We start from the raw sequence: 113276 nt of genomic DNA on the forward strand, positions 1-113276 counted from the left end.
CGCTTATCGCAATGCCCAGTTGCACGGCAACCTGGGCGAGGCCTCGACCAGCTGGCTTGAACAGCGTATTGCCCAGCTCGCCCCCTGACGGGTGGCCGGGATCACTTTTTTGGAGTTTGCATGGCACAACCCAGACTGAAAATGCGCCTCGGCGACCTGCTGGTACAAGAGCAGATCATCTCGGATGATCAGCTGCAGCTCGCCCTGCAGCAGCAGCGTCAGACCGGCCGCAAGCTGGGCACCACCCTGATCGATCTCGGCTTCATCAGCGAGGTGCAGCTGCTGCAGTTCCTCGCCCGCCAGCTGGACGTGCCCTTCTTCGATCTCAACAACCTCACCATAGATGCGTCGGCGGTGCCGCTGCTGCCGGAAGTGCAGGCGCGCCGCTACCGGGCGCTGGCGGTCAACCTCACCGACAACAGGGTGACGGTGGCCATGTCGGATCCGGCGGACCTGAGCGCCCTCGACGCCATCGCCGCCCTGCTCAGTCCCCGCGAGATGGTGCTGGCGGTGGCCCGGGAAGGGCAGCTGCTGGAGTATTTCGACCGCCTCTATCGCCGCACCCGCGAAATAGAGAGCTTCGCCGAGCAGCTGCACGAGGAGTATCAGGACGCCGGCTTCGAGCTCGGCTCCAGCAACCTGGGGGCCGGCGACGAGGGGGAGGCGACGGTGGCCAAGCTGCTGCGCTCCCTGTTCGAGGACGCGGTGCAGGTGGGGGCCTCCGACATTCACATCGAGCCGGACGAGAAGGTGCTGCGCATTCGCCAGCGCATCGACGGTATCCTGCACGAGAACATATTGAGCGAGGTGCGCATCGCCCAGGCGCTGGTGCTGCGGCTCAAGCTGGTGGCCGGGCTCGACATCTCCGAGAAGCGGTTGCCGCAGGATGGCCGCTTCAACATGAAGGTGCGCGGCCGCGACGTGGATGTGCGGATGTCGACCATGCCGGTGCAGTACGGCGAGTCCGTGGTGATGCGGCTGCTGGACCAATCCTCCGGCATCCTGTCGCTGACCGAGACCGGCATGCCGCCGGAGATCCTGACCCGCTTCCGGCGCCAGCTCAAACGGCCCCACGGCATGATCCTGGTGACGGGCCCCACCGGCAGCGGCAAGACCACCACCCTCTACGGCGCTCTCTCCGAGCTCAACCAGGCCAGCCAGAAGATCATCACGGTGGAAGATCCGGTGGAATACCGGCTGCCCAGGGTCAATCAGGTGCAGGTCAATCCCAAGATCGGGCTTACCTTCTCCCACGTGCTGCGCTCCACCCTGCGCCAGGACCCAGACATATTGCTGGTGGGGGAGATGCGGGACAACGAAACGGTGGAGATCGGCCTGCGCGGTGCCATCACTGGCCACCTGGTGCTGACCACGTTGCACACCAACGACGCCGTCACCAGCGCCCTGCGCCTCATCGACATGGGGGCGCCCGGCTATCTGGTGGCGAGTGCGCTGCGGGCCGTGGTGGCCCAGCGGCTGGTGCGGCGGGTGTGCGAGCACTGCGTGGAGGAGAAGGCGCCGGACGAGGGGCAGGCCACCTGGCTGACCGTGCTCTCCGGCGAAGCGCCGGGGGCACACGTCTACCACAAGGGACGCGGCTGCCAGAGCTGCAACTTCACCGGCTACGCCGGCCGGATCGGGGTGTATGAGTTGCTGGAGCTGGATCAGCCCATGATGGATGCCCTGCGCCGCAACGACGCCGAAGGGTTTGCCAGGGCGGCGCGGGAGCACGAGCACTACCGACCCCTGGCCCTGACGGCGCTCGACTATGCCCGCCAGGGGATCACCTCGGTGGACGAGGTGCTGAGACTGGCCGAGGATCTGGGGTAAGTGATGACCAACTTCATCGGCAGTGAACGGGGCCGGCTGGCGCGAGGCACACCATGAGCAGCTTTGCCTACAAGGGGCGCGACAGCCAGGGCAATGCCGTCAGCGGCGTGGTGGACGCGGCCAACGAGATGGCCGCGGCCGAGCAGCTGATGCGTCGCGGCGTGATGCCGACCGAGTTGAAACCCGGCAAGGCGAAGGCGGCCGCCCTCGACTGGTCCCTGTTGCTGGAGCGGGGCGTGCGGCTGGACGAGCTGGTGGTGTTCAGCCGCCAGATGTATGCCCTGACCCGGGCCGGCATCCCCATCCTGCGCGCCATCGCCGGGCTGGAGGAGAGTGCCCACAGCAAGCCGCTCAAGCGGGCGCTGCACGCGCTGGGGGAGGATCTGGGCAACGGCCGGCCGCTGTCGAGTTCGATGCAGGCTCACCCCAGGGTGTTCAGCAGCCTGTTCGTGGCCATCATCCACGTGGGGGAGAACACGGGTCAGCTGGAAGAGGCGTTCTTGCAACTGGCCAACTATTTCGAGCTGGAGCTGGAAACCCGCAAGCGGATCAAGACCGCCATGCGCTACCCCAGCTTCGTGCTGATTGCCATCGGCATCGCCATGGTGATCCTCAACATCATGGTGATCCCGGTCTTTGCCGGCATGTTCGCCAAATTTGGCGTCGAGCTGCCGCTGGCGACCCGGATCCTGCTCGCTACCTCCCACTTCTTCGTGCACTACTGGTGGGTGATGCTCGGCGTGCTGCTGGCCATGGTGTTTGGCTGGCGGCACTGGGTCAGCACGGTCAAGGGCAAGCTGACCTGGCACAGATGGCAGCTCAAGTTGCCGATCGTCGGCACCATCATAGAGCGCTCCCTGCTGGCCCGCTTCGCCCGCAGCTTCTCCATGATGCTCAAGGCCGGGGTGCCGCTCAACACGGCGCTGAGCCTGGTGGCCGACGCGGTGGACAACGCGCACATGGCGGGGCGGATCCGCGACATGCGGGCCGGCATCGAGCGGGGCGAGAGCCTGCTGCGTACCGCCGGGGCCAGCGGCCTGTTTACCCCGCTGGTGATGCAGATGATCGCGGTGGGGGAAGAGACCGGCCAGGTCGATGATCTGCTGCACGAGGCGGCCGAGTATTACGAACGGGAGGTGGATTATGACCTCAAGAGCCTCACCGCCCGGATCGAGCCGATCCTGATCGGGATCGTGGCGGTCATGGTGTTGATCCTGGCGCTGGGTATCTTTACGCCGATGTGGGACATGATGCGGGCCGTACGCGGCAAATAGCCGGTATCTTTACCGTCACTGCGGGGCATGGTGTGCGCCGTACGCGGCAAATAGCCGGTCAACGAGGCGGGATATGATGCGGGCGGTGTGGATAAGCGGCAGAGCGTGGAGCGAGACGGGTGAGTCGACAGTCACAACAGGATGAGCACTGGCTGGGAGGCTATCGGCGACTGGCCGCGGTGATCCTGTTGCTGATCATAGTGGCGACCCTGGCCCGGAGCTATCTTGTCCATCGGGAGGAGGCGCTGGCAGTCAGCCTGACCCTGCTGGGGGAGCAGTTTGCCGAGCGAGCCCAGCGCCTGCACGGACTCTGGCTCGAGCAGCGACGACCGGCCCTGTTGCACGTCGACGGGGTGGCCTGGCAGTTTGATGCGCAGGGCTGGCCGCTGGGTAGCGGTGACCCGCTGACTCCCTCCGAGCATTGCCGCTGGCTGTGGGATCGGCTCATCGGCGCAACGGCCTCGACCCAGCCGCCGGTGCAGGCCCTGGCGAGCCTGGATGGCACCGGATGTGAGTTCGGCTTGGAACCTAATTGGCTGATTTATCACTTTTCTGACGGCAGAGTGCTGGAAAAGCCCTGAATGAGGCTTTTTTTGCGAGCCAGCTAAATGATTTTTTTGTATCTACATGAAATAATGTGGGTTATTACGGAGGGTTCATGACAACAACGCGACTGGTTCCAAAATATGCCGGTGTGGCGAGCCCCCATCGGGCAGCGGGTTTCTCGTTGATCGAACTGGTGATCGTCATCGTCATCCTGGGGATCCTGGCGGTGACGGCCTTGCCCCGTTTTCTCGATGTGACCGACGAGGCCAAGAAGGCCAGCGTGGAGGGGGTCTCCGGCGGGTTTGCTACTGGCGTATCGCTGGTGCGGGCCCAGTGGGAGGCCGAAGGGCGTGCCAAGCAGGACAGCCTCAATACCGTGCTCTATGACGGCTCCCGCTTCTACCTGACCACGCCGACCGATACCCAGGTCAGCAATGGCGAGCTGTCGCCCGGCTATCCCATGGATACTTCGGCGGGCGGTGGCATCGACGTGGATCCAGCCAACCTGACGGCCCCGCGCTGTCTCAAGATTTGGGAGGGTCTGCTGCAGAACCCGCCCAAGGCTACCACCAGCTTCAGCGAGGTGCGTAGTAGTGGCAATGACCTGAAATACTATGTCAGTGTGACCAATAACGGCCTGGACTCGGTCTGCCGCTACTATCTGGTCAATAGTTTGAGTAAGGGTAGTGATGGCAAGTATCAGGATCCGCAAGGCAGTACTGATGCATTCATGAGTTTCAGTTACCGTCCGGCTTCCGGTCAGGTGACCACCAACATTAATTGACAGAGGAAAACAAGATGAAAAAACAGGCGGGTTTTACCCTGATCGAACTGGTCATCGTGATCATCATTCTGGGTATCCTGGCAGTGACCGCAGCACCCAAGTTCCTGAATCTGCAGGATGATGCTCGCAAGGCTGCTGCTGATGGTGTGAAGGCATCCTTGCAAAGTGCGGCCAACCTGGTTTACAGCAAAGCTGCAATTCAGGGTATCGAAAAGTCTTCTGCTGCTGTATCTGTTGCGGGAACTACTGTTAAGGCTAAGTTTGGCTATCCGACAGCAGATACCATTGCAAGCGTAGTTACCTTAGATGGATGGGATGAAGTATCTGCATCCAAAGGGACCTTCAAGCCAGATGCTGCAGGCAATAACGCTAATTGCCAAGTCAAATACAATGAGGCATCAGAGAGTGCTCCCTTTAGTGTTGATGTCAGTGGTTGTGGTAACTGATTGTTTGAGAAGGCGAGGCTTCGGCCTCGCTTTCTCTTTTCCCTGAAGAGAATCCCCATGCCTGCAACCAAGGGCTTTACCCTGATTGAACTGGTACTGGTGATCCTGTTGCTAGGGATTCTAGCCGCCTTTGCCGTGCCCAAATTGCTGGGCAAAGGCGGCGTTGAAACCCAAACCCTGCGTGATGAGCTGCTGACCCGGCTGCGGTTGGTGCAGACCATCAACATGCATGAACCCGCCGACCGCTGTACCCAGCTGGTGGTGGAGGCTTCCCGTTTTGCCCATATCACGCAGGCGGTTGCCGGTGCGGCGTGTCCGGTTCCCGGCCCCATGGCCGGCTGGAGCGACAATCAGCGCACCCGTGGCCGCCTGGTCACCCCTTCCACCGGTATGAGCATCTCCCTCAATAACGCCAGCAGTTTCGTGATCCGTTTTGATCAGATGGGCAGGCCGCTCGGGAGTTGTGCCACGGGCTGTACCTTGCGGGTCAGCGATGGCCAGGAGACGGGCGGCATCAAGATAGAGTCGGAGGGCTTCATTCATGAGAGCCCCTGATCGCGGTTTTACCCTGATTGAACTCATCGTCGGCATAGTGCTGCTGGCGGTGGCCTTGACCGGCATCCTGGGTCTGCTCGTCAACCAGGCCCCCAGCGCGGTGGATCCGGTGCAGCAGGTGCGGGCGGCTCAGCTGGCCCAGCGGTTGGCCGGCGAGATCCAGCAAAAGTCGTTCGACGAGCAGTCGGATCACAACGGTGGCCGTTATCGCTGTGGCGAGACATTCAATGGCCAGTTTTACGGGGATTGCAGTTGTCCAGTTGGTGTGACTTGCACCCAGAAGCCTCCTGCTCCGGCGATTACTGGTTGGCAGACCAGCCAGTATGGCCCCGATGGTGAGCCCTCTCCCTATGCCTATAACGACGTGGACGATTTCGATACCGCCGGCAGCTGGCAGGATGCCAGCTTCTACACCCAGAGCGGCGGCATCATCGCCAGCGACGAGTATCGCAACTATCAGGTCAGGATTGCGGTGAGCCCGGTCGACTTCAGCGATGGCACCTTCAAGAGCTGTGCGTCCCCCTGTTCGGTGGGCAAACGCATCGATCTGCAGATCAAACTGCCGGATGAGAGCGTGCTCGACTTCTCCTTCTATCGGGGCAACTACTGATGCGGACGGCGGGCGGTTTTACCCTGATCGAACTGGTGATGGTGATCCTGCTGCTGGGGATCATGGCCACCTTCGCCAGCCAGTTCATCGGCATCGGCAGCCAGATCTACGGGGATGCCAGCAGCCGCGAGCAGCTGATGAGCGATGCCCGCTTTGCCATGGAGCGGCTCAACCGCGAGGTACGCAATGCGTTGCCGGGTTCCGAGCGCATCGAGACCCTGGACGGCAGCTGGAGCGACAGCGGCCCCTGCCTGCGCTTCTGGCCCATCAGCACCTCCAGCCGTTACATCGCCCTCAACCGGAATGTGTCCGGCAGCACAACCACCCTCGAATTGGTGATGGCCACCCCCGCCTCGGCCGTCGATCCCTTGAGCCCGGATGCCAGTGCAGTCGCGGTGGGGGATCTGCTGGCCGTCTTCCCGCTGCCCGATGCCAACCAGCCTTCGCTCAGCAATGGTTGCGAGTACGGGCGCTGCGTCGCCAGTGTCACCGAAGTGCTGGCGCCGGTCTCGGGGGCACAGACCCTGCGCTACGCAGCGACCGAGAGTCTGGCCGGCCTCTCCCCTGGTAGCCGGGTCTACTTTGCCCGCGAACAGGTACGCTATTGTGTGCAGGCGGGGTCCATGTACCGCGCCAGCATGGCGCTGAATGGTGCAAGCGCGGCCATGCCGCTGGGGATCCTGATGGCCGACTCCCTGCGGGCCGGCTCTTTCTATCGGGAGGCCACGGCCTTCAACAGCGAAGGGGAGTTCGGTGTGCGGCTGGTGTTCGAGCGCAAGGGGGAAGCGGTCACCTTCAACCACAAGCTGGGGGTGTTCAATGTTCCCTGAGCGGCGCCAGAGCAAGAAGATGGGGGGCAGTGCCCTGATGATCGCCCTGTTCGTGATCGTGGTGATGGCCATGCTGGCGGCGGTCATGGGGCGTTTTCTGCTCGACAGCAGCGAGAAGAACACGGTGGAGGTGCGCAGCGTGCGCGCCCTGCTGGCGGCCCAGAGCGGGCTGGAGCTGGCGCTCTATCGACTGTTCCCCAACCGGACGGCGGCCCAGCCCCAGCCACCGGCACAGTGCGAGCCCAGCAGGACGATCAGTTTCGCCGGCAACCCCGGGCTGGTGGATTGTGAGGCGGTGGTGCAGTGCCGCACCCTGGCGACCAGCTACAACAACGTGACGAGCACCGGCTATCGGCTCGAGAGTGTCGGCACCTGCGGTTTGCGCAATGACCTGACCAGTGCCAGTCCAGACTTCAGGGTGAGCCGCACCCTGATGGTCGAAGCGTATGACGGAGGCTGATGATGAAATGGTTGTGGGCGCTGGCCCTCTTCACTAGCCAGGTCTGGGCCTTCGATCCCATCGATACCGGCACCTTCTTTCCGGCCGTGGTGCAGGGTCATCATGACGACAACAACGATGTTTGCCACCAGATCAGCGGCTATCAGCTGAGCCAGCTCAACAACGCCAAGATCAACGGTACCGGCGGGTTGCCGCTCAACTTCTGCTCCATCCGGCCGGATCAGAACAATACTCCCCGTTGCGATAACGGAGCGGGTGGCTACAAGGTCTGCGCCGTCACCGGCAGCGATATCCGCGGCCTTGCGCTGACAGGCAACAACAAGTTCCCGACCATAGCTGCCAGCAATGACCTGACTTGCTCATCAGGCGCTCAAACTGCCTCCAACGCTGCCTATCGCACCATGAAAGTGGACGGCTGCACCATGACCTTCCCCAGTCGCAGCTCGTATCAGATCAAGACCCTGACTCTGCTTAACAAGGCGACTCTGATACTGGGGGACGGTGACTATTTCATCGACAAGTTGAATATCGACAACGTGACCATTCGCCTCTCCGGTAGCGGCACAACCCGGATCTTTGTCAATCAGGACGTCACTCTGCTCAATACGGTCAGCGTCAACAGCAATGGTCAGGGGAGCCTTGTCTGGGTTAACTACGGCAACATGGTGCTCGATAACGCCACCACATTTTATGGCTATCTCTACACCGACGGCCGCTTGACCATGAACAACAACGCCACCGTCTATGGCAGGGTGACGGCCGGTTACCTGAGCATGGACGCCCAGTCCAGCATCAACGACTACTCGGTGCCGCCGCCGTTGACCTGCTTTACCGACGGTTTCGACAGCGGCCAGATCAACCCGGACAGCTGGGTGGTGGCCCAGCGCAACAACAGTACCCTGCCATCGGTACAGAATGGCCGTCTGCGGCTCACCCAGAACGTCACCGATCAGGCCACCTCGGCGACCTTCCAGCGCCTCTTTCCGGGGGCCGGCAACCTGGTGACGATCGAATTCGATCAATACGCCTACAAGACCTCTGGCACGAGCGGGGCCGATGGTATGGCGGTGGTGCTCTCCGATTCGACCCTGACGCCGCAGCCGGGGGCCTTCGGCGGCCCGCTGGGCTATGGCTACAAGACCGGGATCAGCGGCTTTGCCGGCGGCTGGCTCGGGGTCGGGCTCGATGAATACGGCAACTATGCCAACGAGGGGGGAAGTGCCAACCTGGGGTCGCGGCCGCAGGCGGTCTCCATCCGCGGCTCTGGGTCTGGCACCTCAGGCTACAACTATCTCGCCGGTACCGGCAGCTACCTGAGCCCGACCGTCGACAGCGGCACCAACGGCAACCGGCCCCATCGCTATCGCATCACGGTCGACTCCCGGGTGGCCGGCAGCTCGCTGGCCACGGTGGAGCGGGATACCGGGGCTGGCTACAGCTCCCTGATCGGCCCCCTCAACATGGCGAGCCAGGCCGGTCAGGCGGCGGTGCCGGCCAATTTCCTGCTGTCGCTGACCGGCTCCACCGGCTCGGTGACCAACTACCACGAGATTGACAACGTGCGGATCTGCGCCCTGCGATCCAGCCCGGTGGGCACCCAGATCGATCACTTCGAGTTCGATCACAGCGGCAATGCGCTGACCTGCAACCCGGAAACCCTCACCATCCGTGCCTGTGCCAACCCGGATTGCAGCGTGCTGATCACCGATCCGGTCAGCGCGACCCTGCTCCCCACCACGACGACCAGCGGCGGCTGGGTCGGGGGCAACGTAGTCAACTTCAGCGGTGGCAGCACAACATTGCAGCTCAGAAACACGACGGCAGGCGCGGTCACCGTGGGGGTCAGCGGTTCGACGCCCTCGACCAAGCCGCTCAGCACCACCCTCTGCCGCTCGGGTGGCGGGGCGCTGAGCAGCGCCGCCTGCACCCTCACCTTTGCCGACAGCGGCTTCATCTTCGATGTGCCCGACACCTACTCGAACCAGCCGCAGACGGTGGCCATCAAGGCGGTCAAGAAGAGCGACGTGACCAAGCAGTGCGTACCGGGGTTTGCCAACCAGAGCAAGAGCATCAAGTTCTGGAGCAGCTATGTCTCGCCCGCCAGCAACATCTACAACAGCAGAATGAGCGTCAACAACAGCGTGATCGGCACCAGCCAGGGCAGTGCCACTGCGCTCTCCCTCAGCTTCGATGCCCAGGGGCAGTCGAGCATGACGGTCACCTATCCGGATGCCGGCAAGGTTCAGCTGGATGCCCGCTACGACGGCACCGGCAGTGAAGCTGGCCTGGTGATGCTGGGCTCGGATTCGTTTGTGGCGCGGCCGGTGGGGCTCTGCATCACGACCGCAGCGGCAGCATGTACGGGCAACTATGCCAGCTGCCCGATCTTCAAGAAGGCGGGGGAATCATTTCAGGTCGACATCAAGGCGGTGGCCTGGGAGTCAGCCAACGACGGCGACATCTGCACCGGCAATCTCGCAACCCCCAATTTCTCGCTCAGCGGCATCGCCCTGAGCAATACCCTGGTGGCGCCGACGCCGGGCAGTACCGCCAGTCTGGGTAAAACCAGTTATGACCATGGCGCTGCGGCCAACGGGACGACCAGCATGGAACAGAGCGTCAGCGAGGTGGGGGTGTTCAGGCTGACGGCGACCCCGCCGACCAATGGCTACTTCAATACCACAGTCCCGCCGAGCCAGAGCCAGCCGGTGGGCCGCTTCATCCCGGCCGACTTCGAGCTGGTGAGCGGCGACATAGTACCGGCCTGCGATCCCTTCACATATATGGGGCAGCCCTTCGGGGTTGCGCTGGATGTGCGCGCCCGCAACCTGGCCGGTGCCCAGACGTCGAATTACACGGGGGATTTCGCCAAGGGCAGTGCGTTTATCACTGCGGCCAACAACAAGGATGGCAAGACCTTGTCGAGCCGCCTGCGCAGCCTGCAGCCGCTGCCGTGGCTCGATGGACGAGCCGCCTTTACCGGCAGCAGCGAGTTTGTTCGCGTGTCAGACTCCCAGCCGGATGGCCCCTACAAGTCGCTGCTGTTTGGCCTCTACATGCGGGATAACGATGGCGACAGAAGCCTGATCGCCATGCCCAATTTCAACGATGGGGTGATGGGTGACTGCAGTGGTGGCAGTTGCAACGCCCGCCTGATCGACACAGTGCCGATGCAGGTCTATTTCGGCCGGCTGCTGGCGAAGACCGAGACCGGGGTGGCATCGGCCGCCTTGGCCGTGGCGCAGCAGATGCAGTATTACGAGGCCGGTGGCTGGCAGCAAAACAGGCTGGATCAATGCACCCTGCTGTCGCTGGCCAATCAGGGCTTCAGCTTCTCGGGCGCAGGCCAGAGCCTCGATACTGCCAACAGCGAGCTCAACATAGGGGGCAATCGCAAGATAAAACTGGGGCTGGGCAGCTCGCCACCGGGCGGCATGGCGGCGGTGGCCAAAGATGGCGAGATCCTGCTGCAGTTTGGCAAACCCGAGATGGCGGTGCGCATTCCCTACCGGGTGGAGCTAGCGAAACAGCCGACACAACCACTCTGGCTGTCGGATCCCCAGACCCTGCAGGGGGAGGCCATTTTCGGCTCAAGTCGCGGTAATGACAGAATTATTTATCGGCGCGAAGTGATGCATTGAGCGGGGCTGCGGGGGCGCTGGCTGGCCGCCGACCCCCTATCCCCTTGTTTATTAGCGTTTGCCGGCTTGTGCGGGTGAGTGATGACTCGCATTTTTGTCGCGCCCGATGGGCTGGCGACAGTTTGAGCGCTTGCCGATTGGGGTGGGCATTGGTAAAGTTAGCCGGTTTTCTGCACCTCCAAATTCTTAGGATTTCCCGTAGCCATGTTCAAAAAGCTCAGAGGCGTCTTTTCCAACGATCTGTCGATCGACTTGGGAACTGCCAACACCCTGATCTATGTAAAAGATCAAGGGATCGTCCTTAACGAACCCTCAGTTGTCGCCATTCGCCAAGAGCGCGGGAACGCCAAATCGGTCGCTGCTGTCGGTCATGCCGCCAAGCAGATGCTGGGTCGTACCCCGGGTAACATCTCCGCCATTCGCCCGATGAAAGACGGCGTGATCGCCGACTTCTACGTGACCGAGAAGATGCTGCAGCACTTCATCAAGCAGGTTCACGACAACAACTATTTTCGCCCCAGCCCGCGTGTGCTGGTGTGCGTACCGTGCGGCTCCACCCAGGTGGAACGTCGTGCCATCAAGGAATCCGCTCTGGGCGCCGGCGCCCGCGAGGTTTACCTGATCGATGAACCCATGGCTGCCGCCATCGGTGCCGGCCTGCCGGTCTCCGAAGCGACCGGCTCCATGGTGGTGGACATCGGTGGTGGTACCACCGAAGTGGCCATCATCTCCCTGAACGGTGTGGTTTACTCCCAGTCCGTCCGCATCGGCGGCGACAAGTTCGACGAAGCCATCATCAGCTACGTGCGCCGCAACTACGGCAGCCTGATCGGGGAAGCCACCGCCGAGCGCATCAAGCACGAGATCGGCTCCGCCTATCCGGGCGAAGAGGTGCGCGAGATCGAAGTCCGTGGTCGCAACCTGGCCGAAGGTGTGCCGCGCAGCTTCACCCTGAATTCCAACGAGATCCTGGAAGCGCTGCAAGAGCCGCTGTCCGGCATCGTCTCCGCCGTGATGGTAGCGCTGGAGCAGTCTCCGCCCGAGCTGGCTTCCGACATCTCCGAGCGCGGCATGGTGCTGACCGGTGGTGGTGCCCTGCTCAAAGATATCGACCGTCTGCTGATGGAAGAGACCGGCATCCCTGTGGTGGTGGCCGAAGATCCGCTGACTTGCGTGGCCCGTGGCGGCGGCAAGGCGCTGGAGCTGATCGATATGCACGGTGGCGATCTGTTCCACTACGAATAAGACCCAAAGCCGGCCAGCGTGCCGGCTCTTTTTTGACGACCCATGAAACCCATTTTTGGTAGAGGCCCTTCGCTTCAGTTACGGTTGTTTCTCGCCGTCATCATCTCCATTGCTGCCATCGTAGCGGACTCTCGCTTCGGTGTGTTCAGCCACGTCCGCGTCTACCTCAGCTCACTCGTCAGCCCGCTGCAATACATGGCCAATGCGCCAGGCACCCTGCTCGACACCATGTCGACTCAGGTGCAGACCCGGGCCGGCCTCATCGAGCAGACCAAGCAGCAGGAACAACAGCTGTTCACCCTGCGCTCGCGCCTGCTCAAGATGGATCATCTGGAGCACGAGAACCAGCGTCTGCGCGAGCTGCTCGGTTCGCCGGTGCACAAGGAGTCCCGCAAGATGGTGGCCGAGCTGCTGTCGGTGGATTCCGACCCCTTCAGCCATCAGGTGCTGATCAACAAGGGGGCGCTGGACGGTGTCTACAACGGCCAGCCGGTGATCAACGATCAGGGGGTGATAGGTCAGGTGCTGCACGTGGGTTCCACCACCAGCCGCGTCCTGCTCATCACCGACTCCAGCCACGGCATCCCGGTGCGGGTGCTGCGCAACGACTTGCGTGCCATTGCCTCCGGCAGCGGCGAGCTCGACAAGCTGGAGCTGCGCAACCTGCCGCGCAACACCGACGTGCAAGTCGGTGATCTGCTGGTCACCTCGGGCCTCGGCGGCCGCTTCCCGGAAGGGTATCCGGTGGCGACCGTGACCCGCTCCGACTACGTGGAGGGCAAGCCCTTCGCCCAGGTCGAGGCCAAACCGCTGGTAGCGCTGGACCGCCTGCGCTATCTGCTGCTGCTGTGGACCGACAAGAAACCGGAAGTGCATGACGATGAAGAGGCCCCGGCTACCGCGCCGGCGCCTTCTGCTGCGGGAGCGACGCGCTGATGTTACAACCCGCCAGCGGCAGGATCTGGATCTGGATCTCGATCCTGCTGGCCTTGAGCCTGTCGATCCTGCCGCTTCCTTTCCAACTCGAACCCTTCCGGCCTGACTGGCTCGCCATGGTGCTCATCTACTGGGCACTGGCGTTGCCGCACCGGACCAACGTCGGCACCGCCTGGGTGGCTGGCCTGCTGCTGGACGTGCTGCTCGGCAGCACCCTCGGCGTGCGGGCCATGGCGATGGCCATCACCACCTACCTGGCGGCGTTCCAGTTCCAGAAGATCCGTAACTTCTCCCTCTGGCAACAGGCGCTGATCATCGGCTGCCTCTCGCTGGTGGGCAAGGTGACCATCTTCTGGGCCGAGCACCTGTTCAGCCGGGCCAGCCTCAATTTCGCCTACTTCTGGTCGACCCTGAGTACCATGCTAATATGGCCCTGGGTTTTCTTGGTCTTGCGCAAGGTGCGCCGGCGCTTCAATATCAAGTGAATGTGAGTAAAAACAACTAATTGTAACCGTACCTCATCTCATCAAGCGATTATGAACAAGCACAACGAACTGCAACTCTATCTCGCCTCGGGCTCACCCCGCCGCCACGAACTGCTGACCCAGCTGGGTTACCGTTTCGAAGTCCTCAAGCTGGATGTGCCGGAACAGCGGGAAGAGGGTGAAAAGCCCCAGGATTACGTGTGTCGGCTGGCCCGCGACAAGGCGATGGCCGGCGTGGCCGCCGCGCCCACGGCGCTGCCGGTACTGGGGGCCGACACCATAGTGGTGCTGGGTGACCGGGTGCTGGAGAAGCCCTCCGATCTGCTCGATGCCAAAGACATGCTGGAGGCGCTCTCCGGCAAGGTGCATCAGGTCATGACGGCGGTGGCGCTGGCCACCCCGGAGCGCTGCGACGTGCGACTGGTCACCACCAACGTGGCCTTTCGCAAGCTGGACGAGGCCGAGATCGAGGCTTACTGGCGTACCGGTGAGCCGTGCGACAAGGCCGGCGCCTATGCTATCCAGGGCATCGCCGGCAAGTTCGTCAGCCGCATCGAGGGGAGCTACAGCGCCGTGGTCGGCCTGCCCCTGCTGGAAACGGATCTGCTGATCAAGCATCATCTGGAACAGGTTCGCTAATCCCGTCGCCGCCGTGGTCAGCGCCGCCCGCCTCGCTGGCCGGCATGGCATTCGAACAGGGCGGCCAGAATTTGAAGCCATCACAGGCAAGGCATAGGTCGGTGACAACCGCCGGCTGTTTCTTACTGCGTTACTCACCGGTTGCGCGCCGGTTTGGCTGCCAGAATTTAAAACTAGAAAGGCAAGGTAACTTATGTCGGTAGAACTGCTGGTAAACGTCACCCCCTCCGAAACCCGGGTCGCCCTGGTCGAAAACGGTCTGCTGCAGGAAGTGCACGTGGAGCGTCAGGCCAAGCGCGGCATCGTCGGCAACATCTACAAGGGCAAGATCAGCCGGGTGCTGCCCGGCATGCAGGCGGCCTTCGTCGACATCGGCATGGACAAGGCCGCCTTCCTGCACGCCTCCGACATCGTCCCCCACACCGAGTGCGTGGCGGTGAAGGAGAAGGAGCAGTTCCAGGCCGGCAACATCGCCGAGCTGGTGCGCCAGGGGCAGGACATCATGGTGCAGGTGGTGAAAGATCCGCTAGGCACCAAGGGGGCCCGCCTCACCACCGACATCACCTTGCCGTCCCGCTATCTGGTGTTCATGCCGGGCAGCGCCCACGTCGGCGTTTCCCAGCGCATCGAATCCGAGGCGGAGCGCGAGCGCCTCAAGCGCACCGTGGCCGGCTATGTGGACGAGCTGGGTGGCTACATCATCCGCACCGCCGCCGAAGGGGTGGGCGAGCAGGAGCTGGAGCAGGATGCCGCCTTCCTCAAACGCCTGTGGCGCAAGATCCTGGAGCGCAAGCAGAAGTACCCCCCCTGCAAGATCCTCTACGAGGATCCCAGCCTGGCCTTTCGGGTGGTGCGCGACTTCGTCGGTGCCGAGCTCGACAAGATCCGGGTGGACTCGCGCCAGAGCTTCGATCAGCTCAAGCGCTTCACCGAGGAGTACGTGCCTGAGCTGGCCGGCAAGCTGGAGTACTACTCCGGCGAATCCCCCATCTTCGATCTCTACGACGTGGAGAACGAGATCCAGCGCGCACTGGAGCGCAAGGTGGAGCTCAAATCCGGCGGCTACCTCATCATCGACCAGACCGAGGCCATGACCACGGTGGACATCAACACCGGGGCCTTCGTCGGCCATCGCAACCTGGAAGAGACCATCTTCAACACCAACGTCGAGGCGACGGCGGCCATCGCCCGCCACCTGCGCCTGCGCAACCTCGGCGGCATCATCATCATCGACTTCATCGACATGCAGTCCGAGGATCACCGCCGCCGGGTCTTGCACAGCCTGGAGCAGGCGCTGTCGAAGGACAGAGCCAAGACCAACGTCAACGGCTTCTCCCAGCTCGGCCTGGTGGAGATGACCCGCAAGCGTACCCGCGAGAGCCTGGAGCATGTGCTCTGCTCCGAGTGCCCCGAGTGCAAGGGGCGCGGCCGGGTCAAGACGGTGGAGTCGGTCTGCTTCGAGATCCTGCGGGAGATCATCCGGGTCAACCGGGCCTACGACGCGGATCAGTTCACCGTCTATGCCGCCCCGGCGGTGGCCGACTATCTGCGGGGCGAGGAGTCCCACAGCCTGGCCGAACTGGAAGTGTTCATCGGCAAGCAGGTCAGGGTGGTGAGCGAGCCCCTCTGCGGGCAGGAGCAGTTCGACGTGGTGATGATGTAATTGGTCTATCGCTGGCTGAGTCGGGGCTGGTTGGCCCTCGGGGTCTTCTTCGTGCTGCTGGCCATCCTGGTCAGTCTGGTGCGCGTTGGCGGCCCCTTGCTCAATCAGCACAGACAGGCGCTGCTCGATACCCTGCTGGCCGACAGCAAGCTGGAGGCCAGCGTCGATCGCATCGGGCTGGACTGGACCCAGCGCGGCCCGGCCCTCGAGCTGCAGCAGCTGGTGATCGCGCCGAATTCGGGCCGCTTCGCCCTGCGCCTTGGCAAGGTGTGGGCCCACCTCGACTTCTGGCGCTCCCTCAACGAACTCAAGCCGGTATTCGGCCAGCTGATCCTGAGCGATGGCGACATAGCGCTGGATTTGAGTCAGCCTGCGGAGCCGGAAACCGGCGACGGCAGCGACCAGCAACAGGCGTTGCTGCGCTTTCTGCTGACCCAGCTCTCCACCTTCGATATTCACGACACCCGCCTCAGCCTCACCACGGCGCTGGGGGAGGTGCGGGCCCTCGACATCGCCCAGCTGCGCTGGCAGAACCGCGGCAAGCGCCACCAGGGGGTCGGCAAGGCTTACCTCATCAACGGGGTGGGCGAGAGCACCCTCGATCTCATCGTCGATGTGGATGCCCCCCAGGTGCGGCTCGACCGGCTCAAGGGCCAGCTCTATCTGGGGGCCCGTCAGCTCGATATCAGCCCCATGCTGGCGCGCACCCATGCAGGGGAGCCCAAGGTGAGCGGCCAGCTCGACTTCCAGCTCTGGAGCGAGTTCAAGGCCGGTCAGCTGGGGGATTCGCTGCTGGCGTTTGGCGACAACTACCTGATATGGCAGGATGAAAAAAAACAGGGTGACCTGCACCGGCTCGGGCTGCAGGGGGGCAAGATCCAGCTGCGCCGGGACGGCAAGGAGTGGCAGTTTGCCAGCCACGACGTCACCTTCAAGCTCGACGGCAAGCCCTGGCTGCACAGCCGGTTGCAGCTCGAGCGAGTCGGCGATCGCATCCAGGGTTATGTGCCGGCCATCGATCTGGACCAGATCGCCAACCTGAGCCAGCTGGTATCGGGGATCTATCCCGAGCTGACCGAGACCCTCAAACGCACCCGCCCGACCGGCAAGATAGAGGATCTGATCCTGCAGGCGGATGCCGGCTGGCAGGGGCTCTCCGTCAGCGGCCAGCTCTCCCACATCAGGGTCAACGCCTGGCGCGACGTGCCCGGCGTGCGCGACCTCAACGGTGAGTTCTGGCTCACCCCGACCGGCGGCAGCGCCCGGCTGCAACTGGCAAACGATGCCATAGATCCGGCCCGCCACTTCAAGGAGCCGATCCCCGTCGATCGCTTCTCGGCGCGGCTCGACTGGTGGCAGGTACCGCAGGGCTGGGTGCTCTATGGCCAGGATCTGGTGCTGGACAACCCGGATTTGAGCCTCGCCAGCCGCTTTCGGCTCGAGCTGTTCGAACACCCCTTCCTCGCCCTGACCGGCAGCATCGACGTCAAAAATGCGGCCAACGCCGACCGTTACTATCCGCTGCAGGTGATGGACAAGAGTCTGGTGGACTACCTGAGCGGGGCCATCAAGGGGGGCAAGGCCAAGGGGGCTGACCTGCTCTGGTATGGCGAGTTCCGCGACTTCCCCTATAGCAAGGGCGAGGGCATCTTCCAGGTGGCGGTGCCGCTCAAGCAGGCCTCCTACGAATTCTTCCCCGGTTGGCAACCGCTTACCGACCTGCAGATCGATCTGCTGTTCCAGAACGCCAGCCTCGACATGAACAGCCGCGCCACCCGGCTCGGCAAGGCCAGCTCCGACTCGGTGCATGCCTGGATCCCGGATCTCTACCCGGGGGCCCACCTCTACGTGGATGCCAAGGTGGAGGGCGAGGGCAAGGCCATCAGCGACTACCTGCAGGACTCGCCGCTCGGCGGCTCGGTCGGTCAGGCGCTGCGGGAGGTGGAGATCCGCGGCCCCATGAAGGGCTCGGTCAAGCTGGATATTCCGCTGGATGGCGAGAGCGAGGTCAAGGCCAGCGGCGATGCCCTGTTCAGCAACAACAAGGTGCGGATCACCAGCCTGGATCTGCCGCTGGAGCAGGTGCAGGGGCGGCTCGAGTATGACAACGAGCAGACCCGTTTCAGCAACCTCAAGGCGAGCCTGTGGAACCAGCCGCTCACCCTCGACTATCAGGGCCGCCAGCAGCCCAATCGCTATCAGGTCGATCTCAAGTTCAAGGGGCAGTGGGACAGCCGTCGCCAGCGTCAGGACATCCCGGCGCTGGCCATCCTCAAGGGGCGCAGCAACTGGGCCGGCAGCCTGGGGCTGACCCTGCCAAACGATCAGCCGTTCAGCTTCCAGCTGGCGCTCGACTCCAACCTGCAGGGCATGGGACTGGATCTGCCTGCACCGCTCGCCAAGGCGGCCGACAGCCGGCTGCCGCTCAAGGTGACCGCCCGCGGCCGCGACGGCAGTGCCGACATCCGCGCCGTGCTGGGGGCCGACGTCGACATGCAGAGCCGGCTGGTGTACGGCGACGGCGTGCCCTACCTCAGCCGGGTGCGGGTGGACGTGGGTCAGCCCGGTGCCCGGGTGCTGCGCGACCGGCCCATGCTGCTCGCCATCAACCAGCAGCAGGCCGACGTGGCCGGCTGGCTGGCCCGTCTCAAGCAGTGGCTGCCAGCCGGCACGGCGCCGAGCGGCAATGCGGTGGTGGGTCCCTCTTTCTTGCCGCAGGAGTGGTGGGTGGACGGCCAGCTGGCCCGTGCCGACATCGGCAGCGCCAACCTCAAGGCGGTGCACTTCACCGTGGGACCGGTCAATCAGGCCACCGAGGTGATGATCGACAGCCCGGACGTGATGGGGGTGGTGCGCCTGCCGGTCTCCGATCGCCAGCCCATCGATGCCAAGTTCGCCCGCATCTACTGGTCCGGCAAGAGTTCGGATCTGAGCCCGGATCCCGATGCCAGACAGGACAAGGCCATCATGGATGCCATCCCCTGGCTCACCTTCAGCTGCGTGGATTGCCGCTTCGGTGAATTGCCGCTGGGGGAGGTGAAAGGGGAACTTGTCCCGGGGGCCGACAAGCTGAGCCTCAAGGGGCTGGAGATGCGGCTGGCGGGCAGTCAGCTGAGCGGCAGCGCCGAGTGGCTGGCCGGGGCGGACGGCATGCAGACCCGTGCCCGCGCCCACATCAGCAGCAACAACAGCGAGCTGCTGCTCAAGCGGCTCGGCTACACCTCGCCCATCGGCGATGCGCCCGGCAAGATGGCGCTGGACTTGAGCTGGCGCGATGTGCCCTACCGGCCCAACGTGCCGACCCTAGCCGGCAAGGTCGACTACCAGCTGGAAGGGGGCACCCTGCGCGAGGTCAATGACAAGGGGGCACGACTACTCTCCCTGCTCAGCCTCGACTCATTGCTGCGCAAGCTGCGCCTCGATTTTCGCGACGTGTTCGACAAGGGCTTCTACTTCGAGTCCATGTCGGCCTCCGCCAGGATCAAGCAGGGGGTGGTGGAGAACGACGACTTCTACATGAAGGGGGCGGCCGGCAACCTGCGCGGCGAGGGAATCGCCGATCTGGTACGCTGGCGGCTCGACTACGAGCTGAGCTTCTCGCCGAATCTGGGCGGCACCCTGCCGGTGGTGGCGGCCTTCTCGCTGACCCCCATCACCGGCCTCTACGTGCTGGCCCTCTCCAAACTGCTGGAGCCGGTGGTGGACGTGGTCACCCGCATCGATTTTCGGGTCTCAGGCCCGCTCGATGATCCCAAACTGATCGAGGCGGGGCGCAACCGGGCCCGCATCAAGCTCAACCAGCAGCAGAAGGAGGCGGTCGACGCCGTGGCCCCCAACCTGCCGGCGCAGGAGGTGACCCCCTTCCTGCTCAGCCCCAAGCACGCCGGCCCCGCCCAGCGCTGAGCGGACGGCCCGGCACCATCACAAGGAGTGAGTCATGATCCGACATATCCTGCTGATCGCCTTCAAGCCGGGCACCCTGCCCGAGCAGACAGACGCGGTGCGCGCCGCCTTTCTCGCCATTCCCCATCAGGTCAGCGGCGTGCTGGCGGTGGAGTGGGGGCGGGACGACAGCCCGGAGGGGCGGGCCGAGGGCTTCACCCACAGCGTGCTGATGACCTTTGCCGACGAGGCGGCCCGCCAGCGTTATCTGCCCCACCCGGATCACTATGTCCTCAAGGCCATCTTCCGCCCGGTGCTGGAACGTATCATAGTGCTGGATTACACCTTGCAGGCCGGCGATGCGGTCACGCTAGGGTCGCAGTCATGATGGACGAGGCTCGTTGGGCCAAGATTCCGCCGCTTCAGTTCGCACTGCTGCAGGCAGTGGTGGAACATGGCAAAGCCCATCCCGCCATTGCTGCCGGGGTGGTGGTTGGCTCGCTTGCCAAGGGCACGGCTGACCGGGTATCCGATGTCGATGTATTGCTGCTGGCCGAACCGGGCTTTCATCAGCATGGGGAAGAACTGGTACGTTCCATCGTGGGCGAACGTGCGGTGTTCCACTGCTGGCAAGGAAGACATGAAGATGTCTGTTCCTACTGGCGTTATATCTTCCTGGATATGTCCAGCATCGAGATCCATATCCTTGATCGCGATGCCGGTTTTCCGCTTGCCAAGCCTTACTTGCCTCTTTTTGATAAAGCCCATTCGCTATCGGCACTGGAGGTCGCGGGGCCTGCTCCCAGCCATTGGGATTTCCCTGCCTACATGGGAGACGGTGATGGTCTGGTGTGGGAGCTGTTCGACTGCCTCAAATGGGCGGAACGGGGCGAACGGGGATTAGTCAGGCATCATCTGCGTAAACTGTTGGCAGAGATGGATAAAGACCCGAATATTGTGGATCGCGAGTAACGTGGACAAGGAGAGAACCATGTGGTTAGCCGCAATACAGCTGGTATCAGGCCGTCACTGGCAGGATAACCGGGAGCAGATCGCCGCCGAGCTGGCCCTGTTGCCCAAGGAGCGGCCGCTGCTGGTGCTGCTGCCGGAGAATTTCGCCCTGTTTGGCGAGCGGCAGGGCTATCTGGACGGGGCCGAGACCATAGGTTCAGATCTGGGCGGAGCAGCGCCGATCCAGCAGCAGCTGGCCGAATGGGCCCGTGACTACGGTATCTGGCTGGTGGCGGGGGCCATGCCGACCACCATCGCCGGTTCCGACCATATCCACACCAGTACCCTGGTGTTCGACCCCAGCGGCGAGCGCAAGGGCCACTACCACAAGATCCACCTGTTCGACGTGGACGTGGCGGACAATCACGGCCGCTATCGGGAGTCGGAGACCTTCAGCCCCGGCGAGGAGCCTGTGCTGGTGGACTCCCCGTTTGGTCCCCTCGGCCTCTCTATCTGTTATGATCTGCGCTTTCCCGAGCTGTACCGCCGGCTGGCCCGCGCCGGCGCCCGCGTGCTGCTGGTGCCTGCCGCCTTCACCGCCGTGACCGGCGAGGCGCACTGGGAGCCCCTGCTGCGGGCCCGCGCCATCGAGAACCAGTGCTACGTGGTGGCCGCCAATCAGGGCGGCACCCACGAGACGGGGCGCCAGACCTGGGGCCACAGCATGGTGATCGACCCCTGGGGCAGGGTGCTGGCCAGCCTGGACAGCGGGCGCGGCACCGTGCTGGCGCCGCTGGATACTGGTCTTATGGACGAACTGCAACGCACCATGCCGGTGCTGGGTCATGCCCGTCTGCTATGAACATGTGCAGGTTCGATTCGCCCTGTGGTGGGGGAGTCGGACGCTTGCAAACCCGATGGTGGGTTGGACGTCCACTGACGTTTCGCCAAGCGAACCCAGGGTCGGGGATTTAACCGTTACGACATCTCGCATCGAGAGTGGAGAGAAAGATTGAGTCTATTGAGCCAGGTTAGTGCTTCCCTGTTGGCCCCGAACGATCTCGACGAAGGGCGCCTGCAGCAGCTGCTCGGCAGCCTGATGAGCCATCAGGTGGAGTTCGGCGACCTCTATTTCCAGCGCAGCTGGCACGAGTCCTGGATGCTGGAGGACGGCATCGTCAAGGATGGCAGCTACAACATCGATCAGGGGGTGGGGGTACGCGCCGTCAGCGGCGAGAAGACCGGCTTCGCCTACTCGGACGAGCTGAGCCTGCTAGCGCTGCAACAGTCGGTGACCGCCGCCCGTGGCATCGCGGCCGCCGGTACGCAGGGCAAGGTGAAGGCGTGGGCCAGAACCTCGGCAAACCTGCTCTACCCGGCGCTGGATCCGCTGCAGACCCTCGACAAGCAGCAGAAGATCGCCCTGCTGGAGCAGATGGACAAGTTCGCCAGAAGCCTGGATCCCGCCATCAATCAGGTGATGGCCTCCATCAGCGGTGTCTATGAAGAGGTGCTGGTGGCCGCCACCGATGGCACCCTGGCCGCCGACGTGCGCCCCCTGGTGCGCCTCTCGGTGACCGTCATCGCCGAAAAGGGCGAGCGTCGCGAACGCGGCAGTGCCGGTGGCGGTGGCCGCTTCGGCTACGACTATTTCCTCGAACTGGACGGGCTGGAGAGCCGGGCGTTTGGCTATGTGCGCGAGGCGGTGCGCCAGGCGCTGGTCAACCTCGATGCCATCGATGCGCCGGCCGGCACCATGCCGGTGGTGCTCGGTGCCGGCTGGCCCGGCGTGCTGCTGCACGAGGCGGTGGGCCACGGTCTGGAGGGGGATTTCAACCGCAAGGGTTCCTCTGCCTTTGCCGGCCGCATCGGTGAGCAGGTGGCCTCCAAACACTGCACCATCGTCGATGACGGCACCCTGCCGGGTCGGCGCGGCTCCGTCTCCATCGACGACGAGGGGACACCGGGCGGCTACAACGTGCTGATCGAGAACGGCATTCTCAAGGGCTATCTGCAGGACAAGCAGAACGCCCGTCTAATGGGCGTGCCGCTCACCGGCAACGGGCGCCGCGAATCCTACGCCGCCCTGCCGATGCCGCGTATGACCAACACCTACATGCTGGCGGGTCAGTACGATCCGGCCGAGATCATCGCCTCGGTGAAGAAGGGCATTTACGCCCCCAACTTCGGCGGCGGTCAGGTGGATATCACCTCCGGCAAGTTCGTCTTCTCCGCCTCCGAGGCCTACCTCATCGAGGATGGCAAGATCACCGCGCCCATCAAGGGGGCGACCCTGATCGGCAACGGCCCCGAGGCGATGAGCCAGGTTTCCATGGTGGGCAAGGATCTCGCGCTGGATCGCGGGGTCGGGGTCTGTGGCAAGGAGGGGCAGAGTGTGCCGGTCGGTGTCGGCCAGCCCACCCTCAAGCTGGATCAGCTCACCGTGGGCGGCACCCAGTAAGGGCAGTGAGCGGTACTCCCGTGATCGTCAAACCCCGGCCAGGTGCCGGGGTTTTGCTATCAGGGGTCATGGGAAACAAAAAGCCCCGGCAAGGGCCGGGGCTGCAGATGCGAAGCTCGGTCAGTTGACTGAAATGGCGCGGGCGTCGATGAAGAAGCGCGCGTTGCCTTGTTGGTCGACCCTGATCTGGGCAACCAGACGATCGCTCTGTTTGTACTCCCACCGGCTCTTGATCCGGGTCAGAGCGGGGCTGGCGGCACCGACCACGTTCAGATATTCATGAAACAGGCTGTAGCTTCCAATCTCGGTCAGCATCTTTTCCATTTGCACATCTCCTGAAGTGAGTGGGTGTCCATCCACAAACCTACCAAGCACACTCTGAATCGAATCTGTATAAAAAACAAACTAACTCATTTGTGTGTCAGCAACATGATCAGGCGCAAGATCAGAGCCGATTTTTGCGCATTTATGACACCGTTTTCAGTCAGGGCTGGCGCGGATCCTGCAATTGATCAAGGGTGCCGGATACGTGTGGCAACGCGGGTGCCATTTGTACCGCCGGCGCACTGTGGAACACCGGATCCTGCGCCACCTCCTTGATGCCGTTGATGCAGAACTGCATACCCATGCAGACCAGCAAGAAGCCCATGATCCGGGTCATGGCGTCGATGCCGGTGGCGCCCAGGATCTTGCAGACCGGATCCGCCAGCTTGAGCACGCCCCAGCTGAGCAGGCTCATCAGGGCGAAGGCGGTGACCATGGCGGCATAGATGGTGAAGCGGTTGTATTCGTCCGGCAGCTCGGCGATCTGGGCGGCGCCGCTGATCACCAGCGCCATGGTACCCGGCCCGCACATGCTGGGCATGGTGAGCGGCACGAAGGCGATGCTCTGGTTGATGTCGACTCCGTCCGCCTGGCTGGGGGCCGGGAACAGCATGCGAAAGCCGATGAAGGCAATGATGAGACCGCCGGCCAGGCGCAGGCCGGGAATGGAGATCCCGAACAGATCCAGGATGGAGGAGCCGATGAAGAAGCTGACACAGAGGGTGGCAAACAGATAGATGGCGGCCAGGTTGATCTGGCGGCGCACGTGTTCGCGCGACATCCCCTTGCTCAGCCCCAGCAGCAGGGTGGCCGTGGTGGGCGGGTTGACCATGGGCAGCAGCGCCAGCAAGGCGAGAAATACGACCTGAAAGAACATCATGAACCTCGAATGACTGGGGGGCGGAGTAGTCCCGGGCCGTCGAGGGGCCCGAGAGGGAGGCTATCTTATGTCGGCCGACCTGAACACAGGCGGTATGAAAAAAGCCCCGCACTGGGCGGGGCTCAGGAGGATTCAGGCGGCCTGCGGCGCGCTCTGGCGCTGACTGCGCTGCTGCAGCCAGAGCCACAGGCCGATGGCAAAGCCCAGCACCGACAGGCTGACCACATAGTGGGAGGGGGCCAGCATGTCGCTCTTCATCCACAGGGTCACCAGCATGGGGGTGAGGCCGCCGAAGATGGCGTAGGCCACGTTGTAGGAGAACGACAGCCCGGAAAAGCGCACCACCGCCGGGAAGGCGTTGACCATGACGTAGGGCACGGCGCCGACGATCCCTACCGCAAAACCGGCCAGGACATAGAGCGGCACCAGCTGGCTGGTGTCACTCGCCAGCCCGTGATAGAAGGCGTAGCTGGCGCCAGCCAGCAGCAATGAACCCAGCATGAAGGTGGGGCCGCTGCCGAGGGCATCGATGAGCCGGCCATAGACGATGCAACCCAGCGTCAGGGCCAGGATGGCCAGCGAGTTGGCGGTCAGTGCATCGGCCGGGCTGATGCCGTGCACCTTCTGCAGGTAGGTGGGGGTCATCAGGATCACCACCACTATGCCGGCGGAGAGCAGCCAGGTGAGCAGCATGGAAATCACGACGCTGCCCTTGTGGCTGCGCAGCACCGTCTTGAGTGGCAGCTCTTCCGCCAGCGCCTTGTTGGCCTGCATCTCGGCAAAGACCGGGGTCTCGTGCAGCCAGCGGCGCAGGTACATGGCGACGATGCCGAACACCCCGCCAAGCACGAAGGCCAGACGCCAGCCCCAGTCGCTCACCTCGCTCGGGCTCATGCCGCGGTTGATGGCGGTGGCCACCAGGGAGCCGAGCAGGATGCCGGCCGTCAATCCCGCGGTGAGGGTGCCGCAGGCGACCCCGATCCGGCGGGCGGGTACGTGCTCCGCGACGAACACCCAGGCGCCGGGCACTTCACCCCCGATGGCGGCCCCTTGCAGGATCCGCAGCAGCAGCAACAGCAGGGGGGCGGCGATGCCGAGCACGGCGTAGGTGGGCAGCAGGCCGATCAGCAGGGTGGGCAGCGCCATCATGATGATGCTCAGGGTGAACATCCGCTTGCGGCCGATGAGATCGCCAAAGTGAGCCATGATGATGCCGCCCAGCGGACGAGCCAGATAGCCAGCGGCGAAGATGCCGAAGGTCTGGAACTGGCGCAGCCACTCGGGAATGTCGGCGGGGAAGAAGAGCTCGCCGATCACCACGGCGAAGAAGACGAAGATGATGAAGTCGTAAAATTCGAGGGCACCGCCCAGCGCCGCCAGGCTCAGGGTCTTGTAGTCCTGTCGGTTGAGGGGACGGCTGTGGTCGTAAGCTTGCGTGACTGTCGTCATATCCTTATGTTTCCCATCGTCTTTTTAGTTATTGTTCCCCATCCTTGCAGGGGACACGCTCACTACCGAGGGTATGCTTTTGCATCCCGACCTGTAAATCGCACAATTCGCAACACTGTCTTGCAGCTTTTTGGTGCGGCAAGGCGAGGGCGGGCAACGCGCCTGGGGCGAATGACAACCAAGGTGCGCCGGCTGGCCGCCAGTGCCCGGCCACCGGATTGCTGGAGATATCATGACGAAGACCAAGGTGCTGCTCTCCTGGAGCAGCGGCAAGGACAGCGCCTGGGCGCTGCACACACTGCGGCAGGATCCTGCCATCGAGGTGGTGGGCCTGTTCACCACCCTCAACCAGGCGTTCGAGCGGGTGGCCATGCACGGGGTGCGCAAGCAGTTGCTGCTGGCGCAGGCCGAGTGCGTGGGATTGCCGCTGACCACCATCGACCTGCCCTGGCCCTGCAGCAATGAGGATTACGCCCGCATCATGACCGACTTCATCGCCGACGTGGTGGCGCAAGGGATCCGCCACATGGCGTTCGGCGATCTCTTTCTCGAAGACGTGCGTGCCTATCGGGAGCGGCAGCTGGCGGGGACGGGGATCACGCCGTTGTTTCCGCTGTGGGGCAGCAAGACAGGCGAGCTGGCGCACCAGATGATGGCGGCAGGGCTCAGGGCCAGGATCAGCACCCTGGATCCGCGCAAGCTGCCTGCCACCCTCGGCGGGCATGAGTTTGATGCGGCCTTGCTGGCGGCGCTGCCCGACGGGGTGGACCCGTGCGGCGAGAACGGCGAGTTTCATACCCTGGCCTGGGATGGCCCCATGTTCCGCCAACCGCTGGCCATCCGGACCGGCGAGACGGTGGAGCGGGACGGCTTCGTCTTCACCGATCTGCTGCCCGCCACCACCTAGTCGCGGTTGGCCTCCCGCTCGCCCTTGTCGTCGTTGTAGCGCAGGGCGATCTCGTGGAACTGCTGGTGGATGGAGGCAAAGGCGTCCGTGATGTCGGGGTCGAAGTGGTTGCCCCGCCCCGCCAGTATGATGGGCACCACCTCCTGGTGGGACATGGCGGCCTTGTAGCAGCGCTTGCTGATGAGGGCGTCGTACACGTCGGCCAGCGCCATCAGCCGGGCCGAGAGGGGGATCTCGTCGCCGATCAGACCGTAGGGATAACCGGTGCCGTCCCACTTCTCGTGGTGGTAGCAGGCGATCTCCTTGGCCAGCCGCAGGAATTCCACCTCCACCCCGAGCGCCTCCTCGGCGTGGACGATGGCCTCCTTGCCGAGGATGGAGTGGTGCTTCATCTGGGCAAACTCCTCTTCATCCAGCTTGCCGGGTTTGAGCAGGATGCGGTCCGGTACGCCGACCTTGCCGATGTCGTGCAGGGGGGCCGACTTGAACAGCAGATCTATGGTCTTGGGGGTCAGCTCGGCATGGAAGCGGGGGTGATCGCAGAGGGTCTCCGCCAGCAGCCGCACATAGTGCTGGGTACGCAATATGTGGTTGCCGGTCTCGTTGTCGCGGGTTTCGGCCAGCGAGGCGAGTGAGTGGATGGTGATGTTCTGGATCAGCTCGTTCTCCCGGGTGCGCCGCTCCACCTCCTGCTCCAGATAGGCGTTCTGATCGTGCAGCAGATCCCGCGCTGTTTTCAGCTCCAGGTGGTTTCTGACCCTGGCCAGCACGATGGCGGGGGAGATCGGCTTGTGGATGTAGTCGACGGCCCCGAGTGCCAGGCCGTGCGCCTCCGCGCTCTCCTCCACCTGGGCGGTCAGGAAGATCACCGGGATCTCCCGCGCCTGCGGCATCTCCTGCAGTGCCTGCATCACCTGGTAGCCATCCATCTGGGGCATCACCACGTCGAGCAGGATCAAGTCCACCCGGGGGCCGGTCGATAGGATCTCCAGCGCCCGCTGGCCGCTGATGGCTATCTTGACCCGATAGTGGGGGCTGAGCAGGGCGCTGAGCAGGGAGAGGTTCTCCGGCGTGTCGTCGACCACCAGCAGGGTGGGTTTGGTATCTGGATCCAGCAAGTTGAGCATGATGGTGCCCTCACTCTTGGTTGAACAGATCGGGTCTGAGGGCCCGGACTTGTTGCAGATGAGCCAGTGCATCGTCGAAACGAAAACGGCTCATGGCCTCACCGATGGCTGGCGCTCTCTCCCCCAGCAGGGGAGTGAGCCGGGCCTGATGGCGCTGAAACAGGGTGAAGGCTTCGGCATCATCCTCCAGCAGCAGCCCGGTGAGCCGGTTCAGCAGGGGAGCGGTATCGATCTTCTCCTGTTCTGGCTGCTCGGGTACTTCGTCTGGCAGCAACTGCAGCAGCCCCTGCGCCAGTTGTGCTTGCAGTTGCAGCCCCTGTTCTACCAGTGGCAGCAGAGCGGCAGCCTCGTCGCCCCGGGTGATGGCGTTTTCCAGTGTGGCCGCGATCTCCTGCAATGATTCGGCGCCCAGGGTGGCCGCTATTCCCTTGAGGGTATGGGCATGCCGGTGTGCCTCTTCCCGTTCGTCTGCCTGCAAAGCGGTCAGCAGGCTTGCCATGGGTTGCGTACCCTGCTGGGCGAAGCGCAGCAGCAGATCCTGATACCAGCCCCAGTTGTTCATCAGCCGCTGCAAGGCCCGCTCGGCATTGAGCCCGAGCTCGCACAGCTGTGGCAGCAACGACGATGCCGGGGGCGGTTGCGACGTTTTGAATCTGGCCCCGACCTCGCGGCTGAAGGAGGTTGCCCAGCGTTGCAGGGCGTCATAGAGCTTGTCGGGATCGATAGGCTTGGCGATGTGATCGTCCATGCCGGCGGCGAGGCAGCGCTCGCGATCGCCGGCCATGACGTTGGCGGTCATCGCCAGGATCGGAATGTGTTGCCCGGTTCCCTCCTGCTGGCGCAGTTGCCGGGTGGCGGCCAGCCCATCCATCACCGGCATTTGCATGTCCATCAGGATCAGGTCGTAGAGGGCCTTGGTCGCCATATCCAGGGCGATGGCACCATTGCTGGCCACGCTCACTTTGGCGCCGACCGCCTGCAGCAGCTCCAGCGCCACCTGTTGATTGAGCTCGTTGTCTTCCGCCAGCAGGATCCGCAGACCGTCGAAGCGATAGTGATGGGTCGCCTGATGCTTGAAGGAGAGGGTCGCGGCCTGTTGCCCGAACAGGCCGATGACGGTATCGAACAGCACGGAGGCGCAGACCGGCTTGACCAGTACCCGATCAAAACCGGCAGCATCGGCCTCGCGAAAGATCTCCTCGCGCCCGTAGCCGGTCACCATGACCCGGTAGGGGCGCCGGCCCGCACCTCGGGCGATGAGACGACGCCCCGTCTCGATGCCGTCCAGTCCCGGCATGCGCCAGTCCAGCAGCACCACCTCATAGGGGGTTCCCTGCTGCTCGGCATCCGCGATCATCTGCAGGGCTTGTTGGCCGGACTCTGCAGTGTCCACCACAAAGCTCATGCCGCGCAGCAGGGCGGCCAGTATGGTACGGGCACTGGCGCTGTCGTCGGCCACCAGCATGCGGCGGCCGCGTAGATCCAGGCTCGGCAGATAGCGGGATCTGCGCCTGCCGCGGCCGAGCCTGGCGGTGAACCAGAAGGTGCTGCCCTGGCCCGGCTCGCTCTGCACGCCCACCTCGCCCCCCATCAGGCCCGCCAGCTTGCGGCAAATGGCAAGGCCAAGCCCGGTGCCGCCGTACTTGCGGGTGGTGGAGCTGTCCGCCTGCTGGAAGGACTGGAACAGCCGCTGCTGCTGCTCCTGGCTCATGCCGATCCCGGTATCCTGCACCGAGCAGTGCAGCAGCACCTCCTGCGGCAGCTTCTCCAGACAGCGGACCTTGACCAGGATCTCTCCCTGCTCGGTGAACTTGACCGCGTTGTTGGCGTAGTTGATGAGGATCTGGCCGAGACGCAGGGGATCGCCATAGAGCAGGGTGTCGAGCTGGTGGTCGACCTCGAACAACAGCTCTATGCCCTTGGCTTCTGCCTTTTCACCCACCAGGGTGGCGAGGTTTTCCAGCACGTGGTCGAGATCGAACTCGATCCGTTCCAGATCCAGCTTGCCCGCCTCGATCTTCGAGAAATCCAGGATGTCGTTGATGATGCCGAGCAGGTGCTGCGCGGCACGCTGGATCTTGCTGACATAGTCGAGCTGCTGCGGATCGAGCCGGGTCTGCAGGGCGAGGTGGGACATGCCGAGGATGGCGTTCATGGGGGTGCGGATCTCGTGGCTCATGTTGGCGAGAAATTCGCTTTTGGCCCGGGTCGCGCTCTCCGCCAGTTCATAGGCCTGCTCCAGCTCCTGGTTCTTGGCCTGCATCACTGCAAACAGCTCTTCCCGAGTCGGTTCGGCGAACTGCTGCTGCATCTGTTGTTGCCGCCCGGCATCTGGCCAGTGCGGCAACCGGCAGACCAGGGCGAGGAGATTGTCGGCGTGCACCTCCAGCCGGATGCTGCCCGGATGCATGTCGGCAGGGGCGGGGGAGAGCGGGACATCGGCCGTGAGGGTGAGCCATAGCTCCTGCGCCTCTGGTTCCAGCCACAGCTGCAGTTGCAGTGGATCCGAGGTCGTCATCAGCTGGCGCACCAGCTCTGAGGTTGCCCCTGCCAGCGGGGCAACGAAGGTCGGCGATTTGTCGAGGCAGGTGAGCACCTGGATCACCTTGCGCCGGGCGGTGAGGGCCGCCGCAGGGCCGGACAACAGGGTTTCACCGATCAGTTGCCGCATCTACTTCTCCTCTGCCGGCAGCACGCGCAACACGATGCAGCTGGCATCGTCGGTGCTGCGGCCGCTGTGGGCGATGACCTGGTGGGCCAGCGTGGCGGGCTCGGCGGCAAGATCCAGTGCGCCGTCGCGCAGGTTGAGGGATTCGCTGATGCCGTCCGAGTAGAGCATCACCACGTCTCCGGCGACGAGGGGCTGGCGCTGCAGCAGGGGGGTGGGGAAACGCTCTCCCAGCACCCCGTCGCGGGAGATGCCGCGCCAGGGGTCGTGACCGCGCAGACAGATGCGAGTATTGCCGATGCCGGCATAGCTCAGTTCACCCCGCTCGCCGTTGACCAGCGCCACGCCGGCGGCGGCGCCCCGGGTACCGATGCAGCGCTGGTGCAGCAGTTGCAGCAGACGGGCGGGTTCCTGTTCACGGGTCTGCTGCAACGTCGCCTCCAATATCTGTACCAGCTGGTTGGCAGAGGCGCCGTGACCGCTCACGTCGATCAGGACCAGCGACACCCCCTCGGGCCCCGGCCGGATGAACGCCAGATCGCCGGAGACCCGCTCCGGGTAGCAGGGGCGGTTCTCGCTGGCCCATGCCAGGCCAAGGCCGGCATGCTGCTGCCCCGTGCACGAGAGGGGAGAAACCGGCCTTGGCTCCACGGGGGCCGCACCCAGCCACTTGCGGGCCTGTACCAGGGTACCCCCCTCCGGCGGGGTGCTGATGGTGAGTTCAGACATCATGCGCTGCACGCCGGGCAGACCCAGCCCCAGGGTACCCGAGGTGCTGTAGTGCTCTTGCATGGCTTGATGTATGTCGGGGATGCCGGGGCCCTGATCGCGGGCGATGATGTCGATGCAGGGGCGCCCTCTGGGATGGTGGAGGGTGAGGGTGATCTCCCCCCGTTCGGCATACTTCAGGATGTTGCTGCCAAGCTCGGAGACCACGGTGGAGAGCATGGTGCGATCCACCTCGGAGAGGTCGGCGATGAAGGGGAGGCGACGCACCGCCATCACCGTCAGGTGCAGATCGATGTCGTGACGCAATGGGTAGCGGGCCTGCTGGGTGCTCAGCTCCTGCTCCATGGTGCCTACTCCTCGCCCTTGAGGGTACGGGCATGGGCGAAGGCGTCGTCCATGTCGAGAAAGCAGCGCAGCGGACCCGGCTTGGCGTCGGCCAGTGCCAGGAAGGCGGCGATCCCCGCATTCAGCCCCACCAGCAGGCAGACGGCTCCCAGCAGGCGGCACACCTCGGCCAGTTTGCGAACCTGCCGAAACTCGTGGTGATCGAGCAGCATGACCCCGGAGAAGTCGAGCAGCACCGCGTGCTGGCGCCCCTGCACCAGCCGCAGGGAGAGTGCCTGCGTCAGTTGCTGCATGCCTTCGTCACCGAGGTCTGGCCGCATGCTGACGACGATGCAACCAGCCACGTCGGCGATGCCCAGATCGTTGTTGAGCAACATGGGCGGCGCTCCTAGAGGGTGGATCCGACCCGCTTGAGGGCTATCTCGAACGCATCCCGCAGGGTCGCAGTAGTACGGATGTCACCGACCGAGACACCCAGTTCCACCATGGTACGGGCGATGGCTGGCGAGACGCCGGAGATGATGGCCTCGCACCCCATGAACTGGGTGGCCTTGGTGATCTTGATCAGCTGATTGGCGACCCCGGTGTCCACGGTGGCGACCCCGGCGATGTCCAGCACGAAGACCCGGGCCCGGGTCTCGGCTATCTTGGTCAGCGACTTGTTCATCACGTCGGCGGTGCGCATGGAGTCGATGATCCCCACCAGCGGCAACAGCAGGATCCCGTCCCAGATGGGGGTCACCGGGGTCGACATCTCCTGCAGCGACTTGTGCAGCTCCTCGCGTACCCTGGCGGCCTCTTCGGCCTCCTCCATGGCGCGCTTGAGCTGGTGATGCTGCTCCACCTGAGCCGTGATGTCGGTGGCAAACTTGACGATCTTGCTGGGTTTGCCGGTCAGATCCAGCACCGGGTTGTAGGATCCCTGGATCCATACCTCCTGCCCCTGCTTGCCGATCCGGCAGAACTCTCCCGCCAGGTATTCGCCGCGGCGCAGGGTCTCCCAGAAGGCGCCATAATCGGCCGACTGGGCATAATCAGGGTCGACAAGCAGTCTGTGGTGTTTGCCTTTCAGCTCATCCAGCTGATAACCCACGATCTCGAGAAAGCGCGGGTTGGCATCGAGAATGGTGCCATCCAGCGAGAACTCCACCTTGCCCATGACCCGGCTCAGGGCGTTGAGCTGCCCCTCGAAATTAGCGTTGAGCTGTTTCTGCTCGGTCAGATCCATGCTGTATTCGATGATCCGGCTCAGCGCGCCCTGCTCGTCCAGCAGAGGGCTGCAACTGCCCCGCAGCCAGATGTCCCGGCCGTGCCGATCCAGCCGGTGAAACTCTCCCTCCTGCTCCCGGCCCGCCTTCAACGCCTCCCAGTGGGCGGCATGAGCAGGCGAGTCGAGCACGTCGTGCGGCAACAGCATGGCGTAATGCTGGCCCTTGAGCTCGCTTAGCTGATAGCCCATGATGGCGAGAAAACGCGGGTTGGCGTCCAGGATCTGCCCGTCAGGAGAGAGTTCGAGTCTGGCCATCAGCTGGTCGATGGCATCGAGCCTAGCCTGGGGTGAAGAGGGAGTCGCTGTGTTCGGGTGGGCAACGGCGGTGTGCACGTCCATGGCATCTCCAATAAGGCGCAATTGACTTGAATGTCACTAGAAAGCGTACAGCAGTTATAGCCCACCGGGGCGAGAGCGTGGGACAAGAAGTGCCGAAAGAACCTGTCTGCGGGCGGGCCCTGGGCCTGGGGGCTTCATCATGAACCTCCTGTATCGCGACTACCCCCAGGGGGCGCTCACGTCCCTTCACTGTCACGACGGCCCGCAGTTTTGCTACCTGCATCGGGGCGGCGGCGTGATCAGCAGTGAGGGGACAGGCGTGCTGCTGGTGGCGGGTCAGCTCTGTCTGATCCCGGCCGGACTTGCCCATGAGTTCAGGGTGCTGCGCCACTCCCAACTCAGTCTGGTCTATCTGGATGACCTGGATGGAGGGGGCGAGTTGACGACCCGCCAGGTGAGCCCGCTGCTGGCCGGCCTGTTCGAGCGGCTGGCAGACATGGCGGAGCCGGGCCTCAGGGATGCCTATCTGACGGTACTGGCAGCCGAACTGAGACAGACGCCGGCGGCGACCGGATTCATGTTGAGCGCGGCACTGGACGTGCGGCTGCTGCGGGTGCTGGAGCAGGTCTGCAGGCGCCCTTCCATCGAATACGGGTTGGCGGAACTGGCTGCCGGTTCAGGGGCCTCGGTGCGCACCCTCAACCGGCTGTTCAGTCAGCAACTGGGCTGCAGCTTTCGACAATGGCGGCAACAGGTGGTGATGGGGCGAGCCCGCCAGTTGCAGCAACAGGGCCAGCCGCTGTCGCGGATAGCCCTTGAGCTGGGATACGGGGATTTCAGCGCCTTTTCTCACGCCTTCAATCGCTGCTTGCGGGAACCGACGGGGCCGTGAGGCGGGAGCCGAGATCCCGGTCGGCCGGCTCCCCCGCCAGCAGGCAGGTCAGTTCATCGGTGTGACTCAGGCGCTCGCCCTGAAAGGTAAACAGGGCGCTCACCTTGCACTCGATCCGTGCGCCGTCGTGACGCCAGGCCCGCACTCGATGCAGGGAGTGCACCCGGTTTCCCTCTGCCAGCAGCGAGACAAAACGGATCTCGCAGCGGGCCAGGCTCTGGCGCAGGACCAGCAGGTGTTGCTCGAAGGCGGCGCGATCCAGCCGCTGGTCATCCACCAGCTGGACATAGTCCGGGCAGAACCAGTGATCGAGTTCGGCCGGGGCGAAATCGGGGTCGCAGATGACCCGGTTGAGGCAGGCTTGCAGCCGTTGCTTGTAATCCATGATGGGCTCCTGAGTGGATGGGAGCGGCCAGTATGGGGCCTGTGGTCTGCTCCGACCTTGGCGTCTACGCCATCCTGTTTGGCGATTGCGCCAAGATGGGGGCTTGCGGTAGTGATGCGTGCCACCTGGCCCTGTTTTGTGGCGGGTTTCACGGTTTCCTGTGGCGGCATGAGGCAGGATCGGCCCCCTGTTTCCTTCATGTGACGAGTCGTATCATGTCCGCATTGCCCCGTTTTGCCCTGCTTGCCTCCCTGGTTGCCGCCAGCCTGACCCTGCCTGCCGTGGCCGTCGAAGCCCCGGTTAGCGCCGCGGGTGTCACTGCGGTGACCCTGTCCCAGCAGGCGCCCATTCACTGGGTGTCGGTGACGCAGATTGCCAGGAGCCTGGATGGGTTGCCGCCGATGGCGGTCGGTTTTGACATCGACGACACCCTGCTCTTCTCCAGCCCGGGGTTTTATCGCGGCAAGCAGGAGCTCTCCCCCAACGACGAGAGCTACCTGAAGAACCCCGCCTTCTGGGAGAAGATGAACAACGGTTGGGACGCCTTCAGCGTGCCGAAAGAGGTGGGCAAGGCGCTCATCGCCATGCACCTCCAGCGCGGCGATCACATCTATTTCGTTACCGGCCGTTCGGCCACCAAGACCGAGACCGTCAGCCAGACCCTGCAGCAGACCATGAACATTCCGGCCGACCAGCTCAACCCGGTGATCTTCGCCGGTGACCAGCCGGGCCAGAACACCAAGGTGCAGTGGCTCAAGGAGAAGCAGATGAAGGTCTTCTACGGCGATGCCGATGGCGACATCAAGGCCGCGCAGGAGATCGGTATTCGCGGCATCCGGCTGCTGCGCGCGGCCAACTCCACCTACCGGCCGCTGCCGCTGGCTGGCGCGTTAGGGGAGGAGGTGATCGTCAACTCCCAGTACTGATGTTCATCCCTGCATGAGAAAAGGGGCCGGATCCTGTCAGGATCCGGCCCCTTTTTTGGGCGTCTAGCGGGCGGCGAAGGTGTTGCAGCTGGCGGGCTTGCCGCTGTCAAAGCCGCGCTTGAACCAGGCATAGCGCTGGGCCGAGCTGCCGTGGGTGAAGCTGTCCGGGATCACCCGGCCCTGGCTCTGCTGCTGCAGACGATCGTCGCCGATGGCCTGGGCGGCGTTGAGCGCCTCCTCCAGATCACCGGTTTCCAGCACCTGTTCCCGCTCCATGTAGTGGCCCCAGACACCGGCAAAACAGTCGGCCTGCAACTCGAGTTTGACCGACAGCTTGTTCTGCTCGGCCCGGCTCAGCCCCTGCTGCTGTTCACGCATCTTGCGCTCGATGCCGAGCAGGTTCTGCACGTGGTGGCCCACCTCGTGCGCCACCACGTAGCCCTGGGCGAAGTCGCCGTCGGCTCCCAGCTTGTCGCGCATCTCCTGATAGAAGGAGAGATCGATGTAGACGGTGCGATCCGCCGGGCAGTAGAAGGGCCCCATCACCGACTGACCCTGGCCGCAGCCGGTACGGGTTGCACCGCGATAGAGCACCAGTTTGGGGGCCTGATAGCGGTTGCCGCTCTGCTGGAAGATCTCGCCCCAGGCATCCTCGGTGGAGGCGAGCATCACCGAAGTGAACCTGGCGAGGGGATCCTTGGCCGGCTGAGACATCTCCTGACGCTGGGGCGGGGTCTGGGATGCCGGCTCGTTGAGCAGGGGGGAGAGATCCACCCCGTAATAGCCGGCCACCATGACCACCACCAGCAGGATCAGACGCCCCTTGCCGCCGATGGGGATGCCGCCACCGCCCCCTTGCCGCCGATGGGGATGCCGCCACCGCCCCCCTGCTGGCGCCTGTCTTCCACATTGTTGCTCTCGCGGCGATCTTGCCAGCGCATATGCTTGCTCCCCTGCTGTCCGGTGGCAGTAATGATAATGGCTGGCGGGACGGCTTGCCTAACGGGAGCAGGCCGGCGGTCGGGTTGCCGCCGGCGGGCAAGAAGGTTTATTCGGCCCAGGGCATCTCGGGCAGGGAGTCCAGAAACTGGCCGTAGCGCTCGAGGTTGAAGGGGCCCTGATCCGCTTCCATCGCCATCAGCTCGGCCCCCAGGGCGCAGGCGATATACTGCAGCGCCTCCTCGCGCGGGGTGCCCTTCATCACCAGCCGCATCAGGGTAGCCTTGACCTGCAGCGGGTGGCCGTCGCTGAGCTGGTTGTCGACCATCTCCAGCAGGGTTTGCTCGTCGAAGAACTCGGTGGGTTCGCTCATGTGCTGTGCCTCGTCATGTCATAAGGGATGCCAGTATAGCGATATAGCTATTAACACATTGAAATATTTCGATAAAAACATTTCGATATGGGCTGTTTTTGTTACTCATAATTAATGTGGGTTTGCGGTCTGCAAACGACAACCATCATGAAATCGCATGGACGGATACCAATATGCCCACCATAGACTCGCTGTTATCCAAGCCCCAGAACCTGCCCAACGTGCCCGAAGTCATGCGCGAACTGGTGCAGACCTTCAATGAGAAAGAGCCGGATATCCTGTTGATTGCCAAGAAGATCAACAAGGATCCGGTGATCTCCGCCAAGCTGCTGCGGCTGGCCAACTCCGCCAAGTTTGGTGGCAGTCGCCAGGTCGCCACCGTCAACGAGGCCGTGGTGCGGCTCGGGGTCGACGTGGTGCGCAACATGGTGTTCGCCTGCGGCCTGACCGGCTCCATCGGTGCCGTGCCCGGCATCGAGCTCAAGCATTTCTGGGGCAAGGTGTTCGACGTGGCCGAACTGGCCAGGCGGCTGGCCAAGCTCAAGGGCATGAAGGGGGAGGAGGTGTTCACCTGCGCCCTGCTCTACGACATGGGGCGGCTCATCATGCACGTGGGGCTGCCGGAGAACATGGTGAACCACATCAAGGATCTGGAGCCCAGCAAGGGGCGCGCCAAGGCCGAGGAGCTGGTGGTCGGCTTCAACTATGCCCAGACCGGGGCCGAGATGGCCAGGCGCTGGCAATTCCCCCTGAGCATCTGCCATGCGGTGGAGTTCCACTACAACCCCTTGCTGGCCAAGGAGTTCTCTGCCGAGGCTGCGCTCATTCATCTGGCCATAGCACTGGCGGCGCAGTCGGATGTGGGGGAAGCGCCGCCGCCCGAGTGGCCAACCCAGGTGGCCGAGCGACTCGGCCTCGCCTGGCCCGATTGCGCCGCCGTGTTCGTGGCGCTGCGCGAGCAGGGCAACGGTTATGCCGGCTTGCTGGCGGCCTGACGCCACCCATCTCATCGACCAGGGCCGCACCGCGGCCCTTTTTCATGGTGACGGCCTTGCCAATGAGCGGTTGCGGGGGCAGTCTTGGGGCCTGTCTCTTCTAAGCGAGCCCTTGCCATGATCCTCTCCGAGCGCCTGGAACTGCGCGAACTGGCGGTTGCCGATGCCCCCTTCATTCTCGAACTGCTCAACGATCCCGACTTTCACCGCTACATCGGCGATCGGGGCATCCGCACCCTGCAGGATGCCGAAAACTACATCCAGCAAGGGCCGGCGGTCAGCTATGCCCGTCATGGTCACGGTCTCTATCTGGTGGCAAGGCGCAGCGACGGAGCCAAGCTCGGCATCTGCGGCCTGATCAAGCGCGATACCCTGCCTTGTGAAGACATCGGCTACGCCTTCCTGCCCGCCTGGCGCGGTCAGGGTTATGGCATCGAAGCGGCGCAGGCGGCGCTGCAGGATGGTCGGGAGCGGCTCGGCATCGAGCGAGTGGTTGCCATCGTCACCCCGGGCAACGCGCGTTCGGTGGCGCTGCTGGCCAAGCTGGGGCTGGTGCAGAGCCGGTTGGTCAAACTGGCCGAGGATACGGAGGAGTGTCTGTTGCTGGAGGCTGAAGGGGTAGAGGCTTGCCCGATCTGAGGGGCTGCGGCATGGCTGGCAGGATATCAGCAGGGCCGGGGGAATGAGGCAAAGAGGCCGCCGTGAGTTGCGGCCTGTCTGCATCGGGCGCTGCCGGTGGGCAGGCAGGATCAGTTGAGCTCTTCGATGGAGAACTCGCCGGCAATGCCGTCACAGGAGACGGCGAAGCCGCCGCTGAAACGGGTGCTGAACTGGATCAGAAACGCATCATAGTCGTGCTCTTGCACGGGCAGGTTGATGGGCTTGCTGCGACGCAGGGGTTTGCGAGTTTGTACGCTTTTCATCATGGTATTTCTCTATATAAATTAAGTTTTTGCTCCTTGTATTGGCAAATGTCAGGTCGATGGGCGCGGCCAGCTGTAAGCTGACGAGCGCGCAGGAATACCCAGCCCGGTTCAGGGGCGTCTGCACTTTCAAGGAATGCGCCAAGGACCACGCGGATGCATGATGCTACTTGGGAGTGGGCAGATCGGGTCTGCACCGTGAGAGCCGGGCAACGCAGGCGGACAGCCTGAACGGTTCTCAGGGCGAGTAAATCAGAAGAAGGTTATGCGGGTACTGACAGGATTCATCGTGAGGTGAAGCATTGCAGGGCAAACATAAACAGGGCTGATTAACTAGCCGGCGCGCATTCTCTCCTCGATATGGGTAAAAAGCAAACAGTTATTTGCAGTTTTTCTTTCACGGCCGTCTGTCGGCCACAAAAAGGGCTCCCTAAGGAGCCCTTTTTTCATCATCAGGTGACCTCAGCCGATGGCTCAGTAGTCGCCGCAGGCCTTCTTGGCTGCGGTGATCATGGGGGTGATGGTCATGCCCTGTACCACGATGGAGAACATCACCACCGAGTAGGTCATCACCAGGATGACCTGGCGCAGGTCGACGCCGTGCTCCGGCAGCATCATGACGCCGGACGGCAGTGCCAGCGCCATCGCCATGGCCAGACCGCCGCGCAGACCGCCCCAGGTGAGGATCCGCACCGAGAACTTGTTGTAGCTGCGGAACTTGCGGAAGGCCACATAGGGCAGCGACACGCTGATGAAGCGTGCGGCGAGGCAGAGCGGCACCGCGATGACCAGCAGGATCCAGTCTTGCCAGGCCAGATCCAGCAGCACCAGCGCCAGACCGATCAGCAGGAACAGCAGGGCGTTGAGGAACTGGTCCATCAACTCCCAGAAGTGATCCAGGTGATGGCTGCTCTGTTCGGAGAAGCCGCTGTGACGGGTCCAGTTGCCGATCATGATGCCGGTCACCACCATGGCCAAGGCGCCGGAGACGCCGATCATGTTCGCGAAGGCGAAACCGGCGGTCGGGATGCAGAGGGTCAGCAGCAGCTCCAGCGAGCCGTCATCGGTGGCGCTGATCATCACGTGAGCGATGAGACCCAGCACGGCACCGAACAGGATGCCGCCGAGGGCCTCATGCAGGAACAGGCCGGCAACGCTGCCGAAGGTGGGCTCGACGCCGCCAAACGCCACGGCAAACACGGTGGCGAAGATGACGAGGCCAACACCGTCGTTGAACAGCGACTCCCCCTCGATCTGGATGGCGATCTGGGGTGGTGCCTTCATCTTCTTGACGATGGCCAGCACGGCGATGGGGTCGGTGGGGGAGATCAGGGCACCGAACAACATGCAGTAGACCAGCGGCACGTCCCAACCCAGCAGCTTGGCGATGAACCAGAAGCCATAGCCGATGAGGAAGGTGGAGAGCAGGGTCGCCAATATGGCCAGAATGGTGATTTCCCACTTCTGGCTGCGCAGGGCTTTCAGGTTGATCCCGAGACCACCGGCGAACAGCAGGAAGCCCAGGATCCCCTTCAGCAGGAAATTCTGGAAGTCGATGCTCTCCATGGTCTTGACGGCCAGGGGTTCCAGATTGAACCAGCCCAGCTTACCGAACAGCACCATCAGCGCGGAGATCAGCATGGAGCCCGCAGTGATGGCGATGGTGGTCTGGATCTTCACAACATACTGATTGGCAAAGGCGATAAAGATCGCCAACGCTGCCAGGAAGCAGAGTGTGTAGTAGACGCTCATAGTTATTTTTCTCTTTAGTAAACAGCAAGCACGTATCCCTATTGAGGACGGGCATAGGGTACTCTTGGGTCACATGTTACTCATTACCCATTTGTGAGTATATAGAGCGCCGATATAGACAGATAGACGGCTAGATTTCCATTTGATTTGTTTGCTGTTAGGATGCTGTTTACGCAGTTGCATGGATGTAAGAGGAACGAGCGGTGTCGAACAAAAAGTCGGATGTGACAAACAAGCTGGAAGCCTGCCTCAAGGAGCGGATCCTGATCATCGACGGGGCCATGGGCACCATGATCCAGGGCTACAAGCTCGGTGAGGCGGACTACCGGGGGGAGCGGTTTGCCGACTGGCATACCGACATCAAGGGCAACAACGATCTGCTGGTGCTGAGTCGCCCCTCTGTCATTCGCGAGATCCACGATCAGTACTGTGCCGCCGGCGCCGACATCCTCGAGACCAACACCTTCAACGCCACCCGCATCGCCATGGCCGACTACGAGATGGAAGATCTCTCGGCCGAGATCAACCGCGAGGCGGCCCGGCTGGCCCGCGCCGTGGCGGATGAGTGGACGGCGAAAGAGCCCCACAAGCCGCGCTTCGTGGCAGGCGTCCTGGGGCCCACCAACCGCACCGCCTCCATCTCGCCGGACGTGAACGACCCCGGCAAGCGCAACGTTACCTATGACCAGCTGGTGGCCGCCTACACCGAATCGACCCATGCCCTCATTGAGGGCGGTGCCGACATCATCCTGATCGAGACCATCTTCGATACCCTCAACGCCAAAGCGGCCGCCTTCGCGGTGGACCTGGTGTTCGAGGAGTTGGGCTACAGCTTGCCGGTGATGATCTCCGGCACCATCACGGACGCCTCCGGCCGTACCCTCTCCGGCCAGACCACCGAAGCCTTCTATCATTCGCTGCGCCACGTCAGACCCGTCTCCTTCGGTCTCAACTGCGCGCTGGGGCCCGACGAGCTGCGCCAGTATGTGGAGGAGCTCTCCCGCATCAGCGAAACCTTCGTGAGTGCCCACCCCAACGCCGGGTTGCCCAATGCGTTTGGCGAGTACGACCTCGATGCTGCCGAGATGGCGGAGCATATCCGCGAGTGGGCCCAAAGCGGCTTTCTCAACCTGGTGGGCGGCTGCTGCGGCACCACCCCAGCCCATGTCCGCGCCATGGCGGACGCGGTGGCGGGCATCAAGCCTCGCGCCCTGCCGGATCTGCCGGTGGCCTGCCGTCTGTCGGGCCTGGAGCCCCTCATCATCACTCCTGAATCCATGTTCGTGAACGTGGGGGAGCGCACCAACGTCACCGGCTCGGCCAAGTTCAAGCGGCTCATCAAAGAGGGTCTCTACGACGAGGCGCTGGACGTCGCCAAGCAGCAGGTGGAGAACGGTGCCCAGATCATCGACATCAACATGGACGAGGGGATGCTGGACGCCGAGGCGGCCATGGTGCGCTTCCTGAACCTCATCGCCGGCGAGCCGGATATTGCCCGGGTGCCGGTGATGATCGACTCCTCCAAGTGGGAAGTGCTGGAGGCCGGTCTCAAGTGCGTGCAGGGCAAGCCGGTGGTCAACTCCATCTCCATGAAGGAGGGAGTGGACAAGTTCATCGAGCAGGCGAAACTGCTGCGCCGCTACGGCGCCGCCGTCATCGTCATGGCGTTCGACGAGGTGGGGCAGGCCGATACCCGCGCCCGCAAGTTCGAGATCTGTCAGCGCGCCTACCGCATCCTGGTGGATCAGGTGGGCTTCCCGCCGGAAGACATCATCTTCGACCCCAACATCTTCGCGGTGGCGACCGGCATCGACGAGCACAACAACTACGCGGTGGACTTCATCGACGCGGTGAAGGACATCAAGGATAACCTGCCCCACGCCATGATCTCCGGCGGTGTCTCCAACGTCTCCTTCTCGTTTAGGGGCAACGAGCCGGTGCGCGAGGCGATCCACGCCGTCTTCCTCTACCACGCCATCAAGAACGGGATGGACATGGGGATCGTCAACGCCGGCCAGCTCGCCATCTATGAAGACATCCCGGCCGAGCTCAAAGGGAAGGTCGAGGCGGTGGTGCTCAACCTCAATGACAACGCCACCGAGGAGCTGCTGGCCATCGCCGAGAAGTACCGCGGCGCAGGCGCCCAGGCCGAAGATCCGCGGGAGCAGGAGTGGCGCAGCTGGCCGGTGGGCAAGCGGCTGGAACACGCCCTGGTCAAGGGCATCACCGACTTCATCGAGGAGGACACCGAAGAGGCGCGCGCCCAGGCCGAGCGGCCGCTGCACGTCATCGAGGGGCCGCTGATGGACGGCATGAACGTGGTGGGCGATCTGTTCGGCGCCGGCAAGATGTTCCTGCCCCAGGTGGTGAAGTCGGCCCGGGTCATGAAGCGGGCGGTGGCCTACCTGCAGCCCTATATCGAGGCGGAGAAGTCCGGCGGCTCCAGCAACGGCAAGATCGTGCTCGCCACCGTGAAGGGGGACGTACACGACATCGGCAAGAACATCGTCGGCGTGGTGCTGCAGTGCAACAACTTCGAGATCATCGATCTCGGGGTCATGGTGCCTTGCGAGACCATCCTCAAGACGGCGCGGGAGGTGGGGGCTGACATTATAGGCCTGTCGGGCCTCATCACCCCGTCGCTGGACGAGATGGTGCACGTGGCCAAAGAGATGGAGCGCCAGGGCTTCAAGCTGCCGCTGCTCATCGGCGGCGCCACCACCTCCAAGGCCCACACCGCGGTGAAGATAGAGCAGAACTACTCCGAGCCCGTGGTTTATGTCTCCAACGCCTCCCGCGCCGTGGGGGTGGCCCAGAGCCTGCTCAGCCCGGATCTCAAGGAGGCGTTTGTCGCCCGCATCGACAAGGAGTACGAGATTGCCCGCGAGCAGCATGCCCGCAAGCAGCCGCGCTCGCGCCCCATCACGCTGGCGGAGGCCCGTGCCAACCGTCATCAGCTGGACTGGGTGGGCTATCAGCCACCAAAGCCCCGGGAGCCCGGCGTGCAGAAGTTCGAGAACGTACCCATCTCCGTGCTGCGCCCCTACATCGACTGGACGCCGTTCTTCCTCAGCTGGGAGCTGGCGGGCAAGTTCCCCCGCATCCTGGAAGATGAAGTGGTGGGGGAGGAGGCGACGCGCCTCTTTGCCGACGCCAACGCCATGCTGGATCAGTTGGAGAAAGATCAGAGCGTGCGCTGCGCTGGCATCATAGGCTTGTTCCCCGCCAACGCCGTGGGGGACAGCATCGAGGTCTACACCGACGAGTCGCGCACTGAAGTGAAAAAAGTGCTGCACCACCTGCGCCAGCAGAGCGAGAAGCAGGGTTTCCCCAACTACTGTCTGGCGGACTATGTGGCGCCGAAGGAGAGCGGCAAGCCCGACTGGATCGGCGCCTTCGCGGTGACCGGCGGCATCGGCGAGGAGGCCATCGCCAAGGCCTACAAGGCGGATCACGACGACTACAACGCCATCCTCATTCAGGCGGTGTGCGATCGTCTGGCAGAGGCGTTTGCCGAATACCTGCACGAGCAGGTGCGCAAAGTGCACTGGGGCTATGCCCCGGACGAGGCGCTCAGCAACGAGGAGCTGATCCGCGAGAACTATCGCGGCATACGCCCGGCACCCGGCTACCCCGCCTGCCCGGAGCACACCGAGAAGGGGAGCATCTGGGAGCTGCTGGACGTGGAGCAGGCCATCGGCATGCAGCTCACCGAGTCCTACGCCATGTGGCCGGGGGCGGCGGTGTCCGGCTGGTACTTCTCCCACCCCGACAGCAAGTACTTCGCGGTGGCCCAGATCCAGCGGGATCAGGTGGAGGACTACGCCGTGCGCAAGGGCATGACCCTGGCAGAGGCCGAACGCTGGTTGGGGCCGAACCTGCACTGAGGCGTCGGCCCGATTGATCCTCGCTGAAGGGGGTGGCATCCAGACACGGGAGACAGACCAGTCTGGTGCCGCCGTTTGACAAGCGGGTGACAGCGGGATGGCAGCGCACGTTTCTGTGTGGTTTGTCTTGTTGTCAGGAGAAACAATTGGCGTTGTCTTGGCGCTGTGGCACTTTATACTCTCCCGCCCCATCCTGCCCAGGCACTGCCTCCTAGCGGAATTGTCATGAAGATCGCCATTTTATCCCGTGAGCCGAAAAACTACTCCACCCGCCGTCTGGTCGAGGTGGCGCAGGCGCGCGGTCATCAGGTCGAGGTGCTCGACACCCTGCGCTGTTACATGAACATCGCCTCCCACAACCCCTCCATCCATTACGAAGGACGGGAGCTGGAGAGCTATGATGCGGTGATCCCGCGCATCGGGGCCAGCATCACCTTCTACGGCACCGCCGTGCTGCGCCAGTTCGAGATGATGAACACCATGGCGCTCAACAGCTCGGTGGCCATCTCCCGCTCCCGCGACAAGCTGCGGGCCATGCAACTGCTCTCCCGCCACGGCATCGGCCTGCCGGTGACCGGCTATGCCCACAGCACCCACGACGTGCCCGACCTCATCACCATGGTGGGCGGTGCGCCCCTGGTGGTGAAGCTGCTGGAGGGAACCCAGGGGATCGGCGTGGTGTTGTGCGAAACCCAGAAGGCCGCCGAGAGCGTGATCGAGGCCTTCATCCAGACCAACAACAACATCCTGGTGCAGGAGTACATCCGCGAGGCCAACGGCGCCGACATCCGCTGTCTGGTGGTCAACGGCAAGGTGGTGGCGGCCATGCGTCGCCAGGCCCAGCCGGGGGAGTTTCGCTCCAACCTGCATCGGGGCGGCACCGCCGAGGCGATCAAGATAAGCCCGGAAGAGCGGGCCACCGCGGTGCAGGCCGCCAAGATCATGGGGCTGGACGTGGCCGGGGTGGATATCCTGCGCAGTGCCCGCGGCCCGCTGGTGCTGGAGGTCAATTCCTCCCCCGGCCTGCAAGGGGTGGAGGCTGCCTCCGGCAAGGACGTGGCCGGCAAGATCATCGAGTTTCTCGAGCTCAAGGCGAGTCGCAAGCACAAGCCGGCGGAGTGACGCCAAGCCTGCCGCCAACGCATTGCAAACAGGGCGCCTTCGGGCGCCCTGTTGTTATCTGGCGGGTGCCACAGCACCCTCATCCTAAGGGAGAGGGAACAGTTCGGTGGTGCTGGGTCATCGTCGCTGTGTGGTTGTCACCGCGAGCTGCGATGGCTTGCCAGGGGGAGCCTCCCTTCTCCCACCATTTTGAATAGACGGGGAGAAGGGCTGGGGATGAGGAGCGCTATGCCTTACCTTGCGCGGGGTCGTTGGTGATCATCGCCAATCGGGCGCTGAAGATGCCCTCTTCCAGCCGGGTCTCTATCTGCCAGCCCAGCTTCTCGCAGATGCGCTGGATGATGGTGAGGCCGCAGCCGTAGCCGAGGATCTGATCCGGCGCGGCGGCGGTGGGGTTGCTGATGGTGAGCAGGGGGCCGGCCAGCTCGATGTCGATATGGCCATCGGCGTAGCTGAGGGCATTCTTCAGCAGGTTGCCGAGCGCAATGGCGAGCAGGGAGAGGGGGGCCAGCGCCTCGCTCTCATCGTCCAGCTGCAACCGGATATCCAGCTCCTCCCGCTGCAGCAGCGGGGCGAGGCGGGCCAGCTCCCGGCGAATGAGCGGTGCCACCTGCTGGGGCGGGCGTTCCACCTCTTCCTTGCGGCCCAGCAGCAGAAAAGTCTCGGTGAGCAGCGCCATCTCGTCGGCGGCGGCGCGAATGCGGGTGGTGGCGCGGGCGGCGGGGGCGGGCAGATCGCTCACCTTGCCGAGCAGGGCGGCCGAGCCCTGGATCACCATGTTGGGGGTGCGCAGCTCGTGACTGGCGAAGCGGCTGAACTCCTGCTCGCGGGCAAATACCGCGGCCACCTCCTGCTTGCCGGCCAGCAGTGCCAGCTCTATGTCCCTGAGCTCCTGCCAGGGGGCATCGGGTACGAAGTCCGCCTGATCCGGGGTGAGGTGAGCAACCCGCTGCTGCAGCCGCTGCAGCGGCCGGGTGATGTGGCGCACCAGCCAGATGCCGAAGCCGATGCAGCCGAGCAGCAGGGTCAGCCCGATCAGCCGGGTGGCCAGGTGCAGCTGATCCTCGTAGGGATCCAGGTAGTCGTCGGCGTCGTCGTTGAACACCAGATAGAGCAGCCCCTTACCGGACGGATGGGGCCGCACCAGGAAGTGCTTGTCCTCGTCCCCCAGCACGTGTTCGTAGAAGCCCGGGCTTCGGTAGGGCTTGAGCCAGATCGGCAGGCGGCCGGCCTCGGTCCAGTAGCTGGAGAACTGGCGCGGGCTGGGGGCGGGGGCCGCCATGCCGAGCCGCAACCAGTCGTCGCTGTAGCGGGTCACCTCCGCCTCCAGCCAGTGACGCAGGCTGAGTTCCTCCATCTTGTCCTCCGCCACCACCATCAGCAGGCTGATGATGATCAGCAGCAGCAGGCCGGCACCGCTCAGGGTGAGGATCAGGCGACGGCGCAGGCTGGGCAGGCTCATAACGGCCTCCCTGCGGGCTGGTTCAGGCAGCGCTGGCGGCCCATCATGGGGTCACCAGTCGATAACCCTGGCCGTGCAGGGTTTCCAGCATGGGAGCAGGGAAGGGCTTGTCGAGGGCGTTGCGCAGGGCATAGATGTGGCTGCGCAGGGCGTCGGAGTCCGGCTCCTCGTCGCCCCAGACGGTGTCGAGCACCTCCTGGCGGGTGACCAGCGCGGGGGCCCGGCGGGCCAGCAGGGTGAGGATCTGGAACGGGATCTTGCCGAGCTTGAGCTCGACCCCGGCCCGGGTGGCGCGGCCGCTGGCGGGATCCAGGGTCAGCTCGCCCACGCACAGGGCCCCCATGTCGCTGCGGGGGCCGCGCAGGGCCAGCGCCTGCAGCCGCACTTCCAGCTCCTCCATGGCGAACGGCTTGACCAGATAGTCGTCGCCGCCGGCCTTGAAGCCCGCCAGCTTGTCATCCAGGCTGTCGCGGGCGGTGAGAAACAGCACCGGGGTCGGGATCCCCTGCTCCCGCAGGCGGGCTACCGTGCTGAGGCCGTCGAGGCGCGGCATCATGACGTCCATGATGATGACGTCGAAGCGCTGCTCGGCCAGCAACTGCAGGGCCGCCTGGCCGTGGTAGGCGCAGTCCAGCCGGTGGCCCGCCAGCTCCAGATAATCCATGATGGTTTCCGCGACCTGGGGATTGTCTTCCACCACCAGTATTTTCATGCTTTGATCTCCTGGTTCCGACCGCCATTTCACGGTCATCTCACACCGGATGAGGCATCCTGTGTGGCAGTGTAACCCCGAGGATCCCCGATGAAGAAGTCTCTCTGCACTCTCCTGCTGCTGATCTTGCTGCCATTCGGCGCTGCGCAGTCGGCGGAGTTCAAATTGACCGGCCGCACCACCTGGCAGCTGGGCCAGCTGATGGTCAACGGCATTCCCTTTGTGCTCGACGAACAGACCCGTTTCAAGGACGGGCTGAGAGAGGACGATCTCGGCGGCACCTGGGTCGACCTGGAAGGGGTGGTCGAGGGCGAACTGCGGCTTATTCGGGAGGTCGAGAAGCTGGAGGAGGATGACGAGATGGATCTGGAAGGGCCGGTGGAGCAGGGGCGGATCTGGGGTTATGTCACCTCGGACGACAGTCTGGCTCCGTTCGAAGGACGCTGGCTGGAGCTGGAGTGCAAGTTTGACGGCATGCGCCTGAGCCGCTGCCGCGAGGATGATTGACGCACGGCAAGACGAACCGGGCGGAAAAAACCACTCAGCGGGCCCATAGTTAAACCTCGCACGGTTTCACTATGGGCCTTTTGCTATGACACGCACCTCCCTCCTGCTGCTGGCGCTGCCGCTCTGCGCTCTGGCCGCCGATGGCGAACTCTGGCTGGTGGAGCTGGAACACAACGATGGCCTGCGCCTGCAGTTTCAGGGGGCCGAACTCGAGCTCGGCAATGCCGCGCTGAGCGGGGTGGCAGGCAACGATGAACTCAGACCCGGCATGCGTCTGGCCATCCTCAGCCGTGACGGAGTCGCCGAGCGCATTGGCATGGCCGACGCCATCGCCGGATTCTTGCCGACCAGCCAGTGGCGCCGGGCCGAAGCCTCCCTGCTGGCCGTCACGGGCCGCGCCCTGCGGTTGCAGGGGCTTGGCGTGCTGTCCTTCGATGACGATACTCGCTGGCTGAATGGCAGCCCGGCCGACCTGCAACCGGGCCGCAAACTGGTGCTCAGTCGTAACCTGCAGGGCCGCCTGACCGAGATCCTGATAGCCAATCCGGAAGATGAACCAGAATAAGAGCCATGTCATCCCGCTACTTAATATATATATTGCTAAATTAGAAATATCTATTTGTCTATATTCTGAAGTATGATTAAGTGATGAATAAAATAATAAAGTGAATGCTCTGATATTATTTTTGTTAATATCAAAAAGCCTTCAATTAATTACTTTATTAATGTTATACATGCATCAAAACGTGGTCTGGATCGCATATTGAAGCCAATATGACTGATATTGTCGTACTCACATGTCACCTGCGGATATATAAGCGTTGGTGAATGTATGTCAATGTTTAAATATATTGGGGTTGCTATGCAAAAACTAAAAATAACTGGCTTGTCATTGATCATATCCGGCCTGCTGATGGCCCAGGCTCACGCGGCAGAGCCCGTCTATCCAGACCAGTTGCGCCTGTTCTCGCTGGGTCAGGAGGTCTGTGGCGACAAGTATCGCCCTATTACTCGAGAAGAAGCGCAGAGCGTTAAAAGTAATATTGTCAATATGATGGGCCAGTGGCAAATAAGCGGTCTGGCCAACGGCTGGGTAATAATGGGACCGGGTTATAATGGTGAAATAAAACCTGGCTCGGCGTCCAATACCTGGTGTTACCCGGTCAATCCTGTTACCGGAGAAATACCCACCTTGTCAGCCCTGGATATTCCAGATGGTGATGAGGTGGATGTGCAGTGGCGACTGGTACACGACAGCGCGAATTTCATCAAGCCAACCAGCTATCTGGCGCATTATCTCGGTTATGCCTGGGTGGGCGGCAATCACAGCCAATATGTCGGTGAAGACATGGATGTGACCCGCGATGGCGATGGCTGGGTGATCCGTGGCAACAATGACGGCGGTTGCGAGGGTTATCGTTGTGGCGAGAAGACGTCCATCAAGGTCAGCAATTTTGCGTACAATTTGGACCCCGACAGCTTCAAACATGGTGACGTGACCCAGTCTGATCGCCAACTGGTCAAGACGGTGGTGGGCTGGGCGATCAACGACAGTGACACCCCGCAATCCGGGTATGACGTCACCCTGCGTTACGATACCGCCACCAACTGGTCCAAGACCAATACCTATGGCCTGAGCGAGAAGGTGACTACCAAGAACAAGTTCAAGTGGCCACTGGTAGGGGAAACCGAACTCTCCATCGAGATTGCGGCCAACCAGTCATGGGCATCCCAGAACGGGGGTTCTACCACCACCTCCCTGTCGCAATCCGTGCGGCCGACGGTGCCGGCCCGCTCCAAGATCCCGGTGAAGATCGAGCTCTACAAGGCTGATATCTCCTATCCCTATGAGTTCAAGGCCGATGTCAGTTATGACCTGACCCTGAGTGGCTTCCTGCGTTGGGGTGGCAATGCCTGGTATACCCATCCGGACAATCGCCCGAACTGGAACCACACCTTCGTCATCGGACCGTACAAGGACAAGGCGAGCAGCATTCGCTACCAGTGGGACAAGCGTTACATCCCGGGTGAAGTGAAGTGGTGGGACTGGAACTGGACCATCCAGCAGAACGGCCTGTCTACCATGCAGAACAACCTGGCCAGAGTGCTGCGCCCGGTGCGGGCGGGGATCACCGGCGATTTCAGCGCCGAGAGCCAGTTTGCTGGCAATATCGAAATCGGTGCGCCCGTGCCCCTCGCGGCGGATGGCAAGGCGCCTCGAGCTCTCAGCGCGAGAAGGGGAGAACAGGGCCTGCGACTGGAGATCCCGCTCGATGCGCAAGAGCTCTCCGGGCTTGGCTTCAGCAATGTCAGCCTGAGCGTGACGCCAGCAGCAAATCAATAACGGCAGTGCGTTGTAGTGATGGAACCGGGCCTCTGGCCCGGTTTTCGTTTGCACTGGTCGGGCTTGTTAAAGGCTTGTGCTTTCCATTTCCCCACTTATACTGGCGCCATCTTGTCGGAGTGCTGACCGTCGAACGACGCTAAGCTGAGACCGTTAATTCGGGATCCGTGGAACCTGATCAGGTTAAGACCTGCGAAGGGAAACAAGGGTAACTTGCGGGTTACCGCGCCGGGGCAAACTCTCGCTCATCAGGAGCAGGGCCCCACCCATCAAGGGTTCCGCCCGCGATGGTTCAGGCGCACAGAGGGGGAGGCCGTCCCGTCCGGTTGTCCATAGGACGCCGGGTTTCCAGACTAGGGAAACACCGGGATGGCAGAGCTGGGAAGATCCATGCCCGACTCACTCCCCCCTGCACACCCCGTCGCAAGTTCATCTTCTCCTCGAACTCCAGACAAGCAAACACCCATAACTTCAACCAGTTAATGTGAGTTTTGCTATGTCTACTTCCGTATCTGATACCACCAAATCCAGCCGCCGCGAGCAGCGCTCCAGCGCCCAGACCTTTATCGACAACCTGAAGGGGATGGCTCACCCCAATTCTCGCCGTATCTTTATCCAGGGCTCCCGCCCCGACATCCGTGTGCCCCTGCGGGAGATCCAGCTGGCCGACACCTTCGTCGGCGGCACCAAGGAAGCCCCCCAGTTCGAGCCCAACGAGCCGGTGCCGGTCTACGACACCTCGGGCCCCTATGGGGAAGAGGCTGCCCCCATCGACGTGCGCCGCGGCCTGCCGCGCCTGCGGGAGAACTGGGTGCTGGAGCGCGCTGACACCGAAGCGCTGGAGGGGCTGAGCTCCACCTTCACTCAGGAGCGCCTGGCGGACGAGGGGCTGGATCACCTGCGCTTCGAACACCTGCCGAGCGCTCGCCGCGCCAAGCCGGGCCGCCGGGTCACCCAGCTGCACTACGCCCGCGCCGGCATCGTGACCCCCGAGATGGAATTTATCGCCCTGCGCGAGAACATGGGCCGCGAGCGGGTGCGTTCCGAGCTCTTGCGCACCCAGCATCCGGGTCAGGGCTTTGGCGCCAGACTGCCCCAGAACATCACCCCTGAGTTCGTGCGCGATGAAGTGGCCGCCGGCCGCGCCATCATCCCCAGCAACATCAACCACCCGGAAGCGGAGCCCATGATCATCGGCCGCAACTTCCTGGTGAAGATCAACGCCAACATCGGCAACTCGGCGGTCACCTCCAGCATCGAAGAGGAAGTGGAGAAGCTGGTCTGGTCCACCCGCTGGGGCGCCGACACCGTGATGGATCTCTCCACCGGCCGCTACATCCACGAGACCCGCGAGTGGATCCTGCGCAACAGCCCGGTCCCCATCGGTACCGTGCCCATCTACCAGGCGCTGGAGAAGACCAACGGTATCGCCGAAGACCTCACCTGGGAGCTGTTCCGCGACACCCTGCTGGAGCAGGCCGAGCAGGGGGTGGACTACTTCACCATCCACGCCGGCGTGCTGCTGCGCTTCGTGCCCATGACCGCCAAGCGCCTCACCGGCATCGTCTCCCGCGGCGGCAGCATCATGGCCAAGTGGTGCCTCTCCCACCACAAGGAGAACTTCCTCTACGAGCACTTCCGCGAGATCTGCGAGATCTGCGCCGCCTATGACGTGAGCTTGTCACTGGGTGACGGCCTGCGCCCGGGCTCTGTCTATGACGCCAACGACGAGGCCCAGTTCGCCGAGCTGCGCACCCTGGGCGAGCTCACCAAAATTGCCTGGGAATACGACGTGCAGGTGATGATCGAGGGCCCCGGCCACGTGCCCATGCACATGATCGAGCGCAACATGACCGAGCAGCTGGAGCACTGCCACGAGGCGCCCTTCTACACCCTGGGCCCGCTCACCACCGACATCGCCCCGGGGTACGATCACTTCACCTCCGGCATCGGCGCCGCGCTTATCGGCTGGTACGGCTGCGCCATGCTCTGCTACGTGACCCCCAAGGAGCACCTGGGCCTGCCCAACAAGGAAGACGTGAAGCAGGGGCTCATCACCTACAAGATCGCCGCCCACGCAGCTGACCTTGCCAAGGGCCACCCGGGCGCCCAGATCCGCGACAACGCCATGTCCAAGGCGCGCTTCGAGTTCCGCTGGGAGGATCAGTTCAACCTGGCGCTGGATCCCGACACCGCCCGCGCCTATCACGACGAGACCCTGCCCCAGGAGTCCGGCAAGGTGGCCCACTTCTGCTCCATGTGCGGGCCCAAGTTCTGCTCCATGAAGATCACCCAGGACGTGCGCGACTACGCCGCCAAGCTGGAAGCCGTAGAGATCAAGATGGTCGGCATGGATGGCCAGCAGGAGCGGGTCGTCGCCGAGGTGGAGAGCGGCATGGCCCGCATGGCTGAAACCTTCAAGGAGACCGGCGGCGAGATCTACCACCAGGCGGCGACCCTGAAGCAGGCCGCAGGGGAGGAGGCGTGAGCAGCGAGCGCGGGGCTGTCAGCCCCGCCGACCTGTCTGCCGTGACGCAGGCCCGCCCCGTGGTCTGGACCATCGCCGGGTCCGACTCCGGCGGCGGGGCCGGCATTCAGGCCGACTTGCATACCCTGCACGACCTCGGAGTGCACGGCTGCTCCGTCATCTCCGCCATCACGGCCCAGAACTCGGTGGCGGTGAAGATGGTCGACCCCGTGCTGATGCAGACTTTTACCGCCCAGATCGACGCCCTGGGGCTGGATCTGCCACCCGCCGCCATCAAGGTCGGCCTGCTGCCGACCCGGCTGCATGTGGAGGTGCTGGCCCGCCGACTGGCGGCCACCCCGGCCCCCTTCGTGGTCTACGACCCGGTGGCCATCGCCAGCACCGGCACCCCCATGGCCGAGCCCGGCATGCTGGCGGCGGTGCGTGAGCACCTGCTGCCGCGCCTCTCTTTGATCACCCCCAACGGTCCCGAGCTGGAAGCCCTGACCGGTCTGCCCGCCACCAGCCCTGAGCTGGTGCGCCTCGCCGCACGGCGGCTGCGCGAACTCGGCGCTCGCGCCGTACTGATCAAGGGGGGCCACCTGGAATGGGGTGGCGATCTCTGCCTCGACTACTACCAGGACGAGACCCGCGAATTCTGGCTCGCCGCGCCGCGCCTCGATACCCGCCACGGCCACGGCACCGGCTGCTGCTACGCCAGCGCCATCGCCGCCGTGGTGGCGCAGGACTACCCGGTGGAAGACGCCATCACCCTGGCGCGGGCCTATCTGCAACAAGGCTTGGCAGCGGCGCAGGGGGTGGGGGCGGGCCCCGGCCCCATCGCCCATCTGGGCTGGCCAGACAATCTCGCCCACTTCCCCCGTGCCGTGCTGGCGAGCTCAACCCTGGATCGCCATTTCGGCCTGTATGAGACAAGCAGTGCCCGCCTGCCGCAGGGCCCCTTTGCGCCGACCGAGCAGAGCCTTGGCCTCTATCCGGTAGTGGATTCGGTCAAGTGGCTCAAGCGCCTGCTGGGGGCCGGGGTCAAGACGATCCAGCTGCGCATCAAGGATTTGCCCGCCGCCCAGGTGGCGCCGGCCATTCGTGATGCTGTGGCGCTTGGTCGCCGCCATGGGGCGCGGCTCTTTATCAACGACTACTGGCAGCAAGCCATCGAGGCGGGCGCCTGGGGCGTGCACCTGGGGCAGGAGGATATGGAAACCGCCGATCTCGCCGCCATTCAGGCGGCCGGGCTGCGCCTTGGCATCTCCACCCACGGCTACTTCGAGCTGATGCGCGCCCGCGAGCTTGCCCCCTCCTATATCGCACTGGGTCATATCTTCCCGACCAACACCAAGGCGATGCCTTCGCGCCCCCAGGGGTTGGAGCGGTTGCACAACTACCGCGCCCTGATGTGCGACTGGCCGACGGTCGCCATCGGCGGCATCAGCGAGGAGCGGGTCGCGGCGGTCAAGGCGAGCGGGGTCGGCAGCATCGCCCTGGTCTCGGCCATCACGGCGAGCGACGACTGGCAGGGGGCGACGGAACGACTGCTGGCTGCGGTGGGGGTGGGGGACGAGCCACGCTCGGCCTGTGTTGTACGGGAGGCAGAAGATGCTCTCTGATGCCGTGTCTCTCAGTGACGAAGAGTATTTGCGCTACGGTCGCCAGCTGATGCTGGGGGAGATCGGCGAAGCCGGTCAGGCGCGGCTCAAGGATAAATCCGTGCTGATCGTGGGCCTGGGCGGGCTCGGCTCGCCGCTCGCCCTCTATCTGGCCGGGGCTGGTGTGGGCACCTTGTGGCTGGCCGATGGCGATACCGTGGATTCCAGCAACCTGCCGCGCCAGATCCTGTTCGATAGCGAGGCAGTCAACCACTCCAAGGCGGAGCTGGCCCGCGAGCGGTTGGCCGCCCACAACCCGCTGGTGGAGCTGATTGCCATCAATCAGCGGCTCGATGCCGCCAGCCTGCCCGGTTTTGTGGAAGAGGTGGATCTGGTTGTCGACTGTTGCGACAACCTGACCACCCGCCAGACCATCAACGCCGCCTGCGTGGCCCAGGGCAAGCCCTGGATCTCTGCGGCGGCTGTGGGCTGGCAGGGGCAGCTGATGGCGCGAAGCCATGCAGATCACGCCTGCTACGCCTGCCTCTATCCGCTGGATACCAAGCTCGTCCAGAGCTGCGAGACCAGCGGCGTCACCGGCCCGCTGGTCGGGGTGATGGGCACCCTGCAGGCGCTGGAGGCACTGAAACTGCTGCTCGGGATGCCGAGCCCGGTCGCCGGCACCTTGCGCCGCTTCGATGCGCTGGCCCATCAGTGGCAGACCCTCACGCTGGCTCCCGACCCCGATTGTCCGGTTTGCGGGCCGCACAAGGAAATCACCCCATGACCTTGACCATTCGACTCAACGATAAAGCCCAGCCGCTGGCGGCAGGGCAGAGCGTGGCCGACCTGCTGGCCGCCCAAGACGTCCATCCCCAGGGGGTGGCGGTGGCCCTTAACGGCGCCGTGCTGCCACGTGGCCGCTGGGCCGAGACCCGTCTCAATGACGGGGACGAACTCCACCTCTTCACCGCCATTGCGGGAGGCTGACATGCTCAAGATTGCCGATCACACCTTCTCCTCGCGCCTCTTTACCGGCACCGGCAAGTTTGCCCGCCCGGATCTGATGGCCGCCGCTATCGAGGCAAGTGGCTCCCAGCTGGTGACCATGGCCATCAAGCGGCTCGAACCGGGCAAGGCTCACGACGATATCCTGAGCCCCTTGCTGCAACTCGGGGTCAAGCTGTTGCCCAACACCTCCGGCGCCAAGACCGCCGCCGAGGCGGTGTTTGCCGCCCACCTGGCCCGCGAGGCGCTGGGGACGCACTGGCTGAAGCTCGAGATCCACCCCGACCCGCGCTATCTCTTGCCCGATCCCATCGAGACGCTGAAAGCCGCCGAGCAGCTGGTGAAAGAGGGTTTTGTGGTGCTGCCCTACTGCGGGGCGGATCCCGTGCTGTGCAAACGGCTCGAAGAGGTAGGTTGCGCCGCCGTGATGCCGCTTGGCGCGCCCATCGGCTCGAACCAGGGGCTGGTGACCCGGGAGTTTCTCTCCATCATCGTCGAGCAGGCCAATGTGCCAGTGGTGGTGGATGCGGGGATCGGTGCGCCAAGCCACGCGGCCGCCGCCTTTGAGCTGGGTGCCGACGCCGTGCTGGTCAACACCGCCATCGCGGTGAGCGGCGACCCGGTCGCCATGGGCCGCGCCTTTGCGCTGGCCTGTGAGGCAGGCCGTAGCGCCTATAAGGCGGGCCTGGGCGCGCGCGGCGTGCAGGCCCAGGCCTCCAGCCCGCTCACCGATTTTCTGGGGGCGCTATGAGTCAGCAAGCCAATGATTCCACCCCGACTCTCCCTTTGTCAGGGGAAGCTATTTTCTCCCCTCTCCCTTTGGGAGAGGGGCTGGGGGTGAGGGCTCAGGGGACAATGGAGTCAGAGACCGCCCCCTCCTTTCTCGACCGCTGGCAGGAGCTTGAGTGGGACGATATCGGCATGCAGATCCGCGCCAAAACTGCCGCCGATGTGGCGCGGGCGCTGGGTTCACCCCGCCGCACCCTGAGCGATTTTATGGCGCTAATCTCCCCGGCCGCCGAGGTCTATCTGCCCCGGATGGCGGCCGAGGCCGAGCGCCTCACCCGCCAGCGTTTCGGCAACACCATCGGCTTCTATGTGCCCCTCTATCTGTCGAATCTGTGCGCCAACGACTGCACCTACTGCGGCTTCTCCATGAGCAACCGCCTCAAGCGCAAGACCCTGAATAGCGAGGAGATAGAGCGCGAGTGTCTGGCCATCAAGGCGCGCGGTTTCGACAGCGTGCTGCTGGTGACCGGCGAGCATGAGCACAAGGTGGGGCTCGCCTATTTTCGGCAGGTGATGCCCATCATCCGCCGCCACTTCAGCACGGTGGCGATGGAGGTGCAGCCCCTCTCCCAAGACGAATACGCCGAGCTCAAGACCCTCGGCCTCGATTCGGTCATGGTCTATCAGGAGACCTACCACGCCCCCACCTACGCCCGCCACCATCTGCGCGGCAACAAGCGGGACATCGCATGGCGCCTCGCCACGCCGGATCGGCTTGGCCGCGCCGGGATCGACAAGATAGGGCTGGGGGCGCTGATCGGTCTCTCCTCGGACTGGCGTGCCGACAGCTACTTCGTGGCCGAGCATCTCGCCTGGCTCAAGCGCCACCACTGGCAGAGCCGTTATTCGCTTTCGTTCCCGCGCCTGCGCCCCTGTACCGGGGGGCTGGAGCCGGAGGTTGTGATGTCGGATCGCCAGCTGGCTCAGCTTATCTGCGCCTGGCGTCTCTTCTCGCCGACGCTGGATTTGTCGCTCTCCACCCGCGAGTCCGCCACCTTCCGCAACGGCGCGGTGCGCCTTGGCATCACCCAGATGTCGGCCGAGTCGCGCACCCAGCCGGGAGGCTATGCCGAAGGGGATGCGGAGGAGCTGGAGCAGTTTGCCATCCACGACGACAGGCCGGTGGGGGAGGTGGCCGCCGCCGTGCGGCAGGCGGGGTTGCAGCCGGTGTTCAAGGATTGGGAACCCTTCCTGGGCCGATAGGGGCGGCCACGCCCTCCTTTGCCGGTGGCATCCTGGCGTCCAGCCAGACTTCGTGCCTGTGGCAAGCAGGCACGGTTGCACCGTGCAATCGTAGGGTCGATTAGCCGTCAGGTGTAATCGTCCGGGGGGATAGTCGATGGCACGGCTTTGCCGTGCAGGACGCGAGGCCTCTGGCCTCGAAGGGGTTTCGCCCGCCCTTCGGGCCGGGGCGAGTGACTTTGGAAAGACCCAAAGTCACCAAAGGTCTTCTCCCCCGCTTATTCGCCCGACTTACGTCGGGTTCCTTCGGCTCACCCGCTTGTCCGACGGCGCGCGCCGACGGGCCTTTGGCCTTCGCCATCCATGGCTTCGGCCAAAGTCCGCTTCGAACATCTCTGTTCTCGCGCCAAATCGGGTCGAGCTGCGCTCGCCCTTTCCCGATTTGGCCCATGGCCCGGCGCCGCTCTGTCTCGCGGTCTAGACAAGTGGGTGAGCCTCAACGAATAAGAGGGGTTTAGATGAGTTACATCTTGGTTTCCGGGAAAAACCCTTTCCATAACTGAGATCTTTACCTGACATCTAAGTTATTGCAGTTCTGATGAGGAGATAAGTAGATATTTTCTATGAAATGTGAGGCATCGTATGGAGCTATGCTCTTGGTTGTAATAATATCTCACACTATAAGTTACATTAGAGAATACTTAAATGACAGTCGTTATCAACAAAATTCCAGAGAGTAGACAGTATTGGATTGTTCGAGCCGGTGAAAACGCATCGTTTTTTAACCATTTTCGAACTAATGGTGTGATCGCTCTTGGTCACGCAGATATTTCACTAGATGTCAGCGCTATCATTCATAACCCTCAGGAATTAGTGGCATCAGGTGAGTTGAGGCGAAGTGTAATTGATCAAAGCTTCTTGTTTGATAATTTCCCTGTTAACTCTAACACTATAAAAGATGAAATCATTAATATGCATCGCGCAGCATTAAGTATTAATGGTGATGCAGCTCATAAAATTGGTAATATAAATGCGCAAGTAAAAGATTATGTAAGGCTTATATCACCTAACGATATTGTTATCACAGTTAATAAAAATAGCGTTATGGCTGGGCGGGTTATATCTGACCTTTATATATCTGACAACCCCATTGTATATCGAAGTGGTGATATTGAAACTGCATGCGAGTACAAGTTAAGGTATAATGTTATATGGAGTAGAGCATATTCTAGAAGAAGAATTCCTTACGTTTTAGAAAGAGCATTAAAAAATACTCGGGCTGTTTCTAAGTTGAATGATGAAGATACTATAAAAATATTAAATCATTGGCTATCCCCAATACATGAGATGGGTGATAAAGTTTGCTTTTCTGTTGAGATCGGTAGTACCAACAATATATCTAACTCTCATTTATCCTCTGTTTCCAGATCGCTGGATGTATTAGAAGCGCTTTCAATATATATAGACTCAAGAAGAATAGATGAAAGCCAAAGCATTAATGTTGAAGACTTTTACACTTTTCTTCAACAGCGGCAATATAATTCTTGGGGGGCTTTATCTTTAACATCCCAACATGCCTTTATGTCTCCAGGATTTCAATTTTTCCAGCTAGATGGGAGTGAAACGAAGAAAGCTTTATACGCGTTAATATTTTCAGCTAGCTTTGGTGCTAATGTTTCATATGCTGATGATCGAACTCCAATAGCTCTCTCAGATGCAGAGCAAGCTTTAGTTAATCAAGTAATGGAAAGAAATGACATTGAGTTAGGTTTTTTAGAGGCAAAAGAGAGTCTTGTTATGTCATTAACAAGATCGAATGACTCAATTGTGGTAGATTCTGACGTAGTAGAAACGGATTCACCGCGTAGCAATAGAACGTCTAATGGTGGTGATGGTGGTGATGATGGTTTTGGGCGTACAATCATAGATGATGAAACCATGTTATAGGTAAAAATATGCTTGCTCGCTTGAACGCTTATTTAAGGTTGTTGCTACGGCGCTTAACTAGTGGTTTTATGAAGCCGTTTGAAAATAACTGGGCAGAAACACTGCAATATATTGCTATAGTCTGTTCTATTGTAGCTACAGGCTTATGGACATATTCGACTTTTGGTGTTCTTCAGCAGAGGGAAAAGGCAGAGGTAGATCTTAAAAAAACTATTGAAGAAAAAAAGAAAGTTGAAGTGGAATTACAAGAGTTAAGGGAGAGAATAGAAGGGACTGATTCAAGTAATATTGTTATTTCTGAAAGGCAAGTGACATTATCGAATGGAAATGTTGGTTTGTTTATTACGGTTTCGGTAAAGAATACAGGCACAAATGATATTCATATGTCTTGGGGGGACACACCTTTAACTATCTACAAAACTCATTATGATGGGGACAAAGTAAAAGGTCTTTTTGCATTGCGTCCTCAGCTGTATAAATCTATTTTGGGAGAGCAAGGAGAGAATGAGCAAAGGATATTTGATGACCTTTATCTATTTGTTGGCTCACAAAAGGATTTGAGCTTTTTTGTGGAAATTAAAACCCCAGGAGTATATTTGATTACATTCAAAGCCAAGGTAAGTAAAGAAACTAGAGTTAAATTAGAGCATGAAGATATTAATGGTGTATGGTTTTCATCTCAATTTATAAATGTGGAAAATAAAGCAATGAGCAGTGTTAAAATTAAAAAATAAGTTATGGAGTGAAGAAGTATATACTATGTTTTTGAGGGGTTGACAGAAGCTACCAGTAGATTATTTTTTTACTATTGCTTTGTTTATCAATCCATCAGCATCAATGAGACTATTTTTTTTGTATGCATTTATATTTCCGAGCATGGAAGCGTAGTACAATGGAGTAATCTGTTTTTTACTACAAACTCCAGTTTTCGGAACTGTGTTGGACAACATAATCCATCGTCAGGACTATGCATCATAAGTTCAATCGTGACTTTCCCTTCATATATAGAGATACTTCGGAAGTTCAACCGATCCCCTAAGATGTATGAATCACCATATTGTTTTGCGGTCCCCATATCATTGAATATAGTAGCTAGATAATAGTAAATACCACTACCCCCATCGCTAGATTGGATCACAGCAATAGCATCATTACTACCGTCGCTATCAAGATCGCCAAATGCATGGTCGGTTAGAAAAACCGCAATAGTTTTTTCGTGCATTCCCTGCTCATTGTCTGGAATAAACTCTCGCCCCCCATCTTGCAGGGTGATTGAATCATCTCCCATTCGGTATGTGAGATTTTTAAGAGTCTCCATTGAAATGGGTGGGTATGCAGCTATAGCTGTAGTGTTACTTGAACTTTGAAAAGTGACATATACCCAAGCTGCTATTCCTGCAAGTGCTACTGTCCATGCTGAGAACACTACAAATATGATGATGTGAAAGGCATTCTGCTTCGTAAGATTAGGAAAAATATTCTTTGCAACAACATCACGAGCGATATAAAAGTATGCACCAATAGCAATACCAGCTGGTGCGGCGATTTGAGCGAAAGACTTCATTAGATCTAGGTTCATGTTCGGGACCAGCCTCAGAGGAATAAACGGTGCTTGGGGTTGGCAAGGCCCCCATCGCACCTAGTGGGTCAGTGTATCGCTGACCGAACTTTATATGAAGCCTTTAGCACTGTTGCGGCGTCTTCATATTCGGTTCAGTTGGCAGATATATTTTTTAATCACAATTGCACGTTGCTATGGTGAGCTGTTTAGCTTCTCCTTGATTGATCACCATCACCCTATTTTTTCCAACTCCGCTATCTCCCCGCCGCCAATCAGCTTTAAGTTCCGGCTGATCTGCTCCACCGGCCAGTCCCACCAGGCGATGGCATTGAGACGGGCGATGGTGTCGTCGTCGAAGCGGTAGCGTATCACCTTGGCGGGGTTGCCGCCGACCACGGCGTAGGCGGGCACGTCACCGGTGACCACGGCGCGGGCGGCGATGATGGCGCCGTTACCGACCTTCACTCCCGGCATGATCAGGGCCTCGAAGCCGATCCAGACATCGTTGCCGATGACGGTATCCCCCTTGTAGGGGAGGCTGCCCGGGGCGGGTGCGGCATGCTCCCAGCCGTTGCCGAAGATAAAGAAGGGGTAGGTGGAGAAGCCGGAGGTCTGGTGGTTGGCGCCGTTCATGATGAACTTGACCCCGCGGGCGATGGCGCAGAACTTGCCGATGATCAGCTTGTCGCCGACGAAGGGGAAGTGGTAGAGGACGTTGCGCTCGAAGCCCGCCGAATCCTCCGGATCGTCGTAATAGGTGTAATCACCCACCTCGATATTGGGCCCCTTGATGGTGTTCTTGATAAAGCACACCTGGGGGAAGCCCGCCATGGGGTGCGGGTTGGCGGGGTCGGGTCCGTGCATGGGGTGCTCCTCTGGCGTTTGGGCTCAGGCTACCCTAACGGAATCGGGTGGAGCCTTGCCACCCTTTTGTGCCCTCCGCTTCGCCAGTCTCTGTCGCCCTGTGGTGGTGGGCACATCGACCCCGCCGGGGTTTGTCTCTAGCATAAGGAAGATGCGGGGCAGGGGCTCCGCCATGCGGGCGGTGGTTGATGCCCGTTTACGGACTTCTGGCGGAGATAAAAGATGAAGCTGCGTTCCTTGTTGATGGTGGGGGCCCTGCTGCTGGGCGGTTGTGCGGTCAATCCCTACGGCGGCACTCAGGCCCCGGTGAGCGAGCCGGATGCCCCCGTGGTGCAGCCGGACAAGCCGGTGACCAAGCCGGATGCCGGAGCGCCGCTGCCCAAACCGGTGGCACCGACCGGGCTGGCGCTGGCCATGGCCGATGCGTTTGTGCAGGCCCCCGAGGTGCGCGAGCTGGCGCAAACCGGTCAGCCGGTGCTGCTGCTCACTCCGCCCCAGAACGGCACCGGCGAGCCGGTGGATACCCGCGCCATGGCGGCAGCAATGAGCAAGCGCATTCAGAGCAAGAGCGGTTTTCGCTTTGTCGACCCGGGTCAGGTGGCCGCCATCACTGGCCAGCTTGAGTATCAGCAGGGCAGGATGAACCCTGCCTCCCTGGTACGGCTCGGTCGCCAGACCGGCGCCGGTTACATGCTCTACGGGGATCTGGTGGCCGAGGGCAGCCGCTATCGGCTGTCGATGACCCTGATGGAGCTGCGCAGCGGCGAGCTGCTCTGGAGCGGCAGTCGCTCCGCCAGCCACTGAGGATGCCGAAGGGCTGACAAGTTTGTCAGCCCTTCACGCTTTGGACGGTGCCAGCAGGTTGAGGTAATCGAGCAGTGAGAAAGGGTGCGCAAAGCCCGTCAGCTTGGCCAGCCTGTCCAGCTCTGTCTGTCCAACTTGCTGTAACTGTGCCTGCTGAGCCGGCGTGAGTGTCGTGGATCTTGCCTTGATCAGGGCATCGAGCAAGGCGCGGTCTCCGGCGACTGCCTGATGGAACGCCTTGATCGTCAGTGCCTCTACCTCTGCTGCTGTGCAGCGTTCCATGCTCTTCTCATGCAGGTAGACAAGCACCGTCACCTGCTGCTCTCTTTCCAGCAACCAGAAGCGGTCCTCTTTGGGAGGCAACGCGGGTTTGTGGCGGGCCTTGCTTGCCTCACAACGCGCAAACGCCGGATCCAGATCGTGCAACGACAGGGCCATGGCACTCTGGCTTGTGGTCAGCAACAGACATAGTGCACCCAAGGCCGGGCTGAGAAGCTTGGGTTTGGCCTTGCCCTTGGTGGTGAGTGGCGACAGCGGCCTCATACCTGCTTTTTCAGAAAATAGGTGATGTGCCCAGGCGGCATGTCCGGCAGCTCGCCAAAGACCTGGTAACCCTGCTTCTGGTAGAAGGGCAGCGCCTGGAAGCTGGTGGTTTCCAGATGAAAGTTGCTGATGCCCTTGCTGCGGGCGTACTGCTCCATGGTGGCGAGCAGGCGGCCGCCCCAGCCATCCTGGCGGATGCGCTCGTCAATCCAGAGCCAGTCCACGTGCAGCCAACCCCACTTGAGGTCGGCGGTGATGCCGCCGTGCACCTTGCCCGCTTCATCCTTGATAAAACTGGCGATGTGCTCGCGCAGGTGGGTGCCAGCCTGGCTGATGTTGTAGCCAGACAGGCCGATGCGCAGCGCGTCGACATCCTGCTCGGCAGGGGGTTGGGGTTGGGTCAGGTGCATGGTCTCTCCAGAGCCGGGTAAAGGGCCTCTATCAATAACCGTTCAGACTCAATCTGGTCAAGCTATTGCCCCTTCCCGGTGTCACAGCTGCGGGAAGTAGCAGGCGGCCATGTCGACCGGGTGATCGGGGCTGCCGGGCAGGTAGAAGTGCCAGCCCGCATCGGTGAAGGCGCGCAGCTCGCTCTCCACGAACTTGAGGGCGAGGCTGAGGGCCTGCAGGGCATCGACGCCATAGATGAAGGTCTTGTTGCCAAGGCCGTCCAGCTTCACCTTGCAGCGCCAGTCACCGCCGGCGGACTTGGGATCCGGCTCGGGGGCTCCGATGGCAATCTTCACGGTCAGCTGTTCTCCCTCGATGCTGATGGCATCGAAGCGCGCTTTCACTATGGCTCTCTTCATCTGGACGATCCTTTTCCGGGGGCCGGCGTCTGCCTGGCCGGGCTGATGGGGGGTGAGTCGGCCGGGAGGGCAGACTCAGGAAGGTCAGCCTAATGGATGCGGGCGCCACAGACAACGGGCGCAGCGGCGCCTTGTGAGGTGGCTTGAAGATCCATGATTGCTGCTCTTTTGATCAACGGGCGGCGGGGCAAGCGCTATTTTCCCGCATTGCTTGATGCGCATCCATGAATGGCCGGATTCGCTGCTGGTTCGGCGCCGCACCCGGCACGATAATTGGGGCAGGCGGCCAGCCCGGCGTGCGCCTCTCGTTCCCCGGATCCAAGGAAACCGCATGGCACTTTCGGTCGAGCAATTATATGAAGTAATGGCCCAGCTGCCCGATCCCGTCTTCATCCTGAGCGAAGATGGCTACTACATCGAATACATCGGCGGGGTGGAGCAGCAATCCTATCAGGATGGCAACCCGCTGGCGGGCAAGCGACTGGCCGATGTGCTGCCCGCCGACATGACCCGCTGGGTGATGGAGCAGGTGACCCTGGCGCTGGATTCGGGCCAGGTGCAGGTGGTGGAGTACGAGCTGGCTGCGGTGGAGGTGGAGGGGATCGACGCCTCGGTCGGACCGCAGGGGATGCAGCGCTTCGAGGGCAAGATTGCGCCGCTGCCCTCTCGCTACGACGGCAAGCGGGCGGTGGCCTGGGTGACCCGCAACATTACCGGCCAGCACGAGCTGCAGCAGCGGCTCAAGCTGCAGAGCGAAACCGACCAGCTGACCGGCCTCTACAACCGCCGCTATTTCTTCGAGCACTGCCGGCAGCGGCGCGAGAGAGAGGCCCCCTGCAGCCTGGTGATGCTTGATATCGACCACTTCAAGCAGATCAACGATCGCTTCGGCCATCAGCAGGGCGACCGGGCGCTGCAGCGCTTCTGCGACTGCGTGGCCGCCCAGCTGCGGGCGGACGATCTGTTCGTGCGCAGCGGCGGCGAGGAGTTTCTGATCCTGCTGCCCGGCATGAGTGAAACGGATCTGCAGGCGCTGGCGGAGCGGATCCGGGCCGCCGTGGCGGCGCTGCCGGCGGATCCGGTGGCCTTTACCGTCAGTCTGGGCACCACCCTGGTGCAGCCAGGGGAGGAGATCAACCAGGCGCTAGCCCGCGCCGACGAGTGGCTCTATCGGGCCAAGCGGGCGGGTCGCAACCGGGTCGCTCACTGCCCTGCGGGTGGCCAGCGCAAGGGGGAAAAACAGGGGAAGCCAACCCCCTGATATATGGCGGCAGGACCGGCACCAATATATCGGCGGCGGTCGGGGCCATTCATTGCATAATTAGCTGATATTGCCGGGCTGATGCTGTTAATATTAACGGGCCACTCTCTGGCCTTATTCAAGTTGTTGAGCAACGCATCGAGGTTTTGTCGTTATGTTATCAGACGGAGCTGAATTGATTATCTTGAGGCCAAAATGACACATCTTATTTCCTTTTGAAACAAGCTGATTCAAACAGTCATGAATTATTAACCTTGACCTTTATGGCGATTTCAACGATGGTAGCGTGGCATCCCCGTTTTCTCTTGGTGATCATGTTGATCGCAGGCGGGCTTGTTTTTTCTACGATCCGGTCGATATGCCGCGGCATGTCGCCACGCCTAATTACACGGGCCAATAAAATATAAGATGACAGATTAATAAGGTGTATATCGCAATGAGTGTTGCTATTGCTGAGAAGAGTAATTCCGCATCAAAGTTGAAATGGGAGAAAAGTGATTCGGTATGGACCATGGGCTTATATGCCACTGCAGTCGGTGCCGGTACACTGTTTCTCCCAATTACCGTTGGCAGTAATTCGCCGGTTATTTTGCTGTTTATATTATTGATGGCATTTCCGCTTTCTTATTATTCCCATCGGGCATTGAGCCGCTTCGTATTATCCAGCTCCCACCGGGAAGGGGATATTACCCACGTGGTAGAAGAGCACTTCGGTGCGCGGGCAGGCAAGCTGCTGATGCTGGTCTATCTGATGGCCTTCTACCCCATCATTCTGGTCTACAGCATCTCCATCACCAACGCGATCCAGAGCTTTGTGGTGCACCAGCTGGGCAATGCCGAGATCCCGCGCGGCCTGCTGGTGCTGGGGGTGATGCTGGGGCTGCACCTGGTGCTGCTGGCGGGCAAGCAGATCGTGGTGTCAGCCATCAGCGTGCTGGCCCTGCCCATGGTTGCCTTCCTCATCGGCCTCTCCATCTATCTGCTGCCCCAGTGGAGCCTCTCCTACTTCAGCGAGAGTCAGGGGGTGGACTGGCGCGACCCGGCGTTCTGGAAATCCCTCTGGCTGATCGTGCCGGTGATGGTGTTCTCCTTCAGCCACGCCCCCATCATCTCCTCCTTCAGCGCGACGCAGAAGAAGCGCTGTCAGGCGAGCGCCGACCAGCGCGCCAAGCGGATCATCAAGTGCAGCAGCCTGCTGATTTGCGGCAGCGTGCTGTTCTTCGTGGTGAGCTGCGTGATGAGCCTGAGTCAGGCCGAGATGGCGCAGGCCCGCATCGACAATATTTCGGTGCTGTCGGCGCTGGCGAACAAGTTCTCCAATCCGCTGATCGCCTACGTGGGGCCGCTCATCGCCATTCTGGCCATGTCCAAATCCTTCCTCGGCACCTCCATGGGGGTGAGCGAGGGGACGGTGAGCATGGTGAACGGTGCCTGTCAGGGGCTGGGGCTGTCGCTGCGTGAAGCGACCATAGCGCGGGTCTCGTCGGTCATTCTGTTCGTGGTGACCGGGGTCATCACCTACTTGAACCCGAACGTGCTGGAGATCATCGAGAAGGTGAGCGGGCCGCTCATCGCGGTGATCCTGTTCCTGCTGCCGGCCTGCTCCATCTATCGTCTGCCTGCCCTCCAGCGTTATCGCGGGGCGAGCACCCTCTTCGTGCTGGTGATCGGGCTGCTGGCCATCTCGGCCCTTATCTACGATCTGCTGTAACGGCGGATCCCGCACAAGTCAAAAAGGGCGACCCAAGGGTCGCCCTTTTTCTTGGTGTTGCCGTTAGCCAAGCAGGGTGGAGACGCTCTGGCCGGCCATCAGCAGGCCGATGGCCAGGGCGCTGAACCAGACCAGGGTGGCGCTCACCAGCAGGTAGCCGCTGGCGACGAACAGGCCGTCGCGCTGCAGCATGCCGATGGCAAGCAGCAGGATGGCCCAGGCCGGCATGGCGTTGGTGAAGGGGATGGCCCCGAGCGGCAGCATCAGCAGCAGGGCCGCCAGCATGATCAGCAGGCCGTTGCAGCGGTTGATGGTGCTGCTGCCGGTCAGCAACAGCAGGCGCGGGCGGATGAAGCGATCGATGCGGGCCAGCAGATCCGCCCCCTTGTGCAGGGTCGGTTTGAGCTGCTCGGCGGCGAAGCGGCGCTCCATCAGGATGGCGGGCAGCCAGGGCACCCGGTTGAGGGTGATGCCGATGCCGATAAACAGGATCAACAAGCCAAACGGAGTGCTGACGCCGGGGATGGAGACCGGCAGCAGGAAGGGGACGGTGAGCAGCACGCAAAACAGCAGCATGCCCTGTTCGCCGACCAGGGCCAGCATCTGGCGCAGGCTGATATGGCTATCCTCGATGGCGTGGGCGGTGGCCCGCAGGGTGTCGGAGAGCTTGTTCTGGGGGTCGTTGAGTTGCGCGGCAACCATTCCCTGTGTCCTTCTGGTGAGTGGCACCGGCCCACCATGAGCCGGTTGCCGGCCAGCATACGGGGCAGAGGTTAATCGGGGATGAATAACGGGCGGGACGGCCGAGTGTGATCCTTGCGGCGAAAACGGCGCGATACAGGCTGGGTTTAGGATAGGGGCCAGGGGGCTCTGATATGCTTGACGGGCACTGGTGCAGCGCACGGAGGAGCCGTGATGAAACGAGCAGGGATCATGATGATGGGGCTATTGTTGCCGCTGGGGCAGGCCTGGAGCGCAGAGGGGGAGGCCGCCCCCGGCTGGCAGGTGACGCCGTTCTTCGGCTACAGCTCGGCCATCGACTTCGAGGCCAATGACGACCCCCAACCGACGCCCGTCGCCACCCGGCTGGAGTCCTTGCAGGGGGAGCGCTCCGGCAGCTGGGGCCTGTTCATCAGCAGGGAGGTGGACGACCCCGGCATGATAGAGCTGCTCTACAGCCACCAGTCCACCCGCCTCTCCCCCGATCAGCCGGAGCGGTTGACGGTGGATACTCTCCACTTCGCCGGGGCGCTCACCCTGTCGGACAACCTGATGGCCCCCTATATCGGCGCCGGGATCGGGGCGACCCGCTTCGCCGCCTACGACAGCGACGTCGCCCCCTCCATGTCGCTGGCGCTCGGGGTGCAGCCGCGCCTGACCGAGCATCTGGCGCTGCGGGCCGAGGTGCGCGGTTATGGCGCCCTGGTCAACGACAACAGCCAGTTTCTCTGCAACCCGGACCAGTGCGTGTTCAAGGTGCGCGGCGAGCTGGTTACCCAGTGGCAGGCCAATATCGGCCTGACTCTGCGCTTTTGAGCCCCTTGCACCGCGGCACCTTGCCACCCCTGCCTCATGCACTGCCCTCGCTGTCGACCCCGCGGCTGCTGCTGCGGGCATTCGATGCCGGGGACAGTGCCGATCTGTTCGCCATCTACGGGGACTCCGAGGTCATGCGTTTCGTCGGCGAGCCGCCGTTTCCGACCCTCGCCACCGTGGCGCAGATGCTGGCGAGCGTGGAGCGGTTGCTGGCCGCCGGCGAGTCGCTGGAGTGGGGGCTGGTGGCGCGCGACAGCGATCGCCTGATCGGCACCTGCGGCCTGCACAGCTTTGCGGGGAATGCCGGTCTGCGCCAGGCGGAGGTGGGCTGCATGCTGGATCGCCGGCATTGGGGAGAGGGGTGGATGGCAGAGGCGCTGACCGCCCTGATCGCCTATGCCCGCCAGCTCGGCCTTGCCACGCTGGTGGCGGATATCGAGCCGGGCAATCTGCCCAGCCAGCGGCTGTTTGAGCGGCTGGGCTTTGTCTGGCAGCAGGATGGCTGCTACCGCCTGGCGCTGGGCGAGGGGATCACACCAGACCGCGGGTGAGACGGCTGAGGGGCTCGTTGACGTCGAACAGCTTGAACTGCACCGCGCTGGCGCCCATGGCGAGCACCCGTTGCTCGTGCATGGTGGCGTAGGCGAGGGCGCTCGCCTCATCCTCGAACAGATAGATGCCGCCCGCCTCGCCGGTGCGCGGGTTTTCGGTCCAGATCTTGGAGATGAAGCCCGGCTCCCTGGTGATGGACTCGGCCAGCGGCATGGCCGCGCTCGTGAGGGCCGGCCCCATCAGCTCGGCGGGGAAGTTGAAATGGATCTGCAGCAGGCTGGGCATGGTGCACCTCTGTTGGGCGTTGATTGACGGAGTCCGCATCATAGGAAGCCGGCAACTTGGCTGCAAGAAGGCACATTTTCGTGGCATAGTTACCGCAAAGTAACCACTCGCGAGCCATCCCTTGTCCTCACTGCCCTGTCCCGCCTACCGGGTGCTGCGCCTGCTGGCCGGCAAATGGAAGCCGGCCATCCTGTTTCATCTGCGCGAGCAGACCCTGCGCTTTGGCGACCTGCGCCGCAGCATGCCCGAGGTGAGCCAGAAGGTGCTCACCGCCCAGCTCAAGGAGCTGGAGAGCGACGGCGTCATCATCCGCACCCTCTACCCGGACGTGCCGCCCCGGGTGGAGTACAGCCTGAGCCCGCTCGGGGTCGCCCTGATCCCCCTGCTCCAGCAGATGCACGACTTCGCGCTGAGCCACGGCGATCTGCTGGCGCTGAGTGAAGCGGAGGCGGCCCGCGAGGAGCCCTATCTCGGCGAGCCCAGTTAATCCTGCGCCGGCCAGACCATTACCCACTCGGCGCAGCCGGTGTGGGGATCCACGCCCTCGGCCGCCACCTGAAATCCTTGCGAGCGATAGAAGTCGCACGCGGTCCGGTTCTGCTGATAGACCTGCAGCCGCAGGGCCGGCAACTGCCCCTTGGCGTGCTCGAGCAGGGCCTTGCCCAGCCCTTGCCCCTGCCGCGCGGGGGCCACGAAGAGGGCGGCCAGGGCGCCCTCGTGCAGGGAGTAAAAACCAAGCAGCTGGTCACCCAGGCAGAGCACCTGGCTGTCGGCGGCGGGCAGGTAGATCTCCCGCATCGGCGCCAGGTTGGCGTGCCAGTAAGCGGGCTCGATGAAGTGGTGGGCCTGCAGGGAGGCTTCCAGCCAGATGGCGAGGACGGCCTCGGTGTCGGCCGGGGTGAAGGGGCGTATCTGCATGAGTGTCTCGTCTGGATTCGTCAAAAGAGGGGCATGGTAGCAGCACTGGCTCTGCCGTCACCCGCCAGCGGGCAAAAGTGGAGCCCCCGTAACAAAAAAGGCGACCCGCAGGTCGCCTGTTGCCGTTAGCCGGCGTAGGGGAGGGAGGAGTGGTGCAGCACGATGCGCACCTTGCCGTCGTCCCCCTTCTTGAAGCCCCAGGTCTTGTCGACCGTGGTCTGCTTGTTGTCCCGGTCGGTCAGGTGCACCTTGCCCATGGTGAGGGCCATGTCGCCGTTGATGTAGACGGCGGCATTGCTGTAGTCGTAGCTCTGCCAGTTCTTGAGGGCGAAGCCGCTGTCGGCGGGATAGGCCTTGTTGTTGCCGACGAAGTAGGCCAGCGCCCCCTCCCGGTTGATGCGAAAGGTCTGCTCGCCGCCGGCCAGGGTCGGCTTGAACAGTACCGGCCCCTGAGCGTAGCCGTAGGCGCTGTCGAGCACGGCGCCGGCGGTGGCCCTGGCCTTGTCGATGCCGCCGCTGCGGTAGTCGTCGCTGATCTGGATCAGGGCCTTGCCCCAGGCATCCTGGGCGGCCTTGATCTCGGCTTCGGTGATGTTGTTGTTGGCAATTTCGGCGGCGCTGAGGGAGCCGCTGGCGGCGAGCAGAACGAGGACAAGGCCGGCTTGCTTGGTAAACAGGGTCTTGGTGAACAACGTCATGGGATGATGACTCCTGGGTTCGCGTTTAAGGAGTCCCGGAGTTTATCTATCCGCGATGAATAAAAATTGAACCCATCATTCAGCCTCGAGTGGGGAGGGATCTGCCTCCCTCCCATCCTCATTCCCCTCAGCGGGCCCGCAGCAGCCAGCGACTGGTCGCCCCCAGCGCCAGCAACCGGTAGCCGAGCAGGGTGAGCGCCAGCAGCGCCGGCACCTTCAGCAGCTCCCACCACACCAGCTTGCCCTGCGGGCCGAAGATCATCAGCCACACCACCAGCATCATGTGCAGGCAGTAGAGGCCCAGCACCTTGGGGGCCTGGCGTTCGAGCCAGCTGCCCTTGCCCCAGCCCGGGTTGGCCAGCAGCAGGCCGAACAGCCCCAGCGCCCAGGGAAGCGAACCCAGCAGGAAGTCGTGGCGGTTGAGGGGGGCGGCGGCCAGGTGCAGCAGGCCCCAAGCCTCCAGGGCGTAGAGCCCCATCCCGGCCGCCATCAGCAGGGCGCAGCGCCTGGCATCCGGCTGCCAGGCGCGCAGGCGCAGCTCGGCGCCGAGGGCCACGAACAGCAGGGAGAAGAAGGGGCCGTTGCGGGTCAGCAGGGCCCACTCGCCCCCCAGCAGCGGCGGGCCATAGGAGCCGCCGAGCAGGGCCAGCCCGTAGAGCAGGACGCCCAGCAGCAGGGCCAGCCGGGGTAGGCGGGCCTGCTGGCAGAGCGCCAGGATCAGCACCGCCAGCATCAGGGCGGGCAGGAACCAGAGGTGGATCATGCCGCCCACCCACCAGGCGTTGAGCGGATCCCCCAGCTGCATCTGCCACTGGCCTGCCATGGCCGGCAGGTAGCCCTCGCTCACCGCCGCGAGCGGGTTGAAGGGGATCAGCAGATAGAGCAGGCTCCACGCCAGCCAGAGCCCCAGCAGGGGGCGGCAGTAGCGCAGCGCCACCGTCAGCGGGCGGCCTGCAGCGAGGGCGGGTTGCAGAAAGTAGCCGGCACAGAGGAAGAAGAGCGGTACCGCGAAGCGGCAGAGCTGGTTGATGATGGCCCCGAGCAGGGGGTAGGGCGTGCCGTCCCACAGGGTGGGATCGAAGGGGTTGCTGAAGGGGGAGAGGTGAATGGTCATCACCGCCAGGATGGCCACTACCCGTCCGCATTCGATGCTGGAGATGCGCATGCTGCCTCTTGCCGCTTGGGTTGAGGGCGCACCCTAGCAGCTGCGGGCGGCCCCCATCCAGCCGCCAGGCCGGCAACTGTGAACCCCATCGGCGGCCGGTTACCCTTTGTTACCCGAGGTGCGGGCAAGGTTACCGCCGCCGTGAGGCCGATCCCGTTTTGTCGTCGGTAAATGCGCTAGAGCATGGCCACCAGCACGGTGACCAGGGCGCCCAGCAGCAGCAGGGCGATGCCGCGAGCGGCCGGGCCGTGCAGCTTGTTCCACATCAGCAGGCTGGTGAGGGCCAGCAGCAGCATGGCCAGCGCCGCCAGATCCCCTACCAGCTGCCATGGCAGGCCGGTGCCCATGCCACGGTGCAGCCGGTTGAGGCTGGCGGCGAAGTTGGCCTGCTGCAGCTCGGTGTGCACCAGCAGGGTGCCTTCCACATAGCTGGCGGCCACGCTTTCGCTCAGGGTGACGCCGCGCATCTCCCAGCGGGCCGGAAGGGTGAGCGGGCCGTCGGGGGTGGGCAGGGTCTGGGGCGGGGTGAGCTGGACGCGCCCCTCCTCGAACCCTGCTGCATAGCGTTGTTGCAGCAGGCTTTTCAGCTCATCCGGGCTGGTCAGCGGCGCGCTCAGTACTATCTCTTCACTGGATTTATCGGTATGGGGGCCGGGCAGCGGCAGCACGGCCCTGTGTTGCAGCCAGAGGCCGGTGAGGCCGTAGAGCAGCATCAGGGTGAGGGTGGCAAAGCCGGCCCAGGCGTGGATGCGGCGCACCCACTTGTTGTTGTGCAGGGGGAGTTTTCTGCGTCTCATTGCTCGGTGCTTCATAAAAATCTGGCCAGCAGGAGCTGGCCAGAGGGATCGGGAAAAGGGAGGGATCAGAAGCGGTAGGCGGCGCTCAGATGCAGCTGACGGGGTGTGCCCGGCATGATCTGGGAGGCGCTGGTGGCGCTGACGAAGTAGTCGTGATCGGTCAGGTTCTCCACGCTCAGCTGGGCTTCCCACTGCTGCCAGCGGTAGCCGGCACGGGCGTCGAAGCGGGCGTAGCCGGGCAGGGTGGTGGTGTTGGCGTTGTCGGCGAAGCGATCGCCCACCGCGGTCACCCCGGTCTCGCCGAACCAGCCCTGCTTGCCGCTCTGATAGCCGGCGAACAGCTCGCCGTTCTGGCGGGAGACGTTCATCGGCCGCTTGCCTTGCAGATCGGCGTCCGCCTTGACCTGCTCGGCATCCTGGATGGCGATGCCGCCGCGCAGGTAGAGCTCGTCGGTCAGCTGGGCGCGGGCGCTCAGCTCGATCCCCTCGGTGCGCTGCAGACCGGTGAGGATCACCTTGGTGGGATCCAGCGGATCCTTGCTGCGCTTGTTGTACATCTCCAGCCGGTAGAGGGAGAGGGTGGTCGCCAGCCGACCATCCAGCCAGTCGCTCTTCACGCCGCCCTCGTACAGCCGGGTGTGCTGGGGATCCAGGTTGTTGTTCTTGTCGCCCGGGGTGATGCCAATAAGCTCGCCGCCCACCGGGGTGAAGGTCTTGCTGTAGGAGGCGTAGAAGGCGTGCTCCTCGATCGGGTTCCACACCAGGCCCAGGCGCGGGCTCAGGCTGGTGACCGAGACGGTCTCCTCCTTGTTGAGGTCGTTGCGGCGGCTGGTGACGGTGAAGTCGTCGCGGCGCAGACCCGCCAGCAGGTGCCAGTCGCCCAGACTGAGCTGATCCTGCACATAGAGGCCGTAGCCGCGCACCTTGTGATTGGCGTCGCTGGAGAGCTTCATGGCGCCGTCGTAGGTGGGCAGGGAGCCCGGATCATAGAGATTGCCGGCCGGGATCGCGGTGGCGTTCTGGTAGAGCTTGGGGGTGCGCTCCTGCCAGTTCTGCTCGAAGCCCACCAGCAGACGGTGCTCGACGGGGCCGGTCTGCAGCTGGCCTTCGACCTCGGTGTTGCTGATCAGGCTGTTGGCCTTGAGATCCTGTTGCCAGCGGGCGCGGGTCACCTTGTCACCCTTGACGCTGGTGACATAGGTGTTGTCGAACTGGCTGTCGAGGCTGGTGTAGCCCAGCTGCTGGCGCAGTTGCCACTGATCGTTGATGTCCCAGGTAAGGCGCGAGCGGGTGGACTGGGCCACATCGTCGATGAAGTCGCGGCGGGTGTCGCTGTAGACATACTCCTTCGGCACGTCGGCCGGGCGGCCGTTGACGCCGGGGATGCCGCGATCCGGGGTGCGGTCATGCTCGTTGCGCTCGTACTGCAGCAGCCAGTTCAGCTTGTCGTTGATCTCCCAGTTGACGGAGGGAGCCAGCAGGGTGCGTTTGCTGGTCACGCCGTTGCGAAAGCTGTCCTTGTCTTCCTGAGCCAGGTTGAGACGCACCTGCACCTGCTCACCCGCTTCACCGTTGAGGTCGGCAGCCAGCCGGCGGCTGTCGAAGCTGCCGACCTGGGCGCTGACGCTGGACTCCAGCCCCTTCTGTGGCTTCTTGCTGACCCGATTGACGATGCCGCCTGTGCTGCCACGGCCGTAGAGCACCGCCGCCGGTCCCTTGAGCACTTCGACCCGTTCTGTGTTGCCAAGGTCGCGGGTGTACTGCATGTCGTCGCGAAAACCGTCCAGATAGAAGTCGTTGCTGGCGCTGAAGCCGCGGATGTTGACCCCGTCGAAGCGGGTGTCACCGCTGGCGTTGACGCCGGGGATGCCGGTCAGGGCTTCGCTCAGGGTGGGCTGGCCGAAGGCGGTCAGCTCGCTCGCCTTGACGCTGTCGATGGCCTGCGGCACCAGCTTGGCCGGGGTGTTGGTACGGGTCGCAGTGGCGACCTCTTCATGTTGGCTGCGTTTGCCGACCACTGTCATGGTCTCGTCTTCGGCGTGTGCGCCGGCGCTCAGGGCCAGCAGGGCGACACTCAGCAGAGTGCGCGGGTGGTGAGGTGTGTGCATGTTGCGTGTTGACTCTTGAAGAAGCGACCTGATGGTCTGAACTTATTGATTTATTTGTAATTATTTTGTTCTCTCTCATTTGAGAGGATGCTAATGATATTGATTTTCATTAGCTGTGCAATAGAAACATGTTTTGACGATGGGGCTGGGTATCGGATGACTCGCCCTGCCGGCAGGGGGCCCTGTCGGCAAGGTAACGGGAGGAGAGAAGAAGGGGGATGAGGGGCTCAGTGGTCGGCGGCGGCGGGGGCGATCCCGGCCAGCTGCTTGCCCAGCACCAGCCGCGGCGCCGGGTCGGTCTGCAGCGGGATATCCTGCAGCGGGGTGCCCTGCAGGTTGCGGTGGATGATGTTGGCCGCCATCCGGCCGAGGGCCTGATAGCTGCTGATGGTGCCGATGGTGCAGCCGTGCTCCACATAGAGCTCGGCGCTGCAGATGGTGGGGATGCCCGCCTCGTTGAGGGCGGCCAGTAGCTCGGGGGCGATGGAGAGCAGGTAGCTGTCGGCGGCGAGAAACACGATGCTCTCTTTGGCGTCGCGCTGCAGCCGCTTGAGCTCGTTGGCCAGTCGCCGCTTGTCCGGTGCGATGCGCCAGGTGGTGAGTTCCCACTGGTAGCGACGGGCCTCGCGCAGCAGCATCTCGCCGGTCAGCAGGGTGTTCTGCTCGCGCGGGTTGAACGGCAGCAGCAGCCCCTTGCTGGCGGGCAGATAGCGGCGGGCGTTGGCGAGCTGCAGCGCCATCGGCACCATGTTGCTGGTGCCGGCCACCATCCGGTTTTCCGTCTTGTCGTCGGACAGGAAACCGGCCCCGACGGGGTCGGACACTATGCTGAAAATCAGCGGCTTGCGGTTGCCCACCAGGCTCTTGACCATGGCCGTGGCGGTGGTGCCGAAGCAGTAGATGTAGTCGTAGTCGGCGAGGGAGGGCAGCAGCTGCTGGCGCAGCAGGGTGGCCAGCGCGGTTCTGTCCTGATTGGCGTTGAAGGTGACGAAGGTGGGGTGATGACCGAGCCGGTTGAGCTCGTCGCGAAAGCCGCGCTCGGCGTCCGTTTCGCCGCGCCACAGCACCATGGCGATGGTCAGCGCCTGAACGGGCAGGGCGCAGAGCAGGCAGCAGCAGATGAGCAGGCGTAGCGGCATGATGATCTCCTCGTCTTGGCTCTGTTGAGCCTAGATCATGGAGGGCCGGGCGCGTCGGGGCGGACCAAAAAGAGCGCGCCGGCATCAGCCGGCGCGCGCAGAGCAGAGGGGCCCGACTTAGAAGTCGTAGCGGGCCGCCAGCTGGAAGTCATCCTTGACGTTGAGCTTGCCGCTCTCTTTGCTGTCGAGGTTGTTGATGCGGTACTCGCCGATGACGCGCAGGTTCTTGTTGAACTTGTACTGGGCGCCCAGGGTGTAGTAGTCGATGGAGTCGTAGTCGGCCTTGCCGGACTGCTCCACCTTCTGCTTGTTCCACAGCGCCATCAGGCCGAAGCCGTTCTCGAAGTTGTAGCCCAGCGCCCCTTCCCAGCCGGTGTGATCCTTGCCGGTGGCCAGGAAGTCACTGCCGTCCGCATAGCTCAGGGCGGCGTAGACGGCCTTGTTGTCGTACTTGGCGGAGAGCAGCCACAGCTTGGCATCCTCTTCCCCGTTCTTGTCGCGGATACCCACGTTGTAGGCGGTACCCAGTGCCAGATTGAACGGGAAGGTGTAGGCCACGGCGGCGCCGTAGGCGGCATCGCTGTCCTTGCTGGTGGTCTCTTCGGTGTCACCGCCGTCGAACTTGTAGCTGGTATCGATCTGGAAGCCGTTGAACAGACCAGAGTACTTCAGCACGGAACCGGCGCGGTTGGTGGCGAAGGTATCGGTCTTGGCGCCGAGGGCCTCGTTGCCGTAGCCGTCGGAGAGGGAAACGTCAGTCCAGTCGGCCAGGAAGCCAGGGGCCCCCTTCTGGCGACCGAAGGTGATGTTGCCCCAGTCGGCGCCGACACCGGCGAACGCCAGACGGGTGCGCAGGTTGTCGGAGTTCTCGCTGATGGTCTTCTCGCTGTCGTTGATGTACATCTGCACTTCGTACTGGGCCAGCGCCTTCAGTTGGCTGTTGATCTGGCTGTCGACCTTGGCGCCGAAGCGGACGAACTGGTTGGCGCCCTGCTTGTCGCTGTACTCCTGGGTTCCGTTCGGATGGGTGCTGTCGACCCCTTCCTTCTTGTCACCGAAGAACTGGCCGGCATAGATGCGGCCGTACAGATCCAGGGTGGTGGTGTCATTCTTGTAAACTTCAACGGCTTGAGCCTGGAAGGCCGCGGTGAGAGCCAGTGCCACTACAGTCAGCTTTTTCATCTTAATCCCTTGTGTTGCAAGCTTTGTTGTAAAAGACGGGGGCCATGCTAGGCAGGGGGGATGACAGCGGGGTGACACTCTCGTGAAGTGTCAGTGGCGGTTTGATGTCAAATTGGTGAAAGGGCCGTGTTTTGTGTGACGAACCGCCACTTTTGCGCGCAAAGGTTTGCCCTTGTGGTAGAATGCCGCCCGTTTTCGAGCTCCAAAGGTTGGATATGCGATGAGACGTGAACTGGCAATCGAGTTTTCCCGAGTGACGGAAGCGGCTGCACTGGCTGGCTACAAGTGGCTCGGACGTGGTGACAAGAATATCGCCGATGGGGCGGCCGTTGCGGCCATGCGCCATATCCTCAATCAGATCCAGATCGATGGTGAGATTGTGATCGGCGAGGGTGAAATTGACGAAGCTCCCATGCTCTACATCGGCGAGAAGGTGGGCACCGGCATGGGCGACGCGGTGGACATCGCGGTCGATCCCATCGAGGGTACCCGCATGACCGCCATGGGTCAGGCCAACGCCCTGGCCGTGCTGGCCGTCGGCGACAAGGGCTCCTTCCTCAAGGCCCCCGACATGTACATGGAGAAGCTGATCGTGGGTCCCAAGGCCAAGGGTGCCATCGACCTCGATCAGGCCCTCGAGCTGAACCTCAAGGCCGTGGCCAAGGCGCTCGGCAAGCCGCTCTCTCGCCTGACCGTGATCACCCTGGCCAAGCCGCGTCACGACAAGGCGATCAAGGAGATGCAGGGGCTGGGTGTGCGGGTGTTCGCCATTCCCGACGGCGACGTGGCCGCCTCCATCCTCACCTGCCTGCCGGACAGCGAAGTGGACATGCTGTACGGCATCGGTGGCGCACCGGAAGGGGTGATCTCGGCGGCGGTGATCCGTGCGCTGGACGGTGACATGCAGGCCCGCCTGGTGCCCCGTCATCAGGTCAAGGGCGACAGCCCGGAAGTGCGTGCGCTGGGCGAGCAGGAAATTGCCCGCTGCGAGGCGCTCGGCATCGACGTGAGCAAGGTGCTCAAGCTGGAAGACCTGGCCAAGAATGACAACGTCATCTTCTCGGCCACCGGCATCACCAAGGGTGATCTGCTGGATGGCATCACCAGCGACGGCGTCATGGCGACCACCGAGACTCTGCTGATCCGTGGCAAATCGCGGACCATCCGCCGCATCAAGTCGATTCACTTCCTGGATCGCAAAGACAGCGTGGTGCGCGACATCATCCTCTAATCAGGATGCGCGCGGGGCAACCTGCATGGTACCGGCAACAAAAAGCCCGACGCTGTCGGGCTTTTTGTTGTCTGTTGGCAAGGGCACTATTTCATGGCAGGGCCGGGATAACAGTGAGGAAAATCCCCGCCCTTTGCTACACTGGCGCACCCTGCCGAGGAAAGCATTACATGGAATGTCGTCAAGGTTGCGGTGCCTGCTGCATCGCCCCCAGTATCAGCAGTGCCATCCCCGGCATGCCCGACGGCAAACCGGCCGGCGTGCCCTGTGTGCAGCTCGATGCGCGGCTGGGCTGCAAGATCTTCGGCCAGCCCGAACGCCCGGCGGTGTGCAGCGGCTTTCGTCCCATGCAGGACGTGTGCGGCTACCACAGGGAAGAGGCCATCTGGCTTATCGGTGAGCTGGAACGAATGACGGCCTGAGGCTGACCCTCTCCCTCAGGGAGAGGGTAGGGTGAGGGTGGTAGCTGGTTCCCCCTCATCCCCGACCCTTCTCCCGCGAGGGGAGAAGGGAGGGCAGCCATCCGTAGCAATCCCAATAATCCCAATAATCCCAATAGAAAGAGGCCGCAACTGCGGCCTCTTTTTATTTTGCGACGAACGGACGTCAGACGTCGGCCAGCTGCAATGCCTGGCGGTAGTACTCGTTGGCCTTGTTGGTCAGCCGGCGCTTGTCCATTACCTGACCGAGGGCGTGGTAGACGGCGGCATTGGGCGCCTTCGCCACCTCCTGCTCCAGCAGACGCTGGGCCTCGTCCAGCTGACCGGCCAGCAGGTAGACCTGGGCCAGCGCCGCGTCGACGCCCGGCTGATCCTGGATCTTCTGCAGCAGGGTCAGCAGGGGCTGGTAGCTGTCGAGCCTGAGCTTGGGCAGGCGGGCCAGCAACTGGGGTGAGACCTGCTTGCGCAGCGCATCCAGCCACAGCTCGGCCGCTTCATTGTCGGCCCCCAGCTGGCGCAGGCGATCGCCATAGGCGGCCAACAGCTCGGGATCCTGGCGCAGCTTGCGCGGCAGCGCCTGCCACACCGGGCGCAGGGTATCGAGGGCGCCGCTGGCGGCGCTGAGGCGGCCGCGCCAGGCCTGTTGCAGCAGATCTTCTTCCTGTTTGGGGGTGAGCTTGCCCACCTTGTGCAGCGCCGGAATGAGGTCGATGAGGGCGGTCCAGTCCTCGCGGGCCAGGTGCACCTGGCGCAGCTGGTCCAGCACCATGGGATGGCGCGGGTTGAGGGAGTAGACGGATTCCAGCATGGCCAGCGCGGTGTCGTACTGGCCCTGCTCGATCTGCAGCTGGGTCTGGGTCAGGGTCAGCGCCAGCTCGGCCTTGGGGTTCTCCTCCTGCGCCTTTTGCAGGTATTGATCCCGGCGCACGTCATCGCCGCGGGCCTGGGCAGCCTTGGCGGCGCTCAGGTAGTTGAGCAGCGGGGTGTCGCTGTTGCTGGCGCCCTTGAGCATCAGCTTCTCGGCCTGGCTGTAGTGCCCCTCGGCCATGGCCAGGGTGGCGGCCACGGTCTGCTGGTTGGCCTTGCGACGCCGGCGCGAGCCATACCAGCCCAGCGTCTTGCGGCGCAGGCCGAATACCCGGCCCAGCACCCACTCGACAATGAGCAGGAGACCGTAGAACAGCACCGCCAGGATCACCGCGCTGGTGACCGAGGACTCCACCGTGTAGTTGCCCAGCGAGATCAGCACATAGCCCTTGTTGCCGGAGGCCTGCGGGCCGAAGATGAGGCCGGCCACCATCACGGCCACCAGTACAATCAGACGAATCATGGTGCCCTCCTCAGTTGCTGGCCAGAATGCGCTGCAGGCGCTCGGTCAGCACCTCTTCCAGCATGGCCTGGGTCTTGAAGCGATCCGGGTAGTTGAACTGGATCTGCTCCCCCTTGAGCTTGTCCAGCTCGGACTGCATGTAGTGGGTGGCGCTGTTGTCGGTGTCGAAATACTGGGTCAGCCAGCGCTGGGCCTTGTCCAGGCTGTCGTCATAGAGGGCCTGCTGCTCGCGGTAGACGGCGAGCTGGGCCTGCAGCAGCTTGGTCTTGAGGTTCTCGCGCAGGAAGATCTCCTGCTGCGGGGAGAGCAGGGCCTCCACCGCGCCGTCGCGACGGCGGATGGTGATGAAGTTTTCGGTGAACTTGACCCAGTTCTTCTTGAGGTTGCTCTCCCACTCGTCCGGGTTGGTGCTGACGGCCTGATCCGGTTCGGCCTTGGCTTCCGGCATGCTGACGGTAGAGAGCGGCAGCAGCTCGATCTGATCGGAGAGGGCGGCCAGCTTCAGGGTCAGCCCCTCGCGGTCGATGCGCGGCATCCCCTTGAGCTGGGCGATGTCTTCGGCCAATGCCTTGCGGATGGGCATCAGGCTGGGATCGTTGAGGGCCCTGATGCGCTCGTCGGCATTGCCGAGCAATGTGATGGCGGAGACGAGGTCGTGTTCCAGCCACAGCTTGCGACCGGCCATCCGCACCAGGTATTCGGATTCGGCCAGCATCCAGTCGTTGGGGCGCTTGTCGTTGAGATCCAGCACCCGGGTCTGCAGACCCTTGAGCTCGTCCTGCAGCAGTTGTTGCTGCTTGCCGAGGGCGGCCAGCTGTTCGCCATCCTTGCTGTTGCTCTGATCCAGTTTGGCCATGGCGTCAGCCAGCTGCTGCTTGAGGGCGCCAAGTTCGGCCTGCTGGGCCACCGCGTTCTGGTGGCCATGCAGATAGAGTCCGCCGGTCAGGCCGAGAGCCAGCAGGATGGCGATACCGCCGAGCACTGCACCCGAGCCGCCCTTCTTGTTATTGGTGACCTGCTGGCCGGGTTGCTTGTTGTCGGCCACGGAGGCCGCGGCACTCGGCTGGACTTCTTGCTGTTCAGTCATTCCATCTTCCTCAGTTCCAGAGCGGCCGTCAGGGCCTGGTTGGATGCACCCTGGGCAATCGCGATATGGGTAAAGCCCGCCGCCGCGGCCATCTCGGCCACCCGCGGGCTGGGGACCACCAGCAGGCAGTCGTGCAGCCAGGGCTGCTGTTGGTCCGGGACCAGTTCCAGCAGCCGTTGCAGCAGTTCGCCACTGGTGACGAGCAGGCTGTCGAGCCCGGCCGCCTGCCAGTGGCGGGTCAATGCGCCCCCGTCCAGAGCGGGGTAGTGGCGCTCATAGGCCGCACAATAGTGCACCAGTGCGCCGCGTGAGGCCAGCGTCCGGGCGATGAGATCCCGGCCACCATTGCCGCGCAGGATCAGCACCCGCTTGCCGTTTACCTGTTGCAGGCCGGGCAGGGCCAGCAGCCCTTCGCTGCGCGGATCCTCCGGGCAGGCTGCCGTGATGCCGACGGCCGAAAAGGCGTCCGCGCTGGCCTGGCCGACTGCAAAGTAGTCAATATTTGGCCAGGTCTGACCAGTTTGCAACAGAAAATGATGAGTGAAATTAACTGCATGCATGCTGACGGCGATGACGATGTCGGCCTGGGGCAGCAGTTCGGGCAGGCGCTGCAGCTCGCCGCCCGCCACGGTTTCCAGCAGCGGGCAGCAGAGTGGTGCGTGGCCGTGCTGGCGCAGCAGTGCCACCAGTTCGGCGGCCTGGGCGGCCGGGCGCACCACCAGCGGGACCATCAGGGCTGGCTCCGGCATGGCGGCCATGCTTCGCACCGGCCCGCACTCATGCCCGGTAGACCTCGGCCAGGATGGCATCGGCACCATCGGCCAGCAGGCGCTGGGCCAGGGTGTGACCGAGGGTTTCGCCGTCGGCCAGCGGACCGCGGATCTCGTCGCGGATGACGCGGCTGCCATCCGGGCTGCCCACCAGGCCGCGTAGCCACACTTCTTCTCCCTCTACCAGGGCGTAGGCCCCGATGGGGACCTGACAGCCCCCCTGCAGGGCACGGTTCATGGCGCGCTCGGTCAGCACCCGGATGCGGGTCTCGGGGTGCTCGAGCGGTGCCAGCAGGGCGTGCAGCTCGTGATCGTCGAGGCGGCACTCGATGCCGACCGCGCCCTGGCCATTGGCGGGCAGGCTCTGTTCCGGCTCGATGAAGGCGGTGATGCGGTGCGCCATCTCCAGCCGTTTCAGGCCGGCGGCGGCGAGGATGATGGCGTCGTATTCACCGGCGTCCAGCTTGGCGAGACGGGTGTTGACGTTGCCGCGCAGGTCGCGAATGACCAGATCCGGGCGTGCTGCGCGCAACTGGCACTGGCGACGCAGGCTGGAGGTGCCGACCACGGCGCCTTGCGGCAGCTCGTCAATGGCAGTGAAGCGGTTGGAGACGAAGGCATCGCGCGGATCTTCGCGCTCGCAGATGGTGTGCAGGCCGAGCCCCTCGGGGAACTCCACCGGCACGTCTTTCATGGAGTGCACGGCGATGTCGGCCCGTCCCTCCAGCATGGCCGTTTCCAGCTCCTTGACGAACAACCCCTTGCCGCCGACCTTGGCGAGCGGGGTATCCAGGATCTTGTCACCCTGAGTGCTCATGGGGACCAGCTCGACCTGCAACTCGGGGTACAGGGCTTCCAGCCGGTCTTTGACGAAGTTGGCCTGCCACATGGCCAGGGGGCTCTTGCGAGTGGCAATTTTCAGGGTTCGGGCTGCCATATCAATCAGTTGTTTCATCTTTAGAAGGAAAACGATCTTACCACCCTTTGCAGGGGCTTTCATGGCACAGCCGGCAAAAGCGGGGCCAAGCTCAAAAACAGCGGCTGAAAATGATTTTCATTAAACTAAAATGCAAGGTTAATTGATTGAAATTTAAAAAAATTATTGCTTTCCAATGATACTGTTTAGTGACTTGTCATAAATAATCCGGCGATTGTGTGCGGGCTTGTTTACCACCGCTGTTTGCATTGTTAACATGATCACACTTTTTTGACGTCTCCCCGTTTTGGTGCGTCATTTATCACCTCGTATAGGCAGGGCATTGCTGGTAAAACTCGACACGCTGGTGGCGCGCTACGACGACATCAATCGTCTCAAGACGCAGCGGGCGTTAGGTCTCATGAGTCGCTACGGGCAGCAGGTCTTCCAGCTGTTACCCGTCATGCTGCACTTCAATCACCCCCTGCTGCCCGGTTATGTGGCGGGGGATGTGCCGCACGGCATCTGGAGTTTTACCGCCAACGACGCCCAGCAGGCCTTCATCGAGGATCTCTGCCAGAACGCCAACTGCCAGAACGGCCTCACCACCCATGACAAGTCGATCCAGGGGCTCTACTCCATGGGCAGCACCTCGTCCATCGGTCAGTGCTGCCACTCGGATCTCGACATCTGGGTCTGCCATGTGGCCGGTCTGTCGCAGGAGCGGCTCGCGCTGCTGGATCTCAAGTGTCAACAACTCTCCAAGTGGGCCGAGCAGCGGGGGGTCGATCTCAATTTCTTCCTGATCCCCGAGGACAAGTTCCGCCAGCGCAACGACGCCCAGATGCAGGGTGAGAGCTGCGGCAGCGCCCAGCACCTGCTGCTGCTCGACGAGTTCTACCGCAGCGCCATGCACATCGCCGGCAAGCGGCTGCTCTGGTATCTGGTGCCTGCCGAGTATGACGATCACTACGATGACTACGTCAACGGCCTGTTTGCCCACGGCAAGCTGAGCCAGGATGACTGGCTCGATCTGGGGGGCTTCAACCGCATTCCGGCCGAGGAGTACTTCGGCTCCGCCCTCTGGCAGCTCTACAAGGGCATCGATTCCCCCTACAAGGCGGTGCTTAAGTCGGTGCTGATGGAGGCCTACTCCCACGAGTACCCCAACACCCGCCTGTTGTCGGTGACCAGCCGCGACTGGTTCCAGCACAACGAGGGGATGCACTACCGGCTCGACAACTACTGCCTGATGCTGGACAAGGTGACCAACTACCTCAAATCCATCGGCGACATGCAGCGGCTCGATCTGGTGCGCCGCTGTTTCTATCTGAAGGTGTGCGACGGCCTGAGCCATCCGAAAGAGGATCACTCCCCGGCCTGGCGCCGCGAGCTGATGACCCAGCTGGTGGACTACTGGGGCTGGAGCCGGGAGCGGCTGCAGCATCTGGATCACCGCCAGGAGTGGAAGGTGGAGGACGTCAAGGTGGCCTACGCCGAGCTGCTGGAGGCCCTGATGCAGAGCTACCGCAACCTCATCCAGTTTGCCCGGCGCAACAACATCAGCGAGTCCATCAACCCGGAAGACATCGGCATACTGTCGCGCAAGCTCTATGCCGCGTTCGAGAGCCTGCCGGGCAAGGTGCAGCGCATCAACCTCAAGATAGCGCCGGACCTGAGCGAGCCGGATCTGAGCTTCGTGCAGGTGCCGCACGGTCGCCTGAACCGCGCCGGCTGGTATCTCTACAAGCATTCACTGGAGCCGGTGGACATCATAGGCCGGGCGCCGCTCGAATATAACGGCTACATCAGCAAGCTGGTCTCCTGGGCCTACTTCAACGGCTTGCTGACGCCCCAGTCCCGGGTGCACCTGTTCAACCAGGGCTCGGATCTGCACATCGACAACCTGCACCAGTTCTGTCGCGATCTCTCCGGCACCTTCCCGGTCAAGTATCCCCGTGCCACCAACCTGGCGCTGAGCCGGCCGTGCGAAATTCGCCAGCTCTCCATCTTCCTCAACCTGGAGACGGACCCGACCAGCCACTGGGTGGGCCAGGTGATCGAATTCGACGCCAACGCCGCCGACGTCTTCTCGTTCGGCCGCAACCTGGAGTGTCTGGTGGGTTCGGTGGATCTCGTCTATCGCAACTCCTGGAGCGAGATCCGCACCCTCCACTTCCAGGGGGACGAAGCCGTGGTGGACGCCCTCACCACCATCCTCGGCAAGATGCACCAGGATGCCGCCGCCCCCGAGATGATCGAGGTGTTCTGCTACAGCCAGCACTTCCGCTCCCTGGTACGCAGCCGCTTCCAGCAGCTGGTGGCCGAGTGCATCGAGCTGCGTCTGGCCCGCGACAAGCAGCAGCTGGTCAAGACGCTGGCGCTCGGCAAGGAGAAGTACGGCATCTTCTTCGAGCGGCGCGGGGTGTCGGTCAAGAAACTGGAGAATGCGGTCGACTTCTACCGCCACATCTCCCACAACAAGCTGGATCACCTGCCGCTGCGGCTCGACAAGACCCACAGCCAGCACCTGCCCGGCATCGTCGACGCCTACGCCAGCGAGGGGCTGGTGCAGTTCTTCTTCGATACCCGGGACGCGGGCACCAACATCTATATCCTGGACGAGGCGAACCGGGTGGAGATCTACCAGCACTTCGCCGGCAACAAGGATGAGCTGGTGCAGGGGGTGAACCGTTTCTACACCTCTAGCCACGAGCGCTTCAGCGACGCGGGTCAGTTCAGCAACTTCAACCTGCCCCAGTACTACGAGATAGTGCAGATCAATGGCGAGCTGGAGGTGATCCCCTACCGCAGCCAGGGTCAGCTGCGCGATGGCGGTCAGGGGCGCGAGCTCGGTTCCGCCGCCGGCGCGGGGTAGGGCAGGGGCCCGCCCGGCGTGCGCGCAAGCGCCCCGGTCTCGGCCCCCTGCTGCACAGGATCATCGCCCATATCGAATGAAAACGGCCTGCATCTGCAGGCCGTTTGGCTATTCGGGAACTGGCTCAGTCCGCGAGGCGAGCCAGCAGCCACTGGCGGATGTCGTCGAGCTGCGGGCGGCAGATCTCGTGGCGCATGGGGTACTCGTGCCACTCGGGGGAGAGTCCGGCCGCTTCCAGCCGGTTCTTGGCGTCCCAGCCCATGGAGAGGCTCACCACGTCGTCATAGATGCCATGCATGTAGCAGATGGGCAGGCTGCGGGCGGCCTCGCTCATCTCACCAAGCAGGGCGTCGGGCGCCGCCAGATAGGTGGACATGCAGAGCAGGCCCGCCAGCCGCAGCGGCAGGCGCAGGGCGGTGAAGGAGGCAATCACGCCCCCCTGGGAGAAGCCGGCCAGCACGATGCGCTCGGGGGCGAAGCCCTCGGCCACCAGTTGCTCGATCAGCGCGGCGATGCGGGCCGCAGACTCCCTGACATGGGACTCCACGGCGCGATCCGCCGGATCCTCGAAGCTTCTGATGTCGTACCAGCCGCGCATCTTGTAGCCCATGTTGATGGTGATGGGCCGCTCGGGCGCATCGGGCAGCAGGTGACGCACCGGCAGGTCGGCGGGCAGGGCCAGCGCATCCACCAAGGGGGCCAGGCCGGCGCCGGAATCCCCCAGCCCGTGCAGCCAGATCACCGCATGACGGGCATCGGCAGGGTGCAGGTCGATCATGGGAACTGGACGGGCTCGCCCGCCTGGGAGCTACAGGCCTGGCTCAGCAGGCTCTTGAGCTCGTGGCCGAAGCGGTTGTCGATCCAGCTTTCCCCTTGCAGCTCGAAGTGGAAGCCGTTCTCGCGGGTGGCGACCCAGATCTGGTGCAGGGGCTCCTGCTTGTTGATGATGACCTTGGTCTTGTTCTCGAAGCTCAGGGTCAAGACCCCGCCAGCGCGTTCGCAGTCGATATCCGGATACCCCTCGTCGATGGTGTCTTCCACATACTGGAAAAAGGCGTCGGTCAGGGCGTGATACTCGTGATCCTTCATCGGTTTATCCTGTTGCTTTTAACAATGTGAGTGCGATTATAGAGGGCCAAAAATTTTTTCGCAGCGAACCATTATGATTACCCAGCTTACCAAGTGTCTGCTTGCCACTCTTCTGTCTCTTGGTTTGGCCGCGTGTGGCCTGACGGGACCGCTCTACATGCCACCCCCCGAGCAGCCCCAGACCCAGAGTACACCGCAAGCACAGACGCCTGCGACCGCCGAGGCAGCCCCAGAGGCCGCGCCGCACTAATTTAGGAAGGAACCGCCCCCTTGGATCACTTTAACTACGACGCCGACGGCCAGCTTCAGGCCGAACACACCTCGCTGCAACAACTTGCCGAGCAGTATGGCACCCCGCTGTACGTCTACTCCCGCGCCACCCTGGAACGTCACTGGCACGCCTTCGACAAGGCGGCGGGCGACATCCCCCACCTGATCTGCTACGCGGTCAAGGCCAACTCCAACCTGGCGCTGCTCAACCTGCTGGCCCGCCTGGGTTCGGGTTTTGACATCGTTTCCGGCGGCGAGCTGTCGCGGGTGCTGGCGGCGGGCGGCGATCCGGCCAAGGTGGTCTTCTCCGGCGTCGCCAAGAGCGAGGCCGAGATGCGCCTCGCGCTGGATAAAGAGATCCTCTGCTTCAACCTGGAGTCGGAAGCCGAACTGGAGCGTCTGAACCGGGTGGCGGGCAGCATGGGCAAGAAGGCCCGGGTGTCGGTGCGGGTCAACCCCGACATCGACGCCGGTACTCATCCCTATATCTCCACCGGCCTCAAGCAGAACAAGTTCGGCATTCCCATCGAGCTGGCGCCCGCCATCTACCGCAAGGCGGCGGCCATGGCCAACATCGAGATCGTCGGGGTGGATTGCCATATCGGCTCGCAACTCACTGAATTGAATCCCTTCATGGAGGCGGCTGACAAGCTGCTGCGGCTGATCGACGGCCTGGCGGCGGAAGGCATCCACATCCACCACCTGGACGTGGGCGGGGGCCTGGGGGTCAACTACGGCGCCGAACAGCCACCCCATCCCAGCGAATATGCCGAGGCGCTCAAGCAGAAGCTGGCGGGCCGGGATCTGACCCTGCTGTTCGAGCCGGGCCGCGCCATCGTCGCCAACGCCGGCGTGCTGCTGACCCGGGTCGAGTACCTCAAGCCGGGCGAGAGCCGCAACTTCGCCCTGATCGACGCCGGCATGAACGATCTGCTGCGCCCCTCGCTCTACGGCGCCTGGATGAACATCATCGAGGTGGACAGCCGCGCGAGCCACGAGCAGGCGGTTTACGACGTGGTCGGCCCGGTGTGCGAGACCGGCGACTTCCTCGGCAAGGAGCGTACCCTGGCGATCGCCGAGGGCTCCCTGCTGGCGGTGCGTTCCGCCGGTGCCTACGGCTTTACCATGTCCTCCAACTACAACACCCGTCCGCGCGCCGCCGAAGTGCTGGTGGACGGAGCGCAGTCGTTCCTCATCAGAGAGCGCGAGCAGTTGGCGGATCTCTGGCGCGGTGAGCATTTGCTGCCCTGATGGTTGATGGATTTCTCTAAGCGTTCCTCCGGGTGAGAGCGTGAACAAGGGTACAGGAACGCACGATGTTGATAGATTTTTCCAAGATGCACGGCCTCGGGAACGACTTCATGGTGGTTGATGGCGTCACCCAGAAGGTGTTTTTCAGCAATGACGTCATCAAGAAGCTGGCGGATCGCCACTTCGGCATCGGCTTCGACCAGCTGCTGCTGGTGGAGCCGCCCTATGATCCCGAGCTCGACTTTCACTACCGCATCTTCAATGCCGATGGCAGCGAGGTGGAGCAGTGCGGCAACGGTGCTCGCTGTTTCGCCCGCTTCGTCCGCCTCAAGGGGCTGATCAACCGGGATCGCATCGCGGTGAGCACGGCGCGTGGCCGCATCGTGCTGCAGCTGGAGGGGGAGAACCAGGTCACGGTCAACATGGGGGTGCCCCAGTTCGAGCCGGGCAAGATCCCGTTTCGGGCCCAGAAGGCGGAAAAAACCTACCTGCTGCGGGCCCAGGAGCATACTGTGATGTGTGGGGCCGTCTCCATGGGCAATCCCCACTGCGTCATCGAGGTGCCCTCGGTGGCCGATGCGCCGGTGGAGACCCTGGGTCCCATCATGGAGCGTCATGAACGCTTTCCCGAGCGGGTCAACGTCGGCTTCATGGAGACGGTCAACGCCAGCGAGATCAAGCTGCGGGTGTTCGAACGCGGGGTGGGCGAGACGCTCGCCTGCGGCACCGGCGCCTGTGCCGCCGTGGTGATCGGCATCAGCCAGGGCAAGCTCAAGGAGCGGGTCACCGTCACCCTGCCGGGTGGCAAGCTGACCATCGCCTGGAAGGGGCCGGGTCAGCCGGTCTACATGACCGGGCCGGCCGAGCACGTGTTTGACGGCCAGATAGAGTTATAGGCACGGGCGGGGAGCCCCCGCACAGCCAAGCACTAATGTCGGGGCCCTTGGCCCCTTTTTCGGATGGACCAACCAAGTTATGAGCGAACTCAAACGGCAGGAACCACTGGTGGATGAAGCCACAGTGCTGGAGTACCTGGCCCGTTATCCCGAGTTTTTCCAGCGCCACGCGGCCATGCTGGACCGGATCCGCATTCCCCATGAACAAAAGGGCGCCATCTCCCTGGTGGAGCGCCAGCTTGACCGCCAGCGCGAACGCATCGAGCAGCTGGAGCAGGAGATCACCGAGCTGATGGGGATCGCCAGCGAGAACGAGCGGATCTTCCGGGTCTATGCCGATCTCTACGGCGAGTTGTACGGCTGTCAGAGCCTGTTCGAGGTGAGCGCCGTGATGGGCAAGGCGTTCGTGCAGCGGCTGAGACTGACCGGCCTGCGGCTCTGGCTCAGCCCGAAAAAATTCCAGCTGAGCGGCCCCGAGCAGAAGTTCATGGCGGAGGGCAAACAGCTCGAACAGCTGCTGGGTCAGCGCCTGCCTGGGCAGGATTATTACTTCGGCCGGCTCAACCAGAGCGAGAAGCAGGCGCTGTTCGGTCACGACGTGCTGGTCAACTCGGTGGCCCTGATGCGGCTTGGCGATCTCGGCGTGCTGGCCTTCGCCAGCTCGGATCCGAGTCACTTCACTCCCCACAACGACACCCTGCTGCTGGGTCAGCTCGGCCGCCTGCTGCAGCTGCGCCTGCCCGAGCTGGCCCGTGGCTAAGGCGCCGGCCAGCCCCTCCACCAAGGCGGCGCCTGCCGCCGAGCCCCTTCCGGCCGCGCTGGCGGGGGAGCTCGCGGCCTTCATCGAATACCTGCGGGTCGAGCGCCAGCTCAGCCCCCACACCCGCAGCAACTACCAGGCCCATCTGGAAGCCATGACCGCCGAGCTGGTGAAGCTCGGGGTCGATGACTGGGCCCGGCTCGAGGCGAGTCAGGTGCGCAGCCTGGTGACCCGGATGCACAAGGCCGGTCTTGCGCCCCGCTCGCTCGCCACCAAGGTCTCCGCCCTGCGCAGCTTCTGTGACTGGCAGGTGCGCCAGGGGCGGTTGGTCGCCAATCCGGCTCGCGGCATCGTCACCCCCAAGCAGGGGCGGCCGCTGCCCAAGAACCTGGACGTGGACGAGATGTACCAGCTGCTCAACATCACCGACGAGCAGGATCCGCTGGCGGTGCGGGATCGCGCCATCATGGAGCTGATGTACTCTTCCGGCCTGCGCCTCGCCGAGCTGGTGGGGCTCAATCTGGCGGACGTGAAGCTCGACGAGCGCCAGCTCAGGGTGACCGGCAAGGGCTCGCGGGAGCGGGTGCTGCCGGTGGGGCGGATGGCGGTGGAGTGGCTGCAAAAATGGCTCAAGCTGCGCCCCCTGCTGGCTGGCGACGAGCAGGAGGCGCTGTTCGTCTCCAAACGCCGGCAGCGCCTGTCGGCCCGCTCGGTGCAGGAGCGGCTCGACGGCTGGGGCAACAAGCAGGCGCTCAACGCCCATGTCCATCCCCACAAGCTGCGCCACAGCTTCGCCACCCACATGCTGGAGTCCTCTGGCGATCTGCGGGCGGTGCAGGAGCTGCTGGGGCACGCCGATCTCTCTACCACCCAGATCTACACCCACCTCGACTTCCAACACCTGGCCAAGGTGTATGACAGCGCCCATCCAAGGGCGAAGCGGGATCCCGCTACCCCGGACGACGAATGACGGGGGCCGGGTAGCCGGCCCCGACAAGAGGAGAGACCATGCAGTTCTATCGCCGCTGGCAGCCGGTGGCCGCCATCTCGTTTGACCTCGACGACACCCTCTATGACAACGGCCCCGCCATCGAGCGAGCCGAGCAGTGGATGCTGGCCCACCTGCGCAGCGAATACCTGGCCACCGCCATGCTGGACAAGCCTCGCTGGCTGGAGCTCAAGCGCAACCTGCTGCTGGAACAACCGGCGCTGCGCGACGACGTCAGCCTGGCGCGCCGGCATGGCATCCAGGCCGCTCTGATGGCCGGAGGCATGGCTGAGACCCGGGCCGCGCAGGAGGCGGAGTCGGTGTTCGCCGCGTTTCTGGCCGAGCGCTCGAAGATAGAGGTGAGCGACGAGACCCATGCCCTGCTGGCCCGGCTGGCGGCACGCTACCCGCTGGCGGTCATCACCAACGGCAACCTGGATCTGGCCCAGGCTGGCCTCGCGGATTACTTCACCCTGGTCTGCAAGGCTGGTCTTGGCAGCAGAATGAAGCCGGCGCCGGACATGTTCGTGCAGGTGCAAAAGGCCCTGGAGCTCGCCCCCGACCGCATTTTGCACGTGGGGGACCACCCGCAGACCGACGTGCTGGGGGCTCGGCTGCACGGCTTCAAGGCCGCCTGGCTCAACGAGCATCAGCAACCCGGAGAGCAGCTGCAACTGCTGCCGGACGTGGAGCTGGCCGCGCTGGGCGAGCTGGCCGATCTGCTGCTCTAGTCAGACCTCAGCACCCGCCAGTTCACAGCCGACATGCATCCCATGTCGGCCGTTCATTCACTGCTGGTCGAAACCGTCACACGGTCATGCAGAAGCAGTCACTCGCTGCGGCAAATCAGACCACGGAGGTCGTAAGGGGCGGGCTGGTTGACCCGGCAGTAGCCAATCCCGGCGGGCAGCGCCTGTTGCAGGGTGATGGCGGTCTCCTGGTAGTGGCAGACCAGATAGAAGGGGCGCGGATTGTGGCGATCCAGGCTCCAGTAGTGGATGGCGTGGCTGTCGCCGTTGTCCGGCTTGAGCTGGGCGCGCTCGTCGGGGTCGCCGTCGAACAGGGCCAGGTTCTCCAGCCGATGGCGAAGGGGCTGGTGCTGCTCCCCCAGCTCGTTGCGGGTGACGGCCTGCCACCCCCGGGTCGTGCCCAGCGGTTGCTGGCGGGTCTCGATGGTGGCGGGGCAGTCAAATTGAAGGGTGGCGCTCAGGGCCAGCGCGGTCAGCAGCATGAAACACGTCTCGAATGGAAAGTATGGGCTCCCATGCTACGTCATCGCCCGCCAAACAGCGCCATCAGTTTGTCCAGCAGATCCCGTGGCGGGGCGATCTGCTTCATGGCCTCCGCCTCCCGCGCCAGCAGCTCCTGCTGCTCCTGCTGACGGGCGCTCAACACCTTGTAGAGCGGCTCGAGCAGGGAGCCGCGCTGGGCCACCAGCTCCTGGAACATGGCCTGATTGATGCGATAGGTTTCGACGGTCCCCTGGGCCCGCACCGTGAACGGACTGGGCTCGCCGGTGAGCAGGCTCAGCTCGCCGAAGAAGTCGCCGGCATTGAGGGTGCCGAGCGGCAGCTCGCGGCCTTCCACCTCCACCAGCATCTGGGCATCCCCCTTCACCAGCACGAACAGCCAGCCGGAGATCTCCCCCTGGCTCAGCATCCGATCGCCGTTGACGAAGGGGGCGAATTTGACCTGATCCGCCAGCCGCAGCAGCTCCTCCTCCTGCAGCATGGCGAACAGCGGCAGGCGGCGCAGGGTGTCGGTCCGCTCGGCGGTATGGCGCTTGTGGCGCTGATCCTTGTGATCCTGATCCGAGGTCATGAAGACGTTGAAGATGGGCGGGGTGAGGCGCCGGTCGTTGCGGCGCAGGGCGGCATCGATCAGGGTGCGTACCGCCGAGTCGGTGGGGTCGTCCACCGCCAGATCGGTGAGCCAGTAGCGCACCGCGTAGCGGGCGATGCCGTTCTCCACGTTCATCAGCAGGCAGTCCGGCTGCGGGCTGGCGGAGACGTTGCGGATGCGGGTCTCCCGCAGTGAGTGTTCCACCAGGGCGATGATCTGGGTGGGCAGGGTGTCCAGAGTGATGTCGAACCAGACCCAGCGGCGCCACTGCAGGGGGGCGTCGCGGCGCCGCCCGAGCACGGTGAAGCGCTGCTTGAGCAGGTGGCTGTTGGGGATCACCACAGTCTCCCAGTTGCGGGTCTCTATGGTGGTGGCGCGCCAGTTGATCTCCACCACCCGGCCCTGGGTGGTCTCTACTTGCAGCCAGTCGCCGATGGCGATGGAGTTGTCGAGCTGGATCGAGACCCCGGCCAGCAGGTTGCCCAGGGTGTCCTGCATGGAGAAGGCGATGACGGCGGTGATGACGGCGGAGGTGGTGACGATCTCGCCGAGGGCCATGCCGGAGGCGTAGAGACGGAACAGGCACCAGCCGATGTAGCCGACCGTGATGACGATGTCGGCGATGATGCGCGGGATGCGGATCTGGCACAGGGGCAGCAGAAACTGGAACAGCAGGATCCCCCAGATCTTCACCAGCACCAGCCCGGCCAGCAGGCTGGAGATCTCCACCAGCCAGTGGCGGGGCAGGGGCAGGCGAAACCAGCCGCCTTCTAGCTGGATCAGCAGGATCACCACCAGGCTTATCATCACGAAGCCCAGCTCGCTCACCAGCTCACGGCGGCGACCCGGGCTGCGCAGGAAGTGGGTGAAGAGCAGGAACAGGGTCAGCAGGGTCCAGAACGGGTGGTCGCCAATCCACAGCAGGGTAGGTAGCGCAACGAGGTTATCGCCAAACATAGCAGCCCCTTATCATTGGTTATTTCCAGCATAGTTGGTTTCAATCCGCTAAATGGATGCGGGGTCGAGGCAATTTCTTTATGCTGGGCTCCTGTCTGACAAGGGAGTGGAGCGCGTGCGCAAGTGGAGCAAGGTGGCCTGGATTGCCGGGGCCTGGCTGCTGGTGGGTTGTGATCAGCTGGCCGACAAGTATCGGGTCGAGTTTCGTGATGGATCCTGGCGCGAGATCGCCATCACCCCCTTTTCAGACGAGGCTCGCTGGCGCGAGGGGTGCGCCACTGGCGAAGTGCTGAGCGACATGACGCTGCCGCTCAAACGCGGCAAGACGGTCAACGGCCGCGAGCAGCTCTTGATCGGCGGCGAGCTGTTCGAGTTGGACGACAACGCCCTCTACCGCAGCAACGGCATGGTGTTTGGCCACACGCCGGATCACATCCAGCGCGGGCTCAAGGGGATGGAGGTGTGCCGTACCCTGCGCCCGTCTCGCGGTGCGCTGCCCAAGCTCAAGGCACGCGGGTTCGGCGACTAGCCGGCGTCGTCAGACGCCGCTCAGACGGGTCCGGCAGGCGTCGCCAAAGGCCTCGAAGATCTTGATGGAGTGAGGGTTCTGACTCGCCTTCCACTCCGGATGCCACTGCACCGCCAGCAGGAAGGGGGAGAGTGCGGGGGCGTGGATCGCCTCGATCAGCCCGTCTTCGGCATGGGCCAGCGGCACCAGCCCCTTGGCCAGGGTCTTGATCCCCTGCCCGTGCAGGGAGTTGACCGGGATCGATGGCTGTCCCATCAGCTCCGCCAGCCAGCTGCCCGGCACCAGTGTCACCTGATGGCTCTCACCATACTGGTCGTCCACCGGATCGTCCGCATCCTCCCGATGATCGTCATAGCCCGGCTCGCTGTAGACCTTCTGGTGGATGTCTCCCCCCAGCGCCACGTTGATCTCCTGCATGCCGCGGCAGATGCCGAGGAGCGGCAGGCCGCGGTCGAGGGCGGCGCGAACCAGCGCCATGTCGAACAGATCCCTGTCTCTGTCTTGCTGCTTCTCCGGGGTGAGGTTCTCCTGGCCGTAGAGGGTTGGATCTATGTTGGATCCGGCGCCGCTCAGATAGACCCCATCCGCCAGATCCAGATATTGCGCCAGATCCTCGGTGCCGCAGCAGGTGGGCACCAGCAGGGGGACGCAGCCGCTGATCTCTACCAGCGGCTGAATGTATTTGTGGGTCATCACCTGATAGGCGTGCCCATTGCGGGGCTGGGCGCCCATGGTCATCAGTACGACGGGTTTACGCGGGGTGTGGGTGCTGCGAGTCATGATTCACCTTGGCTGTCCTTAGCGGTCCTGCGCCTTGGGCAGACCCTTGCCAGCGCAAGGGCATGCCTCAAGGCATGGTCGTGGGATCGGGGTCGTGCCGCAGTGCCAGAATCGTCGGTCAGCCTGGGCAACGACAGCCTGGATCCTGATCCCAGTCTGCCAAGGCCGTTCAATATGTCAAACGAAATGATGCCAAAATGTTAAATATATTCTGTGCTCGGCTGGCTTGAGTCCCATTAAAAGGGGGCTGTAGCGAAGGGGAAGCGAGGGGAGGATATTGTCGTGGTGGATATATTAAACATGTGGCCCCACTGCCCGGACAGACCCAGACAGCAAAAGGGGCCCGCAGGCCCCTTGTCGACTCAGGCGTTCAGGATGAAATGTTCGATCACCTGGGCGACCCCGTCTTCATCGTTGCGCCCCGTGGTGTGCTGGGCCAGCGCCTTGATGTCGTCGGTGGCGTTGCCCATGGCCACCCCCAGCCCGGCGTACTCGATCATGTGGTGATCGTTGCCCGCATCCCCCACCGCGATGACCTGGGAGGCATCCAGCCCCAGGTGCTCGGCCAGGGCGGCGACGCCGGTCCCCTTGTTGCTCCGCTTGTTCATGAACTCGAGGAAGTAGGGGGCGCTGCGCACCACGGTATAGCGCTGGTAGAGCTCGGCCGGCAGCTTGGCGATGGCCGGGGAGAGCAGCGGCTCGGGATCGATCATCATCACCTTGAGGATCTGCTCGTCGGTGGGCAGGGTGGCGAAGTCCAGCAGCTTGATGGGCATGCCGATGAGGCGGGATTCGTGCTCGGTGTAGGGGCTGACCCTGGGGCTGATGAGCCCCTGGCTGACCGAGAAGCCGTGCACGTTGACGCCCAGCTCGTCGGCCAGGGCGGCGATGGCGCTGGCGTCGCTGCCGCTGAGCAGCTGGCTGCGGATGATGCGCTGATCGGCAACCTGCTGCACCAGGGCGCCGTTGTAGCAGATGACGTAGTCATCCTGGCCGGTGAGGCCGAGCTCGGCCAGATAGCGGCTCATCCCCTCCAGCGGGCGGCCGGAGGCCAGCACGACCGTGACTCCCCTGGCGCGGGCGGCGGCGATGGCCGCATGGGTGCGGGGGGAAATCTGGCCCTGGGAGTTCAACAGGGTACCATCCATATCCAATGCGATCAGCTTGTACATCTCTCACTATCCTGCAGTCTGGCTGGCCCGCACTATGGGGCCAATGGGAGAGGGAGTGTAGCGAAATTCACCGTCCGGATCACGGCCGGAGGTGCACGACGGGGGCGGCGGCGCTCACTTGTGGGGTTCGTAAGGGGTCAGCTGCAGCTGATCCTCGCGGATGGCGAAGTGGATGGGGCCGTGCTCTATGTCGACCCGGTAGTGGTGGTGGGCCATCTCCACCTCGACCCCAGGGAAGGCGTGCTGGGTGGCGATGATGTCCATCTCCGCCATCAGTTTCTGCAGCTCCTCCTGCGCCGCCTCCAGCTGCTCGTCGAGCTGCTTGCTCTCCTCGAGGCGCTGGACCCGGATCAGTTTGATCTTCTGCAGGGTCTGGGGATTGCGCTTGTCGCTCGGCAGCTGCAAGAGCTTAAGCAGCAGATCCTGCAGCTTGTCCAGCTGCTCCCGGCACTCCTGCTTGCGCTGGCGCAGCGCCTGCTCCTGCTCCTTGTGGGTGAAGTAGCCGCCGAGGATCTGCAACCGGGTCTGATTGTGGGCCGAGGCCCCCAGGATCGGCGCCATGATGAGGCGGTTGGCGATGCTGATGCCCCCCAGCAGATGGCCCTTGCGCATGGCGCTGTCGCCCACCTTGAGGTCCTGGCCGCTGCGGCTGTAGCTGTGGCTGAGCTGGGTCAGGACGTGGATGTCGCCGCCAGCCTCCAGCTTGGCGTACTGGGCATAGCTGGCGTGGATCTCCCCCTGGGCGTTGAGGTGGCAGAGGAACTCGTCACTCTGTTCCAGCTTGCGGCCAATGACACCGTTGCGCACCGTGATGGTGCCACCCGATTCGATGTAGCCTCCCTCCACGAAGCCGCCGATCACCACGTCGCCGCTGGTCTTGACCTTCATGCCGGGGGTGACGTCCCCCGCCACGATCAGTGCCCCTTCGAAGATGATGTGGCCATGGCGGATATCCACCTGCTTGACGCTCAGCACGTCGTCCACCTTCATGCCGCTCTTCTCCTGACGAGGCAGGCCCGGGCGGCTGGCCAGCAGCAGATTGGGGTCATCCGGCGAGATGAAGGTACCTTCGCCGGCCACCATGGGGCTCTCCTTGCCATGCTTGGCGGGCAGCTCCTGGCCGGTGACGGTGAAGCCCGGCACGCCGGTGGTGGCCGGGTGGCGGCGCATCAGCTGGGCGCCGGCCTTGACGGTGAGCATGGTGCCGAGGTCGCGCATGTCGACCCGGCCGTGATCCAGCTCCTGGGGCTTGAGAATACGTTCGGCCGGGGTCTCCACCAGCCGCTCGAAGCGGGTGTCCTGACCGTTGACGGCGGCCTTGCCCTGCGCCACCGGCAACCTGAGCAGGGTGCCTGGCGTCGCCTCCTTGGCCGCCAGCACGGCGGCGGCGATGAGCTGGGGTTGTACCCCCTGCTTGATCTCGCTGGCCTGGATCGCCTGCTCCAGCTGTTCGCTGGTGAGGTATTTGCCACCCCAGTCGGCGGTGATCTGGGCGGTAGCGCTCATCCGGTCCTTCTCCACCAGCAGCAGGACGCTGGCATCGTGGCGCTGGGCGATGGGCACCGGGTTGCCGGGCAGGGGGGCGGCCGGATCATTGAACAGGGTGTTGAGCAGGCTGATGGCCTGCTTGATCCCTTCCGCCAGCGGCTGATAGCGGCGGCAGTTGGAGGCCAGCAGCAGGGCCTGGATATCGTTTTCCGAGATGGGTTTGGTCAGCCCCGGCGCGATGCGCAGGCAGGCGTATTCCATATCGGCTGACAACAGTAACCACTCTGTGCTTAACACCGGATCCCTTCCCTCGCTGGCATCCCTGTCGGGATGGCTGCCTGTTTCCAGTTAATCGGCATCTTGTTAAAAATGCTGATGATCAACATAGTGCTGGTCTGCAGTATCCAGACATTTCTCCTTTTTGGTCAATGAGCTAAGCACAAATGGGTGAACTGGAGCGAGGAAATGAAAAGTAACAGCGAGTATGCTGACGGCACCGGGAGTCCGTCTGCAGGCCACCACTGGCCGTCGCCCACCGCGAAAGGAGTGTCAACCTTGCGTCATTGTCTGCTGCCTCTGGCCCTGACGGGCCTGCTCAGTGCCTGCCAGCCGCAGGCCCCCGCTACCGCCCTCGGCACCCTGGAGCGGGATCGGGTGCTGCTCACCGCCACCGCCGGCGAGATCATCCGCGCCCTGCCGGTGGCGGAGGGCAGCCGGGTGGAGGAGGGCACCCTGCTGGCCCGCCTCGATGACAGGCGCCAGCAGGCGGTGCTGGCCCAGGCGCGGGCGCGGGAGGCCCAGGCACGGGCCGCCCTCGCCAGGTTGACCAATGGCGAGCGGCCGGAAGACATCGCCGCCGCCAGGGCCAGCCTCGACAAGGCGCAGGCCGCCGTCAGGGAGAGCGAGCGCAACTTCGAGCGCGTCGACCGGCTGGTGCGCCAGAAGCTGGTGAGCCCGGCGGATCTCGACAAGGCCCGTGCCCAGCGCGACAGCGCCCTGGCCGAGCAGGATGGCGCACATCAGCAGCTCGACAAGCTGACGCGGGGCGTGCGGCGCGAAGATATCGACGAGGCGCAGGCCGCCCTGCAGGCCGCCACCGCCGAGGTGGCGCTGGCCGAACGGGAGCTGGCGGATCTCTCTATCGTCGCCACCCGTAGCGGCCGGCTCGACAGCTTGCCCTATCACCTCGGCGAGCGGGTGGCGGTCGGTGCCGTGCTGGCTGCGATCCAGGCGGACCAGGCCCCCTATGCCCGGGTCTATGTGCCCGAGCCCTCCCTCGCCGGCTATGGCGTCGGCAATTCTGTATTGGTACGAGTGGACGGGGTGGCCGAGCCCTTCACCGGCCGGCTGCGCTGGATCTCGAAAGAGCCGGCCTTCACCCCCTACTACGCCCTCAACGAGCGGGATCGGGCCCGGCTGGTCTACCTGGCGGAGATCGATCTGCCGGCGACGGCGCAGGATCTGCCGAGCGGTCTGCCGCTGCAGGCCGAGCCCGCCGGTGCAGGGGCCGGCCATGAGTGAGCTGGCGATCCGGGCAGAGGGAGTTAGCCGCCGTTTCGGCCAGTTTCTGGCGGTGGACGGGCTGGATCTCTGCGTGCCCAAGGGGCAGATCCACGGCTTTCTCGGCCCCAACGGCTGCGGCAAGTCCACCACCCTGCGCATGCTGACCGGCCTGCTCACCCCTTCGGCGGGGGAGGTGGAGGTGCTGGGGCTGAGCATCCCCCGCGAGGCCGAGACCCTGCGCCGGCGGATCGGCTACATGACCCAGAAGTTCTCCCTCTATGACGAGCTGACCGCCTGGGAGAACCTGGAGTTCATGGGGCGGATCCACGGCATGGGCGGCGCCGGGCTGGCCGCCCGCCTGCACGAGCTGCTCGCCACCTATGAGCTGGCGCCGCTGGCACGGCAGCGGGCCGGTGCCATGAGCGGCGGCCAGAAGCAGCGGCTGGCGCTGGCGGCGGCGGTGATCCACCAGCCGGCGCTGCTGCTGCTCGATGAACCCACCTCGGCGGTGGACCCGCAGAACCGGCGCGATTTCTGGGAGAAGCTGTTCGACCTGAGCGAAGGGGGTACCACCATTCTGGTCACCACCCACTACATGGACGAGGCGGAACGCTGCCACCAGCTGGCCATCATGGAGGCGGGCCGGGTGCGGGCCCAGGGGGCGCCACAGGTGTTGATGGATGCCATGAGCACCCGGGTGGTGGAGGTGCAGGCTGCCGATCTGCGGCTGCTCAAGCAGCAACTGGTGCAGCTGGCACCGGTGCGCTCCGCCGCCCAGCTCGGCCAGCGCCTGCGGGTGCTGGTGGACAAGGCGCTGGCGGAGCCGGTGGACTGGTTGCAGCAGGCCTGTCCGGCGCTGGCTGGCGCCAGCCTGGCGCTGGTCAGGCCGAGCCTCGAGGATGTATTCGTCAGCTGCACCGGTCAGGAGCCGAGGGCATGAACGGCTGGCAAGGGCTTTGGGCCATGACCCGGCCAGTACTTCGCCAGCCTGCAGGAGCGAATCGATGAACAATCTGCGACGGCTCTGGGCCATTACCCAGAAAGAACTGCGCCAGCTGGCCAGAGACAGGCTGACCTTTGGTGCGGTGGCGGTGATGATCCCGGTGGGGGGGAATCGATGAACAGTCTGCGACGGCTCTGGGCCATCACTCAGAAAGAACTCAGGCAATTGGCACGGGACCGACTGACCTTTGGTGCGGTGGCGGTGATGATCCCGGTGGGGGGGAATCGATGAGCAGTCTGCGACGGCTCTGGGCCATTACCCAGAAAGAACTGCGCCAGCTGGCCAGAGACAGACTGACCTTTGGCATGGTGGTGATGATCCCGTTGATCCAGCTGCTGCTGTTCGGCTACGCCATCAACACCGACGTACGCCAGATCCCGGTGGGACTGGTCGACATGAGCCAGAGTGTGCCGGGCCGGCTGCTGGTGGAGGCGGTGAAGGCGAGCCAGGTGGTGCACATCAAGCAGCAATATGTCGGGGTGCAGCAGGCCGAGGCGGCGTTGACCCGGGGTGAGGTGCGCGCGGTGCTGGTACTGCCCGCCGATCTGAGTCGTCGGCTCAGCGCCGGCGAGACGGCGGGCCAGTGGCTGGTGGATGGCTCGGACACCATGATCGCCGGCGCCCTGCTCGGCCTTCGCAATATGCCGCTCTCGGATCTGAGGCCCGACCTCAAGCCGGTACCGCCCACCTTCGAGACCGTGCTCTACTTCAACCCGGCGCGCCGCTCGGCGGTCAACATAGTGCCCGGTCTGCTCGGGGTGATCCTCACCATGACCATGATCATGTTCACCTCGGCGGCCATAGTGCGGGAGCGGGAGCGCGGCAATCTGGAGCTGCTCATCACCACCCCGGTCAGCTCGATGGAGCTGATGCTGGGCAAGATCCTGCCCTATATCGGGGTGGGGCTGATCCAGGTGGCCATCATCCTTGGCCTCGGCCACTTCATCTTCGCGGTGCCCATCAACGGCGCCCTGAGCCAGGTGCTGCTGGCGACCCTGCTGTTCATCGCCGCCAGCCTGACCCTGGGGCTGCTCATCTCTACCCTGGCGCAGACCCAGTTGCAGGCGATGCAGATGACGGTGTTCATCCTGCTGCCCTCGATCCTGTTGTCGGGCTTCATGTTCCCCTACGAGGGGATGCCGCTGCCGGCCCAGTGGATTGCCGAGGTGCTGCCGGCCACCCACTTCATGCGGCTGATCCGGGGCATAGTGCTGCGCGGTGGCGAGCTTTCCGAGCTGCTGCCGGACGTGCTCTGGCTGGCGGGTTTCACCCTGCTGGTGCTGACCCTGGCCGCCCATCGCTTCAAGAAGAGTCTGGATTGATGCCCCGCGAGGAGTGAGAGCCTGGCTGCTGGCTGCTGGCTGCTGGCTGCTGGCTGCTGGCTGCTGGCTGTTAACGGCTGGCGGTGCGGGTCAGGGTGCGGTAGTCGCCGAGCACCGGCAGCCCCAGCAGGTGGCGGCGCAGCATGTCGAGGGCGGCGAAGGCGAGGATCCGGCGGCCGCTGTCGGGATCCGGGTGGCTGACCTTGAGGGTCTGGCCGTGCAGTTGCCCGTCGGCGCAGAGCAGCAGCGGCACGCCGTCCGGGCCTGCCCGGCCCAGGGTCAGGCTCAAAGGGGCCGCAGGCGCCGCCAGTTGCATCAGGTCATCGCTCAGGGTGTGGCTGAAGCCGGCCGCCAGGGCCGGGTGCTCGTGACACATGGCCAGCAGGGCGCCCCGGCTCTCCCCCTCCAGCAGCGTCAGCGTTCTCTCTCCCAACAGATCCAGGATCTGCCGTGCCGGCTCCTCGTCTCCCCGTCCCACCAGCCAGGGCTCGATGGCCGTGAGCAGCCGTGCCTCGGCGGCGTCCATGTCCGCCGTGCTGGCGCCGTGGCCGATGAGCTTGAGCTCGATGAGGGGCATGGAGGAGCGGTAGCCCAGCTCGATGCCGGCGGGCCAGGGGGCGGCATCCAGCATGTCGCTGAGGGCCGACTCCGAGACGCCAAACGTGTAGAAGCGGCGCAGCTCGGTGTCACTCTCTGCACCGGCCAGCGCCTTGAGGCGCGGCAAGATCTGTTCGCGCACCATCTGCTTGAACTCGAACGGCACGCCCGGGGTGAAGAAGAGCCGGCTTGGGCCCGCCTGCACCAGGAAGCCGCAGGCGGTGCCCACCGGGTTGTCGAGGATCTCGCACCCCTGCGGCAGCCAGGCCTGCTTGGCGTTGCTGGCGGGCATGGGCCGGCCACGGCTGGCGTAGCGCGCTTCGATAGTGGCGAGCCAGTCAGGGTACAGGGTGAGCGGCTGGTCAAAGGCCTCGGCGGCGGCCTGGGCGGTGAGGTCGTCGGCGGTGGGGCCGAGCCCGCCGCACACCAGCACCACCTCGGCGCGGGCGGCACTCTCTTGCAGCACGGCTTTCAAATCGTTGAGGTTGTCCCCCACGGTGACGCGGCGGCGCACCTGCCAGCCCTGCTCCAGCAGGAGGGCGCTGAGCCAGGCGGCGTTGGTGTCCACCACCAGGCCCGTCACTATCTCGTCGCCGGTGCTGATGATTTCGATGCGCATGAAAGGCTCCTCGGGGCTGGCGGTGGGGTTGGGGTGGCCACCTGGGTGGCCGGCTCCATCAGGGCTTGTTGTGTTCGAAGTAGTAGCTGATGCGGGTGCGCGGGTTGAGGTACTCAAACACCGCTGGCGGCAGTCGCTTGGGGTGGATCACCTTGGCGATGGAGAGCTCGGCCTGCTGCAGGTCGATGATGGCGGCCTCCTGGCGCGGAATGCGCGGATCGTACACCAGCACCGAGGGGTAGAGCAGGCGAGAGGTGTTGACCGACATCACCAGCCCCACCTGACCGTTGGAGAGCTGCACCACGCTGCCCGGCGGGTAGATCCCCATCAGCCGGATCAGCATGCCGAGGTAGTCCGGGTTGAACTGGGCCTTGCGCTGCTTGTAGAGACCGCTCAGGGCCGAGTAGGGCACTTTGGCCTGCATGTGGCAGAGGTTATCGTACTCGTTGATCAGCGACACAATCTGGGTCAGCGGGTCGAGCTGCCCCTTCTTGAGCCCCTCCGGCCCGCTGCCGTCCAGGTATTCGTGGTGGTGCAGCACTATCCCCTTCGCCTCGGCCGGGAAGTCCTTGGCCAGGTTGAGCAGATCCAGCCCGTAGCGCGGGTGCTGGGCCATCAGGTTGCGCTCGGGCTTGGTCAGCGGCTCGGTCTTGCGCAGGATCTGGCTCGGGATCTTCAGCTTGCCGATGTCGTGGAACAGGGCCCCCATGCCGACCCGGCGGATTTCGTCGGCCGACATGTTGCACTCCTTGGCCAGCAGCATGCTGAGCACGCTGACGTTGAGGGAGTGGAAGTAGAGGTTGTTGCCATCCTCGCTATCGGAGACCAGGTGCAGCACCATCTCGTCCACCGACAGCAACTGCTCGGTCATGGCGTTGATCAGCTCCTGCGCCTCGCCGATGGCGTTGAGGGGGCGGGACTGGATCTTGCCCATCACGTTGCGCACCTGGGCCAGCGACTGCTGGAACTGCTTCTCGCACTGCTGCAGGTCGCGGCGATACTGCTGCAACTGCTCGATGCGGCGCTCCTTCTCCTGCTGCATCTCGGCCTGACGCTGGGCCGTGTCTGGCGCCTCCTGCGGCTGGGCCTGAACCTGGTTCAGCGGCTTGGGCGGGGCATCGCTCTTGTCCGGAATGATGGTGACGAGCTTGAGACCGAGCCGGCGAATGAGCTCGATCTCCTCTTCGTTCTTGAGTTTGAAGCTGGAAAACAGGAAGGGGTGTTCGCGCCAGCCAAGTGGCAGAGAGACGTAATTGCCGACTTGCAGCCGGTCTACTGAAATCTTGATACCTGTCATTGTCTTGGATGCGAGAGACACATTGAGCCGTATGCTAGTCAAAGGTGGGGGTGAATACAAAAGGTATCTGATGACAGGGTAGTCGCTTTATTATAGGCTTCTGGATGTCCAGACATATTTACCGATGCAGTACAGGGAGTAAGCATGCCGATCAAGATCCCGGATCAGTTACCCGCCGCCGAAGTGCTGGGGCAGGAGAATATCTTCGTGATGACGGAGTCTCGGGCCGTCACCCAGAACATTCGCCCGCTGCGGGTGCTCATCCTCAACCTGATGCCCAAGAAGATAGAGACCGAGATCCAGCTGATGCGGATGCTCTCCAACTCGCCGTTGCAGGTGGACGTGGATCTGCTGCGCATCGACGATCGAGAGTCGAAGAACACCCCCCAGGCACACCTGGAAAACTTCTATCACGACTTCGAACAGGTGCGGGGCAACAACTACGACGGCATGATCATCACGGGGGCGCCGCTCGGGCTGGTGGAGTTCGAGGAGGTGGTCTATTGGCCGCGTGTCGTCGAGATCATCGAGTGGTCCCATCAGCACGTCACCTCCACCCTGTTCCTCTGCTGGGCGGTGCAGGCGGCACTGAAGGCCCTGTACGGCATGGAGAAGCAGACCCACGGCGAGAAACTCTCCGGGGTCTATCGTCACCACAGGCTCGATGAACACGAGCCGCTGCTGCGCGGTTTCGACGATGAGTTCGTGGCGCCTCACTCCCGTTATGCGGCCTTTGACGGAGATCTTATCCGCGCCAACACCGATCTGCAGATTTTTGCCGAATCGGCAGAGGCGGGGGTCTATCTGGCGGCCACCAAGGATTGTCGCCAGGTGTTCGTCACCGGCCATCCCGAATACGATGCGCTGACCCTGGATGGCGAGTATCAGCGGGATCTGGCCGCCGGGCTTGAGCCCGTCATTCCGGTCAACTACTACCCGAACAACGACCCGATCCAGACCCCGCGCGCCAGCTGGCGCAGCCACGGCCACCTGCTGTTTGCCAACTGGCTCAACTACTACGTCTACCAGCTCACCAGCTATCGGGTGGAGGATATCGGCAAGGTCTTCACCTACGACCAGGGTGGCAAGTAATCAGGCGTACTGCTCCAGCCGCTCGGCCAGCTGGTCGAGCCATTGGCGGTGGCAGGCCAGGGTGAACGCCTTGGGTCTGTGAGCCTTGATGGAGGCCATCGCCTCCTGTCGGGGCTGGCCCAGGCTCATCATCAGAGCCGCTGCCACCAGCCCGGTGCGACCGCTGCCGCCCTTGCAGTGGATGGCCAGGTGCTGCCCCTCGCGCAGCAGGGCCAGCAGCTGTGGCAGCGTCTGTTGCCAGGCGAGCTCGAAGGTGGCGTCGGGGGCCTGGTCATCCTCGATGGGCAGGTGAAACCAGCGCAATCCCTCGCGCTCGACCGCCTCGCCAAGGTGGGCCAGCTCGAGGCGGGCCAGTTCGGCGTCAGTCATCAGCGTGATGACGGCGCGGGCGCCGGCCAGCCTGAGCTGATCGAGGGCCAGCGGCAACGCAACCTGCTGGGTGCCGGGGCAGGGGGTCAGCAGCAGCTGGCCGTCGAGGCGCGGCACCTCCTGGCTCCAGAAGGGGTGGGAGGGGTGCATAAAGCTCCTTATGAAGCCAGTGGCTGCGGGCGTGAGCCGGGTTTTGAGTGCGCCAAAGCATAGGGGGCGCGGCCCCGATGTCAATCTGCGTTGTGTTCAGCCCGGTTTACGGGCAGAGTCTAAAAAATTGAGCGGTTCAAGGAGTAAAGATGAGAAACCTGGATCAACTGGATTTGGATATCCTGGCCCATCTGTTTCGCGATGCGGGCATGACCAACAAGGATCTGGCCGCGCTGGTCGGGGTGGCACCGTCCACCTGTCTGGAGCGGGTGCGCAAGCTGCAGCAGGATGGGGTGCTCAAGGGCGCCCACTGCGAGGTGGATTACCAGGCCCTCGGCGGTCACATCCAGGCCATGGTGTCGTTGCAGCTGGCCCGCCACAGCCGCCAGATCATCGATGCGTTTCGCGATGCCATCCTGGCGCTGCCCGAGGTGATCAGCCTGTTCCACATGGGCGGCAAGGATGATTTCCTGGTGCATCTGTGCGTCTCTGACACCGAACACCTGCGCAACTTCGTGTTCGATCACTTCACCTCCCGCGAGGAGGTGGTGCATCTGGAGACCTCGCTGGTGTTCGAGCACAAGTTCAGCCGCTCGCTGCCCTGCTTCCTCAACACCTGATGCCCCGCCTGTCTCCTACAAAAAACCCGCCAATCGGCGGGTTTTGTTTTTATGGCGCTCAGTTCAGCACGGTGCGGGTGTCCGGCGCCGTCCGGTAGAGCCCCTGCTGGTAGGCGAGGCTGCCCCAAAGCGCGAGGCCGAGGGCCGCGTCCTTCATGGTGGCCGGCTGTGGCGCCGGGGTGAGCGTCTCTGTCGCATCCTCATAGATGAAGCCTTCCGGCGCCCGCTCCGGCTGCAGGATCACCACGTCCTTGCCGCGCATCAGGGCGAAGTTCTTGTCGTACTGCATGATGGCGCGGCCCGGCCAGTCGGCGGGCATGCGGGTCAGATCCTTGCCGAGCATGGGGTAGTCGGCGCTGATCCCCATCAGGGAGAGCAGGGTCGGTGCCATGTCGATCTGGCTGACGATGCGGGGATCCTGTCTCGGCGCTATGCCGTCACCCACGATCACCCCCGGAATGTGGAAGCGGGGGATGGGCACCAGGCTGGCGCCGCTGACCCGGCTGTCGTGATCGGCGATGACCAGGAACAGGGTGTCCTGCCAGTAGTCCGACCGCTTCGCCTTCTTGAAGAACTCGCCGATGGCGTAGTCCGCATACTTGGCGGCGTTGTTGCGGGTCTGCTTGGGCTGCTCATAGAGGGCGATGCGATCGTCGGGAAACTCGAACGGATCGTGGTTGCTCGAGCTGAACACCAGGCTGAAGAAGGGTTTGCCCTGTTTGTGCAGGGCCTGGAAGGTCTGGTTGGCCTTGGCCATCAGATCTTCGTCAGAGGCGCCCCAGGAGCCCTCGAACACCGGGTTCTTGAAGTCCTTCTGCTCGACTATGGTGGTGAAGCCGTTGCCGAGGAAGAAGCTGCGCATGTTGTCGAAGTGGCTCTCGCCGCCGTAGATGAAGCTGGTGTCGTAGCCCCGCTGTTTGAGCAGATCGGCGATGGTGAAGAAGTTGGTCTGGCTCTTGCCAAGCTTGACCACGGCCTGGGCCGGGGTCGGCGTGAAGCCGGTCAGCACCGCCTCGATGCCGCGCACCGAACGGGTGCCGGTGGCGTAGAGTTGCTCGAACGCCCAACCCTGTTTCGACAAGGCATCGATGTTGGGGGTGAGCGGCAGGCCGCCGAGGGAGCCGACGAACTGGGCGCCCAGGCTCTCCTGCAGCAGGATCACCAGGTTCTTCGGCTTGCCGCCGTAGCTGGCCTCGTTGAAGGTCTGGCTGGGCAGGGTGTCGGAGCTGAACTCATGGGATTCGCGGCCGCTCTCCTGGCGTACCAGGTCCAGGATGCGTTGGCGGGGCAGCTCACCGTAGAACTGGCTGGCATCCTCCTCGGCCCGCATCTGCTTGATGGCGAAGAAGAGGGAGTAGGAGGAGTTGACGGTGAGCGCATTGACCAGGGGATCGCTGGCAAATGCCACCATGGCCGGGTTGAGGGCGCGGTGGCCCAGGCTGGAGCGGGCACCGAGAAAACCGATGGCCAGGATCAGCAGGGCAAACGCCGGACGCAGATACCAGCGCGGGAAGCTGATGCCGCGCAAAAGACGGCCGCTCAGCCACCAGCCGCCCGCCAGCACGGCGCAACTGAACACCATCGCCAGCAGCAGCTCGCCCTTGCGGCCGGCCCACAGCATGGCGAACACCTCTTTGGGATAGATGAGGTACTCCACGTAGAGGCGGTTGGGGCGTACCCCGTACTCGGTCACGAAGGAGGGGGTGGAGATCTCCAGGAAGAGCAGCAGCCAGAGCCCCAGGGTCAGCCAGACCCGGATGAACTGCAGCCAGGCACGGCCCACGGCATGGGGGCCGGCCAGCAGCAGGGTGAATACGGCGGGCACGCCCCATAGCCAGCAGAGAGTGGCGAAGTCGACCCGCACTCCCTGCAGCAGCATCTCCTGCCAGCCGGCGACGGCGTCGACCCGCTCCAGTTGCCAGAGGCCGAGGGCGAGCCGGCTGATGGAGAGAGAGACGAGCGCGATCAATGAAAAAACGGCGATGGGCCAAAACGGTCCCAGCCATCGTCTGATAGTGGTCATTGTTGTTCCTACAAGCCTGTTTGCACCCGTCCACGGGCGCATTGTTTTTATATTGCAGGGTTATGACAGTGGTGGCGGGCAAAGGTTGCGTCGGGATCGTGCGAAAGCGCAACTTTTGGCACGTTTTATGATATTTCTGTGATGGCGGACAAGGGTTGTAGACAGCAGAAACGACTGGAAAAACTGTGATCCTGCCTGCAAAGCGAGGGCGGGGGCTTATCTATAATGGCGCCGATTTTTCTCAATCGGAGCCGAAGGGATGCCGGTCTTTATCGATGTGGAATATTTGCAGGGGTGGAGCCTGTTCGTGGTGCTCTCGGACGGTACCACGGGGGCGCTGGATCTCGCCCCCTGGCGCACCCAGCCGCTGTTCGCGGCGCTGGATTCGGAGCGGCGCTTCGCCCGGGTCTTCATCAATCGTCACCATCAGCTGGAGTGGCCCGCCGGCTGCATCCTGTCGGCTCACGAGGTCTATCACCTGATCAAGCCCATCGACGAGCGGGAGGCCTTCAGCTAACTCCCTGTTTTTGTGAGCCATCACAAGATTACTGTAACGGGAATGTTTGAGCGTTTGCCTTCCTCACCCAATTTGGGTAAAACCTGCGCAACATTTTGCCAACCCTGGCCTGGTTTCGCTTCTCAGGGCTTGCCGCCATCGTGCCGCAGGCCTTTTTTGCAGCCTGACGGCAAACCTTCCAGCAACTGAATGGTTTGGCGATTGGAATTAAAACAACAACATAAACAGAGAGATAAGGAAAGAGTATGGCTTGTCATATGCGCACCCCGCTGGCCCTGCTGGTGGGTGGCCTCGCCTGTCACGGCGCCGCCGGTCAGGAGGCCGTCCAGCAACTGGAACCCATGGTGGTGGTCGCCAGTCGCCCCGCCAGTACCCTGGAGGTGACCCTGGATCCAAAAAAACCGGGCTCCCCCATGCCGGCGGCCGACGGCGCCGGTTACCTCAAGAACGTCACCGGCATGAGCATGGTGCGCAAGGGGGGTCTGGGTGGCGATCCCGTGCTGCGGGGGATGGGCATGTCCCGCCTCAACGTGCAGATGGATGGCGGCATGCTGGCCGGTGGCTGCGGCGGCCGGATGGATCCACCCACTGCCTACGTCTTTCCCCAGTCCTTCGACCGGATCCGGGTGCTGAAGGGGCCGCAATCCCTCGAGCAGGGGGCCACGCTGGCGGGGACCGTGCTGTTCGAGCGGGACAGGCCCGAGTTCACCGCCCCCGGCGTCAAGGCCGAGGCGTCGGCGCTCTATGGCAGCTTCGGGCGCGACGACCAGATGCTGGACGCCACGGTAGGGACGCCGCAGGGCTATCTGCGCGGCCAGTTCACCCACTCCGACAGCGATGACTATCGCGACGGCCACGGCGACAAGGTGCGCTCCTTCTACCGGCGCGAGAACGGCACCGCCCAGCTCGGCTGGACGCCCAGCGAGCACACCTGGCTCGAACTCACCGCCGAGCGCAGCAACGCCCGCGCCGCCTATGCGGATCGCACCATGGACGGCCCCATGTTCGATCGGGAGTCTTTCGGCCTCAAGCTCAGGCAGGAGCAGATCACCACCCACTGGCAGCGCAGCGAGCTGACCCTGTGGGACAACGACATCGACCACATCATGGACAACTTCAGCCTGCGGCCGAACAGCGGCATGAAGATGCTCTCCAACCCGGATCGGCGCAACACCGGCGGGCGCTGGGCCAACGACATCACCCTGCCGGCCGACTGGCTGCTGACCGCCGGGTTCGATACCAACCGGGATCAGCACAGGGCCCGCAGCGGGGTGGACTACGCCAGCCAGCCGCGCCAGCGCACCCTGCGTTTCGAGCAGCAGGGGGGCTTTGCCGAGCTGGGCCGTCAGCAGGGGGCCCACAGCTACAAGGGGGGCTACCGGCAGGACAGGGTCGAGACCACCCGGTACGGCGCGGGGGATCAGACTCTCTACAGCGATACCCTGACCCTGGACAGCGGCTTTGGCCGCTACGAATACCAGTGGTCGCCGGCCTGGTCGAGCTACCTGGCCTGGGGTCAGGCCAAGCGGGCGCCGGACTACTGGGAGCGCAGCAAGGACAGCGTGCCCTTCACCCTCAACCCCGAGCGCAGCCGCCAGTGGGATGCTGGGCTGGCCCTGCGCAGCCGCGATCTGGATCTGACCCTCTCCCTGTTCAGCGCCGACATTCAGGACTATCTGCTCTACAACAACAAGTCGAACAAGGTGCGCAACATCGACGCCCAGACCCGCGGCGGCGAGCTGGAGGGGCGCTGGCAGTTTGCCGAACAGTGGCGCCTCGATGGCGGCCTGGCGGTGGTCTATGGCGAAAACCGCAGTGACAACAAGCCGCTGGCCCAGATGCCGCCCCTCGATGGCAAGCTGGCGCTCGGCTGGCAGCCGGCCGAGGCGTGGAACCTGACCCTGCTGGGCCGCGCCGTGGCCGCCCAGGAGCGGGTCGATGTGGGTTCCGGCACCGTAGCCGGCCAGGATCAGGGGGAGACCCCGGGCTTCTTCACCATGAACCTGAGCGCCGCCTGGCAGTTCCACCCGGGCTGGCAGCTGTCGGCCGGGGTGGACAACCTGTTCGACACCTTCTACTACGAGCACCTCTCCAAGTCGGTGCACGCCAGTCAGGCCGGGCTGGGCTACGAGCAGGTGGGGCGCATTCCGGAGCCGGGCCGTGCCTACTGGCTCTCCCTCAGCTATCGCTTCGCCTCGGCCGGCGTGCTCTGAGCGGGGATTAGCTAACCGGCTGAATCGGGTAACGTTTTCAGTCACAGACCCGTGCGGGCTGGGTCGCTATCATGGCCCCAGTGCGACGCTTTGGGCGTCGATACCACCACAGCGGGAACATAACAATGAAACAAGGAACGTTGCGTCGTGGCGGCCTCATCGGGGCCGCCCTGTTACTGACGGCTTGCGGCAGCGGAGGCGGGAGCGGCTCCAGCAAGCCCCAGCCCCCGGTCACCAACCCGCCGCCGGCCACCGCCAGCCGCGCCTGCTACGGCAATGATCAGCCGGCCTGCAACCTGCGCACCTACCAGGTGATGGTGGAGTCCTTCGTCGACGGCGACGGCAGCACCAACTACGGTGTCGGCTACGGCCCCTCCCAGCACAACGGCGATCTGCAGGGGATTATCGACAGCCTGGATCACATCAAGAGCCTCAACGTCAACGCCATCTGGCTGACCCCGGTGTTCGACTCCTGCGCGGGGCAAGGCGGTGACGACAAGCTGGATGCCACCGGCTACTTCGCCTGCGACTTCTTCAACGTGGACCCCAACTTCGGCAGCAACGCCCAGCTTAAAAAATTGGTGGACGGGGCGCATCAGCGCGGTCTCTACGTCTTCCTAGACGGGGTGTTCGGTCACGTCAACAAGGTGGGGGTGAGCAAGCCCTCCCCCGAGGGGCGGCTGCCCGCCCTCAAGAGTGGCGGCGCCGGCTACCCGGGCCAGCTGGTGGATTACAGCCAGCCAGAGAGCCTGGCCTACTTCAAGGAGGTGGCCCGCTACTGGGTCGAGCAGTACGGCATCGACGGCTGGCGCCTCGATCAGGCCTATCAGCTCGATCTTGACGACTGGCGCGCCATTCGCAGCGAGGTGGAGCGGGCCAGCGCGGCGCGCAAGGCCGCCGGCCAGCAGTGGGGCACCCTCGGCTATATGGTCGGGGAAGTGTGGAAAGGGGCCGACGAGATCCGCGCCCAGGCGTACGGGCCGAGCGACAATCCGGTGCTCTCCTCGGCGTTCGACTTCCCGCTGCGCTACGGCCTGGTGCAGGCGCTGGCGGTGGAGGAGTCCGGCAAGGGGGGGCAGGGGGCCAGCGTGCTCGATGCCAGCTGGAACAAGGTGGAGAACTACCCGGACCACGCCATGCCCAACCTGATGCTGGGCAACCACGATCTGGTGCGCTTCGGTGATCTGCTGGAGCGCGGCAACTTCAATCCGGCGGATTACTGGCAGCGCCACAAGGCGGCCTTCAGCTTCCTGGCGGCACGCTCCGGCCCCATCACCCTCTACTACGGCGAGGAGTTTGGCGACGAGGTGCCTGGCTTTGCCAATCAGGTGGGCGGCGACTGCGCCGCGCAGGGGCTCTGTGACGATCACGTGGCCCGCAGCGATGGCAAGGTGCCCGGCGTCACCGGCTTCGTGCCGAGCAGCGAGCAGGGCGAGCTGAAACAGTGGCTCAGCCAGCTGCTGGCCCTGCGCGCCGCCCACCCCGCCCTCTATCAGGGGGAACGGGTCAAGCTGGTGGCCGAGGGCAGCGTCTATGGTGACATCAAGCAGACGGCGGCGGAGCAAGTAGTCTACCTGCTCAACGTCTCCACCACGCCCCAGAGCTATGCGGTGCCGGCCAGCAAGCTGCGCAGTGGCAGCGCCCTGGTGGATCTGCAGAGCGGCGAGCGCCTGGCCATCGGCGGCAGCAGCGTGACGGTGGACTTGCCGCCGCTCACCGGCCGCTTCCTGCTGGTGCGCTGAGGCTGGTAAACAACAAGGGCTCCGTGATGGAGCCCTTGTTCATTGGGACGTTACTTCTCGATGCCGCTGCCGAGCTCGTCCTGATGGGGGGTGGCCTGACTGTTGCCATTGCCGTGCCGCCAGCTCTCCAGCCGGTTGTGCACCCCGCGACGCAGGCCTTTGAAGCTGGT

The 113276-nt window shown here is 63.3% G+C and carries 107 protein-coding genes, 1 pseudogene and 1 riboswitch (2 of these 109 cut by a window edge); of the genes and pseudogenes, 63 read left to right on the plus strand and 45 right to left on the minus strand.

What is annotated here, in order from left to right; genetic code table 11:
• The 21 genes from PG897_RS12035 to tldD all read left to right on the plus strand — a co-directional run.
• Positions 1-88, plus strand: partial view of a tetratricopeptide repeat protein gene (locus tag PG897_RS12035; RefSeq protein ID WP_201882130.1) — the final stretch only. The gene continues 1022 nt to the left of window position 1, outside the view; the window shows 88 of its 1110 coding nt (coding positions 1023-1110); its start codon lies beyond the left edge, outside the window; its stop codon occupies positions 86-88.
• A gap of 32 nt (positions 89-120) precedes the next feature.
• A complete protein-coding gene (mshE, locus tag PG897_RS12040) occupies positions 121-1830 on the plus strand; it encodes an MSHA fimbrial ATPase MshE (protein ID WP_017778493.1) in 1710 nt (569 codons plus the stop codon).
• A 53-nt stretch (positions 1831-1883) separates the two neighbouring features.
• Entirely contained in the window at positions 1884-3104 is a 1221-nt protein-coding gene (mshG, locus tag PG897_RS12045; protein WP_010635376.1) for an MSHA fimbrial biogenesis protein MshG, read from the plus strand.
• 119 nt (positions 3105-3223) lie between these two features.
• The gene (locus PG897_RS12050; protein WP_201882128.1) at positions 3224-3685 is read left to right on the plus strand and encodes a hypothetical protein; all 462 of its coding nucleotides are present in this window, start codon (positions 3224-3226) and stop codon (positions 3683-3685) included.
• Positions 3686-3762: 77 nt separating this feature from the next.
• Positions 3763-4434, plus strand: a complete 672-nt coding sequence (gene mshB, locus PG897_RS12055; RefSeq protein WP_201882126.1) for an MSHA fimbrial major subunit MshB — start codon at positions 3763-3765, stop codon at positions 4432-4434.
• Between the two features lie 14 nt (positions 4435-4448).
• Entirely contained in the window at positions 4449-4880 is a 432-nt protein-coding gene (locus tag PG897_RS12060) for a prepilin-type N-terminal cleavage/methylation domain-containing protein (RefSeq protein ID WP_095591860.1), read from the plus strand.
• Between the two features lie 57 nt (positions 4881-4937).
• Positions 4938-5435 carry a prepilin-type N-terminal cleavage/methylation domain-containing protein gene (locus PG897_RS12065; RefSeq protein ID WP_201885229.1) on the plus strand — a complete coding sequence of 166 codons (498 nt, stop codon included), beginning with the start codon at positions 4938-4940 and terminating at the stop codon, positions 5433-5435.
• Entirely contained in the window at positions 5422-6045 is a 624-nt protein-coding gene (locus PG897_RS12070; protein ID WP_201882124.1) for a type IV pilus modification PilV family protein, read from the plus strand. Before PG897_RS12065 ends, PG897_RS12070 begins: the two co-directional genes overlap by 14 nt.
• Entirely contained in the window at positions 6045-6875 is an 831-nt protein-coding gene (locus PG897_RS12075; RefSeq protein ID WP_201882122.1) for a PilW family protein, read from the plus strand. Before PG897_RS12070 ends, PG897_RS12075 begins: the two co-directional genes overlap by 1 nt.
• Entirely contained in the window at positions 6865-7335 is a 471-nt protein-coding gene (locus tag PG897_RS12080) for a hypothetical protein (RefSeq protein ID WP_017764675.1), read from the plus strand. The genes PG897_RS12075 and PG897_RS12080 overlap by 11 nt, the downstream gene beginning before the upstream one ends.
• Entirely contained in the window at positions 7335-10976 is a 3642-nt protein-coding gene (locus PG897_RS12085; RefSeq protein ID WP_270829044.1) for a DUF6701 domain-containing protein, read from the plus strand. The genes PG897_RS12080 and PG897_RS12085 overlap by 1 nt, the downstream gene beginning before the upstream one ends.
• 204 nt (positions 10977-11180) lie before the next feature.
• On the plus strand, positions 11181-12221 hold the full coding sequence (locus tag PG897_RS12090; RefSeq protein WP_005308111.1) for a rod shape-determining protein: 1041 nt from the start codon (positions 11181-11183) through the stop codon (positions 12219-12221).
• Positions 12222-12263: 42 nt separating this feature from the next.
• On the plus strand, positions 12264-13157 hold the full coding sequence (gene mreC, locus PG897_RS12095) for a rod shape-determining protein MreC (protein ID WP_005308113.1): 894 nt from the start codon (positions 12264-12266) through the stop codon (positions 13155-13157).
• Positions 13157-13642 (plus strand): rod shape-determining protein MreD, encoded by a 486-nt coding sequence (gene mreD / locus PG897_RS12100; protein ID WP_005308115.1) that lies wholly within the window; start codon positions 13157-13159, stop codon positions 13640-13642. The genes mreC and mreD overlap by 1 nt, the downstream gene beginning before the upstream one ends.
• A 51-nt stretch (positions 13643-13693) precedes the next feature.
• Positions 13694-14281, plus strand: a complete 588-nt coding sequence (locus PG897_RS12105; protein WP_010635366.1) for a Maf family protein — start codon at positions 13694-13696, stop codon at positions 14279-14281.
• Between the two features lie 193 nt (positions 14282-14474).
• The gene (gene rng / locus PG897_RS12110) at positions 14475-15944 is read left to right on the plus strand and encodes a ribonuclease G (RefSeq protein ID WP_005308119.1); all 1470 of its coding nucleotides are present in this window, start codon (positions 14475-14477) and stop codon (positions 15942-15944) included.
• Positions 15945-19847, plus strand: coding sequence for a YhdP family protein (locus PG897_RS12115; protein WP_201882120.1), 3903 nt, complete (start codon positions 15945-15947; stop codon positions 19845-19847). It abuts the gene before it with no gap.
• A 34-nt stretch (positions 19848-19881) separates the two neighbouring features.
• On the plus strand, positions 19882-20214 hold the full coding sequence (locus PG897_RS12120; protein ID WP_201882118.1) for a Dabb family protein: 333 nt from the start codon (positions 19882-19884) through the stop codon (positions 20212-20214).
• Entirely contained in the window at positions 20211-20798 is a 588-nt protein-coding gene (locus tag PG897_RS12125) for a nucleotidyltransferase domain-containing protein (RefSeq protein WP_201882116.1), read from the plus strand. Before PG897_RS12120 ends, PG897_RS12125 begins: the two co-directional genes overlap by 4 nt.
• A gap of 19 nt (positions 20799-20817) precedes the next feature.
• Positions 20818-21639, plus strand: a complete 822-nt coding sequence (locus PG897_RS12130) for a carbon-nitrogen hydrolase family protein (RefSeq protein WP_201882114.1) — start codon at positions 20818-20820, stop codon at positions 21637-21639.
• 150 nt (positions 21640-21789) lie between these two features.
• Positions 21790-23238 carry a metalloprotease TldD gene (gene tldD, locus PG897_RS12135; RefSeq protein WP_201882112.1) on the plus strand — a complete coding sequence of 483 codons (1449 nt, stop codon included), beginning with the start codon at positions 21790-21792 and terminating at the stop codon, positions 23236-23238.
• A 120-nt stretch (positions 23239-23358) separates the two neighbouring features.
• On the opposite strand, the gene PG897_RS12140 is transcribed toward tldD, so the two are convergent.
• From PG897_RS12140 to PG897_RS12150, 3 genes are all read right to left on the minus strand, one after another.
• On the minus strand, positions 23359-23562 hold the full coding sequence (locus PG897_RS12140; RefSeq protein WP_005308127.1) for a hypothetical protein: 204 nt from the start codon (positions 23560-23562) through the stop codon (positions 23359-23361).
• 160 nt (positions 23563-23722) lie between these two features.
• Positions 23723-24439, minus strand: coding sequence for a MarC family NAAT transporter (locus tag PG897_RS12145; protein WP_201882111.1), 717 nt, complete (start codon positions 24437-24439; stop codon positions 23723-23725).
• A 135-nt stretch (positions 24440-24574) separates the two neighbouring features.
• Positions 24575-25891 (minus strand): MFS transporter, encoded by a 1317-nt coding sequence (locus tag PG897_RS12150; protein ID WP_010635359.1) that lies wholly within the window; start codon positions 25889-25891, stop codon positions 24575-24577.
• Between the two features lie 232 nt (positions 25892-26123).
• Here PG897_RS12150 and PG897_RS12155 point away from each other — a divergent pair, with 232 nt between their 5' ends.
• On the plus strand, positions 26124-26798 hold the full coding sequence (locus PG897_RS12155) for an adenine nucleotide alpha hydrolase (protein ID WP_201882110.1): 675 nt from the start codon (positions 26124-26126) through the stop codon (positions 26796-26798).
• Here the strand turns inward: PG897_RS12155 and PG897_RS12160 are convergent.
• From PG897_RS12160 to PG897_RS12180, 5 genes are read right to left on the minus strand one after another with little or no spacing between them, the layout of a single operon-like run.
• Positions 26795-27997 carry an HD-GYP domain-containing protein gene (locus tag PG897_RS12160; protein WP_019840512.1) on the minus strand — a complete coding sequence of 401 codons (1203 nt, stop codon included), beginning with the start codon at positions 27995-27997 and terminating at the stop codon, positions 26795-26797. The genes PG897_RS12155 and PG897_RS12160 overlap by 4 nt on opposite strands.
• The gene (locus PG897_RS12165; protein WP_201882109.1) at positions 27936-30596 is read right to left on the minus strand and encodes a response regulator; all 2661 of its coding nucleotides are present in this window, start codon (positions 30594-30596) and stop codon (positions 27936-27938) included. The genes PG897_RS12160 and PG897_RS12165 overlap by 62 nt, the downstream gene beginning before the upstream one ends.
• Positions 30597-31667, minus strand: coding sequence for an ATP-binding SpoIIE family protein phosphatase (locus tag PG897_RS12170; protein ID WP_043170671.1), 1071 nt, complete (start codon positions 31665-31667; stop codon positions 30597-30599).
• 5 nt (positions 31668-31672) lie between these two features.
• Positions 31673-32044, minus strand: a complete 372-nt coding sequence (locus tag PG897_RS12175; protein ID WP_043170672.1) for an anti-anti-sigma regulatory factor — start codon at positions 32042-32044, stop codon at positions 31673-31675.
• Between the two features lie 11 nt (positions 32045-32055).
• Positions 32056-33276: a PAS domain-containing protein gene (locus tag PG897_RS12180; RefSeq protein WP_010635353.1), complete on the minus strand. Its 1221-nt coding sequence runs from the start codon at positions 33274-33276 to the stop codon at positions 32056-32058.
• Positions 33277-33415: 139 nt separating this feature from the next.
• On the opposite strand from PG897_RS12180, the gene PG897_RS12185 reads away from it, so the two are divergent.
• Positions 33416-34108, plus strand: coding sequence for a helix-turn-helix domain-containing protein (locus tag PG897_RS12185; protein WP_080760882.1), 693 nt, complete (start codon positions 33416-33418; stop codon positions 34106-34108).
• Here PG897_RS12185 and PG897_RS12190 read toward each other — a convergent pair.
• Positions 34074-34493 carry a nuclear transport factor 2 family protein gene (locus tag PG897_RS12190; protein ID WP_201885228.1) on the minus strand — a complete coding sequence of 140 codons (420 nt, stop codon included), beginning with the start codon at positions 34491-34493 and terminating at the stop codon, positions 34074-34076. The two genes, PG897_RS12185 and PG897_RS12190, sit on opposite strands and share 35 nt — an antisense overlap.
• Before the next feature lie 215 nt (positions 34494-34708).
• Here PG897_RS12190 and aphA point away from each other — a divergent pair, with 215 nt between their 5' ends.
• Positions 34709-35419 (plus strand): acid phosphatase AphA, encoded by a 711-nt coding sequence (gene aphA, locus PG897_RS12195; RefSeq protein WP_043170675.1) that lies wholly within the window; start codon positions 34709-34711, stop codon positions 35417-35419.
• Positions 35420-35482: 63 nt separating this feature from the next.
• Here the strand turns inward: aphA and ypfJ are convergent.
• Both ypfJ and PG897_RS12210 read right to left on the minus strand, forming a co-directional pair.
• Positions 35483-36360, minus strand: a pseudogene (gene ypfJ / locus PG897_RS12200) (KPN_02809 family neutral zinc metallopeptidase).
• 107 nt (positions 36361-36467) lie between these two features.
• Entirely contained in the window at positions 36468-36731 is a 264-nt protein-coding gene (locus PG897_RS12210; protein ID WP_005308154.1) for a hypothetical protein, read from the minus strand.
• A gap of 173 nt (positions 36732-36904) precedes the next feature.
• Between PG897_RS12210 and PG897_RS12215 the strand changes: the two genes are divergently transcribed.
• The gene (locus PG897_RS12215; protein ID WP_043170676.1) at positions 36905-37726 is read left to right on the plus strand and encodes an HDOD domain-containing protein; all 822 of its coding nucleotides are present in this window, start codon (positions 36905-36907) and stop codon (positions 37724-37726) included.
• A 117-nt stretch (positions 37727-37843) separates the two neighbouring features.
• Entirely contained in the window at positions 37844-38365 is a 522-nt protein-coding gene (locus PG897_RS12220; RefSeq protein WP_043170677.1) for a GNAT family N-acetyltransferase, read from the plus strand.
• 110 nt (positions 38366-38475) lie between these two features.
• Here the strand turns inward: PG897_RS12220 and PG897_RS12225 are convergent, their stop codons facing one another.
• Both PG897_RS12225 and PG897_RS12230 read right to left on the minus strand, forming a co-directional pair.
• Entirely contained in the window at positions 38476-38652 is a 177-nt protein-coding gene (locus tag PG897_RS12225) for a hypothetical protein (RefSeq protein WP_005308161.1), read from the minus strand.
• A gap of 471 nt (positions 38653-39123) precedes the next feature.
• Positions 39124-40401 carry a cation:proton antiporter gene (locus PG897_RS12230; protein ID WP_005308162.1) on the minus strand — a complete coding sequence of 426 codons (1278 nt, stop codon included), beginning with the start codon at positions 40399-40401 and terminating at the stop codon, positions 39124-39126.
• A gap of 203 nt (positions 40402-40604) precedes the next feature.
• Here PG897_RS12230 and metH point away from each other — a divergent pair, with 203 nt between their 5' ends.
• Together metH and rimK are read left to right on the plus strand one after the other, a co-directional pair.
• The gene (gene metH, locus PG897_RS12235; protein ID WP_201882097.1) at positions 40605-44288 is read left to right on the plus strand and encodes a methionine synthase; all 3684 of its coding nucleotides are present in this window, start codon (positions 40605-40607) and stop codon (positions 44286-44288) included.
• Positions 44289-44513: 225 nt separating this feature from the next.
• Positions 44514-45410: a 30S ribosomal protein S6--L-glutamate ligase gene (rimK, locus tag PG897_RS12240; protein WP_005308166.1), complete on the plus strand. Its 897-nt coding sequence runs from the start codon at positions 44514-44516 to the stop codon at positions 45408-45410.
• 226 nt (positions 45411-45636) lie between these two features.
• Here rimK and PG897_RS12245 read toward each other — a convergent pair whose 3' ends face one another.
• Together PG897_RS12245 and PG897_RS12250 are read right to left on the minus strand one after the other, a co-directional pair.
• Positions 45637-46872 carry a sensor histidine kinase gene (locus tag PG897_RS12245; protein ID WP_043170692.1) on the minus strand — a complete coding sequence of 412 codons (1236 nt, stop codon included), beginning with the start codon at positions 46870-46872 and terminating at the stop codon, positions 45637-45639.
• Between the two features lie 43 nt (positions 46873-46915).
• Positions 46916-47584: a response regulator transcription factor gene (locus PG897_RS12250; RefSeq protein WP_010635346.1), complete on the minus strand. Its 669-nt coding sequence runs from the start codon at positions 47582-47584 to the stop codon at positions 46916-46918.
• 90 nt (positions 47585-47674) lie between these two features.
• Between PG897_RS12250 and PG897_RS12255 the strand changes: the two genes are divergently transcribed.
• The 11 genes from PG897_RS12255 to PG897_RS12305 all read left to right on the plus strand — a co-directional run bounded on the left by PG897_RS12255 (position 47675) and on the right by PG897_RS12305 (position 60166).
• Complete coding sequence (locus PG897_RS12255; protein ID WP_010635345.1) at positions 47675-48091, plus strand: hypothetical protein; 417 nt, start codon at positions 47675-47677, stop codon at positions 48089-48091.
• Between the two features lie 85 nt (positions 48092-48176).
• Positions 48177-48656, plus strand: coding sequence for a hypothetical protein (locus PG897_RS12260; protein ID WP_043170693.1), 480 nt, complete (start codon positions 48177-48179; stop codon positions 48654-48656).
• A gap of 297 nt (positions 48657-48953) precedes the next feature.
• A complete protein-coding gene (gene aerA / locus PG897_RS12265) occupies positions 48954-50435 on the plus strand; it encodes a beta-barrel pore-forming toxin aerolysin (RefSeq protein ID WP_017787365.1) in 1482 nt (493 codons plus the stop codon).
• Between the two features lie 105 nt (positions 50436-50540).
• A riboswitch (TPP riboswitch) is annotated at positions 50541-50654 on the plus strand.
• Between the two features lie 277 nt (positions 50655-50931).
• Positions 50932-52923 carry a phosphomethylpyrimidine synthase ThiC gene (gene thiC / locus PG897_RS12270; protein WP_043170694.1) on the plus strand — a complete coding sequence of 664 codons (1992 nt, stop codon included), beginning with the start codon at positions 50932-50934 and terminating at the stop codon, positions 52921-52923.
• On the plus strand, positions 52920-54527 hold the full coding sequence (gene thiE / locus PG897_RS12275; protein WP_043170695.1) for a thiamine phosphate synthase: 1608 nt from the start codon (positions 52920-52922) through the stop codon (positions 54525-54527). Before thiC ends, thiE begins: the two co-directional genes overlap by 4 nt.
• Positions 54517-55293: a HesA/MoeB/ThiF family protein gene (locus tag PG897_RS12280; RefSeq protein WP_201883147.1), complete on the plus strand. Its 777-nt coding sequence runs from the start codon at positions 54517-54519 to the stop codon at positions 55291-55293. Before thiE ends, PG897_RS12280 begins: the two co-directional genes overlap by 11 nt.
• Positions 55290-55496 (plus strand): sulfur carrier protein ThiS, encoded by a 207-nt coding sequence (gene thiS, locus PG897_RS12285; RefSeq protein WP_042009043.1) that lies wholly within the window; start codon positions 55290-55292, stop codon positions 55494-55496. Before PG897_RS12280 ends, thiS begins: the two co-directional genes overlap by 4 nt.
• Position 55497: 1 nt before the next feature.
• Positions 55498-56265: a thiazole synthase gene (locus PG897_RS12290; protein WP_201883149.1), complete on the plus strand. Its 768-nt coding sequence runs from the start codon at positions 55498-55500 to the stop codon at positions 56263-56265.
• A 104-nt stretch (positions 56266-56369) separates the two neighbouring features.
• Positions 56370-57506, plus strand: a complete 1137-nt coding sequence (gene thiH, locus PG897_RS12295) for a 2-iminoacetate synthase ThiH (protein WP_270829052.1) — start codon at positions 56370-56372, stop codon at positions 57504-57506.
• 684 nt (positions 57507-58190) lie between these two features.
• The gene (locus tag PG897_RS12300; protein ID WP_201883818.1) at positions 58191-59432 is read left to right on the plus strand and encodes a hypothetical protein; all 1242 of its coding nucleotides are present in this window, start codon (positions 58191-58193) and stop codon (positions 59430-59432) included.
• Positions 59433-59440: 8 nt separating this feature from the next.
• Entirely contained in the window at positions 59441-60166 is a 726-nt protein-coding gene (locus tag PG897_RS12305) for a hypothetical protein (RefSeq protein WP_201885227.1), read from the plus strand.
• 128 nt (positions 60167-60294) lie between these two features.
• On the opposite strand, the gene PG897_RS12310 is transcribed toward PG897_RS12305, so the two are convergent.
• Entirely contained in the window at positions 60295-61011 is a 717-nt protein-coding gene (locus PG897_RS12310; RefSeq protein ID WP_201882389.1) for a hypothetical protein, read from the minus strand.
• Between the two features lie 213 nt (positions 61012-61224).
• Complete coding sequence (locus PG897_RS12315) at positions 61225-61857, minus strand: Vat family streptogramin A O-acetyltransferase (RefSeq protein ID WP_201882390.1); 633 nt, start codon at positions 61855-61857, stop codon at positions 61225-61227.
• Positions 61858-62079: 222 nt separating this feature from the next.
• Between PG897_RS12315 and PG897_RS12320 the strand changes: the two genes are divergently transcribed.
• Complete coding sequence (locus tag PG897_RS12320; protein WP_024942178.1) at positions 62080-62661, plus strand: hypothetical protein; 582 nt, start codon at positions 62080-62082, stop codon at positions 62659-62661.
• A gap of 33 nt (positions 62662-62694) precedes the next feature.
• Here PG897_RS12320 and PG897_RS12325 read toward each other — a convergent pair whose 3' ends face one another.
• The 3 genes from PG897_RS12325 to PG897_RS12335 all read right to left on the minus strand — a co-directional run bounded on the left by PG897_RS12325 (position 62695) and on the right by PG897_RS12335 (position 64013).
• A complete protein-coding gene (locus tag PG897_RS12325; RefSeq protein ID WP_017786011.1) occupies positions 62695-63204 on the minus strand; it encodes a hypothetical protein in 510 nt (169 codons plus the stop codon).
• Positions 63201-63614, minus strand: coding sequence for a GNAT family N-acetyltransferase (locus tag PG897_RS12330; RefSeq protein ID WP_201882391.1), 414 nt, complete (start codon positions 63612-63614; stop codon positions 63201-63203). Before PG897_RS12330 ends, PG897_RS12325 begins: the two co-directional genes overlap by 4 nt.
• A gap of 81 nt (positions 63615-63695) precedes the next feature.
• Positions 63696-64013 carry a DUF6968 family protein gene (locus tag PG897_RS12335; protein ID WP_005308203.1) on the minus strand — a complete coding sequence of 106 codons (318 nt, stop codon included), beginning with the start codon at positions 64011-64013 and terminating at the stop codon, positions 63696-63698.
• Between the two features lie 331 nt (positions 64014-64344).
• On the opposite strand from PG897_RS12335, the gene PG897_RS12340 reads away from it, so the two are divergent.
• Positions 64345-65274, plus strand: coding sequence for a GGDEF domain-containing protein (locus PG897_RS12340; RefSeq protein WP_201882393.1), 930 nt, complete (start codon positions 64345-64347; stop codon positions 65272-65274).
• A gap of 436 nt (positions 65275-65710) precedes the next feature.
• A complete protein-coding gene (locus PG897_RS12345) occupies positions 65711-66985 on the plus strand; it encodes an amino acid permease (RefSeq protein ID WP_333563741.1) in 1275 nt (424 codons plus the stop codon).
• 63 nt (positions 66986-67048) lie between these two features.
• Here PG897_RS12345 and PG897_RS12350 read toward each other — a convergent pair whose 3' ends face one another.
• Complete coding sequence (locus PG897_RS12350) at positions 67049-67687, minus strand: exopolysaccharide biosynthesis protein (protein ID WP_043167020.1); 639 nt, start codon at positions 67685-67687, stop codon at positions 67049-67051.
• 213 nt (positions 67688-67900) lie between these two features.
• Between PG897_RS12350 and PG897_RS12355 the strand changes: the two genes are divergently transcribed.
• Both PG897_RS12355 and PG897_RS12360 read left to right on the plus strand, forming a co-directional pair.
• Entirely contained in the window at positions 67901-68521 is a 621-nt protein-coding gene (locus PG897_RS12355; RefSeq protein WP_201882395.1) for an outer membrane beta-barrel protein, read from the plus strand.
• 5 nt (positions 68522-68526) lie between these two features.
• Positions 68527-69072 (plus strand): GNAT family N-acetyltransferase, encoded by a 546-nt coding sequence (locus tag PG897_RS12360; RefSeq protein WP_201882453.1) that lies wholly within the window; start codon positions 68527-68529, stop codon positions 69070-69072.
• On the opposite strand, the gene PG897_RS12365 is transcribed toward PG897_RS12360, so the two are convergent.
• Positions 69053-69358, minus strand: coding sequence for a monooxygenase (locus PG897_RS12365; protein WP_005308216.1), 306 nt, complete (start codon positions 69356-69358; stop codon positions 69053-69055). The genes PG897_RS12360 and PG897_RS12365 overlap by 20 nt on opposite strands.
• A 121-nt stretch (positions 69359-69479) precedes the next feature.
• Here PG897_RS12365 and PG897_RS12370 point away from each other — a divergent pair, with 121 nt between their 5' ends.
• Positions 69480-69845, plus strand: coding sequence for a winged helix-turn-helix transcriptional regulator (locus PG897_RS12370; protein WP_201882397.1), 366 nt, complete (start codon positions 69480-69482; stop codon positions 69843-69845).
• Here PG897_RS12370 and PG897_RS12375 read toward each other — a convergent pair.
• From PG897_RS12375 to PG897_RS12405, 7 genes are all read right to left on the minus strand, one after another.
• Positions 69842-70276, minus strand: coding sequence for an N-acetyltransferase (locus PG897_RS12375; protein WP_201882399.1), 435 nt, complete (start codon positions 70274-70276; stop codon positions 69842-69844). The two genes, PG897_RS12370 and PG897_RS12375, sit on opposite strands and share 4 nt — an antisense overlap.
• 125 nt (positions 70277-70401) lie before the next feature.
• Positions 70402-70974: a hypothetical protein gene (locus PG897_RS12380; RefSeq protein ID WP_005308223.1), complete on the minus strand. Its 573-nt coding sequence runs from the start codon at positions 70972-70974 to the stop codon at positions 70402-70404.
• A 127-nt stretch (positions 70975-71101) separates the two neighbouring features.
• A complete protein-coding gene (locus tag PG897_RS12385; protein ID WP_201882401.1) occupies positions 71102-72139 on the minus strand; it encodes an acyltransferase in 1038 nt (345 codons plus the stop codon).
• Positions 72140-72315: 176 nt separating this feature from the next.
• On the minus strand, positions 72316-72936 hold the full coding sequence (locus PG897_RS12390) for a PepSY-associated TM helix domain-containing protein (protein ID WP_201882403.1): 621 nt from the start codon (positions 72934-72936) through the stop codon (positions 72316-72318).
• Between the two features lie 65 nt (positions 72937-73001).
• Complete coding sequence (locus PG897_RS12395; protein ID WP_201882405.1) at positions 73002-75044, minus strand: TonB-dependent receptor; 2043 nt, start codon at positions 75042-75044, stop codon at positions 73002-73004.
• A gap of 227 nt (positions 75045-75271) precedes the next feature.
• A complete protein-coding gene (locus PG897_RS12400; RefSeq protein ID WP_005308231.1) occupies positions 75272-76183 on the minus strand; it encodes an ABC transporter substrate-binding protein in 912 nt (303 codons plus the stop codon).
• Between the two features lie 117 nt (positions 76184-76300).
• Entirely contained in the window at positions 76301-77365 is a 1065-nt protein-coding gene (locus PG897_RS12405; protein WP_010635316.1) for a porin, read from the minus strand.
• A gap of 220 nt (positions 77366-77585) precedes the next feature.
• Here PG897_RS12405 and glpX point away from each other — a divergent pair, with 220 nt between their 5' ends.
• Positions 77586-78596, plus strand: coding sequence for a class II fructose-bisphosphatase (gene glpX, locus PG897_RS12410; protein WP_005308234.1), 1011 nt, complete (start codon positions 77586-77588; stop codon positions 78594-78596).
• 170 nt (positions 78597-78766) lie between these two features.
• Positions 78767-79018 carry a YkgJ family cysteine cluster protein gene (locus PG897_RS12415; RefSeq protein WP_005308237.1) on the plus strand — a complete coding sequence of 84 codons (252 nt, stop codon included), beginning with the start codon at positions 78767-78769 and terminating at the stop codon, positions 79016-79018.
• Positions 79019-79202: 184 nt separating this feature from the next.
• Here the strand turns inward: PG897_RS12415 and PG897_RS12420 are convergent, their stop codons facing one another.
• From PG897_RS12420 to hemC, 4 genes are read right to left on the minus strand one after another with little or no spacing between them, the layout of a single operon-like run.
• Positions 79203-80366, minus strand: a complete 1164-nt coding sequence (locus tag PG897_RS12420; RefSeq protein ID WP_005308239.1) for a heme biosynthesis HemY N-terminal domain-containing protein — start codon at positions 80364-80366, stop codon at positions 79203-79205.
• Positions 80367-80376: 10 nt separating this feature from the next.
• Positions 80377-81453 carry a uroporphyrinogen-III C-methyltransferase gene (locus PG897_RS12425; protein WP_043171497.1) on the minus strand — a complete coding sequence of 359 codons (1077 nt, stop codon included), beginning with the start codon at positions 81451-81453 and terminating at the stop codon, positions 80377-80379.
• A complete protein-coding gene (locus PG897_RS12430) occupies positions 81450-82184 on the minus strand; it encodes a uroporphyrinogen-III synthase (RefSeq protein ID WP_201882456.1) in 735 nt (244 codons plus the stop codon). Before PG897_RS12430 ends, PG897_RS12425 begins: the two co-directional genes overlap by 4 nt.
• Positions 82185-82230: 46 nt before the next feature.
• Positions 82231-83160, minus strand: a complete 930-nt coding sequence (gene hemC / locus PG897_RS12435) for a hydroxymethylbilane synthase (protein WP_155292470.1) — start codon at positions 83158-83160, stop codon at positions 82231-82233.
• A gap of 322 nt (positions 83161-83482) precedes the next feature.
• Here hemC and PG897_RS12440 point away from each other — a divergent pair, with 322 nt between their 5' ends.
• Positions 83483-86017: a class I adenylate cyclase gene (locus tag PG897_RS12440; protein WP_010635310.1), complete on the plus strand. Its 2535-nt coding sequence runs from the start codon at positions 83483-83485 to the stop codon at positions 86015-86017.
• Positions 86018-86141: 124 nt separating this feature from the next.
• On the opposite strand, the gene PG897_RS12445 is transcribed toward PG897_RS12440, so the two are convergent.
• Both PG897_RS12445 and cyaY read right to left on the minus strand, forming a co-directional pair.
• On the minus strand, positions 86142-86795 hold the full coding sequence (locus PG897_RS12445) for an alpha/beta hydrolase (protein ID WP_043171498.1): 654 nt from the start codon (positions 86793-86795) through the stop codon (positions 86142-86144).
• Entirely contained in the window at positions 86792-87106 is a 315-nt protein-coding gene (gene cyaY, locus PG897_RS12450) for an iron donor protein CyaY (protein ID WP_201882412.1), read from the minus strand. The genes PG897_RS12445 and cyaY overlap by 4 nt, the downstream gene beginning before the upstream one ends.
• Positions 87107-87179: 73 nt before the next feature.
• Here cyaY and lptM point away from each other — a divergent pair, with 73 nt between their 5' ends.
• From lptM to PG897_RS12480, 6 genes are all read left to right on the plus strand, one after another.
• Positions 87180-87356: an LPS translocon maturation chaperone LptM gene (gene lptM, locus PG897_RS12455; RefSeq protein ID WP_115599465.1), complete on the plus strand. Its 177-nt coding sequence runs from the start codon at positions 87180-87182 to the stop codon at positions 87354-87356.
• Between the two features lie 20 nt (positions 87357-87376).
• Entirely contained in the window at positions 87377-88627 is a 1251-nt protein-coding gene (gene lysA, locus PG897_RS12460) for a diaminopimelate decarboxylase (protein ID WP_005308254.1), read from the plus strand.
• 65 nt (positions 88628-88692) lie between these two features.
• Positions 88693-89523, plus strand: coding sequence for a diaminopimelate epimerase (gene dapF, locus PG897_RS12465; RefSeq protein WP_005308255.1), 831 nt, complete (start codon positions 88693-88695; stop codon positions 89521-89523).
• 79 nt (positions 89524-89602) lie between these two features.
• The gene (locus PG897_RS12470; RefSeq protein ID WP_017779784.1) at positions 89603-90283 is read left to right on the plus strand and encodes a DUF484 family protein; all 681 of its coding nucleotides are present in this window, start codon (positions 89603-89605) and stop codon (positions 90281-90283) included.
• Positions 90276-91253: a tyrosine recombinase XerC gene (gene xerC, locus PG897_RS12475; protein ID WP_017786029.1), complete on the plus strand. Its 978-nt coding sequence runs from the start codon at positions 90276-90278 to the stop codon at positions 91251-91253. Before PG897_RS12470 ends, xerC begins: the two co-directional genes overlap by 8 nt.
• A 38-nt stretch (positions 91254-91291) precedes the next feature.
• Positions 91292-92002 (plus strand): HAD-IA family hydrolase, encoded by a 711-nt coding sequence (locus tag PG897_RS12480; protein WP_010635305.1) that lies wholly within the window; start codon positions 91292-91294, stop codon positions 92000-92002.
• A gap of 98 nt (positions 92003-92100) precedes the next feature.
• On the opposite strand, the gene PG897_RS12485 is transcribed toward PG897_RS12480, so the two are convergent.
• Both PG897_RS12485 and PG897_RS12490 read right to left on the minus strand, forming a co-directional pair.
• Complete coding sequence (locus tag PG897_RS12485) at positions 92101-92502, minus strand: STY0301 family protein (protein WP_201882414.1); 402 nt, start codon at positions 92500-92502, stop codon at positions 92101-92103.
• 41 nt (positions 92503-92543) lie between these two features.
• Positions 92544-94070, minus strand: coding sequence for a mechanosensitive ion channel family protein (locus PG897_RS12490; protein ID WP_010635303.1), 1527 nt, complete (start codon positions 94068-94070; stop codon positions 92544-92546).
• A 115-nt stretch (positions 94071-94185) separates the two neighbouring features.
• Here PG897_RS12490 and PG897_RS12495 point away from each other — a divergent pair, with 115 nt between their 5' ends.
• On the plus strand, positions 94186-94599 hold the full coding sequence (locus PG897_RS12495; RefSeq protein ID WP_005308268.1) for a hypothetical protein: 414 nt from the start codon (positions 94186-94188) through the stop codon (positions 94597-94599).
• A gap of 9 nt (positions 94600-94608) precedes the next feature.
• Here PG897_RS12495 and PG897_RS12500 read toward each other — a convergent pair whose 3' ends face one another.
• The 3 genes from PG897_RS12500 to PG897_RS12510 form a co-directional block, all read right to left on the minus strand.
• Positions 94609-95379, minus strand: coding sequence for a gamma-glutamyl-gamma-aminobutyrate hydrolase family protein (locus PG897_RS12500; RefSeq protein ID WP_201882416.1), 771 nt, complete (start codon positions 95377-95379; stop codon positions 94609-94611).
• A 362-nt stretch (positions 95380-95741) separates the two neighbouring features.
• Positions 95742-96551 (minus strand): sugar-phosphatase, encoded by an 810-nt coding sequence (gene yidA / locus PG897_RS12505; RefSeq protein WP_270829058.1) that lies wholly within the window; start codon positions 96549-96551, stop codon positions 95742-95744.
• 114 nt (positions 96552-96665) lie between these two features.
• Positions 96666-98336, minus strand: coding sequence for a DUF342 domain-containing protein (locus tag PG897_RS12510; RefSeq protein ID WP_313902403.1), 1671 nt, complete (start codon positions 98334-98336; stop codon positions 96666-96668).
• Between the two features lie 249 nt (positions 98337-98585).
• Between PG897_RS12510 and PG897_RS12515 the strand changes: the two genes are divergently transcribed.
• The 3 genes from PG897_RS12515 (at position 98586) to PG897_RS12525 (ending at position 101867) form a co-directional block, all read left to right on the plus strand.
• Positions 98586-99560 (plus strand): HlyD family secretion protein, encoded by a 975-nt coding sequence (locus PG897_RS12515; RefSeq protein ID WP_201882418.1) that lies wholly within the window; start codon positions 98586-98588, stop codon positions 99558-99560.
• Entirely contained in the window at positions 99553-100482 is a 930-nt protein-coding gene (locus PG897_RS12520) for an ABC transporter ATP-binding protein (RefSeq protein ID WP_201882420.1), read from the plus strand. The genes PG897_RS12515 and PG897_RS12520 overlap by 8 nt, the downstream gene beginning before the upstream one ends.
• 290 nt (positions 100483-100772) lie before the next feature.
• Positions 100773-101867 (plus strand): ABC transporter permease, encoded by a 1095-nt coding sequence (locus tag PG897_RS12525; protein ID WP_043171512.1) that lies wholly within the window; start codon positions 100773-100775, stop codon positions 101865-101867.
• Between the two features lie 70 nt (positions 101868-101937).
• Here the strand turns inward: PG897_RS12525 and PG897_RS12530 are convergent, their stop codons facing one another.
• Both PG897_RS12530 and PG897_RS12535 read right to left on the minus strand, forming a co-directional pair.
• Positions 101938-103083, minus strand: a complete 1146-nt coding sequence (locus PG897_RS12530; RefSeq protein ID WP_201882422.1) for a competence/damage-inducible protein A — start codon at positions 103081-103083, stop codon at positions 101938-101940.
• Between the two features lie 58 nt (positions 103084-103141).
• Positions 103142-104380 carry an HD-GYP domain-containing protein gene (locus PG897_RS12535; protein WP_005308285.1) on the minus strand — a complete coding sequence of 413 codons (1239 nt, stop codon included), beginning with the start codon at positions 104378-104380 and terminating at the stop codon, positions 103142-103144.
• 144 nt (positions 104381-104524) lie between these two features.
• On the opposite strand from PG897_RS12535, the gene metA reads away from it, so the two are divergent.
• Positions 104525-105472 carry a homoserine O-acetyltransferase MetA gene (gene metA, locus PG897_RS12540; RefSeq protein ID WP_043171514.1) on the plus strand — a complete coding sequence of 316 codons (948 nt, stop codon included), beginning with the start codon at positions 104525-104527 and terminating at the stop codon, positions 105470-105472.
• On the opposite strand, the gene PG897_RS12545 is transcribed toward metA, so the two are convergent.
• Positions 105473-105991, minus strand: a complete 519-nt coding sequence (locus PG897_RS12545; RefSeq protein WP_043171515.1) for a cyclin-dependent kinase inhibitor 3 family protein — start codon at positions 105989-105991, stop codon at positions 105473-105475.
• Positions 105992-106140: 149 nt separating this feature from the next.
• Between PG897_RS12545 and PG897_RS12550 the strand changes: the two genes are divergently transcribed.
• A complete protein-coding gene (locus tag PG897_RS12550; RefSeq protein WP_005308292.1) occupies positions 106141-106611 on the plus strand; it encodes an Lrp/AsnC family transcriptional regulator in 471 nt (156 codons plus the stop codon).
• A 58-nt stretch (positions 106612-106669) separates the two neighbouring features.
• On the opposite strand, the gene PG897_RS12555 is transcribed toward PG897_RS12550, so the two are convergent.
• A complete protein-coding gene (locus PG897_RS12555; protein ID WP_017787402.1) occupies positions 106670-108634 on the minus strand; it encodes an LTA synthase family protein in 1965 nt (654 codons plus the stop codon).
• Between the two features lie 259 nt (positions 108635-108893).
• On the opposite strand from PG897_RS12555, the gene PG897_RS12560 reads away from it, so the two are divergent.
• From PG897_RS12560 to PG897_RS12570, 3 genes are all read left to right on the plus strand, one after another.
• On the plus strand, positions 108894-109151 hold the full coding sequence (locus PG897_RS12560) for a DUF2442 domain-containing protein (protein ID WP_043170974.1): 258 nt from the start codon (positions 108894-108896) through the stop codon (positions 109149-109151).
• Between the two features lie 245 nt (positions 109152-109396).
• Positions 109397-111364, plus strand: coding sequence for a TonB-dependent copper receptor (locus PG897_RS12565; RefSeq protein ID WP_201882425.1), 1968 nt, complete (start codon positions 109397-109399; stop codon positions 111362-111364).
• A gap of 125 nt (positions 111365-111489) precedes the next feature.
• On the plus strand, positions 111490-113106 hold the full coding sequence (locus tag PG897_RS12570) for an alpha-amylase family protein (RefSeq protein WP_201882426.1): 1617 nt from the start codon (positions 111490-111492) through the stop codon (positions 113104-113106).
• Between the two features lie 50 nt (positions 113107-113156).
• On the opposite strand, the gene PG897_RS12575 is transcribed toward PG897_RS12570, so the two are convergent.
• Positions 113157-113276, minus strand: the end of a protein-coding gene (locus tag PG897_RS12575; RefSeq protein WP_201882427.1) for an MgtC/SapB family protein. The gene runs 414 nt beyond the window's last position; only the last 120 of its 534 coding nucleotides appear in the window; the start codon falls outside the window, past its right edge — the gene reads right to left on this strand; it ends in the stop codon at positions 113157-113159.

The sequence above is a fragment of the Aeromonas sp. QDB20 genome (assembly GCF_027707805.1).
Lineage (GTDB): Bacteria > Pseudomonadota > Gammaproteobacteria > Enterobacterales > Aeromonadaceae > Aeromonas > Aeromonas dhakensis.

Excerpts from the sequence above, each read along its gene's own strand:
- mshE (WP_017778493.1), top strand. The coding sequence starts at position 121 with ATGGCACAACCCAGACTGAAAATGCGCCTCGGCGACCTGCTGGTACAA.
- mshG (WP_010635376.1), top strand. The coding sequence starts at position 1,884 with ATGAGCAGCTTTGCCTACAAGGGGCGCGACAGCCAGGGCAATGCCGTC.
- mshB (WP_201882126.1), top strand. The coding sequence starts at position 3,763 with ATGACAACAACGCGACTGGTTCCAAAATATGCCGGTGTGGCGAGCCCC.
- PG897_RS12060 (WP_095591860.1), top strand. The coding sequence starts at position 4,449 with ATGAAAAAACAGGCGGGTTTTACCCTGATCGAACTGGTCATCGTGATC.
- PG897_RS12065 (WP_201885229.1), top strand. The coding sequence starts at position 4,938 with ATGCCTGCAACCAAGGGCTTTACCCTGATTGAACTGGTACTGGTGATC.
- PG897_RS12070 (WP_201882124.1), top strand. The coding sequence starts at position 5,422 with ATGAGAGCCCCTGATCGCGGTTTTACCCTGATTGAACTCATCGTCGGC.
- PG897_RS12075 (WP_201882122.1), top strand. The coding sequence starts at position 6,045 with ATGCGGACGGCGGGCGGTTTTACCCTGATCGAACTGGTGATGGTGATC.
- PG897_RS12080 (WP_017764675.1), top strand. The coding sequence starts at position 6,865 with ATGTTCCCTGAGCGGCGCCAGAGCAAGAAGATGGGGGGCAGTGCCCTG.
- PG897_RS12085 (WP_270829044.1), top strand. The coding sequence starts at position 7,335 with ATGATGAAATGGTTGTGGGCGCTGGCCCTCTTCACTAGCCAGGTCTGG.
- PG897_RS12090 (WP_005308111.1), top strand. The coding sequence starts at position 11,181 with ATGTTCAAAAAGCTCAGAGGCGTCTTTTCCAACGATCTGTCGATCGAC.
- mreC (WP_005308113.1), top strand. The coding sequence starts at position 12,264 with ATGAAACCCATTTTTGGTAGAGGCCCTTCGCTTCAGTTACGGTTGTTT.
- mreD (WP_005308115.1), top strand. The coding sequence starts at position 13,157 with ATGTTACAACCCGCCAGCGGCAGGATCTGGATCTGGATCTCGATCCTG.
- PG897_RS12105 (WP_010635366.1), top strand. The coding sequence starts at position 13,694 with ATGAACAAGCACAACGAACTGCAACTCTATCTCGCCTCGGGCTCACCC.
- rng (WP_005308119.1), top strand. The coding sequence starts at position 14,475 with ATGTCGGTAGAACTGCTGGTAAACGTCACCCCCTCCGAAACCCGGGTC.
- PG897_RS12120 (WP_201882118.1), top strand. The coding sequence starts at position 19,882 with ATGATCCGACATATCCTGCTGATCGCCTTCAAGCCGGGCACCCTGCCC.
- PG897_RS12125 (WP_201882116.1), top strand. The coding sequence starts at position 20,211 with ATGATGGACGAGGCTCGTTGGGCCAAGATTCCGCCGCTTCAGTTCGCA.
- PG897_RS12130 (WP_201882114.1), top strand. The coding sequence starts at position 20,818 with ATGTGGTTAGCCGCAATACAGCTGGTATCAGGCCGTCACTGGCAGGAT.
- PG897_RS12140 (WP_005308127.1), bottom strand. The coding sequence starts at position 23,562 with ATGGAAAAGATGCTGACCGAGATTGGAAGCTACAGCCTGTTTCATGAA.
- PG897_RS12145 (WP_201882111.1), bottom strand. The coding sequence starts at position 24,439 with ATGTTCTTTCAGGTCGTATTTCTCGCCTTGCTGGCGCTGCTGCCCATG.
- PG897_RS12150 (WP_010635359.1), bottom strand. The coding sequence starts at position 25,891 with ATGACGACAGTCACGCAAGCTTACGACCACAGCCGTCCCCTCAACCGA.
- PG897_RS12155 (WP_201882110.1), top strand. The coding sequence starts at position 26,124 with ATGACGAAGACCAAGGTGCTGCTCTCCTGGAGCAGCGGCAAGGACAGC.
- PG897_RS12160 (WP_019840512.1), bottom strand. The coding sequence starts at position 27,997 with ATGCACTGGCTCATCTGCAACAAGTCCGGGCCCTCAGACCCGATCTGT.
- PG897_RS12165 (WP_201882109.1), bottom strand. The coding sequence starts at position 30,596 with ATGCGGCAACTGATCGGTGAAACCCTGTTGTCCGGCCCTGCGGCGGCC.
- PG897_RS12170 (WP_043170671.1), bottom strand. The coding sequence starts at position 31,667 with ATGGAGCAGGAGCTGAGCACCCAGCAGGCCCGCTACCCATTGCGTCAC.
- PG897_RS12175 (WP_043170672.1), bottom strand. The coding sequence starts at position 32,044 with ATGTTGCTCAACAACGATCTGGGCATCGCCGACGTGGCTGGTTGCATC.
- PG897_RS12180 (WP_010635353.1), bottom strand. The coding sequence starts at position 33,276 with ATGGACGTGCACACCGCCGTTGCCCACCCGAACACAGCGACTCCCTCT.
- PG897_RS12185 (WP_080760882.1), top strand. The coding sequence starts at position 33,416 with ATGAACCTCCTGTATCGCGACTACCCCCAGGGGGCGCTCACGTCCCTT.
- PG897_RS12190 (WP_201885228.1), bottom strand. The coding sequence starts at position 34,493 with ATGGATTACAAGCAACGGCTGCAAGCCTGCCTCAACCGGGTCATCTGC.
- aphA (WP_043170675.1), top strand. The coding sequence starts at position 34,709 with ATGTCCGCATTGCCCCGTTTTGCCCTGCTTGCCTCCCTGGTTGCCGCC.
- PG897_RS12210 (WP_005308154.1), bottom strand. The coding sequence starts at position 36,731 with ATGAGCGAACCCACCGAGTTCTTCGACGAGCAAACCCTGCTGGAGATG.
- PG897_RS12215 (WP_043170676.1), top strand. The coding sequence starts at position 36,905 with ATGCCCACCATAGACTCGCTGTTATCCAAGCCCCAGAACCTGCCCAAC.
- PG897_RS12220 (WP_043170677.1), top strand. The coding sequence starts at position 37,844 with ATGATCCTCTCCGAGCGCCTGGAACTGCGCGAACTGGCGGTTGCCGAT.
- PG897_RS12225 (WP_005308161.1), bottom strand. The coding sequence starts at position 38,652 with ATGATGAAAAGCGTACAAACTCGCAAACCCCTGCGTCGCAGCAAGCCC.
- PG897_RS12230 (WP_005308162.1), bottom strand. The coding sequence starts at position 40,401 with ATGAGCGTCTACTACACACTCTGCTTCCTGGCAGCGTTGGCGATCTTT.
- rimK (WP_005308166.1), top strand. The coding sequence starts at position 44,514 with ATGAAGATCGCCATTTTATCCCGTGAGCCGAAAAACTACTCCACCCGC.
- PG897_RS12245 (WP_043170692.1), bottom strand. The coding sequence starts at position 46,872 with ATGAGCCTGCCCAGCCTGCGCCGTCGCCTGATCCTCACCCTGAGCGGT.
- PG897_RS12250 (WP_010635346.1), bottom strand. The coding sequence starts at position 47,584 with ATGAAAATACTGGTGGTGGAAGACAATCCCCAGGTCGCGGAAACCATC.
- PG897_RS12255 (WP_010635345.1), top strand. The coding sequence starts at position 47,675 with ATGAAGAAGTCTCTCTGCACTCTCCTGCTGCTGATCTTGCTGCCATTC.
- PG897_RS12260 (WP_043170693.1), top strand. The coding sequence starts at position 48,177 with ATGACACGCACCTCCCTCCTGCTGCTGGCGCTGCCGCTCTGCGCTCTG.
- aerA (WP_017787365.1), top strand. The coding sequence starts at position 48,954 with ATGCAAAAACTAAAAATAACTGGCTTGTCATTGATCATATCCGGCCTG.
- thiC (WP_043170694.1), top strand. The coding sequence starts at position 50,932 with ATGTCTACTTCCGTATCTGATACCACCAAATCCAGCCGCCGCGAGCAG.
- PG897_RS12280 (WP_201883147.1), top strand. The coding sequence starts at position 54,517 with ATGCTCTCTGATGCCGTGTCTCTCAGTGACGAAGAGTATTTGCGCTAC.
- thiS (WP_042009043.1), top strand. The coding sequence starts at position 55,290 with ATGACCTTGACCATTCGACTCAACGATAAAGCCCAGCCGCTGGCGGCA.
- PG897_RS12290 (WP_201883149.1), top strand. The coding sequence starts at position 55,498 with ATGCTCAAGATTGCCGATCACACCTTCTCCTCGCGCCTCTTTACCGGC.
- thiH (WP_270829052.1), top strand. The coding sequence starts at position 56,370 with ATGGAGTCAGAGACCGCCCCCTCCTTTCTCGACCGCTGGCAGGAGCTT.
- PG897_RS12300 (WP_201883818.1), top strand. The coding sequence starts at position 58,191 with ATGACAGTCGTTATCAACAAAATTCCAGAGAGTAGACAGTATTGGATT.
- PG897_RS12305 (WP_201885227.1), top strand. The coding sequence starts at position 59,441 with ATGCTTGCTCGCTTGAACGCTTATTTAAGGTTGTTGCTACGGCGCTTA.
- PG897_RS12310 (WP_201882389.1), bottom strand. The coding sequence starts at position 61,011 with ATGAACCTAGATCTAATGAAGTCTTTCGCTCAAATCGCCGCACCAGCT.
- PG897_RS12315 (WP_201882390.1), bottom strand. The coding sequence starts at position 61,857 with ATGCACGGACCCGACCCCGCCAACCCGCACCCCATGGCGGGCTTCCCC.
- PG897_RS12320 (WP_024942178.1), top strand. The coding sequence starts at position 62,080 with ATGAAGCTGCGTTCCTTGTTGATGGTGGGGGCCCTGCTGCTGGGCGGT.
- PG897_RS12325 (WP_017786011.1), bottom strand. The coding sequence starts at position 63,204 with ATGAGGCCGCTGTCGCCACTCACCACCAAGGGCAAGGCCAAACCCAAG.
- PG897_RS12330 (WP_201882391.1), bottom strand. The coding sequence starts at position 63,614 with ATGCACCTGACCCAACCCCAACCCCCTGCCGAGCAGGATGTCGACGCG.
- PG897_RS12335 (WP_005308203.1), bottom strand. The coding sequence starts at position 64,013 with ATGAAGAGAGCCATAGTGAAAGCGCGCTTCGATGCCATCAGCATCGAG.
- PG897_RS12340 (WP_201882393.1), top strand. The coding sequence starts at position 64,345 with ATGGCACTTTCGGTCGAGCAATTATATGAAGTAATGGCCCAGCTGCCC.
- PG897_RS12345 (WP_333563741.1), top strand. The coding sequence starts at position 65,711 with ATGAGTGTTGCTATTGCTGAGAAGAGTAATTCCGCATCAAAGTTGAAA.
- PG897_RS12350 (WP_043167020.1), bottom strand. The coding sequence starts at position 67,687 with ATGGTTGCCGCGCAACTCAACGACCCCCAGAACAAGCTCTCCGACACC.
- PG897_RS12355 (WP_201882395.1), top strand. The coding sequence starts at position 67,901 with ATGAAACGAGCAGGGATCATGATGATGGGGCTATTGTTGCCGCTGGGG.
- PG897_RS12365 (WP_005308216.1), bottom strand. The coding sequence starts at position 69,358 with ATGCCCAGCCTGCTGCAGATCCATTTCAACTTCCCCGCCGAGCTGATG.
- PG897_RS12375 (WP_201882399.1), bottom strand. The coding sequence starts at position 70,276 with ATGCAGATACGCCCCTTCACCCCGGCCGACACCGAGGCCGTCCTCGCC.
- PG897_RS12380 (WP_005308223.1), bottom strand. The coding sequence starts at position 70,974 with ATGACGTTGTTCACCAAGACCCTGTTTACCAAGCAAGCCGGCCTTGTC.
- PG897_RS12385 (WP_201882401.1), bottom strand. The coding sequence starts at position 72,139 with ATGCGCATCTCCAGCATCGAATGCGGACGGGTAGTGGCCATCCTGGCG.
- PG897_RS12390 (WP_201882403.1), bottom strand. The coding sequence starts at position 72,936 with ATGAGACGCAGAAAACTCCCCCTGCACAACAACAAGTGGGTGCGCCGC.
- PG897_RS12395 (WP_201882405.1), bottom strand. The coding sequence starts at position 75,044 with ATGCACACACCTCACCACCCGCGCACTCTGCTGAGTGTCGCCCTGCTG.
- PG897_RS12400 (WP_005308231.1), bottom strand. The coding sequence starts at position 76,183 with ATGCCGCTACGCCTGCTCATCTGCTGCTGCCTGCTCTGCGCCCTGCCC.
- PG897_RS12405 (WP_010635316.1), bottom strand. The coding sequence starts at position 77,365 with ATGAAAAAGCTGACTGTAGTGGCACTGGCTCTCACCGCGGCCTTCCAG.
- glpX (WP_005308234.1), top strand. The coding sequence starts at position 77,586 with ATGAGACGTGAACTGGCAATCGAGTTTTCCCGAGTGACGGAAGCGGCT.
- PG897_RS12415 (WP_005308237.1), top strand. The coding sequence starts at position 78,767 with ATGGAATGTCGTCAAGGTTGCGGTGCCTGCTGCATCGCCCCCAGTATC.
- PG897_RS12420 (WP_005308239.1), bottom strand. The coding sequence starts at position 80,366 with ATGATTCGTCTGATTGTACTGGTGGCCGTGATGGTGGCCGGCCTCATC.
- PG897_RS12425 (WP_043171497.1), bottom strand. The coding sequence starts at position 81,453 with ATGACTGAACAGCAAGAAGTCCAGCCGAGTGCCGCGGCCTCCGTGGCC.
- PG897_RS12430 (WP_201882456.1), bottom strand. The coding sequence starts at position 82,184 with ATGGTCCCGCTGGTGGTGCGCCCGGCCGCCCAGGCCGCCGAACTGGTG.
- hemC (WP_155292470.1), bottom strand. The coding sequence starts at position 83,160 with ATGGCAGCCCGAACCCTGAAAATTGCCACTCGCAAGAGCCCCCTGGCC.
- PG897_RS12445 (WP_043171498.1), bottom strand. The coding sequence starts at position 86,795 with ATGATCGACCTGCACCCTGCCGATGCCCGTCATGCGGTGATCTGGCTG.
- cyaY (WP_201882412.1), bottom strand. The coding sequence starts at position 87,106 with ATGAAGGATCACGAGTATCACGCCCTGACCGACGCCTTTTTCCAGTAT.
- lptM (WP_115599465.1), top strand. The coding sequence starts at position 87,180 with ATGATTACCCAGCTTACCAAGTGTCTGCTTGCCACTCTTCTGTCTCTT.
- dapF (WP_005308255.1), top strand. The coding sequence starts at position 88,693 with ATGTTGATAGATTTTTCCAAGATGCACGGCCTCGGGAACGACTTCATG.
- PG897_RS12470 (WP_017779784.1), top strand. The coding sequence starts at position 89,603 with ATGAGCGAACTCAAACGGCAGGAACCACTGGTGGATGAAGCCACAGTG.
- PG897_RS12480 (WP_010635305.1), top strand. The coding sequence starts at position 91,292 with ATGCAGTTCTATCGCCGCTGGCAGCCGGTGGCCGCCATCTCGTTTGAC.
- PG897_RS12485 (WP_201882414.1), bottom strand. The coding sequence starts at position 92,502 with ATGCTGCTGACCGCGCTGGCCCTGAGCGCCACCCTTCAATTTGACTGC.
- PG897_RS12490 (WP_010635303.1), bottom strand. The coding sequence starts at position 94,070 with ATGTTTGGCGATAACCTCGTTGCGCTACCTACCCTGCTGTGGATTGGC.
- PG897_RS12500 (WP_201882416.1), bottom strand. The coding sequence starts at position 95,379 with ATGACTCGCAGCACCCACACCCCGCGTAAACCCGTCGTACTGATGACC.
- yidA (WP_270829058.1), bottom strand. The coding sequence starts at position 96,551 with ATGTACAAGCTGATCGCATTGGATATGGATGGTACCCTGTTGAACTCC.
- PG897_RS12520 (WP_201882420.1), top strand. The coding sequence starts at position 99,553 with ATGAGTGAGCTGGCGATCCGGGCAGAGGGAGTTAGCCGCCGTTTCGGC.
- PG897_RS12525 (WP_043171512.1), top strand. The coding sequence starts at position 100,773 with ATGAGCAGTCTGCGACGGCTCTGGGCCATTACCCAGAAAGAACTGCGC.
- PG897_RS12530 (WP_201882422.1), bottom strand. The coding sequence starts at position 103,083 with ATGCGCATCGAAATCATCAGCACCGGCGACGAGATAGTGACGGGCCTG.
- PG897_RS12535 (WP_005308285.1), bottom strand. The coding sequence starts at position 104,380 with ATGACAGGTATCAAGATTTCAGTAGACCGGCTGCAAGTCGGCAATTAC.
- metA (WP_043171514.1), top strand. The coding sequence starts at position 104,525 with ATGCCGATCAAGATCCCGGATCAGTTACCCGCCGCCGAAGTGCTGGGG.
- PG897_RS12545 (WP_043171515.1), bottom strand. The coding sequence starts at position 105,991 with ATGCACCCCTCCCACCCCTTCTGGAGCCAGGAGGTGCCGCGCCTCGAC.
- PG897_RS12550 (WP_005308292.1), top strand. The coding sequence starts at position 106,141 with ATGAGAAACCTGGATCAACTGGATTTGGATATCCTGGCCCATCTGTTT.
- PG897_RS12555 (WP_017787402.1), bottom strand. The coding sequence starts at position 108,634 with ATGACCACTATCAGACGATGGCTGGGACCGTTTTGGCCCATCGCCGTT.
- PG897_RS12560 (WP_043170974.1), top strand. The coding sequence starts at position 108,894 with ATGCCGGTCTTTATCGATGTGGAATATTTGCAGGGGTGGAGCCTGTTC.
- PG897_RS12565 (WP_201882425.1), top strand. The coding sequence starts at position 109,397 with ATGGCTTGTCATATGCGCACCCCGCTGGCCCTGCTGGTGGGTGGCCTC.
- PG897_RS12570 (WP_201882426.1), top strand. The coding sequence starts at position 111,490 with ATGAAACAAGGAACGTTGCGTCGTGGCGGCCTCATCGGGGCCGCCCTG.